125 protein-coding genes and 3 pseudogenes (2 of these 128 only partly in view) are annotated in these 112,844 nt (G+C 44.5%); 42 read left to right on the plus strand and 86 right to left on the minus strand.

Annotated features, from left to right (window positions below; genetic code table 11):
• The 4 genes in view from CZ502_RS04305 to cobD are tightly spaced (at most 10 nt apart) and all read right to left on the minus strand, a layout consistent with a single transcriptional unit that may run on beyond the window.
• Positions 1-608, minus strand: the 5' portion of a protein-coding gene (locus CZ502_RS04305) for a cobalt-precorrin-8 methylmutase (protein WP_076459865.1). It extends 79 nt beyond the left edge of the window; 608 of the gene's 687 nt are visible here — the first part of the coding sequence; it begins with the start codon at positions 606-608; its stop codon lies beyond the left edge, outside the window.
• A 10-nt stretch (positions 609-618) separates the two neighbouring features.
• The gene (gene cbiB, locus CZ502_RS04310) at positions 619-1,572 is read right to left on the minus strand and encodes an adenosylcobinamide-phosphate synthase CbiB (protein WP_076459866.1); all 954 of its coding nucleotides are present in this window, start codon (positions 1,570-1,572) and stop codon (positions 619-621) included.
• Positions 1,569-2,933: a cobyrinic acid a,c-diamide synthase CobB gene (locus tag CZ502_RS04315; RefSeq protein WP_076459867.1), complete on the minus strand. Its 1,365-nt coding sequence runs from the start codon at positions 2,931-2,933 to the stop codon at positions 1,569-1,571. The genes cbiB and CZ502_RS04315 overlap by 4 nt, the downstream gene beginning before the upstream one ends.
• Positions 2,933-4,021, minus strand: a complete 1,089-nt coding sequence (gene cobD, locus CZ502_RS04320) for a threonine-phosphate decarboxylase CobD (protein WP_076459868.1) — start codon at positions 4,019-4,021, stop codon at positions 2,933-2,935. Before cobD ends, CZ502_RS04315 begins: the two co-directional genes overlap by 1 nt.
• Before the next feature lie 366 nt (positions 4,022-4,387).
• Here cobD and CZ502_RS04325 point away from each other — a divergent pair, with 366 nt between their 5' ends.
• Entirely contained in the window at positions 4,388-4,954 is a 567-nt protein-coding gene (locus CZ502_RS04325) for a cob(I)yrinic acid a,c-diamide adenosyltransferase (RefSeq protein ID WP_076459869.1), read from the plus strand.
• Positions 4,955-5,076: 122 nt separating this feature from the next.
• Here CZ502_RS04325 and CZ502_RS04330 read toward each other — a convergent pair whose 3' ends face one another.
• Positions 5,077-5,916, minus strand: a complete 840-nt coding sequence (locus CZ502_RS04330) for a GNAT family N-acetyltransferase (protein WP_076459870.1) — start codon at positions 5,914-5,916, stop codon at positions 5,077-5,079.
• Positions 5,917-5,937: 21 nt separating this feature from the next.
• The gene (locus CZ502_RS04335; RefSeq protein WP_076459871.1) at positions 5,938-6,390 is read right to left on the minus strand and encodes a flavodoxin; all 453 of its coding nucleotides are present in this window, start codon (positions 6,388-6,390) and stop codon (positions 5,938-5,940) included.
• A gap of 107 nt (positions 6,391-6,497) precedes the next feature.
• Between CZ502_RS04335 and CZ502_RS04340 the strand changes: the two genes are divergently transcribed.
• Entirely contained in the window at positions 6,498-6,926 is a 429-nt protein-coding gene (locus CZ502_RS04340; RefSeq protein ID WP_076459873.1) for a EutP/PduV family microcompartment system protein, read from the plus strand.
• On the opposite strand, the gene CZ502_RS04345 is transcribed toward CZ502_RS04340, so the two are convergent.
• From CZ502_RS04345 to CZ502_RS04445, 21 genes are all read right to left on the minus strand, one after another.
• Positions 6,918-7,472 (minus strand): cadmium resistance transporter, encoded by a 555-nt coding sequence (locus tag CZ502_RS04345; RefSeq protein WP_076459875.1) that lies wholly within the window; start codon positions 7,470-7,472, stop codon positions 6,918-6,920. The genes CZ502_RS04340 and CZ502_RS04345 overlap by 9 nt on opposite strands.
• Positions 7,469-8,101, minus strand: coding sequence for a histidine phosphatase family protein (locus CZ502_RS04350; protein ID WP_143457271.1), 633 nt, complete (start codon positions 8,099-8,101; stop codon positions 7,469-7,471). The genes CZ502_RS04345 and CZ502_RS04350 overlap by 4 nt, the downstream gene beginning before the upstream one ends.
• A 192-nt stretch (positions 8,102-8,293) precedes the next feature.
• Complete coding sequence (locus tag CZ502_RS04355; RefSeq protein WP_076459877.1) at positions 8,294-9,088, minus strand: tyrosine-protein phosphatase; 795 nt, start codon at positions 9,086-9,088, stop codon at positions 8,294-8,296.
• 71 nt (positions 9,089-9,159) lie between these two features.
• Positions 9,160-9,516, minus strand: coding sequence for a BMC domain-containing protein (locus tag CZ502_RS04360; protein ID WP_076459879.1), 357 nt, complete (start codon positions 9,514-9,516; stop codon positions 9,160-9,162).
• Between the two features lie 15 nt (positions 9,517-9,531).
• A complete protein-coding gene (locus CZ502_RS04365) occupies positions 9,532-10,716 on the minus strand; it encodes an acetate/propionate family kinase (RefSeq protein WP_076459881.1) in 1,185 nt (394 codons plus the stop codon).
• Positions 10,717-10,739: 23 nt separating this feature from the next.
• The gene (locus CZ502_RS04370) at positions 10,740-11,861 is read right to left on the minus strand and encodes a 1-propanol dehydrogenase PduQ (RefSeq protein WP_076459883.1); all 1,122 of its coding nucleotides are present in this window, start codon (positions 11,859-11,861) and stop codon (positions 10,740-10,742) included.
• A 16-nt stretch (positions 11,862-11,877) separates the two neighbouring features.
• Entirely contained in the window at positions 11,878-13,311 is a 1,434-nt protein-coding gene (gene pduP, locus CZ502_RS04375) for a CoA-acylating propionaldehyde dehydrogenase PduP (RefSeq protein ID WP_076459885.1), read from the minus strand.
• Position 13,312: 1 nt separating this feature from the next.
• Positions 13,313-13,786, minus strand: coding sequence for a GlcG/HbpS family heme-binding protein (locus CZ502_RS04380; protein ID WP_076459887.1), 474 nt, complete (start codon positions 13,784-13,786; stop codon positions 13,313-13,315).
• Between the two features lie 2 nt (positions 13,787-13,788).
• Complete coding sequence (locus CZ502_RS04385; RefSeq protein WP_076459889.1) at positions 13,789-14,376, minus strand: cob(I)yrinic acid a,c-diamide adenosyltransferase; 588 nt, start codon at positions 14,374-14,376, stop codon at positions 13,789-13,791.
• A gap of 20 nt (positions 14,377-14,396) precedes the next feature.
• Positions 14,397-14,675 (minus strand): EutN/CcmL family microcompartment protein, encoded by a 279-nt coding sequence (locus tag CZ502_RS04390; protein WP_497023377.1) that lies wholly within the window; start codon positions 14,673-14,675, stop codon positions 14,397-14,399.
• Entirely contained in the window at positions 14,657-15,160 is a 504-nt protein-coding gene (gene pduM, locus CZ502_RS04395; protein ID WP_076459893.1) for a PduM family microcompartment protein, read from the minus strand. The genes CZ502_RS04390 and pduM overlap by 19 nt, the downstream gene beginning before the upstream one ends.
• A gap of 31 nt (positions 15,161-15,191) precedes the next feature.
• Positions 15,192-15,839, minus strand: coding sequence for a phosphate propanoyltransferase (locus CZ502_RS04400; RefSeq protein WP_076459895.1), 648 nt, complete (start codon positions 15,837-15,839; stop codon positions 15,192-15,194).
• A gap of 37 nt (positions 15,840-15,876) precedes the next feature.
• On the minus strand, positions 15,877-16,167 hold the full coding sequence (locus tag CZ502_RS04405; protein ID WP_303645092.1) for a BMC domain-containing protein: 291 nt from the start codon (positions 16,165-16,167) through the stop codon (positions 15,877-15,879).
• A 9-nt stretch (positions 16,168-16,176) separates the two neighbouring features.
• A complete protein-coding gene (locus tag CZ502_RS04410; RefSeq protein ID WP_076459899.1) occupies positions 16,177-16,761 on the minus strand; it encodes a BMC domain-containing protein in 585 nt (194 codons plus the stop codon).
• Between the two features lie 7 nt (positions 16,762-16,768).
• Complete coding sequence (locus tag CZ502_RS04415) at positions 16,769-17,125, minus strand: glycerol dehydratase reactivase beta/small subunit family protein (protein ID WP_076459901.1); 357 nt, start codon at positions 17,123-17,125, stop codon at positions 16,769-16,771.
• A complete protein-coding gene (locus CZ502_RS04420) occupies positions 17,118-18,962 on the minus strand; it encodes a diol dehydratase reactivase subunit alpha (protein WP_076459902.1) in 1,845 nt (614 codons plus the stop codon). Before CZ502_RS04420 ends, CZ502_RS04415 begins: the two co-directional genes overlap by 8 nt.
• Positions 18,963-18,990: 28 nt before the next feature.
• Positions 18,991-19,503, minus strand: a complete 513-nt coding sequence (locus CZ502_RS04425) for a diol dehydratase small subunit (RefSeq protein ID WP_076459904.1) — start codon at positions 19,501-19,503, stop codon at positions 18,991-18,993.
• A 12-nt stretch (positions 19,504-19,515) separates the two neighbouring features.
• Positions 19,516-20,220 (minus strand): propanediol/glycerol family dehydratase medium subunit, encoded by a 705-nt coding sequence (locus tag CZ502_RS04430; protein ID WP_076459905.1) that lies wholly within the window; start codon positions 20,218-20,220, stop codon positions 19,516-19,518.
• A 17-nt stretch (positions 20,221-20,237) separates the two neighbouring features.
• Complete coding sequence (locus CZ502_RS04435; protein ID WP_076459907.1) at positions 20,238-21,914, minus strand: propanediol/glycerol family dehydratase large subunit; 1,677 nt, start codon at positions 21,912-21,914, stop codon at positions 20,238-20,240.
• A gap of 22 nt (positions 21,915-21,936) precedes the next feature.
• Entirely contained in the window at positions 21,937-22,653 is a 717-nt protein-coding gene (gene pduB, locus CZ502_RS04440; protein ID WP_076459909.1) for a propanediol utilization microcompartment protein PduB, read from the minus strand.
• Positions 22,654-22,755: 102 nt separating this feature from the next.
• Positions 22,756-23,034, minus strand: a complete 279-nt coding sequence (locus CZ502_RS04445; protein ID WP_076459911.1) for a BMC domain-containing protein — start codon at positions 23,032-23,034, stop codon at positions 22,756-22,758.
• 244 nt (positions 23,035-23,278) lie between these two features.
• Here CZ502_RS04445 and CZ502_RS04450 point away from each other — a divergent pair, with 244 nt between their 5' ends.
• A complete protein-coding gene (locus CZ502_RS04450; protein ID WP_076459913.1) occupies positions 23,279-24,364 on the plus strand; it encodes a helix-turn-helix domain-containing protein in 1,086 nt (361 codons plus the stop codon).
• 52 nt (positions 24,365-24,416) lie between these two features.
• Here CZ502_RS04450 and CZ502_RS04455 read toward each other — a convergent pair whose 3' ends face one another.
• From CZ502_RS04455 to CZ502_RS04480, 6 genes are all read right to left on the minus strand, one after another.
• Positions 24,417-25,313 carry an IS3 family transposase gene (locus tag CZ502_RS04455; RefSeq protein WP_076459536.1) on the minus strand — a complete coding sequence of 299 codons (897 nt, stop codon included), beginning with the start codon at positions 25,311-25,313 and terminating at the stop codon, positions 24,417-24,419.
• Positions 25,313-25,846: a helix-turn-helix domain-containing protein gene (locus CZ502_RS04460; protein WP_076459537.1), complete on the minus strand. Its 534-nt coding sequence runs from the start codon at positions 25,844-25,846 to the stop codon at positions 25,313-25,315. The genes CZ502_RS04455 and CZ502_RS04460 overlap by 1 nt, the downstream gene beginning before the upstream one ends.
• Positions 25,847-25,921: 75 nt before the next feature.
• Positions 25,922-26,578, minus strand: coding sequence for a nitroreductase (locus tag CZ502_RS04465; protein WP_076459915.1), 657 nt, complete (start codon positions 26,576-26,578; stop codon positions 25,922-25,924).
• Positions 26,579-26,590: 12 nt separating this feature from the next.
• Positions 26,591-27,421, minus strand: coding sequence for an ethanolamine utilization protein EutJ (gene eutJ / locus CZ502_RS04470; RefSeq protein ID WP_076459917.1), 831 nt, complete (start codon positions 27,419-27,421; stop codon positions 26,591-26,593).
• 80 nt (positions 27,422-27,501) lie between these two features.
• Positions 27,502-28,209: an MIP/aquaporin family protein gene (locus CZ502_RS04475; protein WP_076459919.1), complete on the minus strand. Its 708-nt coding sequence runs from the start codon at positions 28,207-28,209 to the stop codon at positions 27,502-27,504.
• 210 nt (positions 28,210-28,419) lie between these two features.
• Complete coding sequence (locus CZ502_RS04480; RefSeq protein WP_076459922.1) at positions 28,420-29,325, minus strand: hypothetical protein; 906 nt, start codon at positions 29,323-29,325, stop codon at positions 28,420-28,422.
• A gap of 97 nt (positions 29,326-29,422) precedes the next feature.
• Here CZ502_RS04480 and CZ502_RS04485 point away from each other — a divergent pair, with 97 nt between their 5' ends.
• Both CZ502_RS04485 and CZ502_RS04490 read left to right on the plus strand, forming a co-directional pair.
• Positions 29,423-30,256 carry a TIM barrel protein gene (locus tag CZ502_RS04485; RefSeq protein WP_076459925.1) on the plus strand — a complete coding sequence of 278 codons (834 nt, stop codon included), beginning with the start codon at positions 29,423-29,425 and terminating at the stop codon, positions 30,254-30,256.
• 4 nt (positions 30,257-30,260) lie between these two features.
• Positions 30,261-31,370 carry an AI-2E family transporter gene (locus tag CZ502_RS04490; protein WP_076459928.1) on the plus strand — a complete coding sequence of 370 codons (1,110 nt, stop codon included), beginning with the start codon at positions 30,261-30,263 and terminating at the stop codon, positions 31,368-31,370.
• Positions 31,371-31,406: 36 nt separating this feature from the next.
• Here the strand turns inward: CZ502_RS04490 and CZ502_RS04495 are convergent, their stop codons facing one another.
• From CZ502_RS04495 to CZ502_RS04525, 7 genes are all read right to left on the minus strand, one after another.
• Positions 31,407-32,132 (minus strand): B3/B4 domain-containing protein, encoded by a 726-nt coding sequence (locus tag CZ502_RS04495; RefSeq protein ID WP_076459930.1) that lies wholly within the window; start codon positions 32,130-32,132, stop codon positions 31,407-31,409.
• An 18-nt stretch (positions 32,133-32,150) separates the two neighbouring features.
• Positions 32,151-32,603 carry a MarR family winged helix-turn-helix transcriptional regulator gene (locus CZ502_RS04500; protein ID WP_076459933.1) on the minus strand — a complete coding sequence of 151 codons (453 nt, stop codon included), beginning with the start codon at positions 32,601-32,603 and terminating at the stop codon, positions 32,151-32,153.
• A 60-nt stretch (positions 32,604-32,663) separates the two neighbouring features.
• A complete protein-coding gene (locus tag CZ502_RS04505) occupies positions 32,664-33,203 on the minus strand; it encodes a DUF1836 domain-containing protein (RefSeq protein WP_076459935.1) in 540 nt (179 codons plus the stop codon).
• A 2-nt stretch (positions 33,204-33,205) separates the two neighbouring features.
• Entirely contained in the window at positions 33,206-33,745 is a 540-nt protein-coding gene (locus CZ502_RS04510; RefSeq protein ID WP_076459938.1) for an NAD(P)H-binding protein, read from the minus strand.
• Between the two features lie 18 nt (positions 33,746-33,763).
• Positions 33,764-34,627, minus strand: a complete 864-nt coding sequence (locus tag CZ502_RS04515; protein WP_076459940.1) for a P-loop NTPase family protein — start codon at positions 34,625-34,627, stop codon at positions 33,764-33,766.
• A gap of 172 nt (positions 34,628-34,799) precedes the next feature.
• Positions 34,800-35,321, minus strand: a complete 522-nt coding sequence (locus CZ502_RS04520; protein ID WP_076459942.1) for an ECF transporter S component — start codon at positions 35,319-35,321, stop codon at positions 34,800-34,802.
• The gene (locus CZ502_RS04525; protein ID WP_076459944.1) at positions 35,321-35,701 is read right to left on the minus strand and encodes a DUF4430 domain-containing protein; all 381 of its coding nucleotides are present in this window, start codon (positions 35,699-35,701) and stop codon (positions 35,321-35,323) included. The genes CZ502_RS04520 and CZ502_RS04525 overlap by 1 nt, the downstream gene beginning before the upstream one ends.
• A gap of 484 nt (positions 35,702-36,185) precedes the next feature.
• On the opposite strand from CZ502_RS04525, the gene nrdI reads away from it, so the two are divergent.
• Positions 36,186-36,656, plus strand: coding sequence for a class Ib ribonucleoside-diphosphate reductase assembly flavoprotein NrdI (gene nrdI / locus CZ502_RS04530; RefSeq protein ID WP_076459947.1), 471 nt, complete (start codon positions 36,186-36,188; stop codon positions 36,654-36,656).
• 86 nt (positions 36,657-36,742) lie between these two features.
• Here nrdI and CZ502_RS04535 read toward each other — a convergent pair whose 3' ends face one another.
• Positions 36,743-37,171, minus strand: coding sequence for a VOC family protein (locus CZ502_RS04535; RefSeq protein ID WP_076459950.1), 429 nt, complete (start codon positions 37,169-37,171; stop codon positions 36,743-36,745).
• Between the two features lie 185 nt (positions 37,172-37,356).
• Here CZ502_RS04535 and CZ502_RS04540 point away from each other — a divergent pair, with 185 nt between their 5' ends.
• The 5 genes from CZ502_RS04540 (at position 37,357) to CZ502_RS04560 (ending at position 44,327) form a co-directional block, all read left to right on the plus strand.
• Positions 37,357-38,535 (plus strand): CynX/NimT family MFS transporter, encoded by a 1,179-nt coding sequence (locus CZ502_RS04540; RefSeq protein WP_076459952.1) that lies wholly within the window; start codon positions 37,357-37,359, stop codon positions 38,533-38,535.
• A 283-nt stretch (positions 38,536-38,818) separates the two neighbouring features.
• Positions 38,819-40,300, plus strand: coding sequence for a glucose-6-phosphate dehydrogenase (gene zwf, locus CZ502_RS04545; RefSeq protein ID WP_076459954.1), 1,482 nt, complete (start codon positions 38,819-38,821; stop codon positions 40,298-40,300).
• Between the two features lie 144 nt (positions 40,301-40,444).
• Positions 40,445-41,881 (plus strand): NADP-dependent phosphogluconate dehydrogenase, encoded by a 1,437-nt coding sequence (gnd, locus tag CZ502_RS04550; protein ID WP_076459956.1) that lies wholly within the window; start codon positions 40,445-40,447, stop codon positions 41,879-41,881.
• 116 nt (positions 41,882-41,997) lie between these two features.
• Positions 41,998-42,258, plus strand: coding sequence for a hypothetical protein (locus CZ502_RS04555; protein ID WP_076459959.1), 261 nt, complete (start codon positions 41,998-42,000; stop codon positions 42,256-42,258).
• 128 nt (positions 42,259-42,386) lie between these two features.
• Positions 42,387-44,327 carry a sugar MFS transporter gene (locus tag CZ502_RS04560; RefSeq protein WP_076459961.1) on the plus strand — a complete coding sequence of 647 codons (1,941 nt, stop codon included), beginning with the start codon at positions 42,387-42,389 and terminating at the stop codon, positions 44,325-44,327.
• 25 nt (positions 44,328-44,352) lie between these two features.
• Here CZ502_RS04560 and CZ502_RS04565 read toward each other — a convergent pair whose 3' ends face one another.
• Positions 44,353-45,444: a serine hydrolase domain-containing protein gene (locus tag CZ502_RS04565; RefSeq protein ID WP_083673326.1), complete on the minus strand. Its 1,092-nt coding sequence runs from the start codon at positions 45,442-45,444 to the stop codon at positions 44,353-44,355.
• Positions 45,445-45,481: 37 nt separating this feature from the next.
• The gene (locus CZ502_RS04570) at positions 45,482-45,946 is read right to left on the minus strand and encodes a universal stress protein (protein ID WP_076459963.1); all 465 of its coding nucleotides are present in this window, start codon (positions 45,944-45,946) and stop codon (positions 45,482-45,484) included.
• A 204-nt stretch (positions 45,947-46,150) separates the two neighbouring features.
• Between CZ502_RS04570 and CZ502_RS04575 the strand changes: the two genes are divergently transcribed.
• Complete coding sequence (locus tag CZ502_RS04575) at positions 46,151-46,618, plus strand: Lrp/AsnC family transcriptional regulator (RefSeq protein WP_076459965.1); 468 nt, start codon at positions 46,151-46,153, stop codon at positions 46,616-46,618.
• A gap of 206 nt (positions 46,619-46,824) precedes the next feature.
• Here the strand turns inward: CZ502_RS04575 and CZ502_RS04580 are convergent, their stop codons facing one another.
• Entirely contained in the window at positions 46,825-48,111 is a 1,287-nt protein-coding gene (locus CZ502_RS04580; RefSeq protein ID WP_076459967.1) for a dicarboxylate/amino acid:cation symporter, read from the minus strand.
• 254 nt (positions 48,112-48,365) lie between these two features.
• On the opposite strand from CZ502_RS04580, the gene CZ502_RS04585 reads away from it, so the two are divergent.
• A complete protein-coding gene (locus CZ502_RS04585; protein WP_076459969.1) occupies positions 48,366-48,980 on the plus strand; it encodes a DedA family protein in 615 nt (204 codons plus the stop codon).
• Positions 48,981-49,008: 28 nt separating this feature from the next.
• Here CZ502_RS04585 and CZ502_RS04590 read toward each other — a convergent pair whose 3' ends face one another.
• Genes CZ502_RS04590 through CZ502_RS04600 form a run of 3 tightly spaced genes read right to left on the minus strand, consistent with a single transcriptional unit; the run spans position 49,009 to position 52,692 of the window.
• Positions 49,009-50,001 (minus strand): LacI family DNA-binding transcriptional regulator, encoded by a 993-nt coding sequence (locus CZ502_RS04590; protein WP_076459972.1) that lies wholly within the window; start codon positions 49,999-50,001, stop codon positions 49,009-49,011.
• A 32-nt stretch (positions 50,002-50,033) separates the two neighbouring features.
• Entirely contained in the window at positions 50,034-51,485 is a 1,452-nt protein-coding gene (locus CZ502_RS04595) for a UDP-glucose--hexose-1-phosphate uridylyltransferase (RefSeq protein ID WP_076459974.1), read from the minus strand.
• A gap of 28 nt (positions 51,486-51,513) precedes the next feature.
• Positions 51,514-52,692, minus strand: a complete 1,179-nt coding sequence (locus tag CZ502_RS04600; RefSeq protein ID WP_076459976.1) for a galactokinase — start codon at positions 52,690-52,692, stop codon at positions 51,514-51,516.
• Between the two features lie 205 nt (positions 52,693-52,897).
• Between CZ502_RS04600 and CZ502_RS04605 the strand changes: the two genes are divergently transcribed.
• From CZ502_RS04605 to CZ502_RS04620, 4 genes are read left to right on the plus strand one after another with little or no spacing between them, the layout of a single operon-like run.
• Entirely contained in the window at positions 52,898-53,851 is a 954-nt protein-coding gene (locus CZ502_RS04605; protein WP_076459978.1) for an SGNH/GDSL hydrolase family protein, read from the plus strand.
• A gap of 50 nt (positions 53,852-53,901) precedes the next feature.
• A complete protein-coding gene (locus CZ502_RS04610) occupies positions 53,902-54,684 on the plus strand; it encodes a tyrosine-protein phosphatase (RefSeq protein WP_076459980.1) in 783 nt (260 codons plus the stop codon).
• A gap of 35 nt (positions 54,685-54,719) precedes the next feature.
• Positions 54,720-55,226: a YbhB/YbcL family Raf kinase inhibitor-like protein gene (locus CZ502_RS04615; RefSeq protein WP_076459982.1), complete on the plus strand. Its 507-nt coding sequence runs from the start codon at positions 54,720-54,722 to the stop codon at positions 55,224-55,226.
• A gap of 33 nt (positions 55,227-55,259) precedes the next feature.
• Positions 55,260-55,484 (plus strand): hypothetical protein, encoded by a 225-nt coding sequence (locus tag CZ502_RS04620; RefSeq protein WP_076459984.1) that lies wholly within the window; start codon positions 55,260-55,262, stop codon positions 55,482-55,484.
• Positions 55,485-55,527: 43 nt separating this feature from the next.
• Here the strand turns inward: CZ502_RS04620 and CZ502_RS04625 are convergent, their stop codons facing one another.
• Both CZ502_RS04625 and CZ502_RS04630 read right to left on the minus strand, forming a co-directional pair.
• Complete coding sequence (locus CZ502_RS04625; RefSeq protein WP_076459986.1) at positions 55,528-55,854, minus strand: hypothetical protein; 327 nt, start codon at positions 55,852-55,854, stop codon at positions 55,528-55,530.
• 26 nt (positions 55,855-55,880) lie between these two features.
• Positions 55,881-57,008, minus strand: coding sequence for a hypothetical protein (locus tag CZ502_RS04630; RefSeq protein WP_076459988.1), 1,128 nt, complete (start codon positions 57,006-57,008; stop codon positions 55,881-55,883).
• A 105-nt stretch (positions 57,009-57,113) separates the two neighbouring features.
• Here CZ502_RS04630 and greA point away from each other — a divergent pair, with 105 nt between their 5' ends.
• Together greA and pnuC are read left to right on the plus strand one after the other, a co-directional pair.
• Positions 57,114-57,611 (plus strand): transcription elongation factor GreA, encoded by a 498-nt coding sequence (greA, locus tag CZ502_RS04635; protein ID WP_076459990.1) that lies wholly within the window; start codon positions 57,114-57,116, stop codon positions 57,609-57,611.
• Between the two features lie 122 nt (positions 57,612-57,733).
• Positions 57,734-58,489, plus strand: coding sequence for a nicotinamide riboside transporter PnuC (pnuC, locus tag CZ502_RS04640; protein ID WP_076459992.1), 756 nt, complete (start codon positions 57,734-57,736; stop codon positions 58,487-58,489).
• Between the two features lie 39 nt (positions 58,490-58,528).
• Here the strand turns inward: pnuC and CZ502_RS04645 are convergent, their stop codons facing one another.
• Entirely contained in the window at positions 58,529-59,371 is an 843-nt protein-coding gene (locus CZ502_RS04645; protein WP_076459994.1) for an aldo/keto reductase, read from the minus strand.
• Positions 59,372-59,491: 120 nt separating this feature from the next.
• Between CZ502_RS04645 and CZ502_RS04650 the strand changes: the two genes are divergently transcribed.
• From CZ502_RS04650 to CZ502_RS04680, 7 genes are all read left to right on the plus strand, one after another.
• On the plus strand, positions 59,492-60,172 hold the full coding sequence (locus CZ502_RS04650) for a response regulator transcription factor (RefSeq protein WP_076459996.1): 681 nt from the start codon (positions 59,492-59,494) through the stop codon (positions 60,170-60,172).
• Positions 60,165-61,139 carry a sensor histidine kinase gene (locus CZ502_RS04655; protein ID WP_076459998.1) on the plus strand — a complete coding sequence of 325 codons (975 nt, stop codon included), beginning with the start codon at positions 60,165-60,167 and terminating at the stop codon, positions 61,137-61,139. Before CZ502_RS04650 ends, CZ502_RS04655 begins: the two co-directional genes overlap by 8 nt.
• 116 nt (positions 61,140-61,255) lie before the next feature.
• Complete coding sequence (locus CZ502_RS04660; protein ID WP_076460000.1) at positions 61,256-62,011, plus strand: ABC transporter ATP-binding protein; 756 nt, start codon at positions 61,256-61,258, stop codon at positions 62,009-62,011.
• Between the two features lie 2 nt (positions 62,012-62,013).
• Positions 62,014-63,939: an ABC transporter permease gene (locus CZ502_RS04665; protein ID WP_076460002.1), complete on the plus strand. Its 1,926-nt coding sequence runs from the start codon at positions 62,014-62,016 to the stop codon at positions 63,937-63,939.
• A gap of 266 nt (positions 63,940-64,205) precedes the next feature.
• Positions 64,206-65,024 carry a homoserine O-acetyltransferase/O-succinyltransferase family protein gene (locus CZ502_RS04670; RefSeq protein WP_076460585.1) on the plus strand — a complete coding sequence of 273 codons (819 nt, stop codon included), beginning with the start codon at positions 64,206-64,208 and terminating at the stop codon, positions 65,022-65,024.
• Between the two features lie 5 nt (positions 65,025-65,029).
• Positions 65,030-65,953, plus strand: coding sequence for a cysteine synthase A (gene cysK, locus CZ502_RS04675; protein WP_076460004.1), 924 nt, complete (start codon positions 65,030-65,032; stop codon positions 65,951-65,953).
• Positions 65,954-66,050: 97 nt separating this feature from the next.
• Positions 66,051-66,761 (plus strand): MerR family transcriptional regulator, encoded by a 711-nt coding sequence (locus tag CZ502_RS04680; RefSeq protein ID WP_076460006.1) that lies wholly within the window; start codon positions 66,051-66,053, stop codon positions 66,759-66,761.
• 51 nt (positions 66,762-66,812) lie between these two features.
• On the opposite strand, the gene cls is transcribed toward CZ502_RS04680, so the two are convergent.
• The 10 genes and pseudogenes from cls to CZ502_RS10875 form a co-directional block, all read right to left on the minus strand.
• On the minus strand, positions 66,813-68,306 hold the full coding sequence (gene cls / locus CZ502_RS04685) for a cardiolipin synthase (protein WP_076460008.1): 1,494 nt from the start codon (positions 68,304-68,306) through the stop codon (positions 66,813-66,815).
• 80 nt (positions 68,307-68,386) lie between these two features.
• Entirely contained in the window at positions 68,387-69,547 is a 1,161-nt protein-coding gene (locus CZ502_RS04690; protein ID WP_143457275.1) for an MFS transporter, read from the minus strand.
• A 96-nt stretch (positions 69,548-69,643) separates the two neighbouring features.
• Positions 69,644-70,147 carry an O-acetyl-ADP-ribose deacetylase gene (locus tag CZ502_RS04695; protein WP_076460013.1) on the minus strand — a complete coding sequence of 168 codons (504 nt, stop codon included), beginning with the start codon at positions 70,145-70,147 and terminating at the stop codon, positions 69,644-69,646.
• Between the two features lie 2 nt (positions 70,148-70,149).
• Positions 70,150-70,587: a hypothetical protein gene (locus tag CZ502_RS04700; RefSeq protein WP_368087319.1), complete on the minus strand. Its 438-nt coding sequence runs from the start codon at positions 70,585-70,587 to the stop codon at positions 70,150-70,152.
• A 72-nt stretch (positions 70,588-70,659) separates the two neighbouring features.
• Positions 70,660-70,770: pseudogene (locus CZ502_RS10990) on the minus strand (helix-turn-helix transcriptional regulator); the annotation flags it as partial.
• 265 nt (positions 70,771-71,035) lie between these two features.
• A complete protein-coding gene (locus tag CZ502_RS04705) occupies positions 71,036-71,836 on the minus strand; it encodes a hypothetical protein (protein WP_076460017.1) in 801 nt (266 codons plus the stop codon).
• Positions 71,837-72,056: 220 nt separating this feature from the next.
• A complete protein-coding gene (locus CZ502_RS04710) occupies positions 72,057-72,680 on the minus strand; it encodes a DUF3278 domain-containing protein (protein WP_076460019.1) in 624 nt (207 codons plus the stop codon).
• 5 nt (positions 72,681-72,685) lie between these two features.
• Positions 72,686-72,874, minus strand: a complete 189-nt coding sequence (locus CZ502_RS04715) for a helix-turn-helix transcriptional regulator (RefSeq protein ID WP_076460021.1) — start codon at positions 72,872-72,874, stop codon at positions 72,686-72,688.
• A gap of 723 nt (positions 72,875-73,597) precedes the next feature.
• A complete protein-coding gene (locus CZ502_RS04720; protein WP_234982450.1) occupies positions 73,598-74,257 on the minus strand; it encodes a substrate-binding domain-containing protein in 660 nt (219 codons plus the stop codon).
• Positions 74,258-74,305: 48 nt separating this feature from the next.
• Positions 74,306-74,476, minus strand: a pseudogene (locus CZ502_RS10875) (LysR family transcriptional regulator); the annotation flags it as partial.
• 122 nt (positions 74,477-74,598) lie between these two features.
• Between CZ502_RS10875 and CZ502_RS04725 the strand changes: the two are divergent.
• The 3 genes from CZ502_RS04725 (at position 74,599) to CZ502_RS04735 (ending at position 76,660) form a co-directional block, all read left to right on the plus strand.
• Complete coding sequence (locus CZ502_RS04725; RefSeq protein WP_076460025.1) at positions 74,599-75,333, plus strand: SDR family oxidoreductase; 735 nt, start codon at positions 74,599-74,601, stop codon at positions 75,331-75,333.
• Positions 75,334-75,429: 96 nt separating this feature from the next.
• Positions 75,430-76,068, plus strand: a complete 639-nt coding sequence (locus CZ502_RS04730; protein WP_076460027.1) for an SDR family oxidoreductase — start codon at positions 75,430-75,432, stop codon at positions 76,066-76,068.
• A gap of 415 nt (positions 76,069-76,483) precedes the next feature.
• The gene (locus CZ502_RS04735) at positions 76,484-76,660 is read left to right on the plus strand and encodes a hypothetical protein (RefSeq protein WP_200804218.1); all 177 of its coding nucleotides are present in this window, start codon (positions 76,484-76,486) and stop codon (positions 76,658-76,660) included.
• Positions 76,661-76,686: 26 nt separating this feature from the next.
• Here the strand turns inward: CZ502_RS04735 and CZ502_RS04740 are convergent, their stop codons facing one another.
• Positions 76,687-77,301, minus strand: coding sequence for a helix-turn-helix transcriptional regulator (locus CZ502_RS04740; protein ID WP_076460029.1), 615 nt, complete (start codon positions 77,299-77,301; stop codon positions 76,687-76,689).
• 824 nt (positions 77,302-78,125) lie between these two features.
• Between CZ502_RS04740 and CZ502_RS04745 the strand changes: the two genes are divergently transcribed.
• Genes CZ502_RS04745 through CZ502_RS04755 form a run of 3 tightly spaced genes read left to right on the plus strand, consistent with a single transcriptional unit; the run spans position 78,126 to position 78,959 of the window.
• Positions 78,126-78,392: a toxin-antitoxin system gene (locus CZ502_RS04745; RefSeq protein ID WP_076460031.1), complete on the plus strand. Its 267-nt coding sequence runs from the start codon at positions 78,126-78,128 to the stop codon at positions 78,390-78,392.
• Positions 78,382-78,690, plus strand: a complete 309-nt coding sequence (locus CZ502_RS04750) for a type II toxin-antitoxin system RelE/ParE family toxin (RefSeq protein ID WP_076460034.1) — start codon at positions 78,382-78,384, stop codon at positions 78,688-78,690. The genes CZ502_RS04745 and CZ502_RS04750 overlap by 11 nt, the downstream gene beginning before the upstream one ends.
• A 41-nt stretch (positions 78,691-78,731) precedes the next feature.
• Positions 78,732-78,959, plus strand: a complete 228-nt coding sequence (locus CZ502_RS04755; protein ID WP_076460037.1) for a hypothetical protein — start codon at positions 78,732-78,734, stop codon at positions 78,957-78,959.
• Between the two features lie 19 nt (positions 78,960-78,978).
• Here CZ502_RS04755 and CZ502_RS04760 read toward each other — a convergent pair.
• The 7 genes and pseudogenes from CZ502_RS04760 to CZ502_RS04790 form a co-directional block, all read right to left on the minus strand.
• Positions 78,979-79,473 (minus strand): annotated as a pseudogene (locus CZ502_RS04760) (cysteine hydrolase family protein).
• A gap of 31 nt (positions 79,474-79,504) precedes the next feature.
• Positions 79,505-79,690, minus strand: a complete 186-nt coding sequence (locus CZ502_RS04765) for an MFS transporter (RefSeq protein WP_076460040.1) — start codon at positions 79,688-79,690, stop codon at positions 79,505-79,507.
• 446 nt (positions 79,691-80,136) lie between these two features.
• Positions 80,137-82,041, minus strand: coding sequence for a M13 family metallopeptidase (locus CZ502_RS04770; RefSeq protein WP_076460043.1), 1,905 nt, complete (start codon positions 82,039-82,041; stop codon positions 80,137-80,139).
• A 68-nt stretch (positions 82,042-82,109) separates the two neighbouring features.
• Positions 82,110-82,403 carry a hypothetical protein gene (locus CZ502_RS04775; protein WP_076460046.1) on the minus strand — a complete coding sequence of 98 codons (294 nt, stop codon included), beginning with the start codon at positions 82,401-82,403 and terminating at the stop codon, positions 82,110-82,112.
• Positions 82,400-83,695 carry a vWA domain-containing protein gene (locus CZ502_RS04780; RefSeq protein WP_076460048.1) on the minus strand — a complete coding sequence of 432 codons (1,296 nt, stop codon included), beginning with the start codon at positions 83,693-83,695 and terminating at the stop codon, positions 82,400-82,402. The genes CZ502_RS04775 and CZ502_RS04780 overlap by 4 nt, the downstream gene beginning before the upstream one ends.
• A complete protein-coding gene (locus CZ502_RS04785; protein ID WP_076460050.1) occupies positions 83,692-84,837 on the minus strand; it encodes an AAA family ATPase in 1,146 nt (381 codons plus the stop codon). Before CZ502_RS04785 ends, CZ502_RS04780 begins: the two co-directional genes overlap by 4 nt.
• A 2-nt stretch (positions 84,838-84,839) precedes the next feature.
• The gene (locus tag CZ502_RS04790) at positions 84,840-85,472 is read right to left on the minus strand and encodes a DNA-3-methyladenine glycosylase (protein WP_076460053.1); all 633 of its coding nucleotides are present in this window, start codon (positions 85,470-85,472) and stop codon (positions 84,840-84,842) included.
• Between the two features lie 63 nt (positions 85,473-85,535).
• Here CZ502_RS04790 and CZ502_RS04795 point away from each other — a divergent pair, with 63 nt between their 5' ends.
• Positions 85,536-85,916 carry a DUF488 domain-containing protein gene (locus tag CZ502_RS04795; RefSeq protein WP_076460056.1) on the plus strand — a complete coding sequence of 127 codons (381 nt, stop codon included), beginning with the start codon at positions 85,536-85,538 and terminating at the stop codon, positions 85,914-85,916.
• Positions 85,917-86,228: 312 nt separating this feature from the next.
• On the opposite strand, the gene CZ502_RS04800 is transcribed toward CZ502_RS04795, so the two are convergent.
• Genes CZ502_RS04800 through CZ502_RS04810 form a run of 3 tightly spaced genes read right to left on the minus strand, consistent with a single transcriptional unit; the run spans position 86,229 to position 87,419 of the window.
• Positions 86,229-86,408, minus strand: coding sequence for a hypothetical protein (locus CZ502_RS04800; protein ID WP_076460059.1), 180 nt, complete (start codon positions 86,406-86,408; stop codon positions 86,229-86,231).
• 1 nt (position 86,409) lies between these two features.
• On the minus strand, positions 86,410-87,093 hold the full coding sequence (locus CZ502_RS04805) for an NAD(P)H-dependent oxidoreductase (protein WP_076460061.1): 684 nt from the start codon (positions 87,091-87,093) through the stop codon (positions 86,410-86,412).
• A complete protein-coding gene (locus CZ502_RS04810) occupies positions 87,090-87,419 on the minus strand; it encodes a DUF7671 family protein (protein WP_076460064.1) in 330 nt (109 codons plus the stop codon). Before CZ502_RS04810 ends, CZ502_RS04805 begins: the two co-directional genes overlap by 4 nt.
• A 113-nt stretch (positions 87,420-87,532) precedes the next feature.
• Here CZ502_RS04810 and CZ502_RS04815 point away from each other — a divergent pair, with 113 nt between their 5' ends.
• Both CZ502_RS04815 and CZ502_RS04820 read left to right on the plus strand, forming a co-directional pair.
• Positions 87,533-88,414 carry an Rpn family recombination-promoting nuclease/putative transposase gene (locus CZ502_RS04815; RefSeq protein ID WP_076460066.1) on the plus strand — a complete coding sequence of 294 codons (882 nt, stop codon included), beginning with the start codon at positions 87,533-87,535 and terminating at the stop codon, positions 88,412-88,414.
• 196 nt (positions 88,415-88,610) lie between these two features.
• Positions 88,611-89,606, plus strand: coding sequence for an Rpn family recombination-promoting nuclease/putative transposase (locus CZ502_RS04820; RefSeq protein WP_076460069.1), 996 nt, complete (start codon positions 88,611-88,613; stop codon positions 89,604-89,606).
• A gap of 77 nt (positions 89,607-89,683) precedes the next feature.
• On the opposite strand, the gene CZ502_RS04825 is transcribed toward CZ502_RS04820, so the two are convergent.
• Positions 89,684-90,127 carry a lipoprotein gene (locus CZ502_RS04825; protein WP_076460072.1) on the minus strand — a complete coding sequence of 148 codons (444 nt, stop codon included), beginning with the start codon at positions 90,125-90,127 and terminating at the stop codon, positions 89,684-89,686.
• Positions 90,128-90,196: 69 nt separating this feature from the next.
• Entirely contained in the window at positions 90,197-93,631 is a 3,435-nt protein-coding gene (locus CZ502_RS10775; protein WP_076460075.1) for a DUF4767 domain-containing protein, read from the minus strand.
• Between the two features lie 312 nt (positions 93,632-93,943).
• On the opposite strand from CZ502_RS10775, the gene CZ502_RS04835 reads away from it, so the two are divergent.
• The gene (locus tag CZ502_RS04835) at positions 93,944-94,675 is read left to right on the plus strand and encodes a LytR/AlgR family response regulator transcription factor (RefSeq protein WP_083673321.1); all 732 of its coding nucleotides are present in this window, start codon (positions 93,944-93,946) and stop codon (positions 94,673-94,675) included.
• A 71-nt stretch (positions 94,676-94,746) separates the two neighbouring features.
• Positions 94,747-96,114, plus strand: a complete 1,368-nt coding sequence (locus CZ502_RS04840) for a GHKL domain-containing protein (protein WP_076460080.1) — start codon at positions 94,747-94,749, stop codon at positions 96,112-96,114.
• Positions 96,115-96,186: 72 nt separating this feature from the next.
• On the opposite strand, the gene CZ502_RS04845 is transcribed toward CZ502_RS04840, so the two are convergent.
• From CZ502_RS04845 to CZ502_RS04880, 9 genes are all read right to left on the minus strand, one after another.
• Positions 96,187-96,915 (minus strand): zinc ribbon domain-containing protein, encoded by a 729-nt coding sequence (locus tag CZ502_RS04845; RefSeq protein ID WP_076460082.1) that lies wholly within the window; start codon positions 96,913-96,915, stop codon positions 96,187-96,189.
• Positions 96,916-97,232: 317 nt separating this feature from the next.
• Positions 97,233-97,370: a hypothetical protein gene (locus tag CZ502_RS10685; protein WP_159434555.1), complete on the minus strand. Its 138-nt coding sequence runs from the start codon at positions 97,368-97,370 to the stop codon at positions 97,233-97,235.
• A 45-nt stretch (positions 97,371-97,415) separates the two neighbouring features.
• Positions 97,416-97,964: a hypothetical protein gene (locus CZ502_RS04850; RefSeq protein WP_076460084.1), complete on the minus strand. Its 549-nt coding sequence runs from the start codon at positions 97,962-97,964 to the stop codon at positions 97,416-97,418.
• A 146-nt stretch (positions 97,965-98,110) separates the two neighbouring features.
• The gene (locus tag CZ502_RS04855; RefSeq protein ID WP_076460087.1) at positions 98,111-98,392 is read right to left on the minus strand and encodes a hypothetical protein; all 282 of its coding nucleotides are present in this window, start codon (positions 98,390-98,392) and stop codon (positions 98,111-98,113) included.
• A gap of 200 nt (positions 98,393-98,592) precedes the next feature.
• Positions 98,593-98,874 (minus strand): hypothetical protein, encoded by a 282-nt coding sequence (locus CZ502_RS04860; protein ID WP_076460090.1) that lies wholly within the window; start codon positions 98,872-98,874, stop codon positions 98,593-98,595.
• A gap of 27 nt (positions 98,875-98,901) precedes the next feature.
• Entirely contained in the window at positions 98,902-99,801 is a 900-nt protein-coding gene (locus tag CZ502_RS04865) for an Rpn family recombination-promoting nuclease/putative transposase (protein WP_076460092.1), read from the minus strand.
• A gap of 99 nt (positions 99,802-99,900) precedes the next feature.
• A complete protein-coding gene (locus CZ502_RS04870) occupies positions 99,901-100,938 on the minus strand; it encodes an Lreu_0056 family protein (protein WP_076460095.1) in 1,038 nt (345 codons plus the stop codon).
• Positions 100,939-101,580: a hypothetical protein gene (locus tag CZ502_RS04875; protein ID WP_076460097.1), complete on the minus strand. Its 642-nt coding sequence runs from the start codon at positions 101,578-101,580 to the stop codon at positions 100,939-100,941.
• A 59-nt stretch (positions 101,581-101,639) separates the two neighbouring features.
• Positions 101,640-104,417, minus strand: coding sequence for an LPXTG cell wall anchor domain-containing protein (locus tag CZ502_RS04880; protein WP_076460100.1), 2,778 nt, complete (start codon positions 104,415-104,417; stop codon positions 101,640-101,642).
• A 357-nt stretch (positions 104,418-104,774) separates the two neighbouring features.
• Between CZ502_RS04880 and CZ502_RS04885 the strand changes: the two genes are divergently transcribed.
• The 3 genes from CZ502_RS04885 to CZ502_RS04895 all read left to right on the plus strand — a co-directional run bounded on the left by CZ502_RS04885 (position 104,775) and on the right by CZ502_RS04895 (position 106,376).
• Entirely contained in the window at positions 104,775-105,071 is a 297-nt protein-coding gene (locus CZ502_RS04885) for a helix-turn-helix domain-containing protein (RefSeq protein WP_255372233.1), read from the plus strand.
• Between the two features lie 211 nt (positions 105,072-105,282).
• A complete protein-coding gene (locus CZ502_RS04890) occupies positions 105,283-105,642 on the plus strand; it encodes a hypothetical protein (RefSeq protein WP_076460106.1) in 360 nt (119 codons plus the stop codon).
• A 92-nt stretch (positions 105,643-105,734) separates the two neighbouring features.
• Positions 105,735-106,376 carry an NAD(P)H-hydrate epimerase gene (locus tag CZ502_RS04895; RefSeq protein WP_076460109.1) on the plus strand — a complete coding sequence of 214 codons (642 nt, stop codon included), beginning with the start codon at positions 105,735-105,737 and terminating at the stop codon, positions 106,374-106,376.
• A gap of 94 nt (positions 106,377-106,470) precedes the next feature.
• Here CZ502_RS04895 and hisS read toward each other — a convergent pair whose 3' ends face one another.
• The 3 genes from hisS to CZ502_RS04910 form a co-directional block, all read right to left on the minus strand.
• Positions 106,471-107,748, minus strand: coding sequence for a histidine--tRNA ligase (hisS, locus tag CZ502_RS04900; protein WP_076460112.1), 1,278 nt, complete (start codon positions 107,746-107,748; stop codon positions 106,471-106,473).
• A 320-nt stretch (positions 107,749-108,068) separates the two neighbouring features.
• Positions 108,069-109,271 carry an MDR family MFS transporter gene (locus tag CZ502_RS04905; RefSeq protein WP_076460115.1) on the minus strand — a complete coding sequence of 401 codons (1,203 nt, stop codon included), beginning with the start codon at positions 109,269-109,271 and terminating at the stop codon, positions 108,069-108,071.
• A gap of 1 nt (position 109,272) precedes the next feature.
• A complete protein-coding gene (locus tag CZ502_RS04910) occupies positions 109,273-109,893 on the minus strand; it encodes an LVIS_2131 family protein (protein WP_076460117.1) in 621 nt (206 codons plus the stop codon).
• Between the two features lie 225 nt (positions 109,894-110,118).
• Here CZ502_RS04910 and CZ502_RS04915 point away from each other — a divergent pair, with 225 nt between their 5' ends.
• The gene (locus tag CZ502_RS04915) at positions 110,119-110,304 is read left to right on the plus strand and encodes an LBP_cg2779 family protein (RefSeq protein ID WP_076460119.1); all 186 of its coding nucleotides are present in this window, start codon (positions 110,119-110,121) and stop codon (positions 110,302-110,304) included.
• Positions 110,305-110,416: 112 nt separating this feature from the next.
• Here CZ502_RS04915 and CZ502_RS04920 read toward each other — a convergent pair whose 3' ends face one another.
• The gene (locus CZ502_RS04920) at positions 110,417-111,364 is read right to left on the minus strand and encodes a LacI family DNA-binding transcriptional regulator (RefSeq protein WP_076460121.1); all 948 of its coding nucleotides are present in this window, start codon (positions 111,362-111,364) and stop codon (positions 110,417-110,419) included.
• A 418-nt stretch (positions 111,365-111,782) separates the two neighbouring features.
• On the opposite strand from CZ502_RS04920, the gene CZ502_RS04925 reads away from it, so the two are divergent.
• On the plus strand, positions 111,783-112,844 hold the 5' portion of the coding sequence (locus CZ502_RS04925; protein ID WP_076460123.1) for a LysM peptidoglycan-binding domain-containing protein. The gene runs 708 nt beyond the window's last position; the window shows 1,062 of its 1,770 coding nt (coding positions 1-1,062); its start codon is at positions 111,783-111,785; its stop codon lies off the right edge, out of view.

Raw genomic sequence — 112,844 nt, forward strand, 5'->3', positions numbered from 1 at the left:
GCGAGATTACTGCCACCCTTCCGGCCTAGCGCGACGATTGCAGGAATATCTGACTCGTATAATGCCTGCTTGCTCTCGGCCGCTTCAACAAAGCCGACTGGCACACCGATCGCTGCCGCCACATCTAAGCGGCCTGCTTCAACCATCTCTAGGATTTTGTGCAGGGCGGTAGGGGCGTTTCCAACGATAAATACCTTTTCTGCCGTATCTTCTTCAGCCGCAACTTCAATGGCCGCCATTGAACGGGTAATGCCCTTTTGCTGGGCCATTGCAATCACCCGGGGATCACGGATTAAGCAGTGGTAGCTAACGCCGAGCTTATCAAGGCGCCGCTTATTAATCCCCGACAACGCCATCGTGGTATCGGTATAAATCGTGCCATGATTTTCTAAAACGTGTTGTAATTTTAGTAAGACATTATGCGTAAACTTCAGGTTCTTGAGGTAATCAAAGTCCGCCGTGGTATGAATAGCCCGCTTGATTACGGCCTCTTGCAATGGACTGGCAAATTGATAATCTGGGTCAATTTGGTCAATCTCTTCTTGAATTATTTGAAAACTACGGTCTGTTATCTGATGGGGAACAGTGATATATCCTTCTTTTTCCATATTTCCACTCCTAAATTACTAGTAATCGAATCAGCACAAAGGCAACTAACCCAATTACCGATGCCATGTACAACATTGTGATCGTTCGCTTCAAGTGCCAGTTAGCCGCAACAACCAGGTGGTCATTACCAATCGTTGGTTTTTCAACCAGTTGCCCAAAGTAATAATGCGGCCCACCTAACTGCAAGTGGAGCGCCCCGGCAACTACTGCCTCGCTAAAGGCACTATTCGGACTAAGGTGATTTTCCCGGTCACGCTTGCCCACCGCGATTGCCTCTTGCGTATCGTCACGCAGCAGCCAACTGCTAATAATTAGTAGTAACCAGGTAATCCGCGCTGGCAGGTAATTTGCTACATCATCGAGTTTGGCCGAGATTTCACCAAAAGCGCGGTACTTTTCATTCCGGTAGCCAACCATCGAATCCAGAGTGTTGACGGCCTTATACATCATGCCCAGTACCGGGCCCCCAATCACCAGGAAGATTAGCGGGGCAACCACCCCATCGCTCGTATTTTCCGCTACCGTTTCAATCGTTGCCTTAGTAACCTCTTCGGCAGTCAAGTTGTCCGTATCGCGACCAACGATCATCCCGACCTGATGACGGGCCGTCTGCAGGTCATTTCGTTGCAGGCTCGCCATAATTTTCTCCGCTTCAATTGCCAACTGCCGGGCAGATAGGCAAGTATAGCTAAGGTAGGTGCCGACTGCCATGTAGAGGTAATAATTTACCGTTGCCAGCCACATAATAAGTCCGGTAACCAGCCCTGTCCCGCCAACGGTTAGCAGCCAGGTCAGTCCGCCAAGCCACTTTCGTTTTGCTGACGAATACTCGGGCTTATTGAACCGTTTTGTTAGCCAGCCAATCAAGTGACCAATCGCTTTGATTGGGTGCGGCCATGAATGGGGATCGCCCAGTAGCAGGTCAAGGATAAAGGCGATGACAACCATAATTACGATGTTCATCGGCGATCAGCTCCTAAATTTTGCAGAAGTTGGCAGAATAATTGCTGGTCCTGGTAAAAGTGAACGTGCAGGTAGCTTGCAAAGGTTTGCCGAACCTGGTAACCGCCAGCCCAGCTATCAACAAGCTGGTGGTCGCGAATCTTTTGTATCGTCAATACTGGTGCTAACTGGTCATCAGCGGGGGTAAATGTCGAATGGTGAAATTCGTGCCCCACAATCCGTCGTCCCGGTTTGCCAAGCAGTGTCTCCTGCTGTGGAAGGGCAACACAGTAACCGAACTTGCGCAGCCGCGGTGTCATTGTACTCTCACCGTTAAAAATCCCCACCATTGGGTAGCGATGCTGGTCTTCACACAAGTATTTGCCAAGGTACATTAGGCCCCCGCACTCTGCATAGATTGGCTTATCAGCGCGGGAAAAGCGCCTAATTTCTGCCTTCATTGAATCATTCGCTGCCAGTTCAGCAGCAAACTCTTCTGGGTAGCCGCCACCAATATATAAGGCGTCGACATCAGGCAGGTGCTGGTCCTTAAGCGGACTAAATGGGACAAGCTCAACACCAACCTTTTGTAACAGTTTTAGATTATCGGCGTAGTAAAAGTTAAAGGCTTCGTCCTGGGCGATTCCCAGCCGCAGCTTTACTGGGGGAATCGTGAATGGATCAGGCGCCTTACCGGTCACCTCATTAGCCAGGCTCACCAGTTGTGCTAAGTCAACATGTTGCTTAACATCGTCAGCAAGCAGCGCAATTTTTTCGTCAACCCCTGCCAGCTCATCATCGGGAACTAGTCCCAGCTGGCGTGACGGCAGGACTGCTCTGGAGTTATGCGGTAAGTAACCAAGAACTGGTAGGCCTAAATAACGGTCAATCGCCCCGGCAATTAGTTGGTAGTGGCTTTCACTCATCACGTTATTGATGATTACGCCACAAATCGGCACAGCGGGGTCAAAGTCAATAAAGCCCTTTAAGATTGCGGCCGCCGAAGTTGAAGTTGCCCGGGCATTGACGACCAGGACTACTGGAATGTCTAACTGTTTAGCAATGCTGGCTGTTGAGTAGGCATCCTTGTCCGTCCCCAAGCCATCGTAGAGTCCCATCACCCCTTCAACAATTCCCAAGTCGACTTCATCTGTCTCTGCGGTAAATAAGTACCCGAGCGTCTGTTTATCCGGGACAAGGTAATTATCGAGGTTCCTTGCTGGCCGCCCCGTAATCCGGGTATGAAATTTCGTATCAACGTAATCCGGTCCGACCTTATAGGACTGGATTTTGTACTGCTCTTGCAGCGCTTTGAGGATTCCTAAGACTACCGTTGTCTTGCCAGCACCACTCGTCACGCCCGCAATCAGAATTTTTTTCATTACTCTTCACTACCTAAAATTTCCTTTAGCGTGTTAACTAGTAAAACATTATCCTGTGGCCCCTTCACCGCAATCCGGTAATAGTCCGGGCCTAAGCCAACATAGTCGTCGCACTGCCGGATCATGATTCGCCGCTGAAGCAATTTCTCCCGAAGATCTGGGTCAGCACACTTGAAAAGGAAGAAATTAGCTGTACTTGGAAATACCTTGATTCCCTTGACCTTTTGCAGTGCCTCATACAGGGCTGGCTGTTGGACATTTAGCCAGTCATGCGTTAGGCTAATGTACTTCTTCGCCCGGAACATATTTTGCCCGAAGACATCCGCGATGCCGTTTACCGACCAGGTATTCTCCTGGACCTTCAACTTGTCTTTAAGCTTCTGATTCTTGGTGATACAATACCCCAACCGTAAGCCAGGGATTGCGAAGAACTTTGTTGCCGCCCGAATGATGTAGGCCCGGTCATCAGGCGTTAATTCATCAATAAAGCTTTCCTGCTGGCCGACCGTTAAATCAATGAACGCTTCATCAAGGACCAACAGCCGGTGGTGCTTATTGCAGAAATCAGTTAGTTTCCGTAAATCAGCCGCGCTAATGACCTGCCCCGTAGGGTTATTCGGGCTGGTAAGACAAATGATGGTGATTTCATGATGCTCTTTTAAAAAGTCGATCATTGCTGCCATCTTAAAGGCGAAGTTATCCTCTTCTTTAAGCTGGTAATAATGAACATTAATCCCTTGCCGCTTTAAAAGCCGCTCGTACTCCCCAAAGGTTGGGGCAAGAACTAAGGCATCGGTCGCCTTTTCGGCGCGGATTGCTTCATCCAGGAGTTCCGTTGCCCCGTTACCAACGAAGACATCATTAGGGGCAACTTTGAGCTGGTCAGCAATTGCTTTTTTCAATTCCGTATATTCAGGGTCCGGGTAGACCTCGATATTAGCAAATGATTGCACAAGGACATTCCATAAATCTGACGGGAAGCCTAGCGGATTAATATTGGCACTGAAATCCTTAATTTGCTCCACCGGGATATTTAAGTCCGCGGCTACTTTTTCAATATTTCCACCATGATGTAAACTACTTCTCACAATATCACCTGCTTATTTTTGCTTAGAAAACGTTTTCTTTTTATTCATTTATTAAATTACGATTTTCACTAACTAACTTCAATAGGAGAAAAGGCATAGGACAAATAAGCATCACTTGCCACCTGATTAGCCAAAAAAAGGGCACTTACAAAATCTTGAAGTGCTCTATTTTATCTTTTGTTATCAAAATCAACTGTTAGCGGCTAAAATTTTATATTTTGCGCTTACATTTCGCGAAAAATGCATTATATTTTTGTGTCATTCCATCTTTTTTAGCATTATCTTACCGATTATCATAAAACTTTATAACTTTATCGCGAAAAAATAGTAAACTAAAACCAAAATAGTGGAAGGAGCGCAAGATACATGAAGATTTACACAAGAAATGGTGACAAGGGTCAAACACGGATCATCGGTAAACAAATTCTTTACAAAAGTGACCCCCGTGTCGAAGCCTACGGTGAAGTTGATGAATTAAACTCCTGGGTTGGTTATACACGGTCCCTGGTCAACGATAAGACGGCCGAACTAGCTAACGAACTGGAAGAAATTCAACAATTACTATTCGATTGTGGAACCGACCTTGCCACCCCGAAAGACGATGAACGTCATGATTTCATTTTTAACCAGGAAAAGCCCAACGCCTGGCTAGAAGAAAAGATCGACAAATACACTGCCGCGGTGCCTGCCGTTAAGAAATTTATCCTTCCTGGCGGCACCCAACTTGCTTCCGCCTTACATAATGCACGGACCATTACCCGCCGAGCTGAACGGCACATCGTTGCCCTGATGAAAGAAGAGGCGATTAATGAAGACGTGCTTGCTTTCATTAACCGCCTCTCAGACTACTTCTTTGCCGCAGCAAGGTACGCCAACTACCTAGAAGGCCAAGAAGACGTTTTATACCGGAACAGTCGAGACGTCTTCAGATAGTAACCAATAAACCTGTTATTACTGCAGTTAGCGAACACTTTCGCCAACTGCTTTTTTTATTAAACAAAAAAGCGGCCGAATCGGTCGCTTTTTCGCTATTACAATAGTTAAGGCCCACCACGTTAGGCAAGCAAATTCTTAAATTGTGGGTGAGTTGTAAAGTAGTGCTTAGCAAATGGGCAGTGCGCTTCAATCTGGCAGTCTGCTCCTTCGACAAACCACATGAACATTGTCATAATCTTGTTAGCAAGCCCCTGACCACGGTAACGTTCATTAACGCTTACTTCCTCAATTGCGATTATGTTACGCGCAACTTCAGTAATCGTAATTGTCGCAACCTTTTCGCCATTGTCACTCAACAAGGCTAGTTCCCCCGGCTGGTAACTGAAGTGGTTACTGAGATCAACACACGCTTCAGTTGGCAGGCTGCTAGCGGTAATGAAGTGCTCAAAGTCATGAATATCTTGCTTAAGGCGTTCTGCCAACTGCTCATCATGATTTATTCCACCATCAAAGACTGACTGAACATTGCCGATCGCGATTGTGCAATTCATCACCTTCATCCCCAGGTAACGTAACACTTGGTGAAGGTGAGCATTGGCAATAATCCCTCCCTTTTCACCAGCAGAGTCTGTTATCGCCAGCACCGGTTTACCCATCAAGTGTTGGTTGGGAGAAGGAACCGACAGGACATCAAGGGCATTCTTTAGTCCCCCGGGAATTGAGTAATTATACTCCTGCGTCACAATCAATAAGGCATCGACACTATCGACTGCCTTCCGAAAAGCCTGCCATTCAATTGGGGTATTTTCATGTTCTAAGTCAGGGTTATAGAATGGCAGAATCGCATAGTTCAAATCAATAAATTTAAGATTACTAGGTAATGATGTGAAATAATTTGCTACCTTTCTACTATACGAGTCTTTGCTTAAACTACCAATTAATACACCCACTCTGGTCATTGCGATCATCCCTTCATCATTTTACCGGCTACTTGCCGTTTTCACTAATCCTGTTGCAAATTCATTCAGTTGCTCAACATCTTCTTCATAAGGCTCGAGGTCAATCTTGACCTTTTCAGCACCCGCTGTTGCTCCGGCCTGCTTAAAGGCTTCGTCAAAGTGATCCACCGTTGTGTTAAAATACTCACCGTAAAATTTATCACCAGATCCGGCAACCCCGTATACCTTCCCGGTTAAGTCCGTTTCTTGCAGGTCCTCATAAAAATCAAGGCCCTCCTCTGGCATTGCTCCCTGGTCATAGGTATATGCGCAAACTACTAAAATGTCTGCTTTCCGAAAATCATCAATATCCGTCTGCGATATTTCTGTTTCAATAACGTCAACACCTTGTCTCGTTAGGCTATCACAAACAATGTTAGCTACTTCCTCATTATTTCCCGTCATCGTTGCATAAACTACATGTGCTGTTAACATCTTAAAAATCCTCACTATAATTGCTAATAATCATGGTCATATGTAACCGCTTTTATTATAATACAAATGAATAGTATAATTTTGTAACATTTAGGAGGCCCCTTTTCATGAAAAGAACAATGTTTGTCGGCGCAATTGCTTGTGGGAAAACAACCCTTACGCAGCGACTAGAAAATCGGCAAATCAAGTATGACAAGACTCAGGCAATTGAGTTTTCATCCAATATTATCGACACCCCAGGTGAATACATGGAGCACCATAATATGTTGAGCACGCTCCGTGTTACATCAATGGACGCTGACATTGTTGTCCTTCTCCAGAGTGCTGTTGACCGCCGCCTGATCTTCCCTGCTGGTTTTTGTACAATGTTCAATAAGCCAACAATTGGGGTAATTACCAAGATTGACCTTGTCGATGATCCGGCAGATATCGAGTATTCTAAAAAGCTCTTACTGAGTGCCGGCGTCAGCAAAGTGATTCCAATCTCCGCAGTTGAAAACATCAATATTGATAAGTTAGCCGCTGAACTAGAATAGGGCAAGCAAGTGCGGCAATAACTTACTGTCCCAGATAATATAAAGCCCAGCGAATACATAGACCAGCTTACTGCCATACTTACCATACCGTTCCAAGAGGTAAGCAACTGGCCGGGAGTTGACAAATAACTTACCAAGAAGAATTAGTAAGACCGCCCCGACCTCAAAGACGATCCCAATATACAGGATTTCTGTCCATGATAGGTTGACTACCCAGGGAATATAAACTGCTAAGTTATCACCTCCAAGACTTAAACAAAAGAGGAAAATAGAACTAAAGCTTGTCTTTACCGTTCCCTGCTCATCCCCACTATCGAATACCGCTAAGAGGATCAAGACGATTCCCATCAAACCGGTAATCCAATCGGGAAAGAGTAATGCTAGTGTTTTACCAAGAAGTACGCCAAGCCCCCATAAGAAGAGGGTTGCCGCACCAAAGCCCGCAATCGGCAACCGGTAATTATAGTTCCGCAAGACAAATAGTAAGGCAATAAACGTATCAATGTTTAAGCCGATAAAGACCATTACAACAGTAAATAAACTCATGGTACGTCCATCTTCTTATATGCACAGTTGTAATAACAAACCCGCTGCTTACGCGAGTCATCATCAATTTCAACCTTGCTGATGCTTAAGTTATGGGGATTGTTAAAGACTGTGCCATCAATATTATCTAGGCATAGGGAAATTATGTTTTTGATGACCCAGCCGTGAGTTACAATTAGCACTGTTTTTTGGGGATGCTTAATGGCAACATCGTTCAAGAAAGATTGAATTCTATCCCTGGCACGGCTAAAACTCTCCCCGTTACTAATGATAATTGAGTTGGGCTGAACATCATTAGTAACGTTATCAAAGTAATTAGCGTAAAGTTGCTTTAGCTTCCTAATCGCCATTCCGTTCCACTGACCATATGAAATTTCTACCAGGCGCGGATCAACCTTGACCGGTAGTCCACTCTGCGCACAAATAATTTGGCTTGTTTTAACTGCCCGCTTCAACGGACTGGAGTAAACACAATCAATATGGTTGTTCGCTAGTAAAGGTTGGTAACTCTCAGCTTCAGAAATCCCATCCGCTGTTAATCTTGTCATTTCATTATCCAGGGTCCCCTGAATATAGTCTAGCCGGTTAGCAATTGTCTCACCATGGCGAATTAGAAAAAGCGTTGTCATAATTTCCATCACCCAATTTTAATATGTACGTCGAGACTGAGAACCACTCAGTCTCTTTATTTTCAAGGAGAAGCGCTTGGGGCTAGTCCTTGAAGGAGGAAAGTATCTTTTTCCACCTAATTAATATGTCGCGCCGGAAAGAGCTTTAATTATCTGATCTTTCCAGGCATAGAAACTGCCTAAATTACAAAGTTAACCTTCTAAATACAAGTATCTTAGCTGGTCAATCATTGTATCACTAATTTGTAAAACATTTCGCAGGTACTCTTGCATTCCACCATAGTTGGAATTGATAAGAGAGATTGCCTGATTGTAATAGCATTGGTTAGTCGTTGAAAGATCATAAATTGAATGCCAATAGTTTTCACCTAGTCCCGTTTTAACTGCAAAACGTAACCGTTGTTCAATCCGTTTAACGGATGCCTTATTGGTCAAAAGATAATCTTCATAGATTGTCTGTGACGGAACCTGTAATGCACTTAGCAAATAAATTGCTGCTAAGCCGGTCCGATCTTTTCCTGCAGAACAGTGGAAAAGGGTTGCCCCCTCCCCTGCATGTAGGCACAGAACTTGGAAAAAACGATGAAATGCAGCTTGCGCCTGTTCATCTGTAACAAATTGGTGATAGACATCCATCATCCGTTTAAACCCAGCTTGTGGATCTTTCGAATACACTCTCCGGGCTTCTTCAATACCAACATTACTATCCGTAATGTCATTATCAAATACCGGAATCCGCATATACTTCATTCGCGGATCAAGTTGATCTGGATAAGCTGCTACTTCAGAAGTAGAGCGAAAATCGACCACTGTTCTTACCCCGTATCCATAAAGTTTTCGTTGTTCGGCACGGGTAAAATAGGAGAGATGGGCAGACCGCACAAGTTTACCCCACTTAAGCGACTCACCGTTGATAGTTTTATATCCTCCCAATTCACGGAAATTAAAACCATTTTCAAATGATAATACTCGCTGATGATCTGTCATATCGCATCTCCCCTCCTTTCTAAAAAATGCATTCACTTACAGAATTAATAAGTAAATGAATGCACTTTTTTCTATGTTCGTGTAATTGTTGGGACGTCAAATCCTAATAGTTCATGTAGCTTATTAACGACATGGCGCAAAGCTGACTCTACTTCAGATACTTCCCCGACAATTACGACGGACCCACTGAATCGATCAATGAACCCCAAGGTGACGTTACTAGACTTAGTCGCAATGTCACCGGCAATAATTGATGCTTCACTCGGCGTAATCGTTAAGATACCAAGCGCATTTTTAGGAGTTTGAATTCCTAATTTTTCATAAATATCCGGTGTTGGATTAGCAACAATATGTGCTAACGTTACCTGTTTACCAGGAACATATTCTTGAATAGTTCGTTTGATACCTTCCCTATTTTGCTGAGTCATAAAAACATCTCCATTTTATTGCTGAGCTACATTCATCACATCACGGGCAATAATAATTTCTTCGTTTGTTGGAATAACTGCTACTTTGATCTTGCTGTCTGGAGCTTCAATACTTAGTGCATTTTCCTTATTCTTTTCTTCGTCAATCTTTACCCCTAAGTAAGCGAGGTTCTTACAAATTTGACTCCGAATATAAGCAGCATGTTCACCGATGCCGGCAGTAAATACTAACGTATCCAAACCGTTAAGATCAGTTGTATATGCCCCAATATATTGCTGAATAGAATGAACAAACACATCAAGTGCTAATTGAGCCCGTTTATTACCGTTCTTTGCAGCACTTTCAATTTCACGCTCGTCATTTGAAATCCCAGATAAGCCCTTCAAGCCTGAATCTTCATTCATTATCCGCCGAATTTCATGTGAATCAACATGAAGTTCTTCTTCAAGGAACGGAATAATTTCTGGATCAATATCACCACATCTCGTACCCATGACAACACCAGCCAATGGCGTAAAGCCCATTGACGAGTTCACAGACTTACCATCGAGAATCGCTGAGACACTTGACCCATTCCCCAGGTGGCATGTAATCATCCGGTGAGTCTTGTCCGCACCAAATAATTCACGTGCTTTTTCAGAGACGTATTGGTGAGAAGGTGCATGGAACCCATACCGCCGAATCTTGAATTTTTCATAAAATTCATAAGGAAGAGCGTACATATAAGCCTTCTCAGGAATTGTGTGGTGGAATGAATTGTCGAAAGTAACAACTTCCTTAGCATCCGGAAGAAACTTTTCAAAAGCCTTGATCCCTGCTAACCCATTTGGATTATGTAACGGGGATAATACTTTTAATTCATCAATCCGTTTTTCTACCTCTGGAGTGACTGCCACTGCATGAGTATAGTAGCTACCACCATGAGAAATACGGTGACCAACACCATAAATTTCTGACTTATCTTGAACAACCCCACTGTTCATCAGGATTTCAATAATCTGATTAATTGCTTCTGAATGGTCTTTCAACGGCAATTGTCTAGTTTCACTAGACTTATCAGTCTTATAAGAAATTTGACTATTTGAAGCCCCAAGATTTTCTGCGGCACCACTAATCAAAAGTTCTTCTTCTGGCATCAAGTAAAGCTTAAACTTAATTGATGAACTCCCAGAATTAATTGCAAGTATTTTTTTTGACATCAAATCACTCCAAATAAAGTAAATTAACGAATAACAGCTTCATAAACCATCTTCAAGTCTTCATCTGATGGAACAACTGGGTTGCCAGGGAATGTTGCATCCTTCTTAGCGTTGGCAACAACAGTATCAGCAGCTGCTTCTGCTTTAGCTGGATCTACACCAAAAGCCTGGAGTGACATTGGGCAGTTCATCTGCCGTGCCATTTCACGAATCTTAGCGATTAACCGTTTAACAGCTAACCGGTCGCCCATTCCAGGAGCAGCGATTCCAGCTTTCTTGGCAACAGTTGCAAACCGATGAAGAGCAGTTTCACAGTGTTCAGCATTGTATGCTACTACGTATGGTAATAACATTGTGTTAGCTAAACCATGAGGAACGTGGAAGTTAGCACCGATTTGGTGGGCAATTGAGTGACAAATACCTAACCCAGCGATGTTAAAGGCAGTCCCAGCAATGTTAGAAGCTTCGTGAACGATCTTCCGCGCTTCAACATTATCACCGTGACGGTAACATTCAACAAGGTTCTTGGCAACAGCATCAATTGCTTCTTCTGATAATGCGATTGTAAATAAGTTAGCATCTTGAGCAACAAGTGATTCAAGCGCGTGGGTCATAACATCCATTCCTGAGAATGCCGTAACACTCTTTGGCGCGGTCATAACTAGCTTAGGGTCAAGAAGTGCACAATCAGGTGTAAGGTAGTCTTCCAAGATTGGAACCTTCCGGTGTTCCTTCGTATCAGAAATAACCGCAGTGTTCGTTACTTCTGATCCCGTCCCTGATGTAGTTGGAATTGCAATGTAAGAATCAATCTTGCACTTGCCCAACTTTTCACCAAAGAAGCGAATCCCTTTACCAGTATCTAAGGCGGAACCACCACCGACACCGATAACGATTGTTGGCTTCAATTTAAGGAATTGTTGAACCCCTTCCATAATCTTGTCCAGAGGTGGATCTGGAACAACATCAGAGAAGATTTCACACTTATTGTCGGCATTGATATGACTTTCAATTTCCTTTAACGTGTCACTTCCCGGAAGGAATGAATCACAAACCATCAAAATGCGTTCATTATGAAGGGTCTCCAATTCATTCAGACTATCCGTTCCCGAATAAATTCGGGTTGGCATACTAAATTTTTCCATCGGCATAAGCCTCCCATTAGTACCAATTACGTACTGAGAAGCCTTGTGGTGAGTTCAAACGAACACGCCGCGTAAAGGTTCTTGCAGTACATGTTCCTTCACCAGTTGGTGTAGCAATGGTTAATGCTGAAGCACCTGAGTGGGCACCGTTATCAGCAACACCAGTACCAACATATGATGGACCGTTAACAACAAAGATTGAGCATTGCATCCGGTGTGCAGCATTGTTGATGTGCTTTAAGTTGTTGGAGTGAATAGTAGCAGTATGGTGGTTGCCATTTTCAACTTCAACAGCAGTATTTAACACATCTTCAAATGTTGGGCAAGAAACAACTGGTAAGATTGGCATAAGCATTTCAGTCATTACCAATGGGTGTTCCTTAGGTAATTCACAAATAATTTCAACTGGGTGACCAGTATATGGAATATTTGCTTCATCTAAAATGTAAGTTGCATCCTTACCAACAAACTTACGGTCAGGATCACCATTGTCTTGGATGCACATGTCAGCTAACTTATCAGCTTGTTCACGGTTAACAAGGAAAGCACCTTCGTCTTGCATCTTCCGAATAAGTTCATCCTTAATACTGCTTTCGGCAACAACTTCCTTTTCAGCAGTACATAAGATGTCGTTATCAAATGAAGCAGAAGCGATGATGTTGTGAGCAGCTAAGTCGATGTCAGCAGTTGCGTCAACCATTGCAGGAGGGTTACCTGGGCCAGCACCAACAGCCTTCTTACCACTAGTCATTGCTTGGTGAACAACAGCAGGGCCACCAGTTACGGCAAGCATCGCAATGTCTGGGTGTTGCATCATTTGTTGAACTGATTCAATAGTTGGCGTTTCAATACTTACAACTAAGTTATGAAGACCAGTTGCGTCAGCAATAAAGTCATTCATCTTTTCGATTGTCCAACGAGTGATGTTCTTTGCACCAGGGTGAGCACCGAAGAACAATGTGTTCCCACCGGCAAGCATCATAATTGCATTTGCAATAACAGTTTCTGATGGGTTTGTACTTGGGCCAACAGCACCGATAACACCGTATGGTAACCGTTCGTACATAACCATCCCACCGTCACCGTTTTCTACTACTGGTTCAAGGTCTTCTGTACCAGGAGTGTTGTACAAAGCATTGTGTAACTTAGCAATCTTGGCTTGAACAGTACCCATTCCAGTTTCTTCCTTGATATCCTTAGCCATCTTTTCGATGTAAGGACGGAAGCCTTCCTTAATTGCATCAATTACTTGTTCACGAACAGCGATTGGCTTGTCACGGTATACTTCTTGCGCAGCCTTAGCAGCAGCAATCGCATCATCAACATTAGTGAAAATACCATGACGACCATCATCTTTTGTAACTGCAGATCCGGCAGCTGATGAGTTAGAGTTATCTAATTCCTCAGCAAGGATCTTACGAACAGCAGCTTCAATATCATTAATCTGCATATTACTTACTCTCCTTCAAGAATTCCGCAACAGCGGCTTCACAGATTGATTGATCTTCTTCAACCAATCCACCACTAACACCAATTGCACCGATAATTTCGCCATTGATCTTCAATGGAATACCACCAGCAAATGATGCTAAGCGACCGTTAAGCATTGTTTCCATTTGGTATAAACTAGCACCTGGTTGAATGTCCTTACTAATGTCCTTAGTAGGTTCCTTCATTGCTAGAGCTGACCATGCCTTTTTAGGAGCAAGTGTGCAGCTTACCAAGTTAGCGTTTGGCATGTGGTAACTCATTTGTAATACTTGATCAGCCTTCATGATGGCAATGGTTACGCCAACCCCAAGCTCGTTAGCACGAGCAACGGCAGCATCAATTACCCGTTCCATCTTGTGACGATCAAATAAGTTCTTAGCTTGATTATTGTTGATTACGCTTTCAACAATCTTACTAATTTGTTCCTCGTTCATTTCTAACGCACATCCTTTTCCGCCTGGTAACGCTTGTAAACCTTAATAACGTTATCAGTTACATTATTTAATAAATCTTCATAGTCTTCATCCCGCGCAACGATATATAAGAAATCGGATAAACGGTTAATATATCGTTCCAGTTCTGGACGAAGTTCAACGCTTTCTGAAAGCCGAACGAAAAGACGCTCTGCCCGACGGCATACAGTCCGACAGATATGAAGTTGTGCACCGGCAGTACTTGAGCCCGGTAAGATAAAGCTATTAACAGGAGGCAATTTGGCAGTATATTCGTCAATTACTTTTTCTAATTGACGGGTATCCGCATCGGTAATAATTTTGCTGTTATCGATAAACTTTTGCCGTTTCTCTGTTGCTATCTCACCTTGGAGGAAAAACATCTTATACTCAACTTGCTGCAAGAGCTTTTTATTTTCTTTACTTTCACAGAATTTATCAGCCAAACTAATGTGGGCATTTAATTCATCGAAAGTACCATAAGTCTCAACTCTCAGTGAGTCCTTTGGAACCCTTGTGCCATCAAATAAGCTTGTTTTCCCCTTGTCACCACCTTTTGTGTAAATAGCCATCTTAATTCCTCCAATGCACGCTACTTATCAAAACGGTCGATTATTCCAACAATTGTACAATCATTAACATCACGATCTTGACCCTCATCACGACTCTTATCAGCGCGCCGGGCACCAGCTCCTCGTACGATTAACACATTGTCGCCAATCCCAGCATTCACTGTGTCGGCAGCAACCTGTTCAAACCGCACTGGTTGTTGATCGGAATTAATTTGTTGAACAATCATTAATTTCTTACCAACTAAAGATGGGTCTTTTTGTGTTGCAACAACACTACCTACTACTCTCGCCATATACAATTTTCTTCAGTCCTAATCTTTATTTGAATTTTTTTATAGTTACAGATATCAACTGCCTCATCCGTAATAAGTTGCTTTTGATATCTAACAAGAATTGATTTATCTGGGTGAGCAGCTATTTCGCCTCTTGTAATAACTCGATTATGACTGGCAATCACCGGCGATTCGTTGTTGACAACAAACAAGATCGGCCAGTCTAAGATCATCATCCGTGGAATGAAATTAACCATCTGTTCATTAACTAGGAAATAAAACTTAACATCATAGCCAATTCCTTCTAATACCCAGTTAACCCAGGCATTATCCTTCTCCATCGAATACAAATCTTTTATCAAGTTGATTGAAATGTTTCGCAGAATAACTTTCCCGTTTTTTAAGAAAACTTGTTCACTAGGTGGGGCAACTTTTTGGTTAAAAGATACTTCAGTACTTGTTTGTTCACGCTCTTTCAACCGTTGCATAACCTGTTTTAATAGGTCATCCATTTATCCACCCCCTTAATAATTCTTTATACGGCTAGTTCTTTTTCTTAATAATAACTTTCCCGTAAGAATTGTTACCTAGTCCAATGTTAGCGGCATTGGCTTCGTCAGTATCAATATGCATTTCAAGGACAAAGTCTTCACGTGGTCGAGCAACAACATCGTCAAAGATTGTCTTCCGACCGCCGTCGCCATCAACTTCAACTTGCATTGGATCACCAAGCTTTACACCACCGAAACGTTGAGCGTCTTCAAGACTCATGTGAATGTGCCGCTTAGCAACAATTACACCTTGAATTTCAATTTCAGCGTATGGTGAACGAACCTTGATCGTTGGGGTACCTTCAATGTCACCAGACATTCTGATTGGTGCATCAATCCCCAATACAAAGTTTTCAGAACGGGCAATTTCTACTTGTGAATGTGGACGATATGGTCCCATTAACCGGACATTTTTGATTGTTCCCTTTGGACCGATCAAATCAACAGTTTGCTTTGCAGCAAAGTCGGCATGTTGACGTAATTTCTTCAACATTTCGATCTTTTGTCCTGGGAATAACTTTTGGAAATCTTCTTCAGATAAGTGAACATGGTGGTTTGAAACACCAATTGGAACCAAGTTAGGGTTCAAGGTTTCCTTAATAATTGTCCGGATAAGTGTTCTTAAATGTTCTTCATCCATAAACAATCTTCCTTTTACTAATAGATTTTAATATTAATTATTCTGCGTCAGCGTTTGAAGTTGGTAAAATCTTTTCAACTTCTTCGTGAGGACGTGGAATTACGTAAGATGATACGACTTCGCCGACACCTTCAGCTGCTTGGACACCAGCATCAACAGCGGCCTTAACAGCACCAACATCACCACGGATCATAACAGTTACCAACCCACTACCGATCTTTTCTTGACCAGTAAGTGTTACGTTAGCAGCCTTTACCATTTGGTCGGCAGCTTCAATAGATGCAACTAATCCTTTGGTTTCAATCATTCCTAAAGCGTTGTTCATAATAAATTCCTCCTACTTTTTCTTTAATTCATTGTAATGGATGCACTTTTTATGTGGTTCGCCTAATTTTCGTGGGCACTTTGGATCGCCACACATGTTGCACGTGACCTTTTCATTAGATTCCGGATCCTGCTTTTCTTCAGAATCAACTACTTCGTTAGTATCATCAGCTGATGTCTCTTGCTCATTTTCTGAAGGCTGTTCTGCAATTGAATCATCAGATTGACTATTTACTTCTTCATCAATGCTGTCCTTTACAGGTGTCGGTTCGATAGTTTCTGTTGGTTCAGGTTCTACCTTACTTTCTTCCTTTTTTGGAGCTTGCTTTAATAAATCTGTTTTTCCTAAAGTATTTATTCCTTCAGCAGGGCGGCCAATTACGGTTGAAGTTACATAAACATTTGGTAAAGCTTCCTTTACTGATTGAACAGCAACGGAAATTGCCGAAAGTTCACCAGTAACTTGTAATGTAACCCAACCATTACCTTTCGTATTTTGAATACTACTAAGCTTTACATCCGCAGTCTTTAACATTCGATCAGCAGCAACAATAGCACCAGATAATCCATTACATTCTACATAGCCTAAAGACTCCATAATTAAATCACCTGTTTACCATTTCCTTAAAGGGAATCCCCTTTACTAAGCGCGCTGCATTTGCTCCCAAGATCCGCATTTCTTTTTTGTCATCAATTGTTATATCAAATAACGGCTGGTCTTCTTTTAGGTTTTTATAATGAACAATGAAACGATCACCATCAATAGCAATTCCTACTGACAACCGCGAAGCAAGCGCTGATTGATAAGCTCTGCTTACAACATTGTCAACATCAATTTCTCTAATTGCCACCGGTATTTGTTCTTCTTCAATCCCATTAAATAACGGTTTTGTTGAGTCTGGAACATTTGTCCCGTTCATAACCCCAACAATGATTGAAGGGCGCTCTGAATCATTATTCATAGTGTTTCCTTCTTTCTTCACCGTATCTAAGGATCAACCCAGTTGCAACCGCATTCCGTGGTCCTTCAACGCCCCGAACATTACCACGACCAGCAACTAAGTTAAAGTGAGCTAATTCATCTGTAACTAGTTGTGGGATTTCAAAGTCGAGGGCAGAACCACCAACAATAACGACAAACGGAATATCACGAATATTTCCTGTTGGACTAACATATCTAAGGGCCCGCAGTGCATTAGTTACGAATACCCGTCTCTTAGCACTTTGACGGACAAGCTTAATCTTTTCAATGCTTGGGTTACCAGTAACTGGCTCATAACCATCTGGCTTGATTACAACTACTCGAGCAAATAATGCTGATGGCAACGGCTCTTCAAAGAACTGAACTGAACCATCTTCATGCCGAATCTGGAACAGGTTCTCGACCTTTGCTAACGGATACCGCTTGATATCCTCAGCTAAGTGAACATCGTGCAAGCCTAACTCAGAATTGATAATCATCGTTACCATATCACCAGCACCAGCAAGGTGAATTGCAACCGTCTTATCTTCCTTGTTAATAATTGATGCATCGGTTGATCCAGCACCTAAGTCAAGGATTGCAATTGGCTTGTCGGTCCCCGGAGTTGTTAATGCTCCCCGGATAGCTGATTCAACTTCAGCACCACCAATTTCAACTTTCGTATGGAATTCTTGTTCAATGAGCTGAGCAATCACTTCCATTTGAAGGTGGTCTGACTTAACCATTGCGGCGATACCAACAGCCGATTCGTTTGAGAATTCTCCCGCAAGTCCACCACGAACTTCAACAGGAACCTGAGTATCAATCGCAAGTAAGTCTTGAATTGCAATTTCACTATTTTGTTTTCCTGTAAGGTTCGCCATGGTCTGCCGAACATTTTCCAACATTCCACCAACGTTAGTGCCTGACTCACCGGTAATATCATTAATGTGCCGGAAACCGGAAACTTTGTCCATAATCGCATCGGCACCTTCTGAAACACCGACCTCTTCTTTGCCAGTGTCACCATTAATAATGATCTTACCTGCTGGAATAACACGTGCCTTAACATCCCCAGCAGGTGTCTTAATAACAACTGCTGAACGGTTACCGATAAGTGCCCGTGACACTGGAACAATATTCTTCGTTTCTTCAGAATCTAATCCAAACAAGGTAGCAATACCATAAGGATTAGATAGTTGAGAAATAACTTGTCCCGGTCCGGCAACTTCAACAGCAGCAAGCATGTTAAGAGGAACTTTGTCAATCATGGCAACTTCATCAACAATCGGAATCTTCTTGTTTAACCGGTTGTTGACCAAGACACCATCATCATTTTGCATGATTGCAGCGGTAATCTTATAACCAGAGGCAACATAAGCATTTATTAATTTGGCAACATCTTCAAAGTCAATATCCTTAGAAATAACAACAATATAGTTCTTACTCTTATCAGTCTGCTTTAACAGGTCCAAGAGCCGGACAGTAATCCCGGCGCCCGTCCCTAAACCACCTGGAGTATCAGGGTTGTGCCCAATCATCGTCGATTCAGTAACAACCGTTTCAGTGATTGTCTCCATTGCAACGTCACCAATAACTGGCGTTGCTTCATTGATCCGAATCAGATCAATATCATTAATGGTTAAGTTTGACTTGTTAAGGACTTGGTTAATTGAATCTCTGATACCAACTAGATTTTGCTTAGTACCCTTGACACCTGTAGTAGGGGCAATACCGGAGTTAATAAAGTGAACCTCACCACTGTCCGTTACATTTGCTAATGCAACTTCTGTGGATGAATTCCCGATATCAACACCAATTACTTTTTCAGTTGACATATATAAAACTCCCTACTTCATTGAGATATTAGTTATCGCCCTTTAGCTTCTTCCGACTTTCGTAGTAGTCAGCGGCATCTTCAAACCAAGCAGCACAAACATTGGCATTGTACTTATCACGAAGTTCCTTAGCAATGTCTAATAATTCTTGCTTAGTTGAACGGAACGGACGCAAAGCATCGTACATTTCAAGAACCCGTTCATCAGGTACGCGAGTTAATTCAGCGGCCCGTTGAAGGTTCTTTTGGATAGCTGGACGACCGGCATTGGCTGCAATTTCCCCTTGAAGCTTTAAGGCTTCTGGTGTAATCCGCAATTCTTTTGGATCAACTTGGTCGTTAGCAACCTTATCCAATGTAATATCATCAAGGCTTGTACCTTTTGGTGTTTTTACTAAGTCACGGTGCTTTTGGTAAAGAGGATAATCATCAGCTGTCATTTCCTTACCAGTACTTGTTGCAGCACTAGTAGAGCTGGCAGATGATGAGTTATTCCCCATTTGCGCCATGATCTTTGCTACTAAATCATCAACTTCACTCATCGTTATGCCTCCTTAAAACGTAACCTTAATTTCTTCTTCAGGCTTACCAACAACAACTTGGTGAGTTTCACGAATGTGCATGATTGCTGAAATAGCTTGGTAGTGAATACGAGCAAGTTGGTCGTTCTTAGCTGGAACTGGCTCTGGAGATTCACCCTTAGCATACATAGCAGCATTCTTACCAATTGCCCGGAAAGTTTCTGGAGTAAGAACTGGAGCTTGTGGGAACAATTCAAGGTTTCCAAGAGGGTCTTGGTCCTTTTGGTGGATAACAGTCGTACCCTTAGATTGGATACCAATTGCAATCCCTGAACCAGATAAGTGATCACCTTGAACTGCACAGAAGGCAACGTCTGATGACCGGTATACCTTAACTACCCGTGCTTTAAGCCCTTCTTCTTCAATTCCGGCAATTACCTGACGGAGAACTTCCTTATGTGGAAGCCCTGTTTCGGTCTTGTCAAGGACAGTGGCAAATGCAGGGGCTACAGCAATAACAACTTCGTCCTTTGAGTAACCCGGCTTTGCTGGGCCAACTGGTTGGAACCAGTCAAGCTTCTTCTCAGGAACAGCTTTACTGTTTGGTTGTTGTACCTCTTCAGTAGTAGTTGTTGTAGTAGTATCTTTACCAAAATTAATCTTTGTATCGATTTGGTTTGTTTCGTTTAAGACTTCTTGAACGATTTGACGCAATAATTTTTCATCAATATCAGCCATAACAGATTACCTCCCTTCTACAGTTCCAAGTGTTCTGGATCAAGTGCGAATGGAAGGTCTTTAATCCGATCCCATTCTTCCTTGTCTTCGTAAAGACGGTATCCAGTACCTGGGCCTTGGTAGTCATTTCCGTCGTTAACGGCAGAAGTGATGTTCCAATCCTTATCGAAGATTGATGAAGTTTGAAGGTAATCCCCAACAACCTTTTGCTTTTGCAGGTTCAAGACAGCTTGAGCAACATCCTTGAATCCGTGGTTGTACAATGCCTTGATGATATCAATAGCAGTAATACCACGATCCATCATGTCTTGGGCAGCCTTCATATCTGCAACCATGTCACGCTTTGGCATGTCATCGTGAGTGTTAGCGTATGTTGCAGCTTCAACTTCTTCATCAGTAATCTTAGGCAAGCCAAGATCTTCAAATACAGCTTGAAGAGCTCTAGCAGCCTTGTTACGAGCCTTAATAATTACGTCTTCTTCAACTGGGTGAATACCATAGAATTGACCTAAGTCACGTTCCATAACGTACATGTCATCGTAGTCCATGGCATCAGTGTTTGAACCAGCAAAGGTGTTATCGTAGTTAGGTGTTGATGAGTAACCAGAGTTGATGTAGTCAGTACCGGCAATAAATTGTCCGATAAACCGTTCAGTCCGACGCATATCTGAGTGTGAGTATGCTTGGTCACAACCAGAAGCACATTCAATGTCACACATCATACATAATAAGTTTTCACCGAGGACTTCACGGATACCGTTAGGAACGGCACCTGGGATTTCGATACAACTTACGGCACCGTTTTGCAAGCCTTGTACACCTGAAGCCTTAGTAAGTAAGATACAACGAGCTTCAAGGTATAACATTGACTTACCTTCTGGGTAACCCATCAGAACTTCTGAACCGGCACCTGAAGTAAACCGCATCTTCAAACCACGTGATGCATAACATGATGCCAAGAATCCTTTAGACCAAGGAGTGTCATCACCATCAGTAAATACCCGGTCAGTACCATAAACTGAAATAGTTTCAGCGTATGCAGTGAAACCACGCATCCCTAATTGCAATTCAGTAGCTTCTTCAACAGAACATTGCGTTAATACCCCTGGGCGACCAGTTTGTGCACCAATCAAAATGGACATAGCGTTAAATGGTGCGTAACGGGCAACCGCAGTAGTAGTTTCTTGCTCTGGGAAGCCACGCAATGCAGCATCAGCAGCATCGGCAGCAATTTGAACTGGGTTATCAACAGTGTTAGTAACGTGACACTGGTTATCTGGCTTACGACGTGGACGCATCTTCTTGATCGCCATGATCATTTCACCAAAGTCAAGCTTACTAATAATTTCTTCAGCCTTCGCAGGAGTTAATGCTGAAGTAATCTTAATAATCTCATCACGTGAAACGTTAGGGTCAACTAACATCCGTGCGATCTTTGTCGAATCCATGTTCATAACATTTTCAACGTTATCAACATCAATCCCGTACTTAGCAATATATAGGTCAATTAAATCAAAGTCTTCAAGCTTCTTGCCATCCATTTCGACAATCTTACCGTTTTCAACTTTGATACTTGGCTTAGGATCATTAGGACCCATCATTGCAACGAAACCTTCTTCAGGCCATTCCTTAACAAACGTATCCTGGTGAATTGGACGCTTTTCTAGTTCTTCAAAACGCTTTTGACGCTTCATAAAGTAGTTCCTCCCTTCAGATCTACTTAATGTACGATGGGAAATCATTAACTGGTTCTTCACCGAACTGTGACAATAACTTCAAACCTACTTCACGGCCAGCCATAACAGCTTGACGAACAGCACCAGAATCACCGGTGATGGTCAAGCAACCTTCGTTGGAGAAGCTTGTGCCATGACTTGGTGAAGTAAAGCCAAGTGGTTCTACACCAGCAGTCTTTAATGCCTTATCTCCCATTACGACACCAATTCCTGAAGGGCAACCGCAAATTAGTCCAAATGCCTTACCTTCAACTGCTCCCAAACCAATGTGAGCAGCACCGGCAGCACGCGCTGTAAATTGAAGTTCAAGGTGACCGGCTTTAGCATTGTAAACGTCACCGAATGTCCGCTTAAGGTTGTCTAAGGCAACCCGGATAGCTTGACGAGCATCAGCAGGATCTTCACCACCGATAATGATCAAAGATCCGTGGCCTCCGCCACCCTTAGTATCACGTGGCCATTCAACATCGATACATTCCATGTTAGTAGCCTTGATACCTTCGTCCATTGCCATAATTTGTGGACCAGCACCAGTACGGGCACTAAGGATCCCCAATGTCTTGTATTGTTTTGTAACGTGTAATTTATCTAATAATAGTTGATCAACACTTGGAATTACCATCCCAATGGTGTCACCAATTTCACTAGCACCGACAAATTCTGGAACTGTACTAGTAGAGTTCAGAAAGTCATTCATTTTTTATTTCCTCCTGCCTATTGAAAAAAGCTCCTAATAATAAAGCTCTTATTACAGATTATTTGTACCTTGCCGTCTGTATAAGGGCTTTAACGCTAAAAACTAATCCTTGTTTGGTAAGAGCTTTTCAACTTCAGATTGGGGACGTGGAATTACGTAGTTGGATACAACTTCCCCAATATTTTCAGCAGCTTGTACACCTGCGTCAACTGATGCCTTAACAGCACCAACATCACCACGAACCATAACAGTTACTAATCCGTGACCAATCTTTTCTTGGCCAACCAGCTTAACATTAGCAGCCTTAACCATTGCATCGGCAGCTTCGATTGAAGCTACAAGTCCTTCGGTTTCAATTAAACCAAGTGCTTCTTGTCCCATAAAAAATGCCTCCTAAATATCAAAAGCTAAACAGCGATCATCAGAAATCGCTTACAATTTGGTACATGTTCATTCTATTACAAGATGTTGGCGATATATTATCTTAAAAATTACCGGGATAGGTAAAATGGCAAAAAATAACAATTATCTATAATAAAATTGCCAAGAAAGCGTTTTTTTGTAGAAAGATATGCTAGTATATTAGGTGGATTTCAATTTTTTCATTATGTAAGTGGGGTTACTAATGTACGAGTATTCATCAAAATTTCTTAACGATATTCAAAAGGTTACGAAATTATTCACAAAGATCACTAATACAAATATTGTCTTCATCAGTACAACAGGCGCAGTTGTTGACTCAAACACCTTATTATTCGATTCCAGCGTGACAATTGATTATTTGCGGAAGCTCGAATTGAAAAGTTATGTGGCGTTTCCGGTAATCATTAATGACTCCCTCAACGGATTTTTCATTCTTGATACTGCGCAATTAGACCCTGATGAAGCGAAATTATGCGGAAAATACATCAAAGTTTCTATTGGTGAGGCTATCGACGATCGCACCAATGACATTCAAATCTTAAATCAATTAGAGACGACAAAAATCACCTCTTTGACGAAAGTGTTTAGTGGTATCCTCGGTATTTCAGCGGAAAATGCGATGGCTAATGCTGTTCCTGATTTTGTTATTAACGGTACGGGAAAGAATGAATCATCGCCTAATGATATTGAAAAAAATATTATGATGGCACTTAAATACATCAATTCCAACCTTGAAAAGTCATTGACACTGGAAAATGTATCGCAAAAAATTTACCTTTCTCCTTCGTATTTAAGTCGGATTTTTAAAAATTATTTCAATGATAACTTCATCAACTATATCAACTTGCAAAAAATTGCCTTAGCGCAAGAAAAACTTGTTTTTTCTAATACGCCAATTAATAAGCTGGCCCACCAAGTCGGCTTTTCACAAACAAGCTACTTCACCAAAATTTTTAAGCAGAAAGTGGGAATGACACCATCAAAATACCGGAAATATAACTCGGCAATTAAAAAAATCTACACGATTCCCCGCAACCTGGATTGGCGGTCAAATAAATCTGTTTACGAAATCTCAAAAGACTTCTTTAATAAAAACGATATTTCATTTAAGGCTCGCGACTTAAATGGTTACCCTTATATCTATTCCATTAACGGCTTAAGCGATATTGAAAATCAAGCTGGCTGGGTTTATACAGTAGATTGTTCACAACCGATTATCCCGGCAAGCGAAATTAACGTCTTTGATAAGTCCGTTGTCCAATGGATCTATACCGAAAAAATCCTTTAAAAAAGCCCTGGACAAATGAAGTGCAAGACAAAAGTTAGACAAAATTAAATTATTAAGCTACTAAGGTGTGATTCCGGTATTCAACTGGAGTCATGCCTTTTGTTTTTAAGGTTATTCTGACATTGTTAAAATACTCTACATATTTTTGCGCAAGCTCGGTTAATTCCGCGATGTCTTTACATGGTGGGAAACCAGCCAGTAATTCAGTCTTGAATAAGTGAAAGAAACTTTCAACTGGTGCGTTATCTAAGCAGTTTCCTTTGCGCGACATGCTTTGAATAAACTGATGCTCGGCTAATTTTTGGGTATAGTAACCTAACTGATAGTGCCACCCTTGATCTGAATGAATGATTGGGTGAGCGGCATCAGGTAAATTGTTAATTAATTCTTTTAGTGTTCGTGTAATTAGATCCTTATTCGGGCTATTGCTAATCTGAAGGGCCAGAATTTCTTGACTAGCTTCATCAATCATTACTGAGATGTAAGCCCATTGACGATCTGCTAAGCGAACCTGTGTTACATCAGTATGGATAACACGGTAAGGTCGTTTCTCATTGAATTTTTGTTTCAATTTATTATCCGCAATTTTACCAATCGTACCCTGATAAGATGAATATTTACCATTACGATGGCGATTATATAAACTTACTTGAATGTTTAATTCGTGCATTAACTTGCGAATCGTATCACCAGACAAGTGTATTCCTAATTTATCTAGTTCCATTTGAATACGACGATAGCCCGCGATCCAACGCCCGCGAAACTGAAATCGCTGCGCGATTTGAAGAATCACTTTCTTTACTTCAGTATATTTATCATGATGATTAGCGATTCGGTTACGTTCATCATGATAGGTTGCCTTGGGCAGTTCGATAGCTTTGAGAATATCGCCAACCTTATAACGTTGTTTCTTTGGGCGTTGCGATTGATCGTCCCTGATCTGATCCACTATTTGGGTTTTCTTTCTGGCTTTGAGGGTCCGAACAGGGACAGCGATTTTTTTAAGATATCCCGCTCCAACTTGGTATCGTAAAGTTCTTGATTTTTCTTCGCTAATTCTTCCTTCAATCGTTCTAACTCACTTTTATTGGCGAGTTGACGAACCTGCTTCTTAGTATGTTTCACTTTAGACGGCCTACCTTTCGGGTGAGGCTTCAAGGCTGTAATGCCGTCTCGCGCAAATTGTGAGCGCCAAGTAGAGATTTGAGCTACTAAAATATCAAATCGAGACGCTACTTCAGCCATTGATTCCTCATGAGTTTGGTAGTAGTCTATCACATTTAATTTAAAATCAGTGGTGAATGTTCGTTTGTGTTGACGTTTTTTAAGTGCGTCGACACCGCTCAGCTGGTATCTTTGTACCCATTCAGCGATACGTCGTTCACTAATTTTATATTTTTTACTTAAATCATAAGTACTTTGAGAGGTTGAAAGGTATTCATGGACGATTTGGGCTTTCAGTTCCGCTTTATATTTGGTCATACAAAAAAGTGCCTCCACAATCATTAGACTTTTGTCTAACAATTGTAGGGCACTTCAAAATTCCAAGGCTTTTTTTTAATCTTCAATTTTTAATACTTGATCGAGTGGTACTCGATCTGCACGATACTTATTAATCGTTGAGTTTGTCGCATATCCGAGCTCAATTCCAATAATAAGCCGCTCATCTAATGGAATTTGAAGAATCGATTTAATCTCATCTGGAAAGCGGACAGAGTTATAAGTAGGAATCGAATCTATTCCCTGGTTTCGCGCCGCTAGCATTAATGTCTGTGCAAAAGCACCAGCGTCAAAAACTGACCAGGCCGGCGTTGACTTCGGAATTGTTATATACGCAATTGCTGGCGCGTTGTTTAGTTTTAGCATTGCATCTGTCATTGTCTGGTGTGCCTCTTCAAAGCTGCTAAAATGAGCCACGATGTCATGACGCCACTTTTTCATATTCGCCTGTGTCTGCCCACCCCAATCATCACGGGACATCACTGCTAAATCAGGGTTGCTTGGCGCCTGCGCAACATCTTGTCGGTGAAACATCGCTTTTACTTGTGAGAGGGATGTCCCAGTCGCAATATATACTTTCCACGGCTGCGAATTAACCCATGACGGTGCTTTTTGCGCTTCTTTTACAATTTGGCGTAGCTTGCTTAACGAGATGCGCCGGTCACTAAACTCCCGGACAGAATAACGACCATCAACTACATGTTCAAAGTCCATATTGTCACATCCTTAATTATCAAACATTGCAATCCCAAGTGGCGTTACAAACTGGGGATACAGTGGTTTATACACTTCCCGCTTTAACACCTTGCTAAAGGTCTTGGTAAACTCTTTGAAGTTTGTTGCCCCACCGACAACGATTACGGGGTCATCGACTTCATCCCCCATATTCTGAACAATTGCTGCCATCTTTTCAACAACCGGTTTAACGACCGCGTAAACTTCCTCTTCCTTGTCCTTATTACGCTTAAGTTTTTCTGCTTCTTCATTTTTAATCCGATAACGACCGCCAAGAACCAGTGTCATATGAAAACCACCAGTTGCTTCATCAATCACGTGCGTTAACTTACCATTTTCGAAGATACTAATTCCAGTCGTCCCACCCCCGATATCAACAACTGTTCCTGTCTTGAGGCGGAGAAACTTAGCCGCTGCCGTTGGTTCATCTTCAACACCGGTACAGATCATCCCAGTTTCTTCTATTACATTAGCAACTACTTTTGCACTTTTTTCGCCAGTCTTCGGGGGAATTGCGCCACAAGCCGTCTTCAGTTCACAGCCAATGACCTTTTCGGCCTTCGCCTTTAAGCGACGCAAAATGTTTACTGATTCCATGAAGTTAACGACAATTCCATCTTGGACAGCATGATCATATTCAAATGCCCCGTAAACAATATCATCATTTTCATCAAGAACCGTCAGCACAATTGATGATGTTCCGAGGTCGACACCGACTTTTAACTTATCGCCCTCCTTAACCTTTTTTAGCGCCTTATCACTATTGACAATTTTTTCAAAGCGTTTTAATTCCTTATTACTCCGTTCGAGAATCTTACCCATACTAGCACTTCCTTGAAAAATTATTTTTAAAACTAATAGGAGGCTGAGTAATCTCCCAGCCTCCTATACAATCCATCATATTATACAAGAACAGCTTGTAAAGCACATGCAATGATACCACCGACGATTGGGCCAACCATTGGTACCCAAGCATATGACCATTCGGCATTACCCTTGTTTGGTACCGGAAGAATAGTGTAGGCAAATCGTGGTGCCCAGTCACGGGCTGGGTTTAAGGCGAAACCAGTTGTCGTCCCTAAACAAGTACCTACAACGGCAATTACAAGACCGACGATAAATGGCTTTAATCCTTGGGTGAAGTCACCAAGATTAAGCAGAATGTAAATAAATGCAAAGGTAGCAATTACTTCTGAAAGGAAATTGAATACTGGGCTGTTAATTGCCGGACGGGTTGCAAAAATCCCAACATTGTTTCCTTCTTCTTCAGTCTTAGTAGCTTTAAAGTGTGGGTAGAATTGGATAATTACTAATACCGCACCGACAAATGCGCCTAAGAACTGACCGAGCAGGTATGGAAGTACATCGCTCCATGGGAAAAGTCCAAAGATTGCAAATGGAATTGTAACCGCTGGGTTTAAGTGACCGAGTGACCCGAGGAAGCCAGCAACATAAACACCCATTGTAACTGCTAGTCCCCAGGAAATACAGATAAACCACCAGCCACTTTGCTTACCATAAGTCTTGTTTAAACTATTACCAGCACAACAACCAGCACCTAATAAGATCAAAACCATTGTGCCGAAGAATTCACCAAGAAATCCATGCATAACAAAACACCAACCTTTTATTATTTTCCCAAATTGTATGCGCTTTCTATTTCAGTCCTAATGTTAACATACTCACTAAGTATTTTATTGTCGTAATAAGATTATTTATCTATCCACCACAATAATCTGTTAATTTTATTCAGGGAAAAATATTGCTATTTTGTAAGATAAACCGCTTACTAACTAGCGTTTGTGCGTTGGCAAACATAACTAATGCACTAGCAGCCAGCTGGTTAACAGCAAAAAAGTGACTGTTAATAGAATACCAGTTATTAGATATTTTATTTCATTGCCGACCGCATGTCCGTAGCGATAATCGTTTTTATATCGCTGCATGGCGGCAATGATTACCCCGGTAACACTTGCCAGAATGATGCTTTGGATAAAGCAAGCAGCCACTAGTTCTATTTTGCCCTTTAGCACTGTCATCACAAACGTATCGAATCCACAAAAAATCGTGGTAAGGACTGTTGTCAGATTTATTCCCAACAAGATTTGATAAATCCCACTTTTTGTTGCTGGCGCCGGGTTAAATAAACCTGCCATATTATTCCACTGTGCAAAGCCAAAGGCGACGAGTAAGATCCCACCAAGCAAGCCGCTCCCCCATTCCGCGCTAGTTATAAACACTAGCGGACTAATGAACGCAGTGATTGCTAACTGGGCCACTGGCAACAGTAATGATGCCCGCTTTTGCCGTGTTGTCGGTCTTGACATCCGGACAAAATAATTGGCTAGTAGCGCTAGCCCACAGTTCAAAATAATATAAGTAACCACACCGCTAGTAAGCCGATTAGGAATAAGAATTTTCTTCGGCTGTCCCCACGCTAAGACAATTGAAATAATTAGAATAATTGCTAATAATAACGCATTTTGTGAATACCTTGGCGCATTGCGGTATTTTTCTGTTTGTTGATAAATTAATATTAAGTTATATATGTTGGCGATTAGCACTACCGCCGAAACAATTAACACTGAGTCCTGCAGCTGATTCGGATTAGGATAAGCAAAGCCAAAGGCATGGCGGATGGTCATGGTTCCTAACCAGCTAACGGTCCAGATCAGCGGGATAAGTGGTGCTAAAATTAATGGTCGTCGTGGCAACCATTGTTCCATGTGAAACGCCTCCTCGTATGGTATCTTACCACAGCACAGCTGGTAAAATCTGTTAAGATAAGTAATGAAACATTTCGCTGAGGAGGCACCCTTTAATATGTATCAGCCACAACTTGGGTTAAAAGCTAGTAGTGACCGCCGGCAAATCGACGATCGCTTGCAATACCACCCAACTGTTTTTGAGTTTTTTACGGCTAAGTCTGATTTTACTAACGATGGTTATCAGCGCCTTTACGACGCCATCCAGTATGTTCAAGCAGCTGGTGTTCACCATATCGTTCTCCACCATCCAATGAAGTTTGGCAACTACCACGCTGAAGTCGTGGCCCCAGAAAAATACTATCCAGCGCTATATCGCTTTATTGAGATTTCTACGGAGCAATTATTGCGGCTGGCTAGTGACCTAGATGTTCAAGTCCTTGTCCACGGTGGCTATTCTGGACCGGAAGTAAAGCAGATGGTCGACCTATACCCACACGTTGAAGACGCCCGTCAAGCCGTCTACCACCGGCTTGACCGTTTTGCCAGCGCTGGTGGCGACCATATTATGTTTGAAAATTCAATTGCCCCGGTCTTTGCGTACGGTGACCCGCAGCAAGAAGCTGAAATCTTAGCCCACCACTATCGACTAGCCTTTGATGTTTCCCACTGCTTCATCTACCTCCACGGCGACAATCTGGGGTTGCAGCATTCACTTAACCGCTTAAAGGACAATGTTGTTCACTATCACCTTGTCGACTCTTATGGCAAAACCCACGACAGCCTGCCCCTTGGTACCGGAAAAATCAACTGGCAACAAGTCTTGCCACTCCTAAACCAAGACGCCACCAGCATTTATGAAATCAATTTAACAGATCAACTCAATTGTACTGAACAACTAGCGAGTCACCGTTATTTGACCGCTGTTTATAACAACCTTATTGAGGAGTAGTCCATTGAAAAAATACATTGAACGCCGCCACATATCATTCATCCTTGCACTTTTCTTACTATACCTTGCAATTGACTACTGGCCAGTAGTCGGTAAATTCATCCACACCATCTTTTCAGCAACTATCCCCCTCTTAATTGGCTGTGTTGTTGCCTACATTGTCAACCTACTGCTTCGTAAATATGAGCGACTATATTTGCGGCTATTTAAGCAAGTTAAGGCGCAACGATTTAAGCGTCCTGTCGGTATTGTGTTCGCCTACTTAACAATCATTTTAATCGTCGCCATCGTTTTTTCCCTGGTCATCCCAGAACTGGTGGCCTGCATAAAGTTATTAATTGCCAACCATAGCCATGTAATTAATAAATTTGTCGATTATTTTGAGCACAGCAATAACCTGCAAGGGGTATTTAGCGACTTTGATGTTCACAAAATTCAATGGAGTAAAATCGGCAGCTATCTCAGCACGGGAATTGGTGGCACATTTAAGACGGTTATGTCCACCGCTTCTTCTGTTTTCTCTGTTGCCACAACAACAGCAATTGCCCTGTTCTTCTCCATTTATTTATTAATCTACAAGGAAATGTTAGCTCGCCAGTTTAACCGGCTCCTAAACACGTATTGTCCCCAAATTGAGGAGAAAGTTGTCCGGGTTATCAAGGTCTTTGATGACTGCTATAGTCACTACATTGTCGGCCAATGTAAAGATGCCGCCATTTTAGGGATCTCATGCTTTATTGGGATGTCAATCCTGCGAATTCCTTACGCCTCAATGCTTGGGGTCGTTACCGCTTTTGGTGCCCTGATCCCTGTTGTTGGTGCCATTCTTGGTGCTAGCGTCGGCGTTGTCCTTGTCTTTGCGGTTTCTCCGATTAAAGCGGGAATCTTCTTAATCTTCATTATCTTGCTGCAGCAACTCGATAACCGGATTACTTACCCGCTTGTTGTTGGAAAGGCGATTGAATTACCAAGTGTATGGGTCTTCGTTGCTGTAATCGTCGGTGGTGGAGTATCGGGAATTTTAGGAATGATGTTTACCGTTCCCCTCTTTGCTGCCATTTACCGGCTCCTTGGTCTCGACATCAAACGCAGAAAGAACCGCGCACACAAGTAAATAAAAAAGACTGGTCGTTTTGGCCAGTCTTTTTTATTACATATTTACCGGAATTTCAGCCGTTGGTTGATCCTTAGTTAAGTGGAATACTTGACTCGTCGCAACCCCAAAGTAATGGTTGATCAACTTGCTTAATTCCGCCATCGCTTCATTTGCCCGGTTGATTTGCGCTGGATTAGTTGCCTCAATTACCGCAACGATGTCTTGTGAATCTTCAGTCAGCATCGTCCGTTGTGCATCACGCCAGTTTAGGCAGCGGCAAACAGCCCCTTCGTCATCATAATAGATAACTTCCCCTTCAAGGGCGGGGTCATCACCTTCAGCACCAACTGGTTGGAAGGATTCACCACCGTTAGCAATTCCTAAGTGCATATCGCCAGCAATCTTGTTCCGGTCTTCAATCCCTACTGGTACACCATAACTCAATGAAATGCTGTTATAGACGTCAACAAGGGGTTCAATCGGGGTAAACTCACGCCCCTGATTAGCCCGCTTAAGCAGTGCTTCAATTGATGAGCGCGCACCCTTTTTCTTCTTGAACTGTTGAAACGTCTTTCGCCACTCATCAACAACCGTATTTAAACGGAAGGTCTCATTAGTTAAAAACTTTTCTGCTTCTTTCGTTGCGGTTGCTAAGAGTTGCCGCCGTTCTTCGAGATTGCTGTCATTGTCATGGTTATCAATTCCATTTGCATACAAGACATTGATTTGAGCATCAGGAAATAGTTCCCAGAATTGGGAATCAACTGTTACTTGCTTCATAAAAAGAATCTCCTCGCTTTAATATTGCCGCTTACCACCACGTTTAACTAGCTCCCAGTCCCCGTCAATATTTTCACGGATACGAACTAGGTAATCATGCACTTGTTGGGCCTCCTCTTTAGAAAAGCCCTTCAATGCTTCATTATTTGAATATCGATTCTCCCGAATAATAAAGTCATAGGCATCCTTCCCCTTTTGCGTGGGGTAGAGCCGCTTAATTTTCTTATTTGTCGGGTCACTCCGGCGCTCGATAAAACCATTATTTTCTAATTTTTTAACGGCACGAGCAATCGTGGTGCGGTCAACTTTTATCAAGTTTGATAACTGCTCAGAAATGATTCCTGGATGTTCGGCTATCCGAACAACGTAAAGATACTGACGCCGTGCTAAATCTAGCTGCTTAAACTCAACGTTCGCAATCGAATCTAGCGCTCGGTCAATCATCCCTATTTCACGTAGAATATCAATCATTGATAAAAATCTCCTCGTAAATATTATATCTATTTTTGTTGCAAATGCAATAAACCGAGATTAATCTTTAAAATTAGCCTTCGCTGGTTGGGCCGGTTGTTCAATCTTCTTCATAACAGCAAGCAATTGCGCAGCCTGCATACTAGCCAAAACAGACTGAAGCGCAAGGGTAATCAACCGTTCGCTCTGCGGGTTAAAGGACTTGTCTTCCGGGATCTTATCCCCTGCTAGGAGCGAATTTAAGATTACGACAAAGCGATCATAAGCCGCTTGGGGATACGAGTTAATTGTTACCTGCGCAATCCCCGCCCGAATATCATCCAGTGAGAAATTAGCCTTCAACAAACCAATCAACAGCAAGTCAACCAGTTGGTTAACAGCATACTTCTTCTTAATTGGTGCCTGGATTACTTTTTTCTTTACATAATTATTAACCATCGACTTCGTTAGGGGCTCAATCCCTAAATGGCTGAGTTGTTCATTCACGATTGCAACTACTTGGTCAACATAGAGGCCCAGGGTTGGTAATTCTTTCCACCGCGGGAAACGAACGCGTGAGAGGTTATCCTGCCACCGCTGATATTCTTTTAGTTCATTCATTGCTATTTCTCACTTTCTAACGGGGCAATTCCTATCGACTGGTTTTTAAATTCATCAGTAGTAACTGCTCGTTCAATTACTTGTGCGACCTGATTTATCCCTACTTTTTCACCAGTAAGCGGCTCCCCCTCAGTGACGATTTGCGTTGGAATTTCCTTATCGCTGAGCGGGATTGACCGAATAATAGTATATGGTAGTTCGAACTCATCAATCATTTTAATTGCATATTGGTAGGCAAACACAAATTGCATCGCTTGCTTACCGTACCACTGCCTTAATTGCTGTTCGCTCGCATCATCAGCCGTGCCAGCTAGTGATAGCATGACAATTTTAGCCGGCGGAAAAAGCGACCGATCAATTAACGTCGCTAGCTCCTGTACTTCATCATCAACAAATTCATTTTCGCGCGGAAGCCAGCATAAAACATCCCCCGCTTGCAGTTCAAGATCAAAATTGGTTGCTGCCACCGCGTCAGGAACCCTTTTCATAATTAGCGATACCAGTTGATCATGCCGCTGGCTCACCAGTACTATCCGTCCCATGGCCGTTCCTCCTGAAAACTAGTACGCCATTAATTCATCGTCAATTGTCGCATCCTCAATCCGGACGTCAGTAATCGTACTTTGCTCAAGCAAGGGCAAAAGGGCCTGGATATTACCAGTGTAGAGGAAACGCGTCTCATCGGCTGCTTCTTCAAGCATGTGCGCCCCCATCTTAACAGCCAGGTCAATTGGCAACCCGGTTCCCATTACCGTTACTGTGCAATCAACCCCATCGTTCATTGCCAAGTCACGGACAGAGGTAAGACGGCTACCATTAAAGTAATAGAGGGTTTTTGCGTAGCGCATCAAGGTTGAAATATCATTACTTGTAAACAAGACAATTGCATCTGTCTTTTCAGCAAAGTCTTTTATCAATCCCGCTAATGCTGTCCGCCGTTCTGCAGGCAAGTCATCAAGACTATTATTTAGGATTACGATTGGGCATTGCCAAGCTAACAGGATTGTCAACTGCAATTCCTTTTTCTGTTCATCCGTTAAGCTTGCAATTAATTGATCAGCACTAAAGTTTAATGATGCCACCAATTGTAAGGCTTGTTCGGGAGATAATGCGTTATCATGATGCTTTAATGCATGGGTAACGGCCTTTTCAACCGTCTTCCCCTTAATCGCAACATCGCCGATTCGGCCAACCTCACTTTTACTCTGCCGTTTATATTTCTTAAATGGGACGCCATTAATTGTTACATCCCCATTGAGGATCTTCCCCCGCACGGCCAAAAGCTCATCGATTGCGGTTGCTGCACCACTATCATTACTGCAAATACCAACCACTTGTGGTGAATTTAATTCGATTGAGAAATCATCAAGTTGGTCCCCCGATTTAGCATCAAACGTCAAATTATTAATTGTAATATTACTCACTGTACAACCTCTTTTCTTCGATATTCTTTATCTTTAGTCCATCTTATCATTTTTTAGTTAATGAACGAAATAATCGCCTGGTTCTTTTAATAATATTTTTTAATCCTCACTATCACGTAGATAATACTGCGACAGCAAACAAAAAAGACTGGTGAAAACAAATTTCCCAGTCTTATTCTTCATTAAAGTAGTGCTTCAGAGCAACAGTTAACGGCTTGTACAGGATAAGGTAAAAGGCAAAGTTGCCAATTGCGTGAAAGCTATCAAAAGCCAGCCCGCTTAACCAGTAAGCAAAGAATGCCGCGATACCACCGTAAATTGACATTCCGACACTTACAACGAAACCATATTCGTAACCTAAAAAAGTCGCTAAGATCAACTGAAGGGTCAGATGTTTCTTAAGCGGGGTAACCTTGGCTAACCCGGCCACCGTCAGTACACAAACGGCATAGGCAAGAATCTGCGGAATCGTCCAGATCCCAAAGCCAAGGACTAGATTAGAAACTAACATTATTAACACCGCAAGCGTAAAGCCAAAACCCACGCCCATTACTAATGTGATAATCATCAACATGTCCGTAACGGGCTGAACATTGGGAATGGGGATAATCTTGAAGATTCGCAATACTACACCCATCGCCGTGAGCATTGCTAATAATGTCATGCTCCTAATTCTTAAATGATTAGTCGCCATTAGTTAGCCTTACTTAATGTAAATTGAACCTTATCGTTGTTTTTAAGCGTTTGTTGGTTAGCCAACTTGTTAACTTGCTTGCCATTAACCGTGTATGTCCAGTAGATTCCCTTCTTTTGGTTTTCACTCTTACCATCAATTGAAGTGATGAAGTCCTTGGCAGTCTTTACTTTCCAGCACTTCTTAAGGCCAGTGAGCACCTTAGCGTTCTTCTTTACGGTCACCTTCTTAGTAGCAACCGTCTTCTTATCTTGCTTAAGGGTGTAAGTAACATTAATTGAATCGTTACTCTTATTATTGTTGTTCTTTTGGTAACCGGTCAAAATGAAGAAGGCCATTAACATTACCAATAAACTAGAAACAATCTTAAATTTTTTCATTGCGATTTCCTCCCAAAATGTCCTAAATAAGTCAGTCTTATGATACTGAAAGCTGTAAGCCGTTTCAACCATTCGCCGCCATTTGTATAATAATTTACAAGGGCCAGCGAAACTAGTAGAAAATTGCCGCAATGCGATTATTTTTCCCTCAGCATTTCAATAATCATTGTTATAAATTTGTGAAGGAACCGTATTTTTTACTTATTTTTTGTCCATTTCATTAGAATTTACCCGCGGAACATGTTAAGCAAGATTATCTTAGTATATATTTGCCATTTTATGATTTCACCCCAAAAATATGTTAAATTAAGCTATTGTGACGCCACAAGAAAACACAAGCAAGATTCTTAGCAATTTTTTGCTTGATGGGTAATAACTACTTTTATTTTAAAAAAGATTTGCCTACTTCTTTCTTTTACTCCCCGTTTCTACTAAAATAGTCTTGTACTCTTTTAACCAAATATACTAAAAGGAAGAAATTCAAATGGCACCAATGAATATTATTTATATTTCGCTTGAAGGAAATACCCGTTCCTTCTTAACGCGGATGCAAGGTTATGCTAACCAACAGCATCGCCTTAACGCTGATAAACCAATCCTTAATTTGAAGGAAGTCAGTGATCAGACATTACCTGCTGATGAGACTGAACCATTTTTCGCCTTTGTTCCAACATACCTAAATGGCGGAAATGGGATCACCTCTGGATTTACCGAAATCATGACCAATGCTTTAGGGGAATACATTGCTCATGGTGACAATGCTAAGCAATGCATTGGGGTAATCGGCAGTGGTAACAAAAACTTTAACGAGCAATACTGCTTAACTGCCCGGAAATATTCCCGGCAATCCGATGCACCGTTCATCGCAGACTACGAACTACGGGGTACTTCACAAGATATTGAACGGATTTACTCCATCCTCACAAAACGGTGGGCAGAGGTTAATGCTGAATAATTAACTGCTTGTACCTAATCTAATACTAAAAAATGAGTGCGACAACGACCACGAATGATCTTGTCTCACTCATTTTTATTTGCTGATTAACTTTCTTTACTTGCACAAATTAACCATGTGATACCATACTTATCAACTATTTGCCCCATCAAATCATTTGCAATCCAGTCACCAAATGGCACCGTCACCCGCTGGTTATCTGATTGTGCTAACCGATCAAATAACCCTTGTGCTGCCTCACGGTCATCTTCAAAGTCAAGGATAATGGAGATCAACGTTGATGCTTGGGGATTACTCATTGTTGCGTCGGCACAGATAATCTTTTGCCCCGCAATCATAAACTCCCCCCGCAAGGTGGTTTGGTTTAGTTGGTCGATTGGTAATCCCAGGCTCTCTGCCTGGTCCTTAGATAAGGATTGGTGATATGTAATTTTTGCCCCGAAGTCCTGCTCATAATAAGCCATGGCTTCCTTAGCATTTTGAAATGTCAAATACGGGTATATGGTTGCCGTCATAATATTCCTCCGAAAAAATCTTCATTGTTGATTATATGTTCAGAATTAAATTACGTCAAACACCTGTCCTAAATTGGATTAGTTTCTTCTAACCGTATATTAATAACACCTCGCCCCTGCTTATGATATAATTGTCTAGTCTGTTATCCGTTTTACTTAGGGAACGGATATTAAGCAAAGAAAGGATGAATTTTTTGGAAAAGCTCAAAAAGCATAGCCCCTTTTTAATTCTCGGGCTACTGCTACTAGGTGTTTGTATGCGGATGCCCATCACTGCGATTCCATCCGTTATCAAAGAAATTGCCAGCACATTACATGTTGAACCAACCAGTCTTGGAATCTTAACCACGATTCCCCTCCTCTGCTTTGGTTTACTATCATCACTCGTATCCACCATTGCACAGCGGATCGGTAATGAGCTGACAATTGAATTAGCAATGATTTTAATGTTTATTGGTTCCTACCTGCGAATCCTGAATCTCACTTCATTAATGGTCGGCACAATCTTGGTGGGGGCAGCGATCACTTGTATTAACGTCCTTCTTCCCGCAATTATTTCTGATAAGCTTCCCGACCGGATCGGTAGTGTAACTGGAATGTATAACGTTGCGATGACATTATTTGCTGCAATCGGTGCATACGTTATTACCCCAATTACCCACGCGACAAGTTGGGAGACAGCGGTGATTATTATCAGTATCATCGCCCTCATTGCGGCAATCATCTGGGTACCGAACCTCAAGTACAACCAACGTGCTAACAGTAGTGACCAGCCTGCTGATCGTGGCACCAACATGTGGAAGAACGCCAATGCATGGTGGCTCCTCCTCTTCTTCGGGGGTCAGTGCTTTGTCTTCTACAGTATCGTTGCCTGGTTGCCAACTATTGCCATGGATGCCGGCTTGACTAGCGACCAAGCTAGCCTTGCCGCTGGTTTATTGCAGTTATTCTCAATGCCATTTGCATTCTTGGTTCCTGTTATTGCTACCAAGATGAACAACCGGCAACCGATCATGTTGTTTGCTGGGATTGTTACTTTAATTGGTGCGGGAATGATGTTCTTCCCGGTTAACTCATTTGCCTACTACGCAATCGTCGCCCTCTTCTTAGGGATGGGAACAACGACTACTTTTGTGTTAGCGATGACCCTTTTTGGGTTAAAGACAAAGAGTGCTGCTGACACCCGGAACCTTTCGGGGATGGTTCAATCAGTCGGGTACTTAATCGCCGCTCTTGGCCCAGTTGTTGTTGGTAACCTTTACTCCAGCACCCACAATTGGTTTGCTAGCTTAATCGTGATCGTTATTGCCACCATCTTCTTTGCCGTTTGTGGTGTAATTGCGGAACGGAAACAATTTGTTTAATATACATTTCCGACGAAACAGTTCATTTTAGCTGTTTCGTTTTTTTATTTACCCAGTTAGTCTAAATAATCACAAATTAATTTAAAAGTTTTTTTGCTCTAGACCATTAATTAGTAATCGCTTGTCAAGCACTATTAACGCGAACTTTTACCTTTCATGGTCCATTTAGTCATTCGCAAACTCCTGTTAAGAAAACGGTTCCTTTAATAGTGCAGATTGTGCTTTAAGAGTATATAATTGTCACGGTATAAGAATTTCTGAAATTTCAGAAGGAGTGAACATTTTGGCTACAGAAAATAAGGCTGTTATTACATTATTTGGTGCTACAGGTGACCTTGCTAAGCGGAAGCTCTACACCGCTTTGTTCAAACTCTACCAAAAGGGTTACCTCGCTGACCACTTTGCATTACTTGGGACTTCCCGTCGTCCTTTAACTGACGAAGAATTCCAACAAATCGTTTTAGAATCAGTTAGCAAGGTTGCTGAGACTGAGAACGGCCAAGCAGCGGCATTCTCAAAGCACTTTTTCTACAAGTCCCACGATGTTACTAAGCCAGAACACTATGAGACCTTAAAGAAGCGGCTCGCTGAATTAGATGAACAATTCGGTACTGAAGGCAACCGTTTGTTCTACATGTCAATGGCCCCACAATTCTTTGGCACAATTGCATTGAACTTGAAGAAGCAACACCTCTTAACTGATGATGGTTTCAACCGCTTGGTTATTGAAAAGCCATTCGGTCGTGACTTTGACTCTGCGAAGAAGCTTAACGACGAATTGTCACAAACATTCAACGAAAACCAGATCTTCCGGATTGACCACTACCTTGGTAAGGAAATGGTGCAAAACATCCAAGCATTACGTTTTGGTAACACCATGATCGAATCCCTTTGGAACAACCGTTACATCGACAACATCCAGGTTACCTTAAGTGAAAAGCTGGGGGTTGAAGAACGTGCTGGTTACTATGACCAATCTGGTGCTTTACGTGATATGGTGCAAAACCACATCATGCAAATCGTTGCCCAACTAGCAATGGAACAACCTGTTGCCTTTACTGACGCTGATGTCCGGGTGGAAAAGATCAAGGCACTTCGTAGTCTTCGCCTCTACACCCCATCTGAAGCTGCCGGTAACTTTGTTCGTGGTCAATACGATGCTGGTAACGGTACTAATGCTTACCGTCACGAAGATGGTGTTGATCCTGAATCCGGCACTGAAACCTTCGTTGCTGCTAAGTTAATGTTTGATAACTACCGTTGGTCTGGTGTTCCATTCTACGTCCGGACTGGTAAGAAGTTAGCTGATAAGTTTACCCGGATCGATGTTGTCTTCAAGAAGCCATTGATTGATATCTTTGCTGACCCTCGTAGTGAGAGCGATCAATCACTGAACTCCAACGTTTTGACAATCTTTGTTGAACCAAAGTCTGGCTTTGCAATTCAATTAAACGCTAAGCACGCTGGTCAAGGCTTCACCACGGAACCAGTTGACCTCCGCTACTTGCAAAGCGATACCGACAAGAAGGAATCACCAGAACCATACGAACGTCTCTTCCACGATGCGCTTGAAGGCAACCACACTAACTTTGCTTCATGGGCTGAAATTGCTTACGCTTGGAAGTTCGTTGACGTTATCCGCAAGCTTTGGGACATTGAAAAGCCACAATTCCCTAACTACACCCCAGGTTCAATGGGTCCTGCCGCCTCTGACGAATTATTAGCTCGTGACGGCCGCAAGTGGGTTTACCGTTTAAATCATTAATTGACTGAAAGCGATTTATAGCAATTTTGTTATAAATTGCTTTTTTATAACAAAAATCGAGGTTTAGCGTTTGCACTATTAGCAGATTTTGTTATAATCAAGGTTGTGAAATATATTACATAAGTATTGAGGAGAGTGACTTTAATGTCTGATCAAAAAGCACAAATTGGTGTTGTTGGTTTAGCTGTTATGGGTAAGAACCTTGCACTGAACATCGAAAGCCGTGGCTTCACGGTTGGTGTATACAACCGTCACCGTGAACGGACTGACGAAATGATGCGGGACCACAGTGAAAAGAAGTTAGTTCCTAGCTACTCTGTTAAGGACTTCGTTGATTCACTTGAAAAGCCTCGTCGTATCTTAATGATGGTTAAGGCCGGTAAGCCAACTGATGCTGTTATCGACGAATTGTTACCATTACTTGACAAGGGTGACATCTTGATCGATGGTGGTAACACCAACTTCCACGACACCATGGCTCGTAACGCTAAGTTAGACAAGTCTGGTATCAACTTCATCGGAATGGGTGTTTCCGGTGGTGAATTAGGTGCCCTTCACGGTCCATCACTTATGCCTGGTGGTCAAAAGGAAGCTTACGACTTAGTTGCTCCAATCCTTACTCAGATTGCTGCTAAGGCTGAAGAAGACGGCAAGCCATGTGTTGCTTACATTGGACCAAACGGTGCTGGTCACTACGTAAAGATGGTTCACAACGGTATCGAATACGGTGATGAAGAATTAATCGACGAAAGTTACAACATCATGCGTAACGTATTAAAGATGCCAGTTGACGAAATCGCTGAAACCTTTGCTGAATGGAACAAGGGTGAATTATCAAGCTACCTCGTTGACATCACTGCTGACATCCTTACTCGTAAGGATGACCTTGGTGACGACAAGAACGCACCAATTGTTGACATGATCCTTGACCGTGGTGCTAACAAGGGTACTGGTAAGTGGAGTTCAGAAACTGCCCTTGATGGTGGTGCCCCACAATCAGTTATCACTGAAGCGGTTTACGCTCGTTACATCTCAATGATGAAGGACGAACGTGTTCAAGCAAGTAAGGAATTGCCAGAAGACGTTGACGCTGTTTCAATTGACAACAAGGAAGAATTAGTTGAAAAGATTCGTCAAGCCCTCTACTTCGGTAAGGTTATGTCTTACGCTCAAGGTTTCGAACAAATGCGGATCGACTCCGAACGTTACAACTGGAACCTTCAATACGGTGAATTAGCACAAATCTGGCGTGCAGGATGCATTATTCGTGCACAATTCTTACAAAACATCACCGATGCTTACACTAAGAACCCAGACTTGAAGAACCTCTTATTCGATGACTACTTCAAGGACGTTGCTAAGAAGTACCAACGTGCTATTCGTGACATCGTTGCCTTAGCTGTTAAGGCCGGTGTTCCTGTTCCAGCATTAAGTGCTGCTATCAGTTACTACGATTCATTCCGTGCTGAAGTTCTTCCTGCAAACTTACTTCAAGCACAACGTGACTACTTCGGTGCTCACACTTACGAACGTACTGACCGTCCTGGTAACTTCCACTACAGCTGGTACGAAGAACAATAATCAACTGCGATTGATTAATAAAGCGACTGAGATTTATCTCAGCCGTTTTTATTTTTAAATAATTATTCTTCACAACTTTGCCAAAAGGTGTTTTGATAGAGCTAGAGGTGATTACGATGAATAAAGTATTTATGACGGGTTACTACCAGGGAGTTGTTGAAGTCGCACCGGCAGCACTTTCCGCCGCCAAAGTGGAAGAACTAGCGGTTGCCATGACGATTTTGCACCTTCGCCATGCCGGCGTTGCAATCACTACAATCCACGATTTCCTGGTTGATGACATTCACGTTGCTGACCGGGTCGTCAACAAATTTATCAACTTAAACGCTGATGAGCTGGAAAGCGCCCAAGCACGCGTATTAGCCGCTGCTTACTAGTTAATTAATTCTGGTTAATTCCCGCTTTTCGTAAAACTTTACTAAAATTGCATTGACTTTTTCTTTGAAAACGCTTACTATAATTGCTGTAAGATATTTTATTATTGTTGTAGAAAAGGGGAGTTAATATGGATAAACCAATAGGAGAACAACATGTTGCTCGCTCGCGCCTGTTTTATTCACTAGGTGCGTTCGGTCACGATGCGTTCTTTGCATTACTTTCTACTTACTTTATGATGTACGTTACTGGACACTTGTTTGACTCCAGTGACAAAGCTTTCGATAACCGCATGATCGGTTACGTTACCTTTATCATTTTCGCACTGCGGATTGTCGAATTAATCATCGACCCAATGATTGGTAACGCGATTGACCGGACCCACACTCGTTGGGGTAAGTTCAAGCCATGGGTTGTCGGCGGTGGTGTTATTTCCGCTGTCTTGCTGGCCGCCCTCTTCACGCCACTTGGCGGTTTGAACGTAAGCAACCCAATGCTGTACTTAGTTCTGTTTGCTATTATTTACATTATTATGGACGTTTTCTACTCCTTTAATGATATTGGGTTCTGGTCAATGGTTCCTGCGATGTCATTTGACTCACACGAACGTGATAAGATAGCTACCTTCGCCCGGGTTGGTTCTACGATCGGTGGTCAGATCATTGGTTTTGTTATCATGCCAATGGTTCTGTTCTTCTCAGTAAACCAAAACGGCGGAACCGGTGATAACCGTGGTTGGTTCATCTTTGCCGCAATTGTTGCTGGTATTTCTGCTATCACTTCCATCGGTGTTGGGATGTTCACCCACGAACAACAATCATTACTTCGTGAAAACAAGGAACAAACTAAGTTTAAGGACATCCTGAAGATTTTGGTTAAGAACGACCAACTTCTTGCAATTGCAATGTCTTACCTGTTCTTCACAACCGGTCAAACATTGTTAAACAGTTTCGAGCTTTACTACTTCACTTACATCTTAGGTAATGCGAAGGCCTTCTCAATCCTTGGTGGTTTGAACACGATTGTCGGAATTATTTCCGTCTTCGCCTTCCCACTGTTCTCTGGAAAGATCGGTCGGCACAAGCTCTTCTACGGTGCCGCATCAATCGAAGTTATTGGTGCCTTAATCTTTGCCTTTGCCGGTAAGTCATTACCACTTGTTTTACTTGGTGCTGAATTATTCTTCATCCCACAACCAATTATCTTCTTGGTTGTCTTGATGACGATCACCGACTCCGTTGAATATGGTCAATTGAAGTTAGGTCACCGGGACGAATCACTTACCTTATCTGTTCGTCCATTGCTTGATAAGTTCGGTGGTGCCGTTGCCAACGGTGTTGTTGGGATGGCTACTGTTGCCGCTGGAATGACCGGTGGTGCAACCGCTGCAACAATCAGTGCTCATGGTGTAAATGTCTTCAAGGTTTACATGTTCTTAATTCCAATCGCCTTAATCCTTGTCGGGATTACCATCTTTGCCATCAAGGTTAAGTTGGATGAAAAGTCCCACGCAAAGATTGTTGCGGAACTTGAACAAACTTGGGGTAAGCAATTCAACGAAGATGACAACAATGCTACTAGCGAAGCAGCCCCTACTCCACAAGCTGGTGTAACTAACATTCCAGCTCCTGTTGCCGGGACGCTCGTCGACCTCAAGAGTGTTAGCGATGACAACTTTGCCTCTGGTAACATGGGTGAAGGATTCGCCATCAAGCCTTCTGACGGGAAGGTATATGCCCCATTCAGTGGTACTGTCCGGGCAACATTCTCTACCCGCCACGCAATTGGTCTTGAAGCCGACAACGGAATTATGCTCTTAATCCACGTCGGAATTGACACTGTTAAGATGCATGGTACTGGATTCATCTCTTACTTTGACAAGGATCAACACTTTGATAAGGGTCAAGAACTGATGGAATTCTGGGATCCAGCAATTAAGAAGGCTGGCCTTGATGATACTGTCATGGTTACTGTTACTAACAGCAAGGAATTTGACATTAAGTTGTTGAAGGATGCTGGTGAGAAGGTAACCAGTGATGATAACATCATGGAAGTCGCTAAAAAAGATTAGCTTTTAAGCAAAAAAGATCAACGTCCTAATAGGCGTTGATCTTTTTTTGTTCCCGCCGCCAATCACCATAATAGGCGTGGTGGAGCTGGGGATTTATTTTCCTTAATTGCCGGTAGGAGAGATTATTAGCAAAGAGCATTATCGTTTGCCGTGTATGGTAATTACTATAAAAAGTACATGAATAACCCTTTAAATAACCGTTAGCGTGGAGATAAGGCCCTTCAAGATACATTCCACCAAAATAGGTCTCCCCACTTCCTACCCGGCCCTGTGTAAACTGGGCTAGCCGTGATGGCTGGTCAAGCAAGGCCCGGTGAAAAAACTGCCAGTATGCTAGCGGCGTGCAAAAAATTTCGCCAGACCCGAGCTCCTTAGACATTGCTAATTGTAAACTGGACCATTGTCCTTTTTCCGTAAGCAACTGTGGAACTTCCCGTTGCTGGACCTGGTCATAGAATTTTACATGAACCCCTGCTGGCTGTAAAACCCTGCTAGTCAAATAATGGCGGTACGATTGGTGGCTTGTCCAATGAATAATTGCCGCCAGCATGACAAAGTCTAAGTCATCATAATGCCACTTATATTTTCCGGTTGAATTTACATGCGCGAGCGCGTACTTTCGCTGGGCCCCCTCCCCGATTAAGGGGTGCTTAATTTCCGCTCCCTTGGTGTGTAAGCCACTCATGTGGGTCATTAACCGATTGACCGTGATTTGGTTTGCATAGGGTAAACGGGGCTGATATGCGCTCAGCGGGCTAGTTAACGCTAGCTTGTTGTCATTAACTAGGGTCAATACCGCGATCCCCGTCATTAACTTCTGTAACGAAGCCACTGGGAAGAGGCGGTTTGCGTGTACCTGCTTGTCCTGATCAGTCGTCTGTTCGTTACTAATCACCCGTGCTCGTTGCCCGTGGCCATTGACAAGTGCGACCCCGTTGACCTTATTCTCGACAAGGACCCGCTTTACCGCCCGTTCCTGTTGCCGGGTAGCCGCACTTGCTAAGCCTGCTTGGGGGAGACAAAGGTTAATTACTGCCCCCAGCAAAAATAATATTGCAATTTTTCTCGCCTTAACGATCTCGTCCCCCTTTTTAAAATAAATAATGAGCTGAGTCATTAATGGCACAGCCCATTATCCACGATTATCTAATATCCTACTTTACTTGATCAACGTCCGTCCGAACAACCAGAACATCAACAGGGGCATTCCGCTTTACGTATGATGTGACAGAACCCATCACTGCCCGTTGCATCCGTGACAAACCACTTGCTCCCATAATTACCATGTCGTTATGGTGGTCACGTGGGAAGTCAAATGAGATAATTGTCTTAGGGTTTCCTAACCGAATGTGAATGTCAAGATTATCAAAGTCGTCCTTGTCCTTAGCATCTTTTAATAATTCATCAAGGTATTGCTTTGACTTGTCAACTAATTGGTAGGCAATACTTCCATCAGACATCCCCGCAAAGTTGTATGCCATTGCCCGGGTATCAATCACGTTTAAGATATCAATGTGGGCACCGTTACGCTTGGCGATTGCGATTGCCCGGTGTAATGCAAATTCTGATTCTTTAGAACCATCAACTGGCACTAAAATGTTTTGGTATTCTTGATCCATAAGTTTGAACCTCCATTCAAACAGCAGTATATTTACTTAAATTATACCATTAATTCACCCGCTCACGTAATGCAATCACATAATATATCCGATAGTTGACATTTAATTTCTATGCAATAAAATTTATATTATACATTAGCTTTTAATTAGAGTAAGATGAGTATATTATATCTGACTTTAATCTGAGAAAGAGAGGCAGCAGCTATGGATAAAATTGACCGGAAAATTATTAATCTCTTGCAAAAGAACGCCCGGGCATCGTTAAAAGAACTATCTAAAGAATGTTTTATCTCCTCCCCCGCTATCGCCGCCCGCATCAACAAACTTGAGCGCAGCGGGATTATTACTGGCTACCATACCAGTGTCAACATGGAAAAAATCAACTTCCACGTCAAAGCATTTATCCAGGTCCAACTAGAACCGCGCCAAAAACAAGAATTTTACCCCTATATCCAACAAATTCCCAATGTCATTGAATGTAATTGTGTCACGGGGGATTATTCAGAAATTATGGAAGTCGTTTTCCCGTCGACAACCGACCTCGATGACTTTATCAACACGATCCAGCAACGCTTTGGTAAGACCAGTACCCAGATTGTCTTTAGTACCAGTGTTGACCACCGCGGTGTCCATTTGGCGGCCCCGCGTGAGTCCACTGAAAAAGAAAACTAGTTAAAATAAACAAGCTGGGAAAAAAGCTTCTCGGAGCCCCGGTGGGGTAACCTAGGACGGACGTTGGCACGGTACGGGCCGACGTTTGTCCGTAGTTACCCTTGAGGGGCTCGCTTTTTTTCCGCGATTACTATGTAATATTCGGAGATAAAACTAGGGGCTGGAAAGAAACTATGTTTCTTCCCAGCCCCTTTAGTAATTAATTGCTATTCTTGTCCTTCTTTATAATTATCAATGTAGTTGTTGTACTTCTCGCGGTCGAGGGCACCTTCAGATTCACCGATAACTAATGTGGCGATTGAATTACCGACAACGTTAACTGCTGTCCGCCCCATATCAACAAAGCGGTCAATCCCGGCAATAAATGTCAAGCCCGCCATTGGTACCCCAATCGTGGAGATACTTGCTAAGAGGACAACGAACGATGCCCCTGGCACCCCGGCCATCCCCTTACTGGTAATCATCAGCACGATCAATAAGGTGATCTGGTGGGCCAAGGTAAGGTGTAAACCATAAGCTTGGGCTAAGAACAACGCTGCCAATGACTGGTAAATTGCTGACCCGTCAAGGTTGAAGGTATAGCCAGTCGGGATTACAAAGGCGGCAATCCCCTTACTTACCCCCATCTCCTGGGTCTTTTTCATCAGCCGAGGCAGGGTTACTTCTGAACTAGCAGTTGTAAATGCCAGGATGATTTCATCCATGATCACCCGCATCGTCTTCCAGTAGCGTAAGTGGAAGATGTGCGCGGTGATCCCGAGGACAACGACAATAAAGATAATCATCGTCACATAGGCAATCAAAATAAATAAACCTAGCGGCAACAATGCACTGATTCCCATCTCAGCAATGGTCATCCCAATCAGGCCAAAGACACCGATTGGTGCAAACTTCATTACCCAGTTGGTTACCTTAAACATAACTTCCGAAACGGCATTTAAAAAGTCAATGATAATCTTTGCTTTTTCACCAACCGCGGCGACCCCTAACCCGAATAATACGGAGAAGAGGATAACCGGCATCATGTCACCTTCACCCATCGACTTAAAGATATTCGTTGGAATAATTGATAAGATCAGTGGCCAAAAGCCGGTATTATGCTCCGCGCTTTTCGCCGTCGACATATATTGCGAAATATCAGTCGCATGTAATTCATGGATGTCGATGAATGATCCGGGGTGGGTAAGGTTTGCCATCACAATCCCGAGGATCAAGGCAATCGTTGTCAGCACTTCAAAGTAAATCAGTGTCTTTCCACCGATTCGGCCAAGCTTTTTAATATCACCGATGTTAGCAATCCCGACTGTCAAGCAGGAAACAACAATCGGCATGACGATCATTTGGATCAAGCGAATGAAGATCGTCCCTAAGCTCTGCATCACAGTAATCGCACTGTTATTCTTATAAAAGACCATCCCAAAGATAATACCGAGGACCAGTCCAATCATAATCTGCCAACCCATACTTAGGCGGCTAAAGCGATAATGCTTCACTTTACATCAAACTCCCTTATGTAGTCTTATTATACTTTAGCACATTTTTAATTATTTTTCGTAAATTTTAATCTTTTTTGTGATAGAAGGCGAACACTTCGGGCATTACAACGGGGATTCATTCACTTTCCTCACCGCTGATTTTTCCCGCGAGAATTCGTAATTTTAGCTAAAGATCATTATCAGCGCGTCCTAATTGGCAGAAGAACATGATATGGTTATTTAGAAACTATTTATCAATACAGGAGCGGTATATGAACGCGTGGATCACAGAATTTATTAACCAGTTTGGCTATCTTGCGATTGCGTTGCTAATTGCACTAGAAAACGTCTTTCCGCCCCTTCCGTCAGAGATAATCCTGACGATGGGCGGCTTTATGACGACCACAACAACACTCAACCTCGGCGGGACAGTTGTTGCGGCGACTATCGGTTCCCTCGGTGGTGCCCTCATCTTATATGCCCTCGGCCGGCAGCTAACCGTTGACCGCTTATCGCGGCTATTACGCCACCGGCTCTTCCAGTTGCTTGGTTTCAAGAGTGACGATGCGCAAAAAGCCGTTGACTGGTTCAACCGTCATGGGACCGCGGGGATTCTTTACGGCCGGTGTATCCCGATTATCCGGAGCTTGATTTCCATCCCCGCTGGCATTGCCCAGACCCCCCTACCAAAGTTCTGTCTTTTGACAATCATCGGGAGTACCATTTGGAACACAATCCTCGTGGGCCTCGGTGCCTGGGTTGGCCAATCGTGGCATAAAATTGTCGTCATCTTTGACGAGTACACGACTGTGGCAATTATTATCATGGCGATTGGCGGTCTTTATTTGGCCTATCGCTGGTATCAGAAGCGTATAAAAAAGGACTGAGAAGCAAATTTTCTCAGTCCTTTTTATCTTACCGTGTCGTCTGCCGTTTGATTAGGTGGGTGCCAACCACCGTCTTGCAAGGGTCACTGCCCGGATTTTGGAGCCGTTTAACCATCATGTCAACTGCCGCGTGGGCCATTTCATCAGTGCCAACATGGACCGCGGACATACTTGGGTAAACGTACTTGACGATTGCGGTGTCGTTAAAGCTAATCAACGCCAATCGTTCAGGAACCTTAATCTTTGCTTCCTGAATCGCCTTTAAGGCACCGACAGCCATCGGGTCATTCGCAATAAAGATTCCGTGTGGCAAACGGTCGCCTAGCTCTTCAATCGCCTTTTTCATCGCCGTATATCCCGACATCGAGGTGTAGTTGCCGGCAAAAATATACTCCGGGTGATAAAGGCCGTGCTGACGCAGGTTACTCTCAAAGTAAAAGCGCCGCAAGTCAGGAACGATTTGCTGGTCGGTCGTCCGCTCCGTCCCGGCTAACATTCCAATATCGTCGATCCCTTCATCAACAAATTCGTTGATCACAGAGCGAACCGCGTTTTCAAAATCCGGCACCAGGCAGTCGTAGCCGGCTGCTAGGCTGTCGTAGTCAACAAAAACAATGTTGGCGGTCACTAACCGCAAGGCTTGTACCTGCGAGTCACTAAACTTCCCAATCGCGATGATGCCCGTAACATCGCGTGGAATTTCATCCAAATTATTTTGATAAACGGGGACAGTCTGTAAGCCCCGCTGCTGCGCCGCCCGTTCAATTCCCATCCGAATCGCCATGTAATAAAGGTCGTCTAATTCCTGGGTCAGTGAGTACCATTGAACGACTGCTACCCGTTGAACTTGGTTGTTCCGCGTCCGTTTATGCTTCGTGTAGTTGAACTTTTCAGCAGTTGCCAGTACCCGTTGCCGTGTCTTCTCATTGACAGAAAGGGTCACATCATTGTTCAAGATCCGCGATACTGTCGCGATTGAGACGCCCGCCTTTTCCGCAATGTCATGTAATGTTACTGCCATCTGCCTCTAGCTCCTCTCTTAAATAGTTAACACTATTTTAATGCATCAACGAACCGTTGCCAACCTTCATTTCCGGCCGCATCGTCCTTAAATACCCCGGCATTTTCCAGCACATTGGCGAAGATATTAGCAAGTTCTTGTTCTAACACTTCATCCACATTGTCCTTGGTAATCGTCGTCCTTGCTTGAACTTCCTTTGCCCATGGTAAGTGGCTGTCAGCAATCTCATTGTCAACGCCAAGCCAGAACTTCTTAACTTCATTTAGTTCCGCCTTCAGCCGTGCCGGCAAGATCGCCCGGCCCATCACTTCGATTAAACCAATGTTTTCCTTCTTGATGTGCCACAATTTTTCGTGTGGGTGAAAGATCCCCAACGGGTACTGGTCACTAGTGTTGTTATCCCGCAATACCAAGTCTAAGACGAACTGGTCGCCTTCACGGTGCATAATTGGGGTAACAGTGTGGTGGCGGGTGTCACCGTCAAAGGCCTTAATCTCAAGGCTTTCATCGCTGTAGTGGGCCCAAACATCAATAATGTGGGTCCCCAGGTTAATCAATTGGTCAGTATCAGCACTCGTCAAGCGGATGTCACTCATTGGCCAGTTGACGATTCCAGCCTTAACCGCTGGGTAATCCTTAAATTCAAGTTCTTGCTTAATTTCCGCTTTCATCATTGGGAAGGAGTGCTTCCCCCCTTGGTAGTGTTCGTGCGCTAGCATTGAGCCACCGACAATTGGGAGGTCTGCGTTACTTCCAACAAAGTAAGCTGGTAATTGCTTTTCAATCTCTACCAGGTTAATCAACGTTTGTCGGTTGATCTTCATTGGTTCGTGCTTGCCGTCTAAGAAAATGCAGTGTTCGTTAAAGTAGGCGTATGGTGAATACTGGAAGCCCCATTGTTGACCGCCGACGTTCATCCGGATAATCCGGTGGTTGCTCCGGGCCGCCTGGCCTAAGCGTCCCTTGTAACCTTCATTTTCCATACATAAGGCACACTGAGGATACTTCTTGGCGGTATCGTGGGCCGCAGCGGCGATTGCCTTGGGGTCCTTTTCCGGCTTAGACAGGTTGATCGTGATTTCCAAGTTACCGTACTTTGTTGGCTTATCAAACACCACGTTCTTCTTGATTGCTTCGACCTTAACATAGTCGTTACTGGTACAGAGCTTGTAGAACCAATCAGTCGCCGTTGCTGGTGATTGCTGGTACTTTTCCCAGAATTGGTGGTTAACAACTGATGGTCGTGGCGTCATCAAGTCATACAGCTGGTCGTTTAAAATTTCGCGCGCTGTTTGCCCATCTTCAATCTTGCCCCGCTTAACCGCCAAATCAACTAACTGCTTGACGGCTGGCTGGTCATCATTTGCTTCAACATCCTCATCGCCAACAAAGCCGCGGATCTTATTTAAGACATAAATCCGGTCAAGTGGTTCATATGCCCCACTCGCAATTACTTGGTCAGCGTATTTTTCGATTAACTTCATTTTCTCAATCTCCTAGCTAAACTAACAATTAAAGCTTGTGTGGTCCATCGACAACTTCCGCGTCATAGAAACTAGCGTCGTAACCAATTGTGTCACGGTAGATCTTACCAACGTTCTTCTTGAAGTTTTCGGCTTCTGACTTCTTAACAATCGCAATGGCACTGCCGGCGAATCCACCGCCGACCATCCGGGCACCGAGGCAGCCAGGTTGTCCCCAGGCGTTTTCTGCTAAGGTGTCAAGTTCCTTCCCTGTTACTTCGTAGTCATACTTCAGTGAAACGTGGGAAGCGTTGATTAAGCGACCGAGTTCTTCCAAGTCACCCTTTTGCATGGCATCAATGGCCTTCTTGGTCCGTTCGTTTTCACTAACGGCGTGGCGGGCGCGACGGATTAACGTGTCGTCATTGATCAAGTAAGTGTATTGATCAAAGGTATCGAGGTCAATTTCACCAAGCTTGTTAATATCAAGCTTTTGGTTCAACCGCTTAACGGCTTCTTGACATTCTTCAACCCGCTCGTTGTACTTTGAACCAGCCAGAGAGTGGGTCTTGTTGGTACTCATGATGACGATTTCGTAGTCACCGAGTTCAAGCGGTAAGTACTGGTAGTCAAGGGTGTTGCAGTCAAGGAAGATGGCGTTATTTTCCTTCCCCATCCCAACAGCAAATTGGTCCATGATCCCAGAATTTAAACCAACAAAGTCATTTTCTGTCTTTTGACCAAGCTTAACCAGGTCGATTTGGTCGATATCAAGGTTAAATTCAGTCTTTAAAATGTCCCCCATCAGCATTTCAATTGATGCTGATGATGACAGGCCAGAACCGTATGGTAAGTAACCATGGATGTATAGGTTAAAGCCGTGGTCGATCTTAAAGCCGCGTTGCTTCAGGTAAACTAACATCCCCTTGAAGTAGTTGACCCACTTTTCATCCTTAGCGCTTTGTGGTTCTTCATCATTAATGTCAAAGGTGATGATCTTACTGTCTTCAACCTTTGCTGAGTTGGCCGAGTAAATGGCAACCGTGGTGTCTTCCCGAGGACCATAAACACCATACGTCCCAATACTAATTGCACATGGGAAAACGTGCCCACCATTGTAGTCCGTGTGTTCACCGATTACATTGATCCGGCCTGGGGAGAAGAAGACGTCCTTCCCGGCTTCCTTAAAGATCCCTTGATATTCATCCAAAAATTGTTGCTTATCCATCAGAATAACCTCCATACCTCAAATAAAACTATGGTAAACTTTTACTAAATATAATTTATTCCTTTTCCGTCGGTTTGTCAACAAGCGCTTTCAAGTTAATTCTACCAATAGAGTAAGCGGTTTCTTATTTGCGGATTTAAAAAGTGGCTTTATGCCTACCACAGCAACGCTACACCCCTTAAAATAGAAGGTGGAGGATTACAAAATGAATAAATATTTACCAACAGATTTAATTGCGATTGCGAAGCGGACCGGGCGGTGGTGGCTTAAACCGATCAATGGTCAAGAAGTCTTGTATACCACTAATTTAGGAAGCTATCTCCGTGTCCACACTGCAGGCGTCCACCAGCTGCAGGTCAACGTTTATCCGAACTACAACCATCAATCAGCACAGCAACAGTACACCATTAGGATTGACGGGCAGCAATGGCACCGATATCCTGCCAGTGCGCGGGAAATTGCCCTGCAGCTTACTGCCGACCCTCACGAAATTGAAATAATGACCGGCGGTAACACCGATGACGATTTAGTATGGGCTGGTGACCAGGGCTTTACAATCACAGGGATCGAAACTGACGATGGCGTTCTTACGGCAAGTCCCCACAGGCGGCCAGTAATCGACTTCATCGGGGATTCCATCACAGCCGGCTGCTGGGTTGCTGGGCAACATCCCGCAAGTGATTACCGCTCAGAAACGAATTACGCGGCGATTTGTGCCGACATCCTCAATGCCGATAGCGTCCGCATCGCTTATTCTGCGGGTGGTGTCTTACGGCGGGCAACGGGGGGCGTGCCAACCGCTGACCAGTTCTTAACCCACACCGATGCCCACACCCGGTGGCAGCCGAACCAGCCCGACCTCGTAATCATTAACCTCGGCGTCAATGACCGCCGTTTTACGGCCACGGATTTCAAGTGCGCTTACGATAAGTTTATCCAGCAGGTTGTCACGACTTTCCCGACAGCAAAAATCATGGTGATGATTCCATTCAGCCAGACCTATGCAACAATCATTAAGACAGTTGCTGTCCACCACCAGTTGCCAATTATTGAAACGGCGGGCTGGTGTAATTCATTTACCGATGGTCTTCATCCTGACCAGGCTGGCGCAAATGAGGCTGGTCAGCGCTTAGCTGAATTTTTAAGTACCGCTTTTTGATTGATCCAGTGTACAATAAGGTTAATAAAGTTAACGTAAGGAGGACTTTCATGGCTAATAAACGTTTATTACCAATCAAAAATGGGTATAATTTCCGCGATCTTGGCGGCTACCCCACAACTGATGGGCACACCGTTAAGTGGCACCGCATCATCCGGACAGGGTCCTTAGCCCGCCTGGATCAGCCGGACCTACAGCTTTTAGAAAACATCCCCGTCAATGTCGACATTGATCTCCGGGCACCAGACGAGATTACCGCTGCCCCGGACCATGTCCCGACAACCGCAAAGTATTACCGGCTATCGGTCTTTGACGCCGATGAAACCGATGCGTCCCATAGTGACGAAGAAATTGCCGCGCAAATGCAGGAACCGGGAAATGGTTACCGCCACATGCTCGACGTTTATCGACGGATGGCGACAATTGATTCCGCGAAAAAAGCCTACCAGCAAATGTTTGCCCTCCTCCTCGAAGACCGGGACGGGGCCGTTTTATACCACTGCACCGCTGGTAAAGACCGGACCGGGATGGCCTCATTCTTGATCCTAAGTGCTCTCGGCGTCGACCAGGAGATCATTCGTGAAGATTACTTATTGACCAATACGGTTACCCAAGATTTCCGGAACAAGTGGCTCCAAAGCATGCGGGACAAGGGCGCGAGTGAAGAACTAGTGACTAACCGGGCTGCCCTAGCATCGGTCGCTCCCGACTACCTCGCGACCGCTATCAAGGTTATTAACACTAACTACGGCGACGTTGACCACTATCTCCGCGAACACCTCGGCCTATCAAAGAACGACCTCGCTCAACTTCGCCAATTGTATTTAGACTAGGCTGGCTTATAATTAACTTACGAGGAGGGATTTCAATGAAAATCTCAGTACCATTAACAAACGGCGTCCTTGCTGACGAATACGGTAAATATGCACCAGCAGAAGCGATGCTAGCAGACTACCCCATTCGGTCTTTTCCAATTGAGATCAATGAGGCGCCGGCGGCAACAAAGACATTTGCGCTTGTCTTCATTGACTATGATTCAACACCGGTCTGTGGTTTCACCTGGATTCACTGGTTAGCCGCTAACATTCCCGCAACGATGACTGCCATCCCCGCTGATGCCAGCCGGCAACTCAAGGACCAATTTGTCCAGGGAAACAATAGTAACGCCGGGGCATTAGTAAATGGTGACAAGCAGATTACGGTGGGCTATGTTGGGCCACAACCACCAGATAAGACCCACCATTACACACTGAAGGTTTACGCCCTTGATGACCGGCTGCCATTAGAAAATGGTTACTGGCTAAATGATTTTGTTCATGCCGCAAAAGGCCACATCCTGGCTCACGCCCAGTTGGACGTACCGAGCCGCGCATAAGGACATATTTAGATACTACGAGGAGAGATAGATATGGAAACAAGAATTTTCTTTAACCCTGGTGACTCTGTTGCCAACATTCATGACTACAACGAAGCAGTTCGGAAGGGCCAAATTTTTAAGCAACAACGGCGCAATGATGATCTCGTCATCGCCAAGGACCCCCACGATAAGGAATACGCAATCTTTTACGTTAAGGATGCCTTACCTGCAGAACACGAAAAGTCACACCCATATGAAGTTAAGAAGAAACTATAAACTAAAAAAGAGGCTGGAGAAAAATTTTTCTCCAGTCTCTTTTTTAACGGCCACCCACAATCTTGGTGGTTACTTCTTCTAGTCGTTCCATCAACGCGTCTGCATCGTTCTTAAAGTCCATCACAAACGTTGCGGCCACCGGGGTAACCTTCCCGACTTCTTTACCCATAAAATCGGTAATTACTAAGTCCTCCCCCGACCAGTTCACATCATCGTAATGACCTTCAAGGGCCTCATCGAAATACGCTTGGAGAATATCCCGAACAGCATTTCGAATAACCGTTGTCTCATCAGCTTGCTCTCCCCGTACTTGGTGCTGGGCAAGCTGCATTGCTACTTCTTCCATATTTTCTGGAACTTCAACACTCATCGTAGACCTTCTCCTTTCGCACTAAATTAGTGGCGACGAAGCTTGCGCCGGGCCTTCTTACTAAACTTGATCCCTTGAACGCGCTTCTTATTCCGCTTCAAGTGTGGATCTTGTTGCGGATTTTGTGCCTGGGCAGCTAGTTGTTCTTGCCGCTTCATCTCTTGTTGCTTTTTCTCAAGACGCTTACGTTCGTATTCGCCCCATGGATTTAATAAGCCCCGCATAAAGTCAGCAACTTCTCGCTTGTGACTGTTCATCCATGCTTCGGCAACATCCGCATCATCCGTATTAACCCCATTACTATTGATAAATGATAATACTAACTGGGTTTCCCGTTCATCACGGTTTAATGATGCCAGCATATCCTCAGATGGTTGCATGTTGGCAATTGCCTTCATCCCCATCTTGTATTGTTCCATGTCGATATGACCGTTTTGCTTCAAGTATTCAAATAATGCTTGCGCACTCGGCACAATATTGTGGATCTGCTTATTAGAAATTTGCGGATCAAGGGGCATCATCATCCCCAATACCCGTTGCAAGTTACTAAATGTCCATTGACCTGGATACTCATTACATTCTTGCACCATCAATTGAAGGAACTCACGAATAACATAACGTAATTCGTCAGCGGTCAGTTCGCTGTTCGCAAATAATGGGTCAGCCGCAACCGCCTGGTCTAAGCCAGTCAGTAGTTCTTGCAGCTTGGCGCCTGTCCATTGTGCTGGCTTATTAGCTGCTACTGGTGCTTCCTTCTTGGCAGCAGGCGCTGGTGCCGGTGTTTCTTCACCATGCAACTGTGCCCAGGTCTTATGGGCCTTCCGACATGCGTTCATGTTCGTCCGTTGCTCTTCCATTGCCTTAACAATTTCGTCCAAGTTATCAACCTGCAGAAATTCTTGGTAGGCGCGCAAAACAGGCACGACCGCAATTCCAAATTGGTTTGTCAGTGCTGGATCAGCGATGAATTCCCCGACCATGACCGATTTTACTGCTGTTGGCGTCCAAGTAGTATCGGTCAAATGCTGATCATTTGTCATCTGGTGATTAAATCGTGTCAAAATATCTTGTGCATGTTTTTGCTGATTAGCAGATAACTGATGATAGTTGGACGAAGAAAGGAACTTTTCAATATGTTGCTCTTGTTCGTTCATTATCGATTGTCCTCCGTCTCCAAATTGAATTTTCTACTCTATCATATCATAATTAGATATATTAATTATAATTAGATTATTATCATGGAAGGAGATTTTCCACGGATGCAACGAAAAAAGATCGTCGAAGCAATGAAAAATGTTTACTTTCAAAAAATGACCGCAACTGGTTATCACGAAATTGAAGAAGAGATTGCCCGCCTGCAATCACAGCGGCCCGCAAAAATCGAACAGCTAAAGGCCGCCCGCGCCCTTGGTGATCTTTCTGAAAACACAGAATACAGCACGGCGAAGCGGGAACTGCGCCATCTCGAAAGCCGCCTCCGCTACCTTAACAAGCAATTACAGTACGCCCAGATTGTCGAGCCAAGCGACGATAACACAGTTGATCTCGGCACCACCGTCACCCTTAAATTTACCGATGACGATGACCAAGAAGTCTACCACATCGTCGGCAAGCAAGAAGCAGATATTGCGAAACAAAAAATCTCCTTTGATTCACCGCTAGGAAAAGCCATCATGCACCAGCCGGCCGGGAAAGTTGTTACGGTGAACGCCCCGCAATCAGCTTACCAGGTTGAAATTATCAAGGTCGAAGTTTAACTTTTTTCTTGCATCATTAATCATGACCCGCTATACTATTAAAGTTGCGTTTTTGACACAAGATATTGTGTTTAAAGACGATTTCAAGAGAGAAAAATCTATATGTAGTGGGAGAGTTGATTATGATTAGCAATTATCTAAAGTTTTTAGGTCACCAATTAAAGGGCTGGCCCCAACAAAACTATTACCTGTTCTTCTTTAGTCTTGGCTGCCAAGTCATGACCCTGGTAAACGCACCAATTACCTGGGTGACAGTCATTACTTTTATCGGGACTACCCTCGGGGTATTATGCGTCCTCGCAATCAACGCAGCAAAGTCCGTTAACGGTTTCCTGGGGATCCTTTCTGCTATCTGCTTTATCATTGCAGGTTACAGTGCCAAGAATTACCTCAGTATCGCGGAACAGATTGCTTACGTAATCACGCTTGACTTGCCAGTCCTGCTTTCTGCTAACTGGAATGTCAACATGGCGTCTAAGATCCGCCAGTTTACTGGCCGCTCATGGGCCGTCGCCATTGTTTCCACCATCCTGGTCTACCTGGTGTCTGGTTACTTAATCGGCACCCTGACTGATGATCCGCGGCCATGGATTGATGCGATTAGTTTCTCAATTAGCTTGAGTGCCGGGGTTATTTGCTTCCTGCGGTTCAACAACCAATACTTCTGGTGGCTGGCTTCAGGAATTGCTCAGCTAGTCCTTTGGTTTGTTTCATTCCGTCAAGGGTCAGCAACCTTAGCAATGGCGATTAACAGTTCCATTTACGTTATCAACGATGTCCTCGCCTTTACCATCTCCCCATGGTACAACGAACGCGAGCGGCAACGGCTCAGCAAAGAAGAATCAATTTATGCCAAGCAATTAGGCTTGGAGAAATAGAAAAAGAGGTCGAAAAAAATGCGGCCTCTTTTTTGCTATTTAATATTGCTTATTATACTCGTAAACTAACTCTGGCTCACGGCCTGTCCGGTGGTAGGCATTCAATGTTGCAATCTGCTTCATCTCTTCATCACTCAAGGTAAAGTCATAGATAGCGGCATTTTCTGCGATTCGTGCCTCGTGAACCGACTTGGGGATAAACGACACCCCATTTTGCAAGTGCCAACGGAGGATGACCTGGGCAGGTGACTTCCCGTGCTTAGCGGCGATTGTCTTAATAACATCTTGACCAATTACTGCGCCCCGGCCAAGCGGACTCCAAGCCTGGGTGACAATGTGGTGGTCCCGGTTAAACTGAACCAGTGGCATTTGGGACAGCAGTGGGTGCAGCTCAATCTGGTCAATGACTGGCATTTCATTGGCCTGGGTCGCTAAGTATTGCAAGTGGATCATCTGGAAGTTGCTTACCCCGATTGACTTAGTCAGGCCCGCCTTTTTCATTTCTTCAAATGCCCGCCAGGTATCAAAGAATGAACTTTCAATCGGCCAGTGAACCAGCAGCAAGTCAACATAGTCCATTTGTAGCTTTTGCAGTGACTCCTTTACCGAATCAATTGCCGCTTGGTAGCCCTGGTTTTCTTCGGCAACCTTTGTCGTCACAAAGATCTTTTCCCGGGGAATCGCTAACTTCTTAACGGCGTTCCCGACTTCCTTTTCGTTGCCGTACAGTTGGGCAGTGTCAAACAAGCGGTAACCTTCTGCGTAAGCTTTAGCAATCGCCGTATCCATCGTTTCCTGCCCTACCACCTTATAAAGGCCGAACCCTTGTTGGGGCATCTTATTCCCGTCTGCCAGGGTTAAGAGATTGTCTTGAATGTCCATCATGTCGCACTCCTTTTTCCTTTATCATCAAGTAATTAGTGCTGATTGTCAAACAAAAACATTCTTTTTCTCCCCTGCCTAGGTTATGATTAACTTAACTTTAATCGCGAGGTAAGTATGATGACAAAAGTCTTTATTGTTGAAGATAATCCAGAGTTGATTAAATCAATTACAGCGGCCTTAACGAAATGGCAGTACGCAACAGTAACAGTTGACGATTGGCAAACCGTGGCTGATGAGATTGTGACCGCTGCCCCGGACCTCGTCCTGTTTGACATCACCCTCCCCAGTTTCGACGGGTTTTACTGGATGCAAGAGGTCCGCAAACATAGCCAGGTGCCAATCATTGTCATTTCCGCAGCGGACATTGACAGCAACGTAATGCACGCGGTCGCTGCTGGGGCTGATGATTACATCATGAAGCCTTTCTCCATGACCGTCCTAGTAGCAAAAGTCCAGGCCCTCCTTCGCCGCAACCAACAGACTAGCGAGGAAGAGGCAATTGAGTGGGGGGCAAACACCTTCAACTCCCTAACCAACCGGCTGACAACTCCTGCCGGCACGGTTCAACTCACCCCCACCGAGGGCGCACTGCTCCAAGTACTTATCAGCCATCACCAGCAAACCGTCGCTAAAGAGCGCCTGCTTGAGTGGCTCTGGCAAGGTGGCAAATACCTTAACGATAACACCCTCAACGTCAATATCAGCCGTCTGCGCGCAAAGTTAGCAACAGTTGGCCTAACTGACGCGATCAGAACTGAGCGGGGGATCGGTTACCGGCTGGTGAATCCTAATGAATAAGCGAACATTTCTTATCCTATTTGGCCGCGCCATCGCCCCGGTCACCCTGTGCTACCTCTTACTTATTTTCCTTGCCGGCCTATTGGTAGTCCTCTATAATTTGCCGCTCCTCTTTTTCGGTGACCTCCTTCGTTTTTCCCTCCCTGTCCTCGGTGGCTGGCTCATCTTTGCCTTCTACCGCACCCGGCAACGTTATAAAAAACTTCACGCAAAGGACGCTATCAGCCCCAACAATCCGGTTGAAGCCGCGCTTATCACCCTCCTAACAGCGGAAAAAGCTACTGCAAAATCAACCATCCGTGACCTCCACTTAAAGCAGCAACAACAATTTGACCACCTCGAATTATTTGCCCACGAGATCAAAAACCACCTTGCAACCCTTACTGCCGCGGCGGAAAACCAGGACCAAGTGGCAAGCACCGATGTCAAAGAAGCCGTCCGCCACGCCAACTACTACCTTGACCTGCTCCTTAGCGATGAACGGCTGGCGATGGAAGGCAATGACTTTGCCTTTCAGTGGATCGACTTAGCTGCCCTAGTCAATGACGTCCTCCAGCAAAACTCCGCCCTCTTTATTCACAAGCAACTTATCCCCCAACTTCACCAGCTTACCGGGGTGCGGGTTTTGACTGACCCCAAGTGGCTGCGCTTTTGCATTGCCCAGCTGCTCTCAAATGCAATCAAGTATTCCCAGCCAAACCAAACGATCCATATTTCCTGGGAAATAAACCAACTGCACATCATCGACCACGGTTGCGGGATCCCCAGCACCGACCTGCCGCGCATTTACGATAATGGCTTTACTGGTCATAACGGCCATCAAACTACCCTGTCAACCGGGATGGGCCTCTACCTGGTGAAGAAAGTTGCCCAGCAGTTAAATTACCAGCTTAGCGTGACCTCCGCGGTTAATAAGGGAACCACGGCAACATTAACTTTTACGCCGGCCAATGTCCGCCAGCGATAAGCTGCTATCTTACAAAACTGTAAGGTTCTGCACACTTCTGTAAGTAGGAAGTGGCGCAGAACCTTTTTATAATAACTACAAGAACAAAAGATAACCGTAACGAAAGGATAATCATCATGGCTCTATTACAACTACACCACGTTCAACGGGTGTTCAACCAACATTCAACTAACCCTGTCATGGCACTGAAGGACATCAGTTTTACCGTCGAGAACGGGGAATTTGTCGCAATCATGGGTGAATCCGGGGCTGGGAAGAGTACCCTCCTCAACATCATTGCCACCCTTGACCAGGCAACTGGTGGGCAAGCAGTCCTAAATGGCCAAGACCTAGGACAGTTATCAAAGGATGAAGCAGCGAAATACCGGCGAGAACATCTCGGCTTTGTTTTCCAGCACTTTAACCTGCTCGACAGCCTCTCCAACCGGGATAACATCTATCTCCCACTAGTGCTCGCAAAAACTCCTGTCAAGCTAATGGACGACCGCTTGACTCCCTTAGCGGCCCGTCTCCGAATTGATTCAATCGTCGACCGCTTCCCTAGTGAAGTATCCGGTGGTCAGCAGCAACGAATCGCAATTGCCCGCGCACTAATTACCAATCCCGACCTCCTACTAGCCGATGAGCCGACCGGGGCACTGGACTCAAACACCAGTAACGAAATTCTGACCCTCTTTGACGATGTCAACCAAAACGGGCAAACCATCATCATGGTTACCCACAGTGCTGCCGCCGCCAGTCACGCTAAGCGAACTCTTTTTATCAAGGATGGCCGCATCTACCATGAGCTTTACCGGGGCGACCTCTCGGCAAAGGAATACCAAGAGCAAATTAATCAGACAATGATGACCCTCACGAATGGTGGTGAATAAGGATGCTCTTCTTCAAATTAATCAACTCGAGTTTTAAACGTAACCGCAAGATTTACTTGCCATACCTAATTTCGATGGCGATGCTGGTTGCGATTAATTATATTTTTAAGGCGATTGCTGTTAACCGTAGCATCAAAAAGCTCCCGAGCGGCAGTATCACCGGGGCACTGATGGATACCGGATCAACCTTTATTATCCTCGTGACCCTTGCCTTCATGGTCTACATCAACCGCTTCCTCTGGCAACAACGTCACCAGGAAATGGGCCTCTACAGTATGCTCGGGATGACCAGCCATCATTTACGGATATTGATGGTGATTGAAAAGCTTTACCTGCTGGTCATTAGTCTGACGGCTGGTTTTGCGACCGGGATCATCTTTGACCGGCTGGCCTTCCTTGGTTTTGCCCGCCTGCTAAATATCAAGCACCTAAGCCAGCCGTGGATTGAATGGTCCGCACTGGGAAACACCTGCTTAATCATCGGTGGCTTTTTCTTGCTCCTGGTGATTATTGATCTTGTTAAGTTGATCCGGCTCAATCCGGCGGAACTCTGGCATCCCCGTAAGTCAACCGTTACTAAACACGGCACCGTCTTTACTGTTGCCGGAATTCTCGGGATGGTCGCTGTTGCCTGGGCCTACTACCTGACCCTAACTGTCAAGCCGCGGATGTCCGCCTTATCAACCTTTATGTTAGCAGTCGTCCTCGTTGTTGTCGGCACTTACCTATTATTCATCGCCGGTAGCATCATCGTCTTACAACTGCTTCAAAAGAATAAACGCTACTACTACCAGCCCCGCCACTTTATTGCTGTCTCGGGCATGTTACAGCGGATGGAACAAAACGGGGCCAGCCTCGCCACAATCTGCTTGCTGTGCAGCTCCGTTTTAGTCATCCTCTTTGGTTCAATTACCCTGTATCTTGGGATTGATAGTACCGTCCGTTCCTGGGCACCCCGGGAGGTGACGATCGTTAGCACAGCCCCGTTAAATGCTAGCCAAAACAAAACTATCAAACAGGTAGCTAACGAGCACCAGGCAACTCTCGGTCACCAAGTTAGCTTTAATACCAGCACCCCCCAATACGGCTACTGGCAAAAGAACCACTTTATTAACCAGGGCGGCCTTGACCGGATGACCAATAATACTACTAGTTCAGTAATTTTCATCAGTGCAAAGACGTACCAGCAGCTGACCAAGGACAAGGTTCAACTGGCAAATGATGAAGCACTCTTCTATTCACCAGCTACAAAGCTAACTGGCAGCCTACAAATTGGCAACCGCACGTATAAGGCAAAGCAGCTCAAGCACTTTGACTACTACCTCAATCCAAGTCACTCAATCTATTCACCGGTTTTTCTCGTGGTCAACAAAGTGCCAGCCAAAATGGGCACCACCACCATCACTACCTTTAATTACCAGCTAACCGGCAGCGTGGAAAAGAAGGCGCAGTTTGAACAGGCATTACAAGATAAACTCCAAGTACCTAACTTAGGCTTCACCGGCTACCACATCGTCCATAACCTCCTCACCCAACTTTATGGTGGAATTGTCTTCGTCGGTATCTTAATCAGCCTCGCCCTGGGGATCACCACCACCGTCGTGATCTACTTCAAACAGATTACTGAAGGTTACGAGGACCAGCAACGCTTTAAGACAATGCAGCAAGTCGGCTTAAGTGAACGGGAGACAACTAGAAGCATCCATAGTCAGGTTCTGATGGTCTTTCTCCTGCCAGTCATCGGCGCCGTGGTCAACCTTGGCTTTGCCATTCCAGCCATCCGCCAAATCATGATCCAATTTGGTTTTTATAACACCCAGCTAATGATGACTGTTGCGATAACGATTACCATCATTCTCCTGCTGGCATACCTCCTTATCTATGGTCTCACTACCCGGGTCTATCGCCAGATCGTCGACCAAGCCTAGCAGCCAAGCTTTTTTGTTTGACATTTCTGATTTAACCGGTTACACTCAAACTACTATAAAGTAAGTACGGTTAGATATGGGAGATGTAGTTATGAAAAAGTTACTGCAACCAAATCTGCAAAATTACCTATCACTAACAAGCTGTTGTTAAGCTAGTTAGGCGGCTTTTTTCGCTGCCTTATTTTGTCGTGGTCTCGACCATGATAAGCTTAATGACGGCTTTTTTGTTTTGACTTCAAATAATCGAGGTGTTTTTCGTGAATCAGATGGTCCTTAACGTCGGAATCCTTAACCTAATGCATGATAAAGTTGATACGCAACGGCGGTTTTCGACCGTCCTTAATGAAGGTGACTATGATGTCAACGTGCAATACTTCTACCCGCAGACGCACTACCAAAACCGGCCCGTGCCCACACTTGTCCAGCAAATATCCCAACCACTAGTACTCGACCAGCTAGACCAGTTTGATGCTTTCATCATCACTGGTGCACCGCTTGAGCAATTACCATTTAACGACATTACCTATATTGACGAGGTCCACCAGTTGATTGACCAGCTCGGTAAGCTCGCCATCCCTCAGCTCTACGTCTGCTGGGGAGCGATGGCCGCGGCGAACTACCTTTACGGGGTACAAAAGTATCAGCTACCGGAAAAGATATTTGGTGTCTTTGCCAACTACCGCCACCATAACGATCCTTTCCTCACTGGTCTGCCAGACGGTTTCTTAGCACCCCATGCCCGGTACGCCGAGCTTGATGTTAACGCCATTAAGGAAAACCCTGAATTGACGATTACCGCAACAACCAAGGATAACCGGCTCTTTTCGTTTAGTGCGTTACACAAGAAACAATACTTTTTATTTTCACACCTCGAATATGGCCGCGATGCCTTGTTAAAAGAATACCGCCGGGAGCGTAATGCCCACCCAGAAAGAGACTACCTTAAACCGCAAAATTACTTCCGTGATCCGCTTCATATGAAAGATCCCGAGTTCAAGTGGGCTAAGACCCGCCGCGTGTTCTTTGATAACTGGCTACAATACGTTGCCCATGATGTAAAAGAACGACAATTAGTAAAGGAGTAGATACTATGACCACAATTGCAAATTCCATCACCCAATTAATCGGTAACACCCCCCTCGTTAAGTTAAACCGGGTCGTTCCCGAAGACGCTGCCGACGTATACGTAAAGCTCGAATTCTTTAACCCCGCTGGCTCCATCAAGGACCGGATCGCTCTGGCGATGGTTGAACAGGCGGAAAAAGATGGCAAGTTAACTGCCGGGGGGACGATTATCGAACCAACTTCCGGTAACACCGGGGTTGGCCTCGCAATGGTTGCCGCGGCGAAGGGCTACCATTTGGTAATCACGATGCCAGAAACGATGAGTGTTGAACGGCGGAAGTTAATGCAGGGCTACGGGGCAGAATTAATTTTGACCCCGGGAGCTGACGGAATGAAGGGCGCCATCGCTAAGGCCGAAGAATTAGTGAAGGAAAAGGGCTACTTCATGCCAATGCAATTCGATAACCCCGCTAACCCGGCAATTCACGAACAGACAACCGGGAAGGAAATTTTGGCTGCCTTCGGGGACGTTACTCCCGATGCCTTTGTTGCTGGGGTCGGTACTGGTGGCACCCTGACCGGGATTGGTCACGCCTTGAAGAAGGCTGATCGCGACGTTGCCGTCTACGCCCTTGAACCGGCTGAATCACCAGTCCTCAAAGAAGGCAAAGGCGGCAAGCATAAGATCCAGGGGATTGCCGCTGGTTTTGTGCCGGAAGTTTTAGATAAGGACGTTTACGATGGGATCCTTGAAATCAAGAGTGACGATGCCATCGCAATGGCCCGTGAAGTTGCCCACAAGGAAGGAATCCTCGTCGGTATTTCTGCTGGTGCAAACATCAAGGGAGCCATTGAGGTCGCCAAGAAGCTTGGTAAGGGCAAGAAGGTTGTCACTGTCTCCCCTGACGGCGGTGACCGCTACCTTTCAACTGAATTATTTGATTATTAATCAAAAGGGCTAAATCAATTTGCAGATTTAGCCCTTTTCTATTGCACATCCCCTTACGTAATGTCCTACACTGGAGATACACAAGGAGGAATGGCTTATGTACACAAGTGGTGAATTAGCAAGAAAATGCAATGTTTCGCGACGCACAGTTCAGTATTATGACCAATGTGGTTTGCTGACGGCAAGCCGAACACCTACTGACCAACGCCAATATAACGACGCTGATGTTCAGCGGTTGCGAGAAATACTCGCTTACCGTAATCTCGGCTTCTCATTAAAAGAAGTCAAAAGGATTATCACTAACCAAAACAGTAGCAAGTATTTACTATCACTAATTACTAGCCAGCAAGATAATCTTACAGATAAAGTTGCCAAGCTTAACCAGCAAATTGCCAGTCTCGACTTCCTTAAAAAGCAGTTTAATAAGTATGGCTATTTCCCAGGAAATATTGCGGAAGGGGTGGCTTATCTAATGGATCAAGCACAACGTTTAAGAAGATTACGGATTAAAATGATTGTTATTGGACTAATCCTTGATATCTGCTTGTGGGGCAGCGTCTGTTACGTCGTTTTGCAAAAAGCTAATCTCTGGTACTTAGGAATTGGCTTAATCGTTAGTCTAATCCTTGGCTATTACATTACCATGACCTACTTCCACCATTCTTGCTACCTGTGTCCAAATTGCCACAGCACCTTTACCGTTCCATTTAAGAACTGGTTTTTCGCCAAGCACACGCCAAATACCCGGCACTTAAAATGTTCCCACTGTCATCAAGTGAACTACTGTATTGAAGAATTTAAAAAATAAAACACTTAGGAAAATTTCCTAGGTGTTTTTTGTTACGGTGAGTTACTGATCTTACAAAATCGGCGACAATAGCCGGGAGAAGTATTGCTTGAACTTCCGCCACTTACTCTGGTTAGCAAAGTATTCCGGCGTCAGTAGGGTACTCTTCTCAATGTCGTTCAAGAAGTCCTGCTTCAAGGTCGCCGTGAGCTTTTCGTTGTACGCAAAGGCGTTCACCTCAAAGTTAAGCCGGTAGCTCCGGTAGTCCATGTTGGCCGAACCAACGGAGGCAATGTTGCTGCCACTGACCATCGTCTTAGCGTGAATAAAGCCGTTATTGTACTTGTAAACCTTGACCCCGTTGTTGACCAGGTACTTGGCATAGTACTCCGTTGCCCGGTAAACAAACGGGTGGTCCGGCATACATGGAATCATGATCCGGACGTCAATCCCACTCCGCGCCGCAATTACGAGCGCTTCGAGGACGGAATCTTCGGGGATCAGGTATGGTGACTGAATGTACACGTACTTGCGGGCAGAACTAATAATTGATTCATAGCCCCGCCGAATTGCGTAGTCCTCATTGTCCGGCCCCGATGAAACGATCTGCATTGGCACTGCTTCGGGATCATCACTCGGCTCATGCAATTCAAAGTTACTAAACTCTTTTTCTAGACTAATCTTCTTTTTGCGGGTCTTGCGACAGGTGGTGTTCCAGTCCATCGCAAACCGTACTGTCATCATCATCGTTGCCTGGCCGATGACCCGCAGGTGGGTGTCACGCCAGTAACCAAACTTCGGTGCTTCCCCGAGGTACTGGTCACCGATGTTAAAGCCCCCGATATAACCAATCTGCCCGTCGATAATCGCTAACTTACGGTGAAGGTGGAAGTTTAACCGTGGCGTCTGGAAGTGTGCTTTCGGTGCGGCAACAAAGGCCTGCGCCTCACCACCGAGTTCTTCAAGGTGCTGAAAGAACTTATAGGTAGTCCCATGCGACCCGCTAAGGTCATATAAGACCCGCACCCGGACGCCCCGTTCTGCTGCCTTTTCAAGGGCTGCTAAAACGCGCTTCCCCAGATTATCAGAATAAAATGAGTAGTATTCAATATATACGTGGTCCTTGGCATGGTCGATATCATCGATTAGCTTGGCAAACTTTTCCTTTCCATCGGTAAAGACGTGGACCTTGTTGTCGAAGGTAGCAACCGACTCATTCAGGCTCATAAAGAGGTTTACGAGTTGCCGGTCCCGTGATAGGCGGTCCTGCTTCGGTAGTAGTTTGTGCTTTTCGACAAGCTTTTTTTGCTTTAGAAGGTACTTCTTTTCCAGTAGTTCCTGTTCATCTTGAATGCTAAAGATCTCATCGTGTGACATCTGCCGGCCGACGAAGAGGTAGAGGATAAAACCAACTACCGGAAAGACTGACAATACCAGTAGCCACGCCCAGGTAGATGCAATATCCCGCCGACTACGGAAAACCGTCCAAATCGCAAAGCCAATATTGATTAGCCACAAAACTTCAATAATGCGACGAATAATGTCCCATGTCCAAATAATATTCATGCTATATTTCTCCCTAAAAGTATTACTGCATTATTATAGCCTTAATCGCCCCTTCTTTCAGCAATTCTCTATAAAAATGGTTATTTTCCGTAAACACGCCGCAATGCGAACGCAAATACAATCGCCAAGACACCGTAAACCGCCCCAACATAGCCGAGGTTTTGTAAACTCGTGTAGTTAACCGTTGTGGAGGCGGTAAAAGAGCCATGGGAGATCCCCACGTTGGCAAAGATAGAGATCAAGGAAGTTGCCAAGGCAAGTGATTGCGGGTATTCCTGTTCCGCAACGTTAATAAATACCAACTGGGTGGTCGTCCCGTAGACAATTACTACCACGCAAAGGGCTGCCAAGGCGAGCATCCCCGTCAGTTTATTTTCAAGGGCGGGTCCCAGAATAAGGCTCAAAATCGTCATTAAAATAAAGATTCCCGGAAGTTTGTGAACACCGTGATGCCCCGCAACAAGACCGGCAATTTCATTCCCGATAATGCTCATTACCCCTAGAATTAGCAAAAGCCAGTTTAGGCTGGTCAAGCTAAAGCCCATCACCGTCGTAATCAGCGGCCGGACATAGGTGTAAAAGGTGTATTGTAAGCTCAATACGGAAACGGTGATCCCAATGCCAAGCAAAACTCGGCGATCCTTTAATAACGACAACTGCCCAACAATGCTTCCCTTAACCTGGGGCGTATCCCGCGGGGTTAACCAGGCCAGGAGCGCAAAGACGACCAGGGTCAAACCGGAGATAATCCAGAAGCTGTCATGCCAGGAAAGTAGGGTCGCAATGGTCGTCCCTAATGGTACCCCGATAACCGAGGCAATGCTAAAGCCGGCACCAACCCAGGCTAGGACCATCGGCCGCTTGTTCATCGGCGTGATGATACTAACGAGGAGGTTGATGAGGGAAATAATCGTCCCCGCTACGGCCGCGGTAATAACCCGGGCAAAGAGCAACCAGCCAAGTGACGGTGCCATCGCGGTCAAGGTATTACCAATGAAGAAGACCGTCATTAAGATCATCAAGAGTTTGTACCGGTTCCAGTTGCTGGTCAAAGTAGTGATGACCGGGGTGCTAATCGCGTAAACCCCCGCAAAGGCCGTGACTAAAAAGCCGACCGTCGACAACGGAACGTGGTAGCTTTTGGCAATATCGGATAAGACCCCCACGACCATGAATTCGTTGCAGCCTAACATGAATGCAACGAGGATAAAAGTAAATGAGCGTAACTTTTCACGCATTATTAAACCTCCTTTAAAATAAAAAATTTTCTGGAAATAAGGCAATCCAGAAAATTATAAACGTTCAGCAAACCAATGCCAATAGTTTTGAAAGATTTATTAATGAATTTGCTCCTGATATGCCGCAAATGTGTGGTCATCAAAGCAGACCATCGTTACCTGGTCAACATATTTGGCACTTTGGAGGAAGTCGGTGATCGTCGCAATTGCAATCTTAGCGGCCCGGTCAAGGGGGAAGGCATAGACGCCCGTACTAATTGATGGAAAAGCGACCGTCTGGCAATGGTTTTGTTCTGCCAAAGCAAGGCTATTATGGTATGAATTTGCCAGCAGTTGGTCCTCCCCATGCGTGCCACCATACCACACGGGGCCCGGCGTATGGATAATGAATTTTGCTGGCAAGTTAAAGCCCCCTGTGATCCGCGCTTCACCAGTGGGGCAGCCATGAAACTTCTCACAGGCAGCATACAACGCTGGCCCCGCAGCCCGGTGAATCGCCCCATCAACGCCGCCACCGCCCATTAAAGTCGTATTGGCCGCGTTAACGATCGCATCTACGTTTACCTTTGTGATATCGCCCTTAATTACGTTGACCTGTGTCATTGTTAATTCTTCCTTTCTTTGAATTGGGGATAGAGCCAAATGGCGTAAGTAAGTGCAAGCGCCTTGAAAGCCGTTACCGCGCCCGCTCCAAAGCCATTACCAAATCCTCTCGCACCACCAGAAAAAGCCGTCACGACATCAAGCTTAATAAGCAGGATTGAGATAACAATCAATGTTAAATGAATTCCGACCTTATTAACCCCACTAATCTTCTTCCAGTTAATTTGTGATATTAGATAATACACATTAATTGTTGCTAGAGCTAAGAAGCAACCAATAATTACTTTCCAACCACTCCATAATGACGGAATGAATTTTAATAATCCTAATGCCAGCAACAATATATAAACACAAGCGGCAGCATTAATGATATATGAAATGGTAAATGCCCAATCCTTTTTAGCGTTAAGTTTATGCTCTTTTTCATATGAATCAATCATTTCGTGATCCTCCCGTAATAAATCGTCTAAACTAACATGGTAGAGATCACTTATTTGCACCAACATGAATACATCGGGATAACTCCGCCCATTTTCCCAGCTGGAAATTGTCTTTCGTGAGACAAGAAGCCGGTCAGCCACGTCCTGCTGGGTCCACTGGTACCGTTGCCGGTAACTTTTCATTTTGTCCGCAAACTTCACTAAGCTCTCCTACCTTCTTTGCCTTGAATTTATTTCCCGGGAAATCTAAGCTTGCTATCAATGTAGCGGAAATACCAGAAAATGTCACGCTAAGAATGGTGGACAACTAAAAAAGCCTCCCGGTTCGAGAGGGGCTTTTTCATAAGCTTATGCCATTCAATGTATAGTAAGATGATTAATGAATCTCGCATCGTAGAAATATAATTTCCTTATATACCAAAATATTAGTGTAACTTCTCAATAAAGATTAGTTAAGCTGTGCTAATCCACCCTCATTTATTGGCTCTTCATCTTCATCGTCTCTATAGATTTCGGAAACATTTAATTTTAAATTATTAACAGTGAATTTTTCATTGCTAATCATATACATCGTTCCTGCTCGGTGTTGTTTAGGAGCAATTTTACTACCACCTACAACGGTATCATAGTAGTAACTATCAGCACTGCCACCATCTTGGTATTCTGTTCCATTATCATCCGTAGGAGTCCAACTAGTAGTTTGAACATCAACAGGTTGATCACTATTATTACGAACTTCATAATTAATTACTACTTGGTAATAGTGTTTTCCTAATGAGGCATAGTTATCCATGTTATAAAGAGCGTCATTACTAGGCTCTTTAGTCTTGGTCATTGCTTCATACCTAATTGATTTAATTTTAAATTGTAGTGGGCCAACTGAGTTTGTTGCTTTATTTAGAGTGACTTCATAGGGTTTAACCGTTACAGGCAACTTCTTAGTAACATGACCATTATCACTTTTAGCAATAATGGTGTATTTCCCAACCTTGTTAAATTTTATCTCTGCTTTTCCACTTTTAGTCTTACGCATCCCTTGTACGTCGTTACCCTTACTATTTTGTACTTCATATTGAGTATTTTTATTTGCTTTTAATTTCACGGTTGCAGTGTAATCTGGTTCCATCATAATGCTACTTTTATTAAGACTTGCCTTAAACTCTTTTCCATGACTATCTTTAGTCCCACAAGCAGCCAAGCCCAATGTCAGTAATATTATCACTGGCATCAACAATAATTTCTTCTTCATTCAAAAAACTCCTCTACAAGAATAAATAAAAAATGCACAAAAGAAAAGGACAATCAGCGCCATCCCGTCGGTTGTCCTTTTTTAAGTAATTTAATTTTATCATAACGGTATATTTTAGAGCTATCTAAATTTTAGACAAATCTCTTTTAAAACTAAACTTTTCTCAATTTATCAATGTTAAAGATTACTAATTCTAAATAACTTAATGCAACTAACCATTTTAACTGTGTATCAGCAACAGCGCTACAATGATAATAATGACTAGAACAATTAACCAACCCTTTAATGGTAATCGTTTCGTCGGTGTACTATTACCGTCTGGTTCAATTTTAATTTGATGTAGCTCAACAAGCCCCGTCGCTAAGCCAAAAATAATTCCTTCGATCACCGCAAGGACAATCATAAATGGATCAGTTAGTAAAGGAAGCAGTGCTCCCCTTTCTGGTAACCAATCGATAAGAATTGTCATTCCATACATTCCAAACCCAAAGTAGAGACCAAGTCCGACTGCTTTTTTGATGATCTTTTTCTTAGTCCTTGTTACCTGCTTTGCTTCCACATCAATATCGGCTAAGTGGTGACGCTTAAGTTCATAACAGATATATGCATAAGTCGCAAAGATAATAAATAGCAATGAATCTACGACAATATCAAGGGCAAGCTCATAATTATTAGTGCCGAGAACCACAAGGGTAGCAGTGAACGCTAATATTAAATTAACTGAAAGTAAAAAGATCGCAATATTATTACCAATTCGATTAACCTCATTACGCCGGTATTCATCAAGCGGACCGTGAATACCATAAAACCACTTAATAATTTTCGTTCCAGCTGTTTCTTTCATGTTTATTATTCCTCCCAAAAAAGTGAGTTAAGGTCTGTCTTCAAGGCCTTGGCTAAATTAATACATAAATCCAGCGAAGGGTTGTATTTGTTATTCTCAATTAAGTTAATTGTCTGCCGAGCAACACCGATTTGCTTAGCTAAACTCAATTGCGAGAGCTCTTGCTTTTTGCGAAATTGTTTAACACGGTTCAAATATCAATCACCCCTAATGTCATATATATCTGACATTTATTGTGAACAGCATATCATCGCCAACCTTAGATGTCAATTATATATGACACAAATTGTAAAAACACCTTGAACAAAACAGCTGACGCTGACCTATCCCTCAGCGACACAAGAAATAAGGAACAGCTTACTAGATAAAAAGCGCCCGCCAATTTTAGGCAAAAGCCTAATGATTGGCGGGCATTGTTTGCTATAAACTAGGTATTATCACTCAACGAACAATAAATAAGATAGCCATCAATTATTAACCAGAACAACATCAGTCCATAGCGATGAAAGTGAAATTGCCGGCAAGCAATAACTAATGGCAATAACAGCAGCAGTCCTAAAACTACCTTTCTTACTTTTGGGGACATTTAACTACTCCTTTTTATTTCCCGGGAAATCTAAGCTTGTTATCAATGTAGCGGAAATAACAGGAAATGTCACGCTAAGAATGATGGACAACTAAAAAAAGCAAAGCGACGGTCAATTACCGTAATTCTGCGCTTTCTAGTTTCAGTAAACAAAGTAAAATAACTTAAGATTAGTTCAGAGCGAAAATAAATCGTTCTGAACTTTTTTGTTATCCTAAAAAGGTAGAGCTAAAGTTAACCATGACTTAAAGCCTGACTTCGGACGACCACTGGACCTGTTCCGTGCAAACTCCGCAGCTTTGTCCTTTATTGCTTACTTCGTAAAGAGTAATTATGGCTGGGTGAATACTTCTTGGAGTTTCTCAATAAATTTATTAGCTAAGTTGGAGCGTTGGGCATTTTTCTTCCAAATAATAATATTAGGGTCGGTAATTTTAGGCGAAAGCGGGCGGGCAACAAGCTCTTCTAACCGAGTATCGATTAAATTATTATACGATATTTGAACTGCATGTCCTTGGCTGGCCAAAAGTGATGCATTATAAGCTAAATTGGTAGTTGCTACATTAATTACCTGGTCATACCGGTTACCCCACCAATTACGGAACTTGTCACTTACAAAGCTTTGCGCTGAAGTGATGATTGGGTAGTTAATTAAATCATCCGGGGTCACTTTTTCCCTTTCCGCTAGTGGCATTTTTTTATTAAATAAGGCATAAAACTGGTTCCTTTGTGGCAAAATGAGGCTTTCAAAATTATCCAGGGGACGGTCACCCATGATAATGCCAAAATCGAGACTTCCATTGCTTACTTTAGCCTCAATTTCATCAGCGTAGCCATCATAAAAATTAAAGTGAACGTCAGGTTCTTCCTGAATTATTTGATCAATAATCTTCATAACGCTCTTAAGTGCGTATGATTGCCCAGCACCAATATTTAGGGTGCCGGTAATTAAGTTAGAACTTTGAATAATTTGCTTTGTTTGTGTTGCCATGTTAACCATTTCCTGAGCCCGGTCACGGAGAAAATAACCTTCTTGCGTTAACGTTATTTGCCGGTGTCCCCTAATAAACAAGGTTACTCCAAGCTCTTCTTCTAACGTCTTAATTTGTTTTGAAAGCGACGGTTGAGCAATATGAAGGCTTTCAGCGGCTTTAGAAATATTCTTTTCCTGGCAAACAGCTAAAAAGTAGCGTAGTATTCTCAAATCCATCCTATTCCTCCTTAATATAGTTATTGGCTATAGCTTATCATATTCAATAAGTCTTTCACATTGTTCCTAGTTACTCTTATATTAAAGGTGGTTTTAGTAACAGTACGTGAAAGGAGAAGCAAATGTCATTAAAAGAAAAAGTAATTATTATCACCGGTGCATCTTCAGGAATTGGTGCCGCAACGGCAAAACTATTGGCTAGTCAAGGAGCTAAAGTTGTAATTTCAGCAAGAAGAGAAGAGCGGTTAAATCAGTTAAGAGATTCAATGCCCGAGGCCAGCATTAGTGTTGTTAAGGCAGACGTTACGAATTTCGAAGAAGTACAAGCGGTAGTTGACTATACAGTTGATAAATTTGGTAAGGTTGACGCAATGTATAATAATGCCGGAATTATGCCAGTAAATCCCCTAATTAGGCTTCAAAGGCAGGAATGGCAGCGAATCCTGGATATTAATGTTATGGGTGTTTTGAATGGGATTGCGGCAGTTTTACCAGTAATGGTTAAACAAAAGCATGGTCATATTTTAGCGACTGATTCGGTGGCAGGTCATGTAGTTGTACCGAATTTGGCGGTCTATAACGGCTCTAAATTTGCGGTACGTGCGATTATGGAAGGCCTACGCCAGGAACAACGAGTTAATGGTATTAAGACGTCAATTGTCTCCCCTGGTGCAGTTCACACTGAATTATTTAATTCGATTAGTGATCCCAAGAATCGTCAGGTGGAAATAGAAACCGAAAAGACGATTGGTCTTGATCCAAAGCAAATTGCACGAGCGGTTGCGTTTGCAATTGACACACCAGCAGATACAGATGTAAATGAAATTATTGTACGGCCAATGGGTCAGGCAGTTTAATCAAAGGTAAAATTATTGATTAGTGTCGGGGTGTAGAAATTTTTAATAACCACGCCACTACTTAAATCCTATTAGCCTTAATTAAGGAAGATAATTATGAAAAAAATATTAGTTGTAGGTGCTCATGGGCGGACTGGGATTGCAACCGTCAAAGAGCTATTAAAAAGCCCCCAATTTGTTCCCATTGCAGGTATCAGAAATAAGACTCAAATAGCACAGTTTAAGAACTTAGGAGTGGAAACTAGGTTTATCGATGTACGGGAATCAGTTGCCAAAATAAAAGTACAATTAACCGGGATTGATGCAATCGTAATCGCCCTTGAAGGCGGATGGATGGTCTCATTAGATGGAAAAGTTAAGGTTGCTCAAGCGGCTCAGCAAGCAGGAATCAAGCGCTTAGTTTTAGTGAGCGCAGGTGCAATTCAACACTTTCATGATGAAAAAATAATGTCGTGGATGAAAGAAATGGAAGAATATAGTGCAGCGTTATATTATGCTGATATGTTTGTACGTAATTCTTCACTTGATTACACAATTGTACGCCCAGAAAGCTTAACTGATGAACCGGGGACGGGTTTAGTTAATATTGGACAAGATTTATCACATACAACAGTTAGTCGTACCGATTTAGCAAGGGTGATAGTGCAATCTTTGGCTAGTGATAATACCGTAAGAAAAGCCTTTGATCTTCAAAAAGGTTCGACAACGATTAGAGATGCAGTTGCAAGTGTTTAACTGAAACTTGAAAGCACTCAAAAGGACCGGAGCCCATATCAGCTCTGGTTTTCTTTATCAAAATTAGTTTTTAAATGGCCTTTAAAAAAATATTGCCGTTGCTTGAACGAGGATGGAAGACGAATGTCTGAAGACCCGAGGACAAGACAAAGACTAAAAATGAAAGCAATATACTGCATTTTCAATCTAATAAATATAAAACAGAGGTTGAGAGAACTAACTCGACCTCTGTTTTGCTTTAAAAGCAATAATAACCATGTAGTAGTTGGTTATCATTTTGAATATTGATAAAAAAGTCTATTTTTTAGAAATTGCTTGACTGTAACGCGAATGTACAGCATACAATGCTGTTAATAAATTCTAGGAGGAAGATAGTTATGATTTCCATGCTCCAAGAGTTCAGGTTGGAAATGATATGGCAGTTTTGACATATCAATTACACGCTAATACTTCAATGATTGAAATGAATTATAATGTTATTGAAGTATTTCAGAAAGTAAATGATGAGTGGAAAGTCATTCACTCTACTTGGGATCTAATTACGCCATTTTCACCGGATGTTAAGCGTCTTAAAGGAAATACAACAGTTTAAGTAGGTCCATTAATTACAAATAGACCCTATTTTTGTTTCCACATATATTTATTAAAAATATCTGTAAATCCTATGATTGTTAATCCTAGCGTTAAAAAATAATTGCCATTATGACGTGTAATTAACATAGCTACAACGAGAATTGCTAATAATACAGTACATAATTGACCGAGCCAAGAGCGTTTCTGATTAGGTCTATGGTTGTTATATTTCCACCCCATTTTCCTATTTACACCCAGGAAAAATGGTCTAATGTGTTCTCCATAAAGAATGGCAATTAGGAAAATAATTGTAAAACTCCATATACAAAACTGAGCAATAGAAGAGTCAAATTTTACTTCGTCTGTTAATAAAAAGAATAGTCCGTATAATATAGTGATTAATCCTCTTAATACACAAAAAGCATTATATGCTTTTCCTTGCTCTAAATAAGTCTGTAAGTGTGTATCTTCCTTAAGCATCGAGTCAATTGACATTTTATATAAATCACTAATCTTGACGAGCATATTTAAGTCAGGATAGCTTTTCCCTTGTTCCCAATTAGAAACAGTTTGCCGAGTGACATATAGCTGCTTTGCTATTTCTTCCTGGGTAAAGCCAAGTTTTTTCCTTTGTTCTTTAATTTGGTTACTAAATTCCATACTTATCCTCTCTTTTTTTAGAACCGAGAATATATTATTAGTTAATCGAAGTCTAGCAATAGTGCTTTGCATTGTTGATATATCAATGATTACTCATGATATAATAAATAGGTCGTTCGTCCCCTTGTAATGAAAGGGAGGGGGTGGTAGCTATGAACTTATTAAACGACCTAATCTCGCTCGCTAGTTCACTCATTGTAGTGTGGTTCGGTTGGTGGCTTAACAATCGTCACCACTAGCGAGTAATCGAACGGCAATAAGCCCACAATAAAAGCCCTCAGCAACTTAGGACCTTGCTGGGGGCTTTTGTGTTGCGCTATGAACCTACATAACGACCTAATCTCTGTGTTCATTATAACATGTTTTAAACTATTTTCGAGGAATATCATATGAGGTGCGATGATTTCTTTGCCTGGCCAAAGTATGTTAATACTTAGCTAAACAATCGGCGATAGGCGTATCTAGTTGTCATTAGCTCACAACACTTTTGTCGCTGAAGTGAGAAAAGACCGTTACCCGGGCAGGGGTAACAGTCTTTTGTGTTTACGTTGCTAAAATAGCATAATCTTTTTTGTCGCAACTTTATGCTAACATGTATCCATATATTTTCCACTACAAGGGTTACCGTTAACGACTTGTTAACTAAAAGCACTAGACCATATCCATACTCTTTCAAAGCGGAAAATCCGTATCAGCAGTCGCATTTTCAACCGTCTTAGTCTTATACTGCAGCAACCCTTACTCGATACCTACAATCAAGCATCATTAATAGGAAATGAATTTTCAATATAATTATTATATAATTATATTAAGAGGTGAAAATCATGAAATATAAAACCATAAAATCTCGTCGGCAAGGTACTTCTTTAACATTAACGATTCCTGCACAATTTAAGGTATCTGAAAATTCTCTCTTTGAGCCGCAACTTTTGGACGATGGAACAATTCAATATCGGCCAGTCGTTAGCCCTGCCGACATTGCACACGATCGGCAAATGATTGAGAAGGATTTTGCTGATGACCACTTGCTTACGGAATCAGAGATGAAAGCGCAGTTCGGTAAATACGGTTGGGGAAAAGATGGAAATTAAATATACATCATACTTTGCTAAAAGTTTGACACAAATAATTAACTATTGGACAAGCACCCTAAAACTAAATTCTGAACAAGTAAATAGTTTCGTCTTCCATATTTATCAAAAACTCGAATTGTTAAAAAGTTTCCCTAGAATGGGGCAAGATGTTACGCAAAAATATCAATTTCAAGAAACTACATATCGTCTACTAATTGGCAAAAGTTATGGTATCTTTTATCGATTTGATGAAGAAAAAAGTTTAATTATTGTTGGCTCTATTTATGGAACATCACAAGTTAAAGTTAAATTTTAAAATTCACCCAATATTAGCATCAAGAATGTGGTGACGTTAGATTGACAGAGCTGATTGTAGCATGTTTGATTGCCGCCGCTTTCCTCTGGCCCGGGATAGAAATCTATCTAGGTTATCAAAAGTTCTTCCGGCTAGTTGCCGAAAATATCTTTGGTGACAGCAATGAGGAGGTTGCCAAACACCACAAAGGAATCTATTTTAGCTTTTTAAACAAAAAAGTACCCTTTCAGGTACCCCGGCCGGTGCGGACTCACAAGATGATGGAATAGAACTTAGCATAATATAAAGTTAAATAAACGTAAGGAATCTACTATTCCAGATATTTTCAAAAAAATCAATAGTATCTTCGGCTGTCATATATTTATTATCAAAAGTACTGCTGGTGTGATGTTGCATTATTAATTGATATCCTAATCCATGTGCCATTTTGATCGTTGCATCAATACAATATTCAGTTTGCGCCCCACAAATTTCTAATTTTCTAATACCTAGGTTTTCCAAAGTTTCTCTTAACGGCGTTTAATAAAATGAATTGGGATGTTTTTTTCTAATTAAAACATCTGTTTTCTTATAATGTAAAGCCGGTACGAGCTGCCAGGCTGTAGAATTCTTTTGAAGTAAACTATCCTCGTGCTGAATAAAGATAATTGGAAGGCTTTGACTTCGATAGTAATCAATTCGCTTATTTATTTTTGATATTAGGTTTTCGTAGTTAAAGATAACTTTATCTGCTTTACAAACGCCATTTTGTAAATCTATTACTATAAGAGCCGAATTATTCATGAAATCTCCTTACTAATACACTACAGCAATCCTACTTTCTATTCTTTGTGGCATAAAAAATTAACATTGCAGCGCTACTTGTCATTAACAAAATATATGGGACAAACAGCCAGCTTAGTGTAGTGTCCCAATATTTATCAAATATAATCAGGCCGATGATAAACAAGCAATTTATTACTGAACCGATTGCTATTACCAAATTTTTATTAACCTTCATAGCACTGCCCTCCTATTAGTTACCAAATTTGAATTGAGGAGCAAAATCTAAAATGGACCCTATTTATATTTTACAATCAATTTCAAAATTGGGCTACAGACAGAAAGAATAAGTGCCATTACTACATTCACCCCAGATAGTTCTGAACATGATTGTAGGCAATAATTGGCATTAAACTCCAAAACTATGATTCATAATAGCTACAGTAATAACAACGACAGCAATCAACCATAGTAATATAGCAAGTATTTTAACAACTTTATGTAACTTCCTCAGTGTCATAATTATTCCTTCTTTCCCCGTCATTATAATAAATGGGGGAATACAAGGAAAACTTTACAGGTATCTCACGGCCCTTTTCTTCAGACCAAAGTGTGTTAATAACTAAATAACCTCAAATCACAACAAAAGCCTCCATCACATTATGCTGAAGGCTTTTATTTACATTACCAAATATGAACCCGGTCTTCCGGTGCCTTGTACATCTTGTCACCCGGCTTGATGTCAAAGGCCGTGTAGAAGTCGGCGAGGTTTTCTGCCTGGACATTTGCCCGCAACTTCTGTGGGGCGTGAACGTCAATTGACAGCAACAATTGCATATACTGCTCAGTTGCCTTCATCCGCCATACCGTTGCCCAATTAATGAAGAATTCCTTGGCATTAAAGTCATCTTCACCCTTCGCGGCTTCAAGGGCACAGCTTAGGCCACCAGCATCGGCAATGTTTTCAGAAACAGTCAGCTTCCCGTTTACCTTCTGGCCGGCAAACGGAATCCCGTCGAACTCTTTGATCATGCTCTGGGCTAGTTTCTTAAAGTGTGCAGAGTCTTCATCCGTCCACCAGTTGTTAAGGTTCCCTAATTCATCAAAGAGTGACCCGTTGTTATCAAAGGCGTGGGAAATTTCGTGGGCAATGACCGCCCCAATTCCCCCGTAATTTTGGCTACTGCTTTGCTTCAAGGAGTAGAACGATGCTTGCAGGATCGCTGCTGGGAAAACGATGATGTTCTTAAATGGGTGGTAGTAAGCATTCACCGTGGCGGCACTCATCTCCCACCGCATCCGATCAACCGGCTTGTTCCAACGGCCAAACATGTCCTTGTTGGCAATGACAGCGAGCTGATTTAAGTTCGCAATTAAGGTCTCATCTTCGTCAATCTTAAACTTATCGTACAGTGCCGGAATCTTATCGGGGTAACCAACCTGGATCCCGAGCTTATCAAGTTTCAAGACAGCCTTATCACGGGTGGCCTTGCTCAACCAGGTGTTGTTGGTCAACCGGTTCTTGTAAACCTTAATCATCTGCTCAACCATGTGGTGGACGTCTGCCTTCGCCTGCGGTCCAAAGTACTTCTTCCCGTAGTAATCCCCGGCAACTTGGCTGAACATATCGCGGGCAAGGTAGTAGGCAAATTTCCGCTGGCTAACCGGCTTCTTGCTTCCGGACAGCGCCCGGCTATAACGACCGTTAATTTCCCGCATTTCATCATCAAGGTAGGACGCGTTGTCGCGGATGATCCGGATAATCGCCCAGCTCTTGAAAAGTTCAAAGTGGTCCCGCAAAATCCCATCTAAGGCTTTAAAGAAGGCTGGTTCCATCACAATGACCTTTTCTGGTGTGGCACCGACTAGGTCCTTGATTACTGCCGCAAGATCGAGCTGGTCGGTTGAGCTTGCTAGTTCCGCCACGCTTTGTGGATTGTACATCTTGCTGTAATCAGCCGCTTCCTCGGCACTCTTAACGTGGGGAGCAAGCAGGGCATCGAACTTCTTCGCGTCGTCGATCAACTTTGCGGCTTCGTCCTTGTCATAGCCCATCTTGTCCATCAACGTCGCCATCATTGCCGACCACAGCTGCAGGAGCTGGTCATGTTGTTCCTTCTTTTCTTCTTCGTAGTAACTCTTATCAGGAAGGATCAGTGATGGTGAAGAGGCAAACAGGGCATAAACCGTGGCGTTCTTCATGTCCGCATCAATATCGAAACTGACTGGGGACGGCATCCCCGCGAAAATCCAGTTACTCCACTGCCCCTGGTAGTCAGCATAGGACGAAAGTTCATCAACACTCGCCAGCATCCGCTTGAGTGGCCGCGCACCGATGTTCTTCCGGCGGGCAAAGTTCTTGGCGAGCCGGTAAAGTTTGATCATCTCGTTAAACCGGGGATCATCAGACTTTTCCTTCCCATCAGCATAAGCATCGAAGTCGTCCATCAATTGCTTGTCGATTTCGTCAACGAGGTCGTTAAAGCCCCCGGTCGCCGGCTTATCATCCGGAATCTTCGCCGTCTTCAACCATTCACCGTTTACCGCTTCATACAAATCGTCTTTAATTAATTCATTGTTTACTGCCATCTACGGCACCTCCTTGAAAGGTTATAGTTCCATTATACTATTTTTAGCTTGCTTACCATTAAATTTGCTTAATCGACAAAGGGGGCGAGCAAGGTCTGGTGGGCGCTCGGTGAAAACCAGTCATCGTGTTGCATCAGCAGTTGGTTCACCGCCTGATAATCACCGAGGTTTACCCGCCCCTTGATTAGGCCAGCGATCTGTAATTGCCGGGCAAACTGGACGTCAGCTGCTTGCAAGACGTTGCGAAAAAGCGCCTGCTCATCAGGATCCCACTGCTTATTAAGCAAGCCAACCGCCCGTTGATATTCCTTGCTGTGGGTCAAGACCTTTTGCATCGCCTGTGGATTGAGAATCGTCGTCATCTATTTTCTCCCTTCATTTCTAACACCCGGCCTGGCGCATCCTTTACCGATAGCTGGTCGGCTGCAGTTGATAATAGCCAGCAGACGTTGTGGTAGTGATAATCACGCAGCGTCTGTTCACCCCAGCCATCAGTGATAATGACCGTCAGGGTTCCCGATCGGCTAACCTGGTGTTGCTTGAGGTAATCAAAAATGCACTGAAAACTCGTCCCCCCGCCACCGTGGCGCTGGAAGGCAATGGCCTTGCCCGGCCGCACCTGCTCTCTTGCGGTCACCTTTGCATCAAAGGTGTAGAGGGTCAGTGGCAAGTGCTCTCTTCTGACCAGTTTTTCAATCGTTGCTAGCGCGGTGCTGAGTTCCTCATCACTCACCGAGCCCGAGTTATCGACAAATACATTTACCGCCGTCACTAGCCGGGTGACTTTCCCCGGCAGGTCCATCCGGTAGGGCTGGCGGCGGTTAAAGCGGGCGTGCGACTCCCGCTGTCCCCGGGCGAGCAGGCCGACCTGCCGGCGTAATATTGCTTGCCAGTCGACTTGGGCTGGGCGTTGGCGCTGGGCAAGCTGGTGAACCATTTCCCCCGGCAACAAGCCGCGGTCGCGTTGCGGAGTCTCGTGCCAGGCATGTTTTAACAACTGGTTGAGCTTTGCTAAGCGCAGCGTTTGGTTACTGTTTTTGCCAGTCACGGCTCCCCATCCCCGGTGGGTGTCCGTCGGCTTGTGCGGTCCCGGTTTAGCCGCCGTCCCCGGTTTGCCAGCTGTAAGGGAAATTCCCGCCTGCTTAAGGCGTTCTTGTTCTTGAGGCGTTAGGTTTTCTAATAGCCGCAGGTAATCCTGTGAATCCAACCTTGCCGGGATTTTCTTCCGCAGAAGTTTTTGTAGCTGGCTAAGGGTCACTGTTCCGGTCGGCGCTTGTGCCAAATACTGGTTAACGGCAACGTCGGTGGCAATCCGGGCCAATTGGGGATGGCGATAATCTGCATATCGCAGGGGATGGGACCACACAACGTGGAGCGCTTCATGCTCAAGGAGGTCCGGCAGTTCATCCGCCCGCATTTTTTCTAGGCGGGTGGGGTTGACCATAAGAACTAGCCGGTCATCCTGCCATGCCAAGCCCATTACGCTAGGAAGGTTGGGAGCTAACTGGCGGGGCAACTGAAGGAGGACTTCGCCAAGGAGCCGGTTTTGCTGGAGGACCTGCACAATGGCGGTCGTTAATACCTGCTTAGGAAGCACTGCTTGCCCTTTGCCCAGCTGCTTTTGTAAGCGGTGAAGGAGGCCAACCAAGCTCATGACCGGTTATCTCCCCGCGTCGCAATCGTTGCTAACTGCTGGTAAAGCGTGGCCACCGCCCCACGTGGTTCCTTGATCGCCTGCTCATATAATGGCTGTAAAAGGTCAGCCAACCGTTCACCCGCCGAATAGGCAATCGCATATTGACCGTCGGCGCTGACCATTTGCAGGTACTTACTAAACTTCCCCGCCTCATCTTCGTCAGCAAGGGCCGGTCCCAGCCAGGAACGCAAGAGCTCCACCTTCGTCGCATCGTCACACTGCTGAAACTGCGCCTCCCCGTCAGCTACCTTTAGCGTCGCGACGGTTAGTTCGTGCCCGTGGGCCAGGACATACTGGGCAAAGGCAACCCCGACCTCATTGCCAAGGTCACCGCTAAACAGGTCGGCCGCAAGTTGTCGTTGCATCCCGTAATCGAGCTGTTGCAGCTGGTCTAGGTTGTTTGCGACCCGCTCCCAGGCCCGTGGCGTCGGCTGGAGGTCTTCGTTGTCGGGATCCACAACCATCAACTGCTGCGGGTACTGGGTTAAGTAGTCAATCACCAATTGGTTTAGCCCAACCTTGCCGGCCCAGCGAAGCCATTCGGTCGACGAAGTAGTCATGACCAAACGGACAGTCCGGTCCTTGATCGCAGCATCCCCGCTAGCAACCCCATACTCCCGGTCAGTAAAGCCGGCCATTGTGCTATCTGGGTTCTCGGCCAAAATAATCTTCACCGTTGCCGGCAGCCGTAGGGCATTGATCTTTCGTTGCAGAACCAGGTTCATCAGTTCGCTTTGCACCGCCTGGGTTCCCCGGTTAAATTCGTCCAAAAACCAAATGATGGGGGTAGCAGGATGAGCCTCCGCATACTGGATAATGCTTATCAGGGTCTCGGAATAACCAAACTGCACATTTGCCAGCCGCCCATAGTTGGCCGTTTCCACAAAGGAATCACTGGTCAGCGGGGGAACTGGAATCGCCAAGTCCCCCTTTTCACTTAGACTAACCACCGTTGTGAACAACTTTGCGTTCATGTTCGCGGCTACCTCTTCAACGAGGGCCGATTTACCAATTCCGGCGTCCCCGACGATGTTCGGCACGTTGCCGGCGCGCAAGACCAGCGGCACTGCTGTTAATAACTGTTGATACGTTAATGCCATCTTTAATCCTTCCAACCATGGTGGTCAAGGTCCATGTCCCGTTTCCGCATGTTTGAGACGTAGGGGTTACCCTTCACGAAGAAGCGGTTAGGACTAAGCCCGTTTTCCCCCTGTAAGTTGACCCCAATCCGGGCGGTCGTGACAACTTCTTGTGGTACCCGATAATTTTCTAAATCAACCGTTAACGCACTGGTCTCCATTGGTTGCCCATCGAGTTTTCGCGAGTGGATGCCAAGCGCCTGAACAAGTTTGCCAGGACCGTTACTGATGTTGACCCCGGTCATCTGTCGGTTCTTCGTCATTTCTGCCACATTAATAGCCGGCTCCATCCCCCGCAAAAGGATTCCCTGGGGTTCTTCCTCATCCTGAACAACAATGTCAAAGCAATAGTGGCCCCGAATCTGGTAAAGGTAGATGTTGCCCGGCTGACCGTACAGTGACTCCGAATAGCCCGTCCGCCGTCCGTTAAAGGCATGCGACGCTGAATCGCCCTCGCCAAGGTAAGCTTCCACTTCCACGATATAGCCACCAACTGTCCCCGCGGGCCCGTGGTACTTTACCATTTTTCCCAATAAGTCCTGCGCAATTTTTATCGTCGGTCGGCCGGTAAAAAATTGTTGATATTTCGTCAGCATGTTTATTTTCCTCCTCAAAAGAACTATCCTAAAAATAACACTAATCGAAAGGGAGCAAAACTAATGCAATTAAAACTTGAACGAATCTATACCAAACCTGTCGACCTTGACGGCTACCGGATCTTAGTTGACCGGATCTGGCCACGGGGAATTTCAAAAGAAAAGGCCCACCTCGACAAGTGGCTCAAGGAAGTCGGCCCTAGCAATGACCTCCGTAAGTGGTACGGTCATGACGTAGCCCGTTTCCCGGAATTTAAGGAACGCTACTTGGCAGAACTCACCAACACACCAGCCTACTACAATTCGTTGAAGGCAATTGTTCAAGAAAAATTGTCATCCCAAAATGTAATTCTTCTCTATGGTGCAAAAGACGAGGAACACAACCAGGCCGTTGTCCTAGCAGGGAAACTCGCCGATGATTTAAAAATTAATATTACAAAATAATTAAATTTTTTCGTCAAATCGCCTTTTTTTTTCACGATATAAATGTTTTATAATAATAGGTGAGAATTTGATTCATAATTCTCTAATACCGCAAAAATAATACTGCTTACAAGATTTACATATTGCTTCCTTCGAGTGCATCGAATCTCAGATGTTTTTATGGGGTCTTGCAACAGTCGTTATTTTTATACTAATATTTGTGCAATTAGTATGGTATTTATAACCCCCTAGTTTCATTTTTGATGAAACAATTATCTGATAGGAGCGGGAATCCGTTATTGAAGTGGTAGACGGGTTCCTGCTTCTATATTTTTAAATTAATTTATCCGCCCAGCTACGACCATCAAGTTCGCCGGTCGCGTTATCCAGGCGTTGTGCCTGCTCAACCATCAATTGATCTAACGCCCGGTAAAATGCTTGTTCCTCGTAGGTGGGACTTTTTTTCATTAGGTCCTGGAGCTCCTGATGGGCCCACACTTGATTTTCATTCATCCTAATCGTCCTCCCTTTCGCGGAGCCAGCCAATCGAGGCTTGCAGGTCAGTTAGTTCATCCTGCTGATCAGTCAGCAAAGTCAACAGCTGCGCCATCTTTGCCTGCTGGAGGGGGTCGGTAGTTTGGTCAAGCTTGGCGGTTAATTGCTCAGCGAACCAGTTCGTCCGGTCGCTAAAGTGCTGAAACTTTTTGGCCGTTAGGTACTGTTGGTAGCGAATGAAGAGTAATTGCCGCTGCTCATCGCTCTGCTGAGCAAACTGGTAGACTGGCAGTGGCGGCAAGTACTTCATCCCGGTCGCATGGGCCAATGCTTGGTACGGCCGCAATAACTCGGCAATCGTGAACTGTTGACTGGCACCGGGCATAAAGGCCTGGGCAGGATGGGCGACTGTGACAACGATGCCAAGCTCATGCCCCTTGACCAAGCGGTTAGTGGTTAAAGTCGTCGTCCAGGCCTCATCGAGCCACTGTTTGAGAATTGCCGGCGCACTGTACCAATACATTGGAAATTGCAGAATAATGCGGTTAGCGCTGTGGAGCAATTGCTGCTCATGGACAACATCAAATGGGATCGTCAGTTCATGCCACGTTACGTTGTCTGCTTGCCGGGCTGCCGTTTTGAAAAAAGCTTCCGTCGCTGAAGAGTCAAGCTGGGGATGGGCAACGATTACTAGGGTTTTCATCGTCTTCCCTCCCCCAGTTTGGCTAACCCCTGCTGTAACACATCAGCGGCCACATCAACGGTTAGGAAACGTTGGAGTGGCGTCTCACTGTGACGGTCTTTAAACGCCATTGGTTCAGCAGCAAGGATGACCACCGTTAAATTGTTTTCCGTCAGCATTAATTGGCCGGGGTGCTTATACTTGCCCTTAGTGTGCTTCCCCGTCCGCCAGGTGTGGAGTTTTGCTTCCCCATTCTGGTCGAGTTTTAACTGGTACTTCCCATCTGCGTCAGCTTCGACTGGGATTCCGGTAAACTTCTGTACTTCATATTTATCCTTTTTGCTCATGCTTATCCCTCTTTGCTTTTGGGTTTAGCTATATTTTAACAGTTCACCCCCTTTATGTACTTAAAAAGTGCATTTGCGCTTTTTTTACGTATATATCTATTAGGAGGTGCAAAATGCCAAATTCAAAATTATTAGCACAGGCGCGACGGAGCTGGGAAGAGGCCGGGTTAGCCAATGACTTTGTTTTCAATAAGGTGATGCTTGATAAACGGATCACCCTGGAGGTCCTGCGGCGAGTCCTGCCGACCTTGCATATCAAACGGGTTAAGCAGGTAGTTAGCCAGCAGGAGTTCACCAGTAGCCATGACGCCAAGGGAGTACGGCTGGATATCTATGTCGAGGATGACCAACATAATCGTTACGACATTGAGATGCAAGTAGTAGATAAGCATAATTTGCCGCAGCGTATTCGTTTTTACCATGCGAACCTTGCGATGGATTGTTATGAAAAGGGCCAGAATTACGCGACGGCGGATAATTCCTATGTGATCTTCTTCTGTTGTTTTGACCCCTTTGGCTGCGGGGAGCAAGAGTACCAGATTGAGCGGTCGATTAAAGGCCATCCTGAGGCCACATACGCAGACGGGGAGCAAACCCTGGTATTTGACGTGACTAGCCTACGCCAGGAAGTGAACTCTAAGCTGCAGCAGTTTCTCGACGTAATTGCGAACCGTCAAGTTGGTGACGGCGACGATTTTATCGTACAATTAGAGAAGAGAATCACCTTCGTTAAGCAAAACCGGAAATGGAGGAGAGAATATATGCAACGATCATTGTACGAGATGGATATTGAAAATAGTATTGCGTTGGCTAAGGAAGAAGGACTAGAAAAAGGGTTGAGTCAAGGTAAAGCAGAAGAAAGAACTCGTGGGATCCATAATCTAATTTATTCTCTTGAACGGCTTGGGACACCCCAAACGACTATTAAACAAAATCTGATGGAACTGTATAGACTCTCCAGTGAGGAAGCCGAGTCTTATCTTACTGATAAGTAATAGATCTTTCGTTAAGTAGAGCTGGAAATAGAGTAAGTCCCGAGAAGAAGTAATTAACTTAATTTCATGAGGTTGAGTAGTGGCTCAACCTCTTTGTTGTTTAAAGATATTTTAGGATGCTCCGTACTTTCCTAAATTGCGAAAATTTTAGTGCATTTGCGCTTTTTTTACGTATATATCTATTAGGAGGTGCAAAATGCCAAATTCAAAATTATTAGCACAAGCGCGACGGAGCTGGGAAGAAGCGGGGTTGGCCAATGACTTTGTCTTCAATAAGGTGATGTTGGATAAGCGGATTACCCTGGAAGTGTTGCGGCGAGTTTTACCTGATTTAAATATCAAGTGGGTTAAGCAAGTAGTTAGCCAGCAGGAGTTCACCAGTAGCCACGACGCTAAAGGAGTGCGACTGGATATCTATGTTGAGGACGACCAGCGGAACCGTTACGACATTGAGATGCAAGTGGTCGACAAGCATAACTTGCCACAAAGGATCCGCTTTTATCATGCAAATTTAGCGATGGACTGTTATGAAAAGGGGCAGAATTACGCGACGGCGGATAGTTCCTACGTGATCTTCTTCTGTTGCTTCGACCCCTTTGGTTGCGGGGAGCAAGAGTACCAGATTGAACGGCTAATTAAGGGCCACCCTGACACGGCGTATGCAGACGGGGAGCAAACGCTGGTGTTTGATGTGACTAGCCTACGCCAGGAAGTAAATCCAAAGCTGCAGCAATTCCTCGACGTAATTGCGAACCGCCAAGTTGGTGACGACGACGATTTTATCGTACAATTAGAGAAGAGAATCACCTTCGTTAAGCAAAACCGGAAATGGAGGAGAGAGTATATGCAACGATCATTGTACGAGATGGATATTGAAAATAGCATTGCGTTGGCTAAGGAGCAAGGGTTAGAACAAGGGTTGAGTCAAGGATTAGAAAAGGGGCTGAGTCAAGGTAAGGCGGCCGGTATCGAAGAAGGTCGAGCAGCTGGGATTGAAGAAGGCTTAAGCCAAGGTAAAGCGGCCGGAATTAAGGAAGGCTTGAGTCAAGGTAAAGCTAAGACTGAACGGCAAATAATTCAAAAGCTAATCAATGGCGGAAAGTCCCGCGAAGAAGTAATTAACTTTATGGAGCAAATCCTCGAGCTTTCACCAGCCCAAGCCGAGAAATACTACCAAGAATTAGCAAAATAGCAATCTGACCACCCGACCAATTTGCAAATTTATCCGGTATCAAAAAGGACGTGACCACTATGATCACGTCCTTTTGACTATTCAATTTTCTTCGTAAATTCGTATGTCCGCGTTACTCCATCTGGGCCAGTCACTTCATCAGTCCCTAACTGATAACCGTCTGCTGTCTGCGATGACATCGTAATGTGGTGGACATTCCCCTGTGCATCCGTCGACCCACTATTTGCTCCCACGTTGCCATTATCTGCGCCACTGCCAGTGTTGCCACTATTCGTGGTAGTCGTTTGCGTCGGCGCCGTTGCATTATTTGCTTGGCTCGCATAGCTCGTTTCACTCTGGCTGCTTGCCGATGAAGAAGACTCCTTCACCGAACTGCTTGAAGACTTCTTATGCGTCTTTTTGTGGTGAACTTTGCTTGAGCTGACCGCACTCTTATGGCTGCTGGAACTTGTCGAATTTCCACAAGCGGCTAATGACAACGCCACCGTGATTGATGCTACTGTTACTAAAAATTTTTTCATTGTTAAATCTCCCCCAAACAAAATGGCAGTCACCCTTTCCCAGTAACTGCCATCTACTACATTACCGAATTAGTATTCACGCTTCTTCATCAAGCCGAGGCCAAACATTGCGGAAACTGCGCCTAATGCTAAGGCTGCTGCAGATTCCTTGTTACCGGTTTGTGGCAGTGACGACTGGCTGCTTGTCCCCGTTGCTTGCTTGCTATCTGCAAGGCTTACAGAGGCACTGGCACCGTGGCCCTGCAGCGTCATGACATTCGTCTTCCCGTTGACTACATCTGCCATGCGATGGCTGCCCGCGGTTCTGTCCCCATTAACCGCTGCTAATTCCGCCTGGGCATCTTGCAAGGCTTGGGCCGCATTGTCCTTACCCGTGGTGAGCTCTGCTAACTTGCTGTTTGCGTTATCGAAGTCAGCTTGGGCCTGTTGAAGCTTTTCCTTATTTGCATTTTGCACCTTGCCAACCAAGGCCGCGAATTCATTTTGGAAGGCGTTTAAGCGTCCACTGTACTTACTTGTTACTTGTGAAACATCAACCAGTGCTGGCTTCCCATTCGTTGAGTAATCAACGAGGACAACCGGCTGTCCGTTATGGAAGGCAAAGAAGTAAGTATCGTGCCACTCAATGAACTGCTTGCTGTTAGTTGGCGTGTGGTTAAAGACCGCTACGACATTGTAATCGTAGTTTCCGGCGCCATTCGTGCTCATCCCAATAGTAGCGCTACTGTTCCCCTTAACATGCAACGAATTGAAGTTAGGGTAATTATCACCCAAGCTGAAGGACGTCTTGCCGTCATATTGGTAGAACTTCAGGTCGTTTTGCTTACCGTATTGTGCCACAAAGGCGGCCAATTGCTGTGCTTGACTAGCACTCCACATTGGAGTTGTCGCAATCTCCTTCTTGACACTTTCAAGCGCAGCCCGCTTTTCATTAACGACCTGTTGCTGCTTAGCAAAAGCATCCGCGTGCTGGCGGTAATCCTTTTCCGCTTGAGCAACTTCTTGCTTAGCCCGGTCGACGGCTGCCTGATGAGCAGACTGCCCCTTCTTTGGCAACAATGCTGCTAATTCAGCATCTAACCGTGCCTTGAGGTCATTGTAGGCCTTCGTATCTGCGGCCTTCAACTGAGCAAGTGCATCGGCGTTCTTCTTAACAAAGTCTTCATGGTTCTTCAAAAGGCCATCGATCTTTGCTTGTGCCGCGCTGTCATCAATCCCTAAGCGCTTAACCGTTGCGTCATAGGTATCATGAGCCGCTTGGCTAGCAGCCTTAATATCATTTTGCCGCTTCGTTTCAATGGCCGCAATCTTAGCCTGGTCGTCCTTAACAAGCTGAGCATAGTTGGCGTCGAGCTGTTTCTTCACCGCATTTACGTCAATTAACTTGCTGTTAGCGGTCTTAATCTTGTTATCCCGTGTCTTGGCCGCTGCTTCAGTAGCTTGTTCAAATGTCTGCTTAGCGGTCTCAATCGCGTTCGCCTTATTTTCAGCCAAGGTCGTCAAGATGATTTGGTGGTCGCTGTTATTTGCTTTATCCGTCTTATGAACAGCGGTCAGATGATCCTTCGCATTCGTCAATGCATCGGCATATTGCTTAGGAACGGTAATCTTCTTATGCCAGCCAATCCCATAGCGCTCGACATTTTTAGCATCCTCAAGCTGCTGATTTTGCGGAAGGTCATTACCGGCAATCTTGTGGCATTCCTTCATCAGTTGAATTGCTTCAGTTGCGCCATCCTTTTCGATTGTTTCTGGTGACATGTAGCCACCATCACCTAATACGTAAGGCGTGTCTTGAGCGAAATCAAATGTTACTGCATAAGTAGGAACTTCAAGTCCATTAACACCATATTCCCTGTATGTGTCTTTCGTTAACTTTTGAAAACCAATGGCAACTAGATTGGCGTTCCCTCGTAATACATTTGCGGTATGACCACCAATGTTAATGCTTCCTGGCGTGTCATTGAAAATTTCGCCATAGTACATAGATTGCATCATGTTATATGCATTAACAAGGTAAGATAAAATTGTTGGTTTTTGTGCTGACATCGTCATTAAGTTTTCACCAATGGCATTGCTATCACCAGCACAAATCATTATTGGGTGTGCTGTCTTATATCCCCAACTTTGTTTATTAAATTCGCTCGCAGCAGTATCAGAGGCGCTTGCCATTTCTTTCCCCATGGCATTTTCAAAGTTATGTGAATACATGACACCATTTTCAATGGAATGCGTGTGATTATTAAGACCAGCCTGCTCACGTTCGTGTCCTACTTCTTCACCTATTTTAATAGTTTTATCAGTTTGCCGAATTTGTTGCAATGCATTTGTTTTGTAATCTTTATTATTATTTGCTTTGTCCCAAATAGCTGGGTCGTGATGATAAATGTAGTCGCGGAAGCCGTTAGTCCAGCTGGTCATAAATGCCCGCAGGATATTCCGTTGCTCCTCGTTCAAGCCATCCTTAGAGACAGCTTCGGAGTTATCATTCCAAGCATCATAAATGATTAAACCCGGCTTGAAATCAGTGACCATTTCATCAACATTATGTGGTGCGTGACTGAAATCGATTTCGCTATCGAACACGGTTCGATGCAAATCAAACCCTGTGTACTCTCCAGCCATTGTATCAAAGTATTCTTTCTTATTCCATCGTGCTTTGTCCCAAGGCCCGTTAATATATTCCGCAAAATCCGTCGGTTTAACTTGTGACTTCTTCCCCATCACAATCGTTGTCACCGCATGATCATCAGCATCTTTTTGGGCAACATCAACAGCGTCCTTCGCTGCCGTAATGTCCTTAGCGATTGCGGCCCGCTTGGTGGCGTAGCTCTCGTTTTCTTTCTTAACGCCGTTGTCATAGGCATCATTGGCAGCCTTAATTGCTTCATCCCGGCTTGCCTGTTGGGCTGCCGTTGTGGTGGCAAACTCTGACTTGGCATCAGCGATTTCCTGGGCCACATTTGCGGCGACTTCGCTTGCCTGGGCCTCTGTTTGTGCCATCTTCGCCGCATTAGCAGACCGCATTGCCGCTTCATCATTAGCGTTCGCAGCTGCTTGGCTAGCAGTTGCCTCGCTTGCCTGGGCATTGATTGCTGATGTCTGGGCGGCGATCGTTGAATTCATCGCTGCAGAAGCCGCAGCAATCTTAGCAGCGTTTTCCTTCTTCAGTGCCGCTTGCTGTTGCTGGATAGCAGCAACCTTGCTATCAGTGGCTTCTTTATTTGCCGCATTAGCACTAGCGTATGAATCAGCCGCTGCTTGTTCCTTAGCAGCATTGTCACTAGCCACGCTGGCTAATTGCTGCTTATTTTGGGCAGCCTTTTGTTGGTAGGCTGTCTGCTTATTTTCCCCGTTACTTACTACATCAGTCGAACCTACATGAACCGTATCAGCTGAGGCATCCAGCTGGCTGGCTGTTACCCCCCCCATTGCTGCAACAACGATCGTTGCGGCGATCCAGTTCTTACCAGCTTTGTATAGCTTCTTATGTTCTTTCATCATTAAACGTATCCTCCCCAAAATAACGTTCGAAATATTTTCTTAAAGAACATTAACTTTGCAAATCCCCCGATTTGTTAAATTAATCTTCCTTTTCAATTTTGAAGTATACGCTTACTCCCTTGTGAACTTAAAGATTTATTTGCAATTTTCTTAATTTTCCCTACCCAAACTGAAAACTAAACCGGAAACTGAAAAATTACGTTTTGTTTTTCAGTTTCAACCATCAATTTTAGGTATTCATTCATCTGAATAATAGTTAGTAGACCTAGCTATGATATATTCTAATTAACATAGTTAGGGGAGGTAATAATTTTGAATGTCTACCTGCTTGAAGACGACCCAAGTCAATTGGCACATTTAAAATCCTATGTTTTACAAATTTCCCGGGAAATACATATCGATAATTTGCAAATCCATGCGTTCCAGTCAACTGACCAGCTAAAGCTTGCCTTACCGCTGGCCAGTGAAGAGAATGTCTTCATTCTTGACTTAGAAATTAACGGCTACAAACGGGCGGGCCTTAATTTCAGCCAGACAATCCGGAAGTACGACCAGCTAGCCTCAATTATTTTCGTCACCGTCCACGATGAATTTGTCTACACGACTTATAAGTACCGGGTGGAGGCGCTTGACTTCATCGCCAAAGACCGTGGAAACGTCTACCAGGAGCTCCTTGATGACTTCATCTGCATCAAAGAACAATTATCCGCCGCGAAGAGTCAGGACTTCTTCACCTACAAGGTCTACACCGAAGAGGCGAAGATTCCGCTAAGCCACATCTGCTACTTTGAGGCCAACCACTACAACTCCCATTCGTGCGTGATGGTGACAAATGACAACCAGCATATCCAGATCAACTATAACCTACGGGAATTGGAAAACGCTGACGGGCGCTTTTTCCGGACACACCGGAGCTACCTGGTAAATCCGCAACAGGTCAGAAACGTCAACCGGCTTGACCACACCGCTGAATTCCGCAACGGCCTCACATGTCCGGTTTCACGACGGCATATTAAGGAACTCACAAAGTTAATTAATAGCTGATAAAACCCTTTCATTTATTAATCACCAATGCTATTCTAGTATAGTTATAAAGAGTTCATTGGGAGATTAATATGCAATTTATTTCAACAAATATTCCAATCCTCCTGAATCCGTCGAGTACCTACCCGTCACTCGCAATGTATATTTATGCGTTCTGGATTCAGTGGAGTCTTGTTGCCTTTCTGCACGTCAAGCTTTTCGAGCGGACGAGTAAGATCAAAGTGCCGCTGTGGTTATACTTCGTTTACATCGTCGCCTGGCTCTTGCTGACCCCGTCGCTCGGTGCCGAACTTATTGAAATCGTCGGGCTGACGGTGTTGGTATACTACTTTGTTTCACGGCGAAATGTCTCAATCACCGCGTTAGTGACCTACTATATTTTCGCGTGCCTGATGTTGTACTTAACGACCGGCCTGGTTGGGACGCTGATCGGGAGCTTCATCTCAGTTATCGCCCCGACGAAGGCATTTATCATCAGAGCGTTAATGGCGGTCCCGATTACCCTAATTGAATTTGCAATCGCCTACTGGATCATCACGAAGACCCAGGCAGCAGTTGCCAAGTTTGTCCAAGTGGTAGCCGAGCAGGCACCAGTCCTCACCTGGGTTTTCAACCTCTTCATGTTTAGCTTTGAAATTTTCAAATACGCTGGGATGGGTGGTTCAGCCCTCGTCCCTTCGCTGATCTATATCGCCCTAATCTTCGCCTATGCCCTAGTGATGACACTGACGATCCGTTACACGACGAAGTACTTCCAATACCAGGCGTTAGTGATCAGTCAGGAGACGGAATTAAAGAACCTGCAGACATATACTAGCCATATTGAAGAGATGTTCGATGACCTTCGTCGTTTCCGTCACGATTACAAAAACATCCTGACGAGTCTCGGCGGTGCGATTGAAGAAGGCAAGATTGACGAGGTTCGTTCAATTTACGACCGCACGATCATGGCGACGAGTAACGACCTTGAGGAACGGACGGCCGTCCTAAGTCACCTTGCTAATATCAACGACCTTGAGATTAAGAGTCTGGTTTACAGTAAGGTCATCACCGCGATTGACAAGGATATCGCAGTCGAAGTCGAGGTTGTCGACCCAATTACCCTGTCATCGAAAGTCGATGTTTTAGATGCAATCAGGATTATTTCTATCCTGTTCGATAACGCCATCAATGCCGCTGACAAAGCCGCCGGCGGGAAGATCAACTTTACCTTCTTCAACCAAGACCACAACCAATATATCGTGATTGGTAATTCGACAACTGAAGAACAAATCGCTGCCGCAAAGGTAAGTGGGAAGTTCAAGGGGCTGACCACGCAAAAGCACTCGCTCGGCTTACGGACATTGCGGATCCTGCTCGCAAAATACCCGTTCATCCAGCATAACTACAAGTCAAATAACCACTGGTTTGAACAGGAAATTATCATTCATAATAAATAAAAGGAGACTGGCTTTGCACTAGCGAAAGGCGGATTTAACGCTTTTCGGCTGCAAAGGTCAGCCTCCTTTTTATTATAGTGAATTGGGGACAATTTCTAGGATTTTAATATATTTAATCGCCGGCTTTGTCGCCACTTTTACCGGATAGTGACCCTCTAGCCCGGAGATGGGCGTTTTACCGTTCGACAGCAGTACCGTCTGCTTCACACTAATTACCGTTTGTAGCGGCCCACTAAACTCAGTCGCCTTTGCCTGTACGTGCAACTTGTAGTGCCGGTGGGTATCGTACAGCTTAGCTAGTTTTCGTGAACTACAACTGCCAAACTTCTTCTGATCACTTTTCTGATTGCCAAGATATGCCACGTCTAGGGTGAAGGGCTTATCTTTGGGCGGTTGCTTATGTCCACCCTTAATCACATAGTAAGCTTGTGCCTGGGAGTGCAAATCCTGATCGTAGTAGACCAGCTTAACTCCCATGTATTCGGTATAGTTGTAGGCACTCGTGTAACGTTGACTAAGGAAAATAAAGATTACCACGCCAAGCAGGCCAAAGAAAACTGCTAAAAAGCGAAGCAATTTTTTATTTTGTTTCGGCGGTTTAACGCTGGGCATCACTTTTTTGGGGCGAATCCCGGTTAGTTTATGATGACAAATCGGGCATTCCGTCGTCCCCAGGGCGTTCACTTTACCGCAATTAGGACAGACAATCGCCAGCATTGGCATCGGTAATTTGGCGCCGCAGTTAGTACAATATTCTTCGTTATCGTCATTGATCGTATTACATTTAATGCAAACTTTCATTAGCAACACCTAATTAAATATTTTTAACCATTTTAGCATGGAAGAAGAAAAAGCGGGGCTGATTTGACCCGCTTTTCAGTTATCGGTTCTGTGACTTGATACGGCTTTGCGTAAGCCAATTTTGCGATTCATTTCTGGCCTTAACCAAGAGAGGCGTTAGCGAGTTAATTTTTGATAGTATTCCTCGGCTTGGACTGGTGAAAGATCAAGGATTTGTTCCATAAAGTTAATTACTTCTTCGCGGGATTTCCCGCCATTGATTAGCTTTTGAATTATTTGCCGTTCTTTTTTGGCTTCACCTTGGCTTAGTCCTTTTTCTAATCCCCGGTTAAGCCTTCTTTAATTCCAGCAGCCTTACCTTGGCTCAGCCCCTTTTCTAATCCTTGGCTCAACCCTTGCTCCTTTGCCAACGCAATACTATTTTCAATATCCATCTCGTACAATGACCGTTGCATATACTCTCTCCTCCATTTCCGATTTTGCTTGTAATGAAGGCTTTGTTACTTATCAGTGAGAAAAAATTCGGCTTCTTTACTGGAAAGTTGATACAGTTCCATCAGATTTTGCTTAATAGTCGCTTTGGGTGTTCCAAGCCGCTCAAGAGAATAGATTAGGTTATGGATCCCGCGTGTTCTTTCTTCTGCTTTACCTTGACTCAATCCCTGCTCCTTAGCCAACGCAATACTGTTCTCAATATCCATCTCGTACAATGATCGTTGCATATATTCTCTCCTCCATTTCCGATTTTGCTTAACGAAGGTGATTCTCTTCTCTAATTGTACGATAAAATCGTCGTCGTCACCAACTTGGCGGTTCGCAATCACGTCGAGAAATTGTTGCAGCTTGGGATTTACTTCCTGGCGCAGGCTAGTCACGTCAAACACCAGGGTTTGTTCTCCGTCCACGTACGCCGTGTCAGGGTGGCCCTTAATTAGCCGTTCAATCTGGTACTCTTGGTCACCGAAGCCAAAGGGATCAAAACAACAGAAGAAGATCACGTAAGAATTATCCGCGGTTGCGTAATTTTGCCCCTTTTCATAACAGTCCATCGCTAAATTTGCATGGTAAAAACGGATCCGCTGCGGCAAATTATGCTTGTCGACTACCGCAGTAGCTGGCTGGATTCTGAGCGCTGATAAATCAGCACTCAGAACGCCTAGCCATCCTTGCGGGGGCTCACAGACGAAGTAGCAAGCTACTTCTGGTTCGCTCCCTGCATCTCAATGTCGTAACGATTATGCTGGTCGTCCTCAACGTAGATATCCAATCGTACTCCCTTAGCGTCGTGGCCACTGGTGAATTCCTGCTGACTGACTACCTGCTTAACTCGTTTAATATGCAAGGCTGGCAGGACCCGGCGCAACACTTCCAGGGTGATCCGCTTATCCAGCATCACCTTATTGAAAACAAAGTCATTGGCCAATCCCGCTTCTTCCCAGCTCCGTCGCGCCTGTGCTAATAATTTTGAATTTGGCATTTTGCACCTCCTAATAGATATATACGTAAAAAGACGCAAAATGCACTAAAATTTTTCAATTAGGAAAGTACAAAGTATCCGCAACCAAAATACTTTTAAACAACAAAGAGGTTGAGCCACTACTCAACCTCATGAAATTAAGTTAATTACTTCTTCTCGGGACTTTTCTCCATTTCCGATTTTGCTTAACGAAGGCTTCGTTACTTATCAGCGAGATAAGATTCGGCTTCTTTACTGGAGAGTTGATACAGTTCCATCAGATTTTGCTTAATAGTTGCTTTGGATGTCCCAAGCCGTTCAAGGGAATAGATTAGATTATGGATCCCACGAGTTCTTTCTTCTGCTTTACCTTGACTCAAGCCTTCTTCGATCCCAGCTGCTCGCCCTTCCTTAATCCCTGCAGCCTTACCTTGGCTCAACCCCTGCTCCTTTGCCAACGCAATACTATTTTCAATATCCATCTCGTACAATGACCGTTGCATATATTCTCTCCTCCATTTCCGAAGGGGTTACTTTATTGCAGCTTGATAATAACTTTCTGCTTGTTTAGTTGTAAGGTTACGAGTCTTAACAAGAAAATTGATTATCTGGTCGTGTTGCTGCCCTATGTCAAGCAGACCACGAACCATCGCTACCCGTTCTTCATCTTTACCTTGACTCAAGCCTTCTTTAATTCCAGCTGCCTTACCTTGACTCAATCCCTGCTCCTTTGCCAACGCAATGCTATTCTCAATATCCATCTCGTACAATGACCGTTGCATATATTCTCTCCTCCATTTCCGATTTTGCTTAACGAAGGTGATTCTCTTCTCTAATTGTACGATAAAATCGTCGTCGTCACCAACTTGGCGGTTCGCAATCACGTCGAGAAATTGTTGCAACTTAGGGTTCACTTCCTGGCGCAAGCTAGTCACGTCAAACACTAGCGTTTGTTCCCCATCAGCGTATACGGCGTCAGGGTGGTCTTTAATTCGTCGTTCAATCTGATACTCTTGGTCACCGAAGCCAAAGGGGTCAAAACAACAGAAGAAGATCACGTAAGAATTATCCGCCGTTGCGTAATTTTGCCCCTTTTCATAACAGTCCATCGCAAGGTTCGCGTGGTAAAAGCGGATTCGCTGCGGCAAATTATGTTTATCGACTACTTGCATCTCAATGTCAAAGCGATTATGCTGGTCATCTTCAACATAGATATCCAGCCGCACTCCCTTGGCGTCATGACTACTGGTGAATTCCTGCTGGCTGACTACCTGCTTGACCCGTTTGATATGCAAGGTCGGCAGAACTCGCCGCAACACTTCCAGGGTGATCCGCTTATCCAACATCACCTTATTGAAAACAAAGTCGTTGGCTAACCCCGCTTCTTCCCAGCTCCGTCGCGCTTGTGCTAATAATTTCTGATTTGGCATTTTGCACCTCCTAATAGATATATACGTAAAAAGACGCAAAATGCACTTTTTTGACCACAAAAAAGCTCAGCTAGCCAACTGAGCTCCAATTATTTTATTTTAATCATTATTTGCAATCGACTCGCGGTAGGCCGATTCCGGCTTCAACTTATTCGCGTAGCCGTTCACTTCATCTTTTTGTGCCTGGCTGGTGTAGTAGTCACGAATCAGCCCCGAAACCGTAATGTGCTTGGTAACTACCGGGGCTTCCGCTACCGACTGATCTCCTTGCGGCTCAACCATCTTTACCGTGACGTCATTACCGTTGCGCTTAAAGTAGATAAAGCTCGTCGGGTCCCCGTTGGCCGTAATATAGCTATAACCCTGGAGATCTCCGAAGTCACTGTCGGCAGAATCCTCATAGTAAAGGCCACCATCAATACCCCGTTTAAACCAGTCCGGGGCCTTATATAAGGCGACCAGCGTCCCCAACTGCTGGGTAGTTAAATTTTGGCTGCTGTGATTGCTTGCTGAAGATGAATTAGCCGAGGTTTCTCCCCGCAAATCAATAATCTTGGTGTTTTGCGCCACATTGTTGACCCGGCTTACGCCATGATGCTCCTTTGCGTAGGCGACCATTTCAGCAGGCGTTACCCCGTCAGCCCGGATTCCGGCATCACTATCGGCAAAGTAAATCTTATCGCCAGCAATCGTGTAGTAAATTGAGTTTAGGCGGTCACCCTTATTACTCGAGTCGCCGGTAAGCTTAACTGAATACAATAATTCCGCCCCATCAGGATAGGTCTTATACAGCGGCCCATCCCCCTTCGGCACACTATCTTTTTCGTAAATCTTAACGGTCGCGCCCTGTCCGCTCTTCGCCATGTTGGCAGAGTAATCATTGCTGTCGGCACCCGGCATATGCGCATCCCCATAGTAAAGAACAAGGGCCGCCGTCTGTGATGGCGTTAGCTTGTCAGCGTCAAGACTGCTTAAATTCCCCGCTGCCTGATTCTGGTCAGCCGTACTCCCCGAAGTGGCGACCTGCGAACTGCTGACGCTAGTCTGTGAATTATTTTGCTGACTATTCCGATTGCCACAAGCCGCTAGCGTCAAAGCTGCTAGCGGGATCGCAATCCCTAATGCTAATTTTTTCATTTAATTGCTCCCTAATCGTTTTGCATCACTCCTTACAATAGCATAATCTAAGAGACATTGTGAAATTATTTTGTACGATTTAAGTTTCTGATTAGGCCGATTACTATAAAAGTAATTAATAATAACGATTATCACAGTCATTGCAACTCCTAATGCGTACCCAGTATTACTGATATTTGAAACAAATAGGTTAGTACATAAGGTCAACAAAGGCGTTGCCGGTACTATATATTTCCAGTAATTTTCTTGTTTGTTCTTCTTTTCATTAATCAGATATTCTAAACCATATGCTATTAAAAATGCTGTGTAGGGTGATAAATTATTGTATAAAGCATAACATTTTACGGATTTCTGTAGTTTTTGAACTAATAGTTCTTCCTCAAGAACATATTCTTTATTCGAAAAAACTTTAGCCCCTATTAGATAGTACATAGCTCCTAAAAGAACCATCCCTATTATTGTTATTAAGACATCCAATTTTACAATATAAATAATTAATAAGATTATTATTTCAATTAATACTAACAGCATTATTTTTAACATTTGCTTTTGAATCCAAGCTTTATTAAATAATTCTATCACTTGTATAACCCAGCTAATTTCTTCATTATTTATTAAAGCTTGAGTAACTTTATTATTCATAAACTCTCCTTTTTGTTAACCATAAAAAAGATGCTGCTCTTCACAGCATCCTTATCAATTTAATACTCCCGTTTCTTCATCAAACCAAGGCCAAACATTGCTGAAACTGCACCGAGTGCTAGTGCGGCGGCGGATGTGCTGCTCCCCGTCTGTGGCAGGCGAGCCTGCTTTACAGCGCCGTCACTAGTTGTGCCCTGACTGCGGTGAATCGGCAATACCGCCGTGGCGCCCTTGCTAGTGGCCATGCCATTTTCCGTTAACACTAACGTATTGGTCTTCCCGCTAACCACTGCCTGCCCATTCTTAGCGACACCAGCCTGTTGAGGGAATAGCTTTGTGTGCAATGCCGCTAAGTCGGCATCTAGCTTATTCTTCAACTGATCATAAGCGGCGCGATCACTAGCTAGCAGTGCGGCTAACTTATCGTTATTCGCCTTAACGAATACATCATGATCAGCGGTCAACTTAGCAATTTGCGTCTTTGCTTCTGCTTGCCGGTGGTCATTAGCACCCTGGGCTGCCTGTTCAAGCTGCGCCTTAAATGCTGCGACTTCGTCTGCGGCCGCCTTATTGATTGCGGCCAATTTTGCATCGTGCGCCGTCTGCAAGGCGTTGAGCTTAGCCTGGCCGTCTGCCTTCACTGCTGCCAACTTAGCAGAAAGTTGTTGCTCCAAGGCAGCAAGCGACTCTGGCTGGGCCTTGATGTCAGCGATCTTCTTAGCAAACTGGTCCTTGATTGTTTGTAATTGCGTGTCGCGGTCCTTAGTAGCGGCATTAACCTGCTTCGTGTATTCGTCGTTGACCCGCTTGATCGTAGCGTCGTACGTCGCGAGGATATCGGCGTGGTAATCCTTCGCGTTGATCGTGTCAACCGCCTTTTGACCATCAGCCTTAACCTGATCGACGTGGGCTTGCGCCTGCTTAACGGCCGGTGCATTTAAGTCCGGCTTGTAGCTTGGGGTTTGCGTTGACTTAATTTTTGCAATGACACCAGTATTAACAAGCCCCTTTTCCCATTCGGGGAAAAATTCATCGTCTTGTGCAAAGGTATCCTCGTATTCCTTAGTGGTGTAATCTTCGTAGTCACCAGCGAAGTCCCAGGTAATATAGTAGAAGGTTTCGTTTTGGTTGTCCGACCCAGTGTTTTCGACGAAGAAGTCGGGGTCGGTCTTAGCGTTTTGGAAGGCCATGCCAACGAGCTTAAAGTGCGGGTTAATGACGTTTGCAAGGTGACCGCCAAGGTGCGGTGCTTGGTCATTTTTAGAGAAGCTGGAGTAGAATTCACCCCAGAGCATGGATTGCATCCGGTTGTAGAGGTTGACTTCCATTTCAAGCATGGTATTACCTTCGACGGTGTATAAGTTTTCTCCGGCGGCATCAATTATAGGCGCGTCCCACGTCATGGCTGCACTATCTTGTCCGCTAAACATACGAATTTCGTCATAGAAGCTTCCACCGTCATCGTCGTATCCTGCACCATCCTTGGCATTTTCCATGGAGTGTTCGTAATGGTTGTGGTGCTGTTCACGGGTAGTACCAATTAGCGTTGATACGTGATTCCAATAGTTCTTTGGTGTAATCAAGTCTTGCAATTGGCTCTTTGGTGCCATTTCACCAACAGTCATGGCTTCCATTGGGTCGATTAAACTGGAGTAACCATCGACATGTGCGTCAGCCATCGTGTTTTGGATCTTCATTTGTTCCCAAACGCGGTGACGCATGTCGTTCATCCATTGGTTGGAAAGGTCGTTAAGGCGTTGCTTTTGCTCGTTAGTTAAGTCGCCATTGATCTTTTCAGAATGATCTTGAGCTGGGTCATAGGCTAAGAGCCCGAGCTTAAAGTCTAATGGCAGTTGGTTTTCGTCAGTGACTAAATTCGTCTTGTCCTTAAAAAGGTCCAGATCTGAAGCCGTGTTGTACCAAGTTCCAAGTGATACTTCTGGGTGCATTGATTGGCCATTGTCACCGGTGTCGGTGTCTTGAGATAATCCCTTTCCATATGAGGTCAATTGATCTCCCCCCGCCGGTGTAGCGGGCTTAACGGCGGTGTTAATCCGGGGCGCGTTAGCAACAGCTTGGTCGTAAGCTTGCTTAGCCGCAGCCAAGGCCTTAGCGTTTTGAGCTTGTTGGTTCTTTAAGTCTTGTTGCTTCAAGGCATCAGCGTGTTGGTTGTCTTGGTCACGCTTAGTTGTAGCTTGGCTCACGGCGGTGTCATGGGCAGTCTTAGCCGAAGCGATCGTATGGTTGAACTGGTCAGTAACGCCTTGTTCAGCCTTCTTTTGGTCGGCTTGGGCAGCGGAAACTTGGGCGGCCTTTTGGGCAGGCGTTACGATCATCTTGGCGGCATTGGCTAAGGCCTGGCTATAACTTGCTTCTTGTGCTTTCACCGCCTGGTCATTTGCCGATAGCTGCTTTTGCTTGCTTTGCTGGTAAGCAGTATTTTCCGCTTTAATCTGCTCATTTGCCCCTGCCGTCACGGTGGCTTGTTTCTGCGCTACCTGCTGGTTAACCTTGTCCTGGTCAGCCTTATTCGCACTCGCTACCCGCTCATTAATTGTCGTGACCTTTTGCTGGACCGTTGCTGCGTCCTTATCATTAGCTTGCGTATTTTGTTGGCGCAGGTCGTTTTCCTTGGCCTGGTTTTGCTGTTGCAAGCTGGCTAACTGTTGCTGCGCACTGCTTTGCTCATTCGCATACTGCCCTTCCGGCGATACCGTTGCTTGTTGTTGATCACTAACGGCCTCATCGGCATGCGCCGTCTCCGTGGTGCCAGCCCCGATCAATACCCCTGCAAGGACAGCAGAAGTGGTTAAAGCTTGCTTGTGCATTTTATTCATTTTAAAATTCCCCCTAGATAGTTATTAAGCTTATCTCCCTAAATAAAGTTACAAAAATCCTTTTTAAAAATATCACTATATGCACACTTGTCAATTTATTATTTTTGTTATTTATCAAGTAGTTCCAGTCAAAAACACTTCCTTAATCAGTTTTCGTAATCCGCAATAAAAAATTTATTTTGCAAGTTAAGACACTTTGCTGCTATCAGCTGATATCCAATTACTATCTGCACATATTTCTATATTCATTTTAATTGGTAGTTTAAACTGTTTATATATTGCATTATATAAATTAAAATTTTCAGTTACCTTTAGATAGAAAGAAGGTGGCTGATTATCACTAACGTTGGTGAAAATATTAGAGTAGCACGAAAGAGATTAGGGGTTACACAAGAAAAGCTGGCTGAAGCAAGTGGTTTATCAGTTAATTTTATTTCGCGAATAGAACGCACTGGTGACCAAAACATCAGTATTCATTCTTTAGCAAAAATTGCAGATGCATTACAGGTTAATTTAACGGACCTCGTGCAAGATACCTACACTCCACCGAAGACCCATTCGAAGGCCGATCACCTCAACTTTGTCCTCAAGCACATGGACCAGGGTGAAATTCTCGCAGATTTATTTTTAAAGATAATCAAATATAACAATTAAACGGGACTGGCAAAAAAAGCTTTGCCAGTCCCGGTTGCAGTTTAAAAGGAAAAATTGCCAGCCGCCAAGCCACGAGGGCTTGGCGGCTGGCACAAGTTAGTCCGTTATTCTGCTAATGCTTCTTTTCGTTTCTCCTGCGGTCCGTTGTTTTGGCGCGCTTTACAGCGCGGGCTGATTTTTGAACAAATCTACCCAAAAAGGAGTAATTCTAATGATACTAAAACAAACAGAAGTAATGACAATCATGCCCAAGCTACTGCAACAAGCGCAGGAACAACTAAGTACAGCCGACCTCCGCAATAATTTACCCCTCCTTCGGCAACGTAGCCTCGACTTTGCGGCAGTTTGCGAAGACGCCATCCTCCTTGAACAATTACCAGAAGAAGCCTGCTACTACTTTCGCTGGAAAATAACCCTCCTCGAAAATGAGCTGCCGACCGTTAATCTATCCCTAACGATCACCACCCCCACCAGCCAGCAGATCGCCCACGTTTCTTCGCCATTAATCGCCCTCTTCACCGACTACTTTATTGCCACGGGACGTATTCCGAACCCATGGTCGATAAGCTAACATCAACGGCTCCTCAATGAGGGGCTTTTTTCTCCCCCTCCATTCCGCAAAAAGTGATACATTAGAGATAAAATCTAAGGAGGTCCTATTATATGGAAGAAAAAGCAATCACCGCTGAACAGATGCGCCACTACGACTCATATACGATCAACACAATCGGTATCCCCTCCCTCGTCTTGATGGAGCGGGCTGCGTTGGCTGTCCGGGACGAAATCCTTCACGCCTTTCCACTCAACCTGAAGCACGTGGTCGTTGTTGCCGGTAGCGGCAACAACGGTGGCGACGGCCTAGACATTGCCCGCCTCCTCCACATCGCTGGTGTCCGGGTAACGATTTTAAACGTCGGCAACCTTGCGCACGCTTCTGATGAACACCAGGTGCAAGAAAAGATTTGCCAATACTATCAGATTCCAGAAACTACTGATCGCAGTGTGCTCAAGAAAGCAACCTTGATTGTCGATGCGATGTTCGGCATCGGGATCGATCGCCCGGTCACGGGGAGTTACGCTGACGCAATCACGGCAATCAATGATACCGATGCCGTTGTTGTCGCCGTTGATATGCCGTCAGGGATCAACACCGATACCGGCGAAGTAATGGGCGTCGCCGTCAAGGCCACCGCCACCGTTACCTTTGCCTTTAATAAGGTCGGCTTGACCACGGCTAGCGGGAGTGAGCATGCCGGACGGGTGGTCATCGCTAATGATATGGGCACTTACGCCGTTGACGATTAAAATTAAAGATCCTAAATAAATAGCCCCCAACATCTGCCTTAACAGATACTGGGAGCTATTTTTAATTGCATATTTTTAACCCACTAGCTACTTACTATTTCAGATACTTAGCCGGATCGGCAGCAAAGTCAGCTACCTGCACATCGACCGTGTCCTTCGTGGCCGCGTTTTTTAACTGGAACTGGCCCTCTTCAGCTTCCCGGGAGCCAAAGACCGCAAAGTACTTGGCATTACGGCGGAAGGCTTCCTTAATCTGCTTACCGACCTTGATCCCGCTGTAATCCTTATCGGCGACGATTCCTTGTTCCCGCACCTTGTTGAGCAGTTCGAAGGCCACTTCGTCACCCTGGTCATCAGCACTCGCAAAGAAGATATCTAATTGGTCCTGCGGGGCAAATGCTGGGTTTTCTTCCTGGAGCAGGAGCATTAACCGTTCGACCCCCATTCCAAAGCCGATCCCACCTTCTTCGGGACCACCGAGTTGCTTGATCAAGCCGTTGTACCGTCCACCAGCACAGACAGTGGTAAAGCCGCCACCGAAGACTGGTGAATCCGACATGATTTCAAAAATCGTGTGGTTGTAGTAGTCAAGGCCCCGCACCATGTTGGTGTCAATCTCGTAATCAATCCCCAACTTCTTTAACAGGGCTTGCACTTCATCAAAGTAGGCTTGGGATTCATCGTCAAGGTAGTCTAAAATTGACGGTGCTTCAGCGACAATCTTCTTGTCACCTTCGTCCTTACTATCGAGGACCCGGAGGGGGTTCTTGTAAAGCCGCTCCTGGGAGTCCTTGCTCAATTCATCGTAGTGGGGCTTCAAGTAGTTGATCAGGGCGTCACGGTAGTCTTCGCGAACCTGCTTGTCCCCTAAGGTATTGATGACTAACTTAACATTGGGCACCCCAAACTTCTTGAAGAGGGCCATCGCCATCGAGATAACTTCTACGTCAATTTGTGGCGACTCATTGTTTAATGCTTCCACCCCAATTTGGTGAAATTCCCGTTGCCGCCCTGATTGTGGCCGTTCGTAGCGGAACATTGGCCCCATGTAGTAGACCTTGTATGGCTTTGGATATTCCGGACCGTAGAGCTTGTTTTCGACGTAGGCGCGGACCACCCCGGCAGTCCCTTCTGGTCGTAAGGCGATGTGGCGGTCACCCTTATCATGGAAGTCGTACATTTCCTTTTCCACGATGTCTGACGTGTCCCCGACATTGCGGGAGAAAACATTGTAGTCTTCAAACATCGGTGTCCGGATGCCCCGGTAACCGAACTGGTTAAAGACTTCCCGCGCGTTTTGTTCTACCTTTTCCCACAGGCTAGTCGTTCCTGGTAAGATATCCGCAGTTCCCTTTGGCTTTTGATAATCCATTTTTAGAAATTCCCCTTTCATTGCATAAAAACAAAGCCCCCTAAGGCCATTAGCCTTAGAGGGCGATTTTAATCACTGTTCCACCTCTATTTACAGTGACCTCACAGCCACTGCCTCATGAAGTATCTTAACTTCGTGACGATAACGGGTCATCCGAAACGGGCTACTAACTTCACCCGTTCAACTGGTAGAGGTGTTTCATAACTGCTGCCAGGTCTCAGTATCCCTGGCTCCCTGTCGCTTACGCAGCTACTTTGTTTCTACGTTAATGCTTTACATATTTCATTAGTGATTTTACCATAGCTTGTTTATTTTGGGTATTATTTATCTAAATTAAGCCGCTTTTGCACCCGGCGGATGTGCCACAGGTAGGCGCAGACAATCAGCAGGGTGACGACCATCATCGCAAAGACGGACAAGAAGAGGTCCGGGTAGCTCCCCTGTTCGATCACATACCCACCGTACAGGGGCCCGATCGCCCGCCCAATCGACATCATGATATTCAACAATCCCTGGTAATGACCGGCCTCATCAACGTTTGTCAGCTGGGTGATCCAGGCTGGCAGGCCGGCAAAACTGGTCATCTCCCCAATCGTCAGCAAGACGAAGTCAAGGGCAAACGCCACCAGGCTGCGCGCAAAGATCAGGAAGAAGAAGGACGAGGCAAAGATAAAAATCCCAATGATAATCTGGGTCGACAAGCGCATGTATGGGCTGAGCTTATTAACCAGTGGCTGGCCGACAATGATCAGCACCCCGTTGAGCGTCCAGAGCATACTGTAAGCATAAAACGGGATGCCCATATTGGTCATGTGGACTGCCATCACACTCTCCCACAGCGAGTAGCTAAGGTGGATGGTGGCGTAGTTTAAGAGGATGAACCAGATTAGAATTATCCAGCGACGGTGCAACTGGGCGGGAACTTTCTGCACCTGCTTAGCGGCCGTCTTATCCTTCATCACGTCACCAGCAATATTGAAAGTTCCGACTACCAAAACCGTCAACAAGACATAAAAGATTGTGGCAACGGCAAAGACAACCACCACGCTAATCGGCAAGAGAACACCGACAAGGAGGGTCCCGATGACGACCCCGACGTTAAATGCCATGTAGATATAATTGAACACGTAGCGTGACGGGTGGTCGCTAACCATCGCCCCGTAGGAATTGACGATCGTTGCGTTGATCCCGTCCCCAAAGCTATTGATCGTGATCAAGACCGCATACCAGGGCCAGCCATGGATAAAGATCAGTAAAAAGATGGCAATTGTCGATAAACTAACCCCTAAGAGGGCCGTCTCATACTGCTTCCAGTGGTCAAATAGCCATCCCCCAAGGTAATTACCACTCATCATCGAAACCGACATTACCAGCATGACCATCCCCGCCGTCGTCAGGCTCTGACCGAGGTAGTTGTGCAAGTACATCGTCGTCAACGGCCACAAAAAAGCCGCCCCGGTATTATTGAGCAAGCTTGCGAGGGCGACCCACTTTAATTTAACTGTTGTTTGTTTGCGACTCATTTTACCGTTCCGCAACCATGTCCGATGATGGAACCCGGATTAAAGTGTAGGTAGCCGCATTGTGATTGGCCTTTAACCCCAGTCCGTTAATCACCGTATTCTTGTAGTGGACATTCATCACCGCGGCGAAGGCACTCCCCGTCCGGGCGTCTTCTTTTGCCAGCTGCTTCTTGTCCCACGGCAGGACACTAGCGTCCAGACTAATGATCCGCGGGCCGTCAGATACAGACCCAAAGCGGGAATTAGTCGTATACTTGTTATTACCTGCCCAGTATGTGTATGAAATAACCGGGTGGTTACCACTCTTACTCCGGGTGGCTAGCACATAGTAGTAATCATCAGCTTTATTACTCATCTGCAGGGCCTGGTAAGTCGTTGTCGTCCGGGTCTCCTGGTGGTTATTGATGTCGACTGGCCGGAAAAAGGTCAAGTACATCATCGCCCCTAGCCAGAGCAGCGAGATTACCAGCAAGACGATATAACGAATGACTAGCTTGGTATCAAAGACCTTCTTTGTCTTCGCAATCAGCATTAACTGGTGCACCCGGATATAATGGATCACATAACAGAAGAAGAGGACTGCACAAACCCATGACAGCCATCCTAACCAATTCCAACTCATAATTCATTAATACTCCATTCTCTTAAATGTATACTCTGATTATCACACAAAATCCCGCGCTTGTCGTCAAATTCGATGAACAAACAGTGAAATTTAAGAATTAAATGGTGGGATAAAGTGCAAACTGTGCTAAACTAAATTTTGGTAAGATTCTGTGTCTTGATCTAAAATAAGACATAAGGGAAATATTAATTCACGATAGATTCACTAAGGAGGAATTTATTCATGGACAATTTGAGTGAACTTGCTCAAGAATTGATTAATTTCGAGCGTGAAAAAGACTTAAACGATAACGAGGTTGCTTTCGGTAGCCACCTCTCTGTTGAGCGGATCCATGATATTAAGTCATCAAATTCTGCAGCCACCGCAGAAGAAGTCGAATTGCTGCAACGGTTCATGCAAAGCAAGTAACGACTCATTATTAACGGGCGACGATTGATAACGCTAAAAACTCCCCGCTGACTAGCAGGGATTGGTAAAAATAAAAACGCGGCAGACGAAGATTTCTCGTCTACCGCGTTTTTTATGCTTGTGGTTGGTGAAATTTAATTGGGATTAGGGCTGGCGTCACCTTTTCCTTCGGCGACTCAACCCGCTTCATCAAGGTCGCAATCAGTTCCTGGGCGAGTGCCGGGATCGGCTGGATGACCGTCGGCAAGAACGGGGCAATCCGTCTAATTAACTGGGAACCATCATAGCCGGTGATAAAGAAGTCCTTATTCACCATCTGCCCGGCCTGCCGGTAGAGGTTATAAATGGTCAATGCTTGAACATCATTCGACGCTAAGACCCCATCGTATTTCCCCGGGAAGGTCGCCGCAAAGTCCAAATCCTGCAATGCCAAGGGTTCAAAACTCCGTCCCTGCTTTGTCAGGTAGTCCAACGCCCCCTGTATCCGGTTGATCGTTGGGGAAGCAGAGGTATCTTCATCCACAATTACCGCTAAGCGCTTTACCTGGTGGTCGACCAAGTACTTGGCGGCTAATTGGCCTCCCTGGTAACTATCCGCTTGGACAATCGGAATGTCATCGGCTAAGTACCGGTCAAAGGACACGATCGGCGCGCTAATCTGGTGGTATTCTTCAATATCGAGGTTGTGTGAACTGGAGATGATCCCGTCGACCTGGTTGGCCAGGAGCATACTCAAGTATTCGTGTTCGATCTCCGGGTTTTCTGCAGACGACGCGATAATCGTCTTGTACCCCTGTTTGAACAGTTGGTGTTCGAGTTCGTTAGCCAGCTCGGCGAAAAATGGGTTAGTTAAATTAGGAAAGATCAGGCCGATAAACTTCGATGGCTTTCCCTGCATTGCTCGCGCAAGCGCGTTTGGCTGGTAATTTAGTTCACGCATTGCCGCATGAACTTTATCGATTGTCTTTTGGCTTAATGAACCGTAACTATTTATTACCCGCGACACCGTCGTCACGGAAACGCCGGCTAGCTGAGCAACATCTTTTAACTTAGCTACCATTTCAATACTCCCTTATCATTAAAATCGTTAAACTACCTTATTATAGCTTAAATAGCGAACAAGTGGTGAAGTTTATTTTCAAAGTCAATTTACAGCAGGTAAAAATGCACTATAATTATATATGTTTGGCTTATCATTTGTTTTAAATGTTTTTCAATTGATAAAGTCCCGTAATAAATACGGCCAAATATTGACTTTATAATATTCTGAACAGCCGTTTTAAATGCAATCGCGGGAATTTACACTTTATTTCAATTGACGCATGGGGGATTTAATGCTAGGTTATTAATAGTTAAAATCTTTAGAACTTCTTAAACTTTTTTGCTTTTCCTTAGCATTTTAATTTAATAAATGATTAATAAGCCACTTTAGCGTATGCTGTTTAAGAATTTTAAACTAGTCAAAGGAGTCTCTGCCAATGAATCGTCCAACCAATATTGACCCATCCACCCATTTCAAGATGTACAAGAGCGGGAAGAAATGGATGTTCGCTGGGTTGACTGCTGTTACATTGTTAACCACTACTGGGGTTGTCGCCCACGCTGATAATAACGCGACACAAGCACAACCAGTAGTTGCTACTAACTCAAATGCCACTTCTACTTCCAGTGACGCTACCAGTCAAAGCACAGCTGATAGCAGCACTGCCGCTCCCGCTTCTTCCGCTGTTGATACTAACAGTGCCGCTGCATCAGCAAGCACTGCTGCAAGTGCCAGCGATAGTCAAGCAGCTGAATCCGCTGCCCCTGCTCCGCAAAAGCAAGCTACTCCAGCTGCACCCAAGGCTAATGAAGCAGCCCCACAAGAAACCACTGACCTAAGCACACTCCACTTCAGCAACGGCGCTCACCAACAACAATTTATCCAAAGTGTTGCGCAAGGGGCAATTGATGGCTGGAACCAATACCGGGTATTGCCATCAATCACGGTCGCCCAAGCAATCGTTGAAAGTGGTTGGGGACGGTCAGGCCTTGCTACCAGCGCCCACAACCTTTTCGGGATTAAGGGGTCATACAACGGTAACTCTGTGACAATGCGGACACGGGAAGTTTACGGTGGCCGGAGCGTCTACGTTAACGCCAACTTCCGGAAGTACGCCAACAACTCAGAATCAGTTGCGGACCACGGTCGCTTCCTAGCGGTTAACCGTCGTTACGCCAACTTACTTGGTGACACCAACTATGCTTCAGTAGCAAGAAAGCTTCAACAAGATGGTTACGCTACTGACCCTAGTTATGCGCGGACATTGATCAAATTTGTTCAAACCTACAACTTGAACCAACTGGATGCCGTTGCCCTGTCAGGCAAGGCAATCGTTAACAAACGGAACGACAACGCCCAAACTCCAGCAACCAACTACACTGTTTCCAACACTGGTTACTACACAGTTAAGGGCGGCGATACCCTGTCACGGATTGCCAACAACTTCAGCACGACTGTTAATAAGTTGGCAGCCTTAAACGACATCCACAACGTTAAC

This window comes from Limosilactobacillus caccae, assembly GCF_900156885.1.
GTDB classification, from domain to species: domain Bacteria; phylum Bacillota; class Bacilli; order Lactobacillales; family Lactobacillaceae; genus Limosilactobacillus; species Limosilactobacillus caccae.

Coding starts and splice junctions, on each gene's coding strand:
- CZ502_RS04720 (WP_234982450.1), bottom strand. CDS start 74,257: ATGGCAACACAAACAAAGCAAATTATTCAAAGTTCTAACTTAATTACC.
- CZ502_RS04695 (WP_076460013.1), bottom strand. CDS start 70,147: ATGACACAGGTCAACGTAATTAAGGGCGATATCACAAAGGTAAACGTA.
- CZ502_RS04630 (WP_076459988.1), bottom strand. CDS start 57,008: ATGAACGAACAAGAGCAACATATTGAAAAGTTCCTTTCTTCGTCCAAC.
- pduP (WP_076459885.1), bottom strand. CDS start 13,311: ATGCAGATTAATGATATTGAAGCTGCTGTTCGTAAGATCCTTGCTGAG.
- CZ502_RS04670 (WP_076460585.1), top strand. CDS start 64,206: ATGGTCCTTAACGTCGGAATCCTTAACCTAATGCATGATAAAGTTGAT.
- CZ502_RS04880 (WP_076460100.1), bottom strand. CDS start 104,417: ATGAATAAAATGCACAAGCAAGCTTTAACCACTTCTGCTGTCCTTGCA.
- CZ502_RS04875 (WP_076460097.1), bottom strand. CDS start 101,580: ATGAATAATAAAGTTACTCAAGCTTTAATAAATAATGAAGAAATTAGC.
- CZ502_RS04815 (WP_076460066.1), top strand. CDS start 87,533: ATGCCAAATTCAAAATTATTAGCACAGGCGCGACGGAGCTGGGAAGAG.
- CZ502_RS04625 (WP_076459986.1), bottom strand. CDS start 55,854: ATGAGTGTTGAAGTTCCAGAAAATATGGAAGAAGTAGCAATGCAGCTT.
- CZ502_RS04505 (WP_076459935.1), bottom strand. CDS start 33,203: ATGAATGAACTAAAAGAATATCAGCGGTGGCAGGATAACCTCTCACGC.
- CZ502_RS04915 (WP_076460119.1), top strand. CDS start 110,119: ATGGACAATTTGAGTGAACTTGCTCAAGAATTGATTAATTTCGAGCGT.
- CZ502_RS04385 (WP_076459889.1), bottom strand. CDS start 14,376: ATGGCTATTTACACAAAAGGTGGTGACAAGGGGAAAACAAGCTTATTT.
- gnd (WP_076459956.1), top strand. CDS start 40,445: ATGTCTGATCAAAAAGCACAAATTGGTGTTGTTGGTTTAGCTGTTATG.
- CZ502_RS04330 (WP_076459870.1), bottom strand. CDS start 5,916: ATGACCAGAGTGGGTGTATTAATTGGTAGTTTAAGCAAAGACTCGTAT.
- CZ502_RS04840 (WP_076460080.1), top strand. CDS start 94,747: ATGCAATTTATTTCAACAAATATTCCAATCCTCCTGAATCCGTCGAGT.
- CZ502_RS04485 (WP_076459925.1), top strand. CDS start 29,423: ATGTATCAGCCACAACTTGGGTTAAAAGCTAGTAGTGACCGCCGGCAA.
- CZ502_RS04890 (WP_076460106.1), top strand. CDS start 105,283: ATGATACTAAAACAAACAGAAGTAATGACAATCATGCCCAAGCTACTG.
- CZ502_RS04325 (WP_076459869.1), top strand. CDS start 4,388: ATGAAGATTTACACAAGAAATGGTGACAAGGGTCAAACACGGATCATC.
- hisS (WP_076460112.1), bottom strand. CDS start 107,748: ATGGATTATCAAAAGCCAAAGGGAACTGCGGATATCTTACCAGGAACG.
- CZ502_RS04620 (WP_076459984.1), top strand. CDS start 55,260: ATGGAAACAAGAATTTTCTTTAACCCTGGTGACTCTGTTGCCAACATT.
- pnuC (WP_076459992.1), top strand. CDS start 57,734: ATGATTAGCAATTATCTAAAGTTTTTAGGTCACCAATTAAAGGGCTGG.
- CZ502_RS04585 (WP_076459969.1), top strand. CDS start 48,366: ATGAACGCGTGGATCACAGAATTTATTAACCAGTTTGGCTATCTTGCG.
- cls (WP_076460008.1), bottom strand. CDS start 68,306: ATGAATATTATTTGGACATGGGACATTATTCGTCGCATTATTGAAGTT.
- CZ502_RS04335 (WP_076459871.1), bottom strand. CDS start 6,390: ATGTTAACAGCACATGTAGTTTATGCAACGATGACGGGAAATAATGAG.
- CZ502_RS04865 (WP_076460092.1), bottom strand. CDS start 99,801: ATGCCAAATCAGAAATTATTAGCACAAGCGCGACGGAGCTGGGAAGAA.
- CZ502_RS04345 (WP_076459875.1), bottom strand. CDS start 7,472: ATGAGTTTATTTACTGTTGTAATGGTCTTTATCGGCTTAAACATTGAT.
- CZ502_RS04910 (WP_076460117.1), bottom strand. CDS start 109,893: ATGAGTTGGAATTGGTTAGGATGGCTGTCATGGGTTTGTGCAGTCCTC.
- CZ502_RS04495 (WP_076459930.1), bottom strand. CDS start 32,132: ATGAAGCAAGTAACAGTTGATTCCCAATTCTGGGAACTATTTCCTGAT.
- CZ502_RS04665 (WP_076460002.1), top strand. CDS start 62,014: ATGCTCTTCTTCAAATTAATCAACTCGAGTTTTAAACGTAACCGCAAG.
- CZ502_RS04610 (WP_076459980.1), top strand. CDS start 53,902: ATGGCTAATAAACGTTTATTACCAATCAAAAATGGGTATAATTTCCGC.
- CZ502_RS04920 (WP_076460121.1), bottom strand. CDS start 111,364: ATGGTAGCTAAGTTAAAAGATGTTGCTCAGCTAGCCGGCGTTTCCGTG.
- CZ502_RS04810 (WP_076460064.1), bottom strand. CDS start 87,419: ATGAGCAAAAAGGATAAATATGAAGTACAGAAGTTTACCGGAATCCCA.
- CZ502_RS04825 (WP_076460072.1), bottom strand. CDS start 90,127: ATGAAAAAATTTTTAGTAACAGTAGCATCAATCACGGTGGCGTTGTCA.
- CZ502_RS04780 (WP_076460048.1), bottom strand. CDS start 83,695: ATGAGCTTGGTTGGCCTCCTTCACCGCTTACAAAAGCAGCTGGGCAAA.
- CZ502_RS04360 (WP_076459879.1), bottom strand. CDS start 9,516: ATGACTCAGCAAAATAGGGAAGGTATCAAACGAACTATTCAAGAATAT.
- CZ502_RS04710 (WP_076460019.1), bottom strand. CDS start 72,680: ATGAAAGAAACAGCTGGAACGAAAATTATTAAGTGGTTTTATGGTATT.
- CZ502_RS04350 (WP_143457271.1), bottom strand. CDS start 8,101: ATGACAACGCTTTTTCTAATTCGCCATGGTGAGACAATTGCTAACCGG.
- CZ502_RS04535 (WP_076459950.1), bottom strand. CDS start 37,171: ATGACGGCAACCATATACCCGTATTTGACATTTCAAAATGCTAAGGAA.
- CZ502_RS04700 (WP_368087319.1), bottom strand. CDS start 70,587: ATGATTGATTCATATGAAAAAGAGCATAAACTTAACGCTAAAAAGGAT.
- CZ502_RS04820 (WP_076460069.1), top strand. CDS start 88,611: ATGCCAAATTCAAAATTATTAGCACAAGCGCGACGGAGCTGGGAAGAA.
- CZ502_RS04450 (WP_076459913.1), top strand. CDS start 23,279: ATGTACGAGTATTCATCAAAATTTCTTAACGATATTCAAAAGGTTACG.
- CZ502_RS10775 (WP_076460075.1), bottom strand. CDS start 93,631: ATGATGAAAGAACATAAGAAGCTATACAAAGCTGGTAAGAACTGGATC.
- CZ502_RS04605 (WP_076459978.1), top strand. CDS start 52,898: ATGAATAAATATTTACCAACAGATTTAATTGCGATTGCGAAGCGGACC.
- CZ502_RS04855 (WP_076460087.1), bottom strand. CDS start 98,392: ATGCCAAATTCAAAATTATTAGCACAGGCGCGACGGAGCTGGGAAGAA.
- CZ502_RS04770 (WP_076460043.1), bottom strand. CDS start 82,041: ATGGCAGTAAACAATGAATTAATTAAAGACGATTTGTATGAAGCGGTA.
- CZ502_RS04465 (WP_076459915.1), bottom strand. CDS start 26,578: ATGGACTTTGAACATGTAGTTGATGGTCGTTATTCTGTCCGGGAGTTT.
- CZ502_RS04370 (WP_076459883.1), bottom strand. CDS start 11,861: ATGGAAAAATTTAGTATGCCAACCCGAATTTATTCGGGAACGGATAGT.
- CZ502_RS04660 (WP_076460000.1), top strand. CDS start 61,256: ATGGCTCTATTACAACTACACCACGTTCAACGGGTGTTCAACCAACAT.
- CZ502_RS04595 (WP_076459974.1), bottom strand. CDS start 51,485: ATGAAGTTAATCGAAAAATACGCTGACCAAGTAATTGCGAGTGGGGCA.
- CZ502_RS04340 (WP_076459873.1), top strand. CDS start 6,498: ATGAAAAGAACAATGTTTGTCGGCGCAATTGCTTGTGGGAAAACAACC.
- CZ502_RS04800 (WP_076460059.1), bottom strand. CDS start 86,408: ATGAATGAAAATCAAGTGTGGGCCCATCAGGAGCTCCAGGACCTAATG.
- cysK (WP_076460004.1), top strand. CDS start 65,030: ATGACCACAATTGCAAATTCCATCACCCAATTAATCGGTAACACCCCC.
- CZ502_RS04750 (WP_076460034.1), top strand. CDS start 78,382: ATGGAAATTAAATATACATCATACTTTGCTAAAAGTTTGACACAAATA.
- CZ502_RS04650 (WP_076459996.1), top strand. CDS start 59,492: ATGACAAAAGTCTTTATTGTTGAAGATAATCCAGAGTTGATTAAATCA.
- CZ502_RS04845 (WP_076460082.1), bottom strand. CDS start 96,915: ATGAAAGTTTGCATTAAATGTAATACGATCAATGACGATAACGAAGAA.
- CZ502_RS04680 (WP_076460006.1), top strand. CDS start 66,051: ATGTACACAAGTGGTGAATTAGCAAGAAAATGCAATGTTTCGCGACGC.
- CZ502_RS04540 (WP_076459952.1), top strand. CDS start 37,357: ATGAATTTTTTGGAAAAGCTCAAAAAGCATAGCCCCTTTTTAATTCTC.
- CZ502_RS04460 (WP_076459537.1), bottom strand. CDS start 25,846: ATGACCAAATATAAAGCGGAACTGAAAGCCCAAATCGTCCATGAATAC.
- CZ502_RS04500 (WP_076459933.1), bottom strand. CDS start 32,603: ATGATTGATATTCTACGTGAAATAGGGATGATTGACCGAGCGCTAGAT.
- CZ502_RS04445 (WP_076459911.1), bottom strand. CDS start 23,034: ATGGGACAAGAAGCACTTGGTTTAATTGAAACCGAAGGACTTGTAGCT.
- CZ502_RS04785 (WP_076460050.1), bottom strand. CDS start 84,837: ATGGCATTAACGTATCAACAGTTATTAACAGCAGTGCCGCTGGTCTTG.
- cbiB (WP_076459866.1), bottom strand. CDS start 1,572: ATGAACATCGTAATTATGGTTGTCATCGCCTTTATCCTTGACCTGCTA.
- CZ502_RS04420 (WP_076459902.1), bottom strand. CDS start 18,962: ATGTCAACTGAAAAAGTAATTGGTGTTGATATCGGGAATTCATCCACA.
- CZ502_RS04525 (WP_076459944.1), bottom strand. CDS start 35,701: ATGAAAAAATTTAAGATTGTTTCTAGTTTATTGGTAATGTTAATGGCC.
- CZ502_RS04410 (WP_076459899.1), bottom strand. CDS start 16,761: ATGGAGTCTTTAGGCTATGTAGAATGTAATGGATTATCTGGTGCTATT.
- CZ502_RS04570 (WP_076459963.1), bottom strand. CDS start 45,946: ATGGATCAAGAATACCAAAACATTTTAGTGCCAGTTGATGGTTCTAAA.
- CZ502_RS04475 (WP_076459919.1), bottom strand. CDS start 28,209: ATGCATGGATTTCTTGGTGAATTCTTCGGCACAATGGTTTTGATCTTA.
- CZ502_RS04730 (WP_076460027.1), top strand. CDS start 75,430: ATGAAAAAAATATTAGTTGTAGGTGCTCATGGGCGGACTGGGATTGCA.
- pduB (WP_076459909.1), bottom strand. CDS start 22,653: ATGAATGACTTTCTGAACTCTACTAGTACAGTTCCAGAATTTGTCGGT.
- CZ502_RS04480 (WP_076459922.1), bottom strand. CDS start 29,325: ATGGAACAATGGTTGCCACGACGACCATTAATTTTAGCACCACTTATC.
- CZ502_RS04795 (WP_076460056.1), top strand. CDS start 85,536: ATGCAATTAAAACTTGAACGAATCTATACCAAACCTGTCGACCTTGAC.
- CZ502_RS04615 (WP_076459982.1), top strand. CDS start 54,720: ATGAAAATCTCAGTACCATTAACAAACGGCGTCCTTGCTGACGAATAC.
- CZ502_RS04315 (WP_076459867.1), bottom strand. CDS start 2,933: ATGAAAAAAATTCTGATTGCGGGCGTGACGAGTGGTGCTGGCAAGACA.
- CZ502_RS04740 (WP_076460029.1), bottom strand. CDS start 77,301: ATGGAATTTAGTAACCAAATTAAAGAACAAAGGAAAAAACTTGGCTTT.
- CZ502_RS04735 (WP_200804218.1), top strand. CDS start 76,484: ATGGCAGTTTTGACATATCAATTACACGCTAATACTTCAATGATTGAA.
- CZ502_RS04775 (WP_076460046.1), bottom strand. CDS start 82,403: ATGACGACGATTCTCAATCCACAGGCGATGCAAAAGGTCTTGACCCAC.
- CZ502_RS04645 (WP_076459994.1), bottom strand. CDS start 59,371: ATGGACATTCAAGACAATCTCTTAACCCTGGCAGACGGGAATAAGATG.
- CZ502_RS04805 (WP_076460061.1), bottom strand. CDS start 87,093: ATGAAAACCCTAGTAATCGTTGCCCATCCCCAGCTTGACTCTTCAGCG.
- CZ502_RS04380 (WP_076459887.1), bottom strand. CDS start 13,786: ATGAACGAGGAACAAATTAGTAAGATTGTTGAAAGCGTAATCAACAAT.
- CZ502_RS04705 (WP_076460017.1), bottom strand. CDS start 71,836: ATGAAGAAGAAATTATTGTTGATGCCAGTGATAATATTACTGACATTG.
- CZ502_RS04555 (WP_076459959.1), top strand. CDS start 41,998: ATGAATAAAGTATTTATGACGGGTTACTACCAGGGAGTTGTTGAAGTC.
- CZ502_RS04655 (WP_076459998.1), top strand. CDS start 60,165: ATGAATAAGCGAACATTTCTTATCCTATTTGGCCGCGCCATCGCCCCG.
- CZ502_RS04905 (WP_076460115.1), bottom strand. CDS start 109,271: ATGAGTCGCAAACAAACAACAGTTAAATTAAAGTGGGTCGCCCTCGCA.
- CZ502_RS04575 (WP_076459965.1), top strand. CDS start 46,151: ATGGATAAAATTGACCGGAAAATTATTAATCTCTTGCAAAAGAACGCC.
- CZ502_RS10685 (WP_159434555.1), bottom strand. CDS start 97,370: ATGCAACGGTCATTGTACGAGATGGATATTGAAAATAGTATTGCGTTG.
- greA (WP_076459990.1), top strand. CDS start 57,114: ATGCAACGAAAAAAGATCGTCGAAGCAATGAAAAATGTTTACTTTCAA.
- CZ502_RS04565 (WP_083673326.1), bottom strand. CDS start 45,444: ATGACTCAGCTCATTATTTATTTTAAAAAGGGGGACGAGATCGTTAAG.
- CZ502_RS04765 (WP_076460040.1), bottom strand. CDS start 79,690: ATGAAGGTTAATAAAAATTTGGTAATAGCAATCGGTTCAGTAATAAAT.
- CZ502_RS04430 (WP_076459905.1), bottom strand. CDS start 20,220: ATGGCTGATATTGATGAAAAATTATTGCGTCAAATCGTTCAAGAAGTC.
- CZ502_RS04725 (WP_076460025.1), top strand. CDS start 74,599: ATGTCATTAAAAGAAAAAGTAATTATTATCACCGGTGCATCTTCAGGA.
- CZ502_RS04790 (WP_076460053.1), bottom strand. CDS start 85,472: ATGCTGACGAAATATCAACAATTTTTTACCGGCCGACCGACGATAAAA.
- nrdI (WP_076459947.1), top strand. CDS start 36,186: ATGGCACCAATGAATATTATTTATATTTCGCTTGAAGGAAATACCCGT.
- pduM (WP_076459893.1), bottom strand. CDS start 15,160: ATGGATGACCTATTAAAACAGGTTATGCAACGGTTGAAAGAGCGTGAA.
- CZ502_RS04520 (WP_076459942.1), bottom strand. CDS start 35,321: ATGGCGACTAATCATTTAAGAATTAGGAGCATGACATTATTAGCAATG.
- CZ502_RS04560 (WP_076459961.1), top strand. CDS start 42,387: ATGGATAAACCAATAGGAGAACAACATGTTGCTCGCTCGCGCCTGTTT.
- CZ502_RS04435 (WP_076459907.1), bottom strand. CDS start 21,914: ATGAAGCGTCAAAAGCGTTTTGAAGAACTAGAAAAGCGTCCAATTCAC.
- CZ502_RS04510 (WP_076459938.1), bottom strand. CDS start 33,745: ATGGGACGGATAGTACTGGTGAGCCAGCGGCATGATCAACTGGTATCG.
- CZ502_RS04860 (WP_076460090.1), bottom strand. CDS start 98,874: ATGCAACGGTCATTGTACGAGATGGATATTGAAAATAGTATTGCGTTG.
- CZ502_RS04425 (WP_076459904.1), bottom strand. CDS start 19,503: ATGAGTGAAGTTGATGATTTAGTAGCAAAGATCATGGCGCAAATGGGG.
- CZ502_RS04745 (WP_076460031.1), top strand. CDS start 78,126: ATGAAATATAAAACCATAAAATCTCGTCGGCAAGGTACTTCTTTAACA.
- CZ502_RS04415 (WP_076459901.1), bottom strand. CDS start 17,125: ATGAATAATGATTCAGAGCGCCCTTCAATCATTGTTGGGGTTATGAAC.
- CZ502_RS04400 (WP_076459895.1), bottom strand. CDS start 15,839: ATGGATGAAGAACATTTAAGAACACTTATCCGGACAATTATTAAGGAA.
- CZ502_RS04365 (WP_076459881.1), bottom strand. CDS start 10,716: ATGTCAAAAAAAATACTTGCAATTAATTCTGGGAGTTCATCAATTAAG.
- CZ502_RS04355 (WP_076459877.1), bottom strand. CDS start 9,088: ATGACAGATCATCAGCGAGTATTATCATTTGAAAATGGTTTTAATTTC.
- eutJ (WP_076459917.1), bottom strand. CDS start 27,421: ATGGGTAAGATTCTCGAACGGAGTAATAAGGAATTAAAACGCTTTGAA.
- CZ502_RS04600 (WP_076459976.1), bottom strand. CDS start 52,692: ATGGATAAGCAACAATTTTTGGATGAATATCAAGGGATCTTTAAGGAA.
- CZ502_RS04870 (WP_076460095.1), bottom strand. CDS start 100,938: ATGAAAAAATTAGCATTAGGGATTGCGATCCCGCTAGCAGCTTTGACG.
- CZ502_RS04895 (WP_076460109.1), top strand. CDS start 105,735: ATGGAAGAAAAAGCAATCACCGCTGAACAGATGCGCCACTACGACTCA.
- CZ502_RS04850 (WP_076460084.1), bottom strand. CDS start 97,964: ATGGACTGTTATGAAAAGGGGCAAAATTACGCAACCGCGGATAATTCT.
- CZ502_RS04590 (WP_076459972.1), bottom strand. CDS start 50,001: ATGGCAGTAACATTACATGACATTGCGGAAAAGGCGGGCGTCTCAATC.